The sequence below is a fragment of the Paenibacillus sp. Z3-2 genome, assembly GCF_054161325.1.
The window spans coordinates 2,421,155-2,536,497 of sequence record NZ_CP096397.1 but is presented as its reverse complement, the minus strand read 5'-3'; the positions used below and the strand labels follow the sequence as shown (position 1 = coordinate 2,536,497).

Genomic DNA, 115,343 nt, shown 5'->3' with positions numbered 1-115,343 from the left:
TTCCCGTGATCGGAGGTATTCTGTTAAAACGCTTCAAGAATTGGGATACCCGGTCGCTGTCGACCTTTTCCCTTTATATTTTGAGCCCTGCGCTCATCTTCAATACATTGCTGCACGCAGAGATTACCTGGACGGACGTCACCAGCACATTCTGGTTCTCTATCATTAATCTGATTGCGCTGTGGGCACTCGCCGAGCTGTTAAGCCGGATTTTCCGTCTGGGTGCAAGCGAAAAAGCAGGTCTCACCCTCGTCTCCACGTTTACGAACTGCGTGAATTACGGGCTCCCGCTTGTACTGCTTGCCTTTGGACAACTTGGACTGGATAAGGCTTCCGTCTATGTTATTGGACAGATGATCATTGTCAATACGGTAGGTATCTTTTTTGCCGCGCGATCCGAATTCACGGTAAAAGATGCGATTCTGTCCGTTTTCCGCATGCCGTCCATCTATGCTGCCGGCATCGCCATTGCGCTGCGCGCATCCAATTTGAGCCTGCCTGACGCGCTGGATGGAGGCATCTCCATGCTGGCTATGGGCTACTCTCCCGTCGTTCTCGCCATTTTGGGAGCACAGATGCTCAGATCAAAAGGTGCTACAGCGCCTTGGTTACCTAATGTACGCCGAGCCTTCTGGACCGGGCTTGTGGTACGTCTCGCAGCTGCACCGATCCTCTCCTGGCTAATTCTGACCGCGCTTCAGGTCGAGGGTACCTTGTTCAGTGTGCTGCTCATCCTCGCATCGATGCCGACCGCGGTAAACGCTGTTATTTTGGCTGAACAGTTCAATGCTTCTCCACAGTTTGTATCCCGCTGCATTCTATGGACAACCGCTGCATCCATGTTGATGCTGCCAATTATGATTGTGATGGCTTCCTGATTAACACTGGAGGCGATACCGCAGCCATATCTGCTTGTCGACGCTTCTCCAGCCGGCGTTCATAACGCTGGTTGAGAGCTCTGACGTAAAAGAATTTTACGATAAAGTACGAAATTACACCCAGAATGATACCGAACACGGACATGCCTGCCAAAATATCCAGTCCACCGAGCAACAATTCGCTCACTGCCGACCAGTTCCCGCGAAACAGTTCCATGAATGCACTCTTGTGTACTAGTCCCTGTCCCATGCTGTGAGCAGGCAGAATCCAGGAACCAATCTGCTTGGCGAGCGGCATCAGAATGATAGGCAAAAACGTAAGTTTTCCAATCACATTGCCAACAATGGCTGCGGGCATCGAACCCCCGGACAGTCGCACGATGGGATAGAATATGAGATATATCAGCGATGCGGTCGAGATCACGATTAATTCCAGTCCGAACCCTATGGCAAATCCGGTAGATACTTTATGCGCACCTCCGGGAGCACGTAATAATTTGAGGAAATTCAGCTTCATAGCACGTGTTAAACGTACCCAGCGGTTGGTCTTGCGCTTCTGTGTGTTCATGCCGAATTTCTCCTTATTTACACGAATGACGACTTGCGTCGCCTACTCTTAAGTATATCACACTGTGTTAGCTCCTGTAGTTACAACGACTGGCTGTGTTTCGATCACAACATTGCCTGCCACCGCTCGGGAGATCATGCAGGATGATTCAGCCTTGTGCGCTAAGCGCTCGGCTTTGACCAGATCCGCCTCAGAAGCATCTGTGCTAAGCACAATCCGGGGTCTATGTACGATCCGTTCGTACATAAACACGTTATTCGTAACATCTACCGTTGCTTCCGACTCCAGCGTCAGCTCATCTGGCTTAATATCTGAACGCTCCAGCATTGCTGCCAACGTGATCAAGTAACAGGTAGAGGCTGCACCCAGCAGCATCTCATCGGGGTTGGTTCCCGTACCAGGTCCGCCCATCTCCTGCGGAATCGATATGACCGTTTTTAATCCACCTGCATCAATGGTTCCCTCACTGTTACGTCCACCATTCCATACCGCTTTCAGATGAAAAGGATGTTTCATGACATTCATTCCTTTCTATTTACACACGTATACACGTAATATTCTGCTCAGTTAGTGCACTTACTTGCTCTTCGTCTACGCCTTGATCCGTAATCACTTTCCCCACACTGCTCATCTCAGCGACTCTCGTAAAAGCCTGTATGTTAAACTTGCTGGAATCTGCGAGTAAAATGACCTCATCCGCAATATGGATCATCTTCTGCTTCACCAAAGCCTGTAATTCATTGGATTCACTAATGCCTTTGGTCAGATGCACCCCTTTGCAAGACAGGAATACTTTATCGACATGGTAAGCATCCAGCGAACGTTCCGCCAGCGGCCCTACAAAGGACAGGGATTTCGAAGCCAGTTGCCCACCTGTGGCAATCACGCGAATCTGCTCCTTGTTGCTCAGCTCTGCGGCCACCTTAATCGAGTTGGTTAAAACCGTCAGTGGAATGTTAGGCAATCCTGCCGCCATATACCACGCCGTTGTACTTGCATCGAGGGCGATCCGGTCGCCTGATTCCACCATTTTCACCGCTTCGCCTGCAATCCTGCGCTTCTCTTCTGCATGGGCTACAGCTCGTTCAGGATACGGAATCTCCGACTGTAAATCCTCTTTGTATTTTACACTGACTGCCCCGCCATGAGAGCGCCTGAGCCTGCCTGCCTGTTCGAGCTTGTCCAGATCACGACGAATCGTCTCTTCCGTCACCCCGCAGCGCTCACTAAGTTCGGTCACACGCATACTGCCTTGCGTATCCACCCATTCCACTATTTTTTCATACCGTTCAGCAACGAGCATATTCCTTCACTCCAAACCGTTGATTATCCAGTTGATCCTGTTCATCCCATCATACCACAGTGCGATTACAAGGAGAATTTAGACCACGTGCAAAAAGAGGGAGCTCTCGCCCCCTCCATTCCAGTCCTGAAGTGTATCTTATTTATCTTCTGCCATAGGGAACCAGCCCGGTGTGTGGATGATTGCATTCCACAGCCCGTCAGGGATAACCAGACGCTCCTGATCCGATTTGGTCAGAATCGTCTCGATATCTTCTTCCCGTCCGCTCTCGATTTTCTCAACCCAATCCGGTTCGATAATCAGCTCACGTCCAATGGCAAGCAGTGGCACTCCCGTTTGAAGCGCCTCAGCGGCCTGATCAGCCGTATGAATCGAACCTACACCAATAACAGGCAATTTGCCGTTCACACGATCGAGGATGAATTCCATTCTTGAACGTGTATCTGCTTCGCCACGTCTTGGTTTGGACCAGAATTCATTCAGGGAAACGTGCAGGTAATCCAGGTTTTTATCTTTCAGTGCATCCACCAGTGCATACGTATCTTCCATCGTGAGTCCCGGTGTTTCCGGTTCTTCCGGAGAGAAGCGGTAACCAATGATGAATGGCAATTTCGTATGTTCGGCAACAACTTTCTGAATCTCATCCACGACAGCAAGTGGGAATGCCAGACGTTTCTCTACACTTCCTCCCCAACGATCTTCACGTCGGTTGGAATGAGGGGAGAAGAATTGCTGGATCAGATAACCGTTAGCTCCGTGAATTTCAACACCATCAAATCCGGCTTCGATTGCACGACGTGTCGCTTCACCAAAGTCTTTGATAATGGAAGTAATCTCGGCATCAGTCAACTCTCTTGGTTCAGGAGATCCCGGACGCTCACTCGCAACCGCACTAGGAGCCACCACTTGACCCGCAGGTACAGCTTGTTCAGGCGTCAGACGGCCTGCATGGAATATTTGTAATATGGCTACAGAGCCCTGCTGTTTAATTGTATCTGCCAATCGTCTCAGGCCGGGAATGAAGCTGTCATTATGTACGCCGAACTGAGCCGGGAAACCAATGCCATTCTCTGTTACATGCCCTACTGCCGTAATCGACATGCCAGCACCACCGGTGCGACGTGCATAATAAGCAAGTTCTGCGTCAGATATGGTACCATCAGCATTCGAGGACATATGAGTCATCGGAGCGAGCACGATACGGTTTTTCAATGTAATGCCAGTCGGTAGTGAAACTTGTTCAAACATCTGGTTAAACTTTGGATTCATTCGTGGTTCCCTCCTGATTATAAATATCTCTTTTAATAGATATATGAATATATGCGTTCGCTTACTGTAATTATTATAGTTACGTTTCACCGCAATTGCAACTCTTCATTTTCAGAAAGGAAAAAAAGAGCAGAGGGTCCTAACTCCCTGCCCTATTAACCTTCTTCACTCTATGCAAAAGGGATTCAGAAACTCCGAACGTATGCCAGCTTCTGATCCATCTCTTCCACGCATTCATAACAATCGTGCTCATCATTGGCGACCATGGGTGTTACAGGATACAGATTCATCTCTGTACTGTTATACGATTTCAACAGCGGCAGCAACTGAGTGACCCGTGTGTTAGCCGGATCAAGCCAAGTGTTGATCTCTTCTTCGGAGAGGATCGCTGGCATTTTGCTGCCGAACTCGCGTGTAACCATGTTCGCGCCAGTCATAAGCATCGTGCAGGTACGAAGTGGCTCTTTACGTGTGTCTCTCCACACTTCATATAATCCAGCAATGCCGAACAGACCTCGATCCGGCATGACAACGCGGACCGCATAACTTTTCTTACCCTCTTGCCGCCAATAGTACAATCCGTTACTCGGAATGACGCAGCGCTTCGTTTCTACCAGCTTGTAATAGGAAGGATTCTCATGCACCGTCATGAGATTTGCGTTCACGGCATCACGCCCCCAGAACGGAATGAACCCCCAACGGAACTCATCCAATACACGCTCACCATCCTGATGCAAAATAATTGGCGTATGCTGGGTTGGGCTGATGTTGTAACGGTTTTTGTAATAATACATTACTCGCTGAATCTTGAAATGATCTCTGACTTCGTCCAAATCGGCTGCCAATGAAAAACGATTGCACATGCTCAAGCACTACCTTTCCCTGTGTAAGTTGATTGTATTGTTTGTTATATCAGGGAAATTATGCATGCATATCGAGCAAAAATGACTTATTTTGACACCCACTTCGTCTGGTCAAACCATATTTCATGTTTTCCACGACAAAAACAACGACCTCAGACTCATTTCAATCAAACTATTCCTTGTTACTATAATAGAGATAAAATACATTTATTGGAGGTTTTTAGTATGAAAAGGAAGTTTTTGATGAGCATTATGTTGTTCTCGGCGATAGCCATGTTCGGCAGTACTATCTACGCGGCAACCTTCCTGAATTACGGATATCCCAGTACGACCATCCCCATTCGCACGTATAATTACGCCTCCTCATGGCAGATCCCAATGGACGCTTCCCTTACCAACTGGAACAATGCCGGTGCCAAAGTTCAATTCACCAAAACAAACAACTCCCCGAACACCATCACCGCAGGAAACTTTAACAACACGGCATATGGTGTCAACTACGCCTCCGTATCCGGGAGTCAGGTCGTAAGCTTCCGCATCGAACTTAATGCATCCACCATTAGTGCTGACGCGACCAACTTATCCAATTTCATTCAAAGCGTATTCGTCCACGAACTTGGACACTCCGTATGGCTTGGTGACAACCCAACCACAACCAGTCCTTCCATTATGTCTTACTCCCGTAACCGAAATTCCATGACCAAACCTCAAACCTTTGACATCAACAACGTAAGGTCAAAGTATTAATCCGCTACGAACTCATTCCAAAATCCAAGGAGGATTCCTGTCCATGAACAAAAACCGAGTAAAAACGCTACTTATCTCAACGATTTTCATTCTATCTGCTGTTGGATGCTCTTCTGTTACACCTACCGCTTCTCCGTCCAATGCACCCATGACCATTATTGCTTCTGAAGATTACCCGAGTTATGCCAGCATTGGCGACCTGTCCGAGAGAGCCAATACCATCGTTAAAGGCAATGTCCTCGAGACTCGAGTGGAAGCTTTGAACGATATCGTACAGATTACAGAAGCTGCGAATGAAAACGAGTTAGAAACAGCGTCCGATCCAGGCGGAGAGCCGTCTTCTTTTGACAAAATCTATACGATCCACACGGTTCAGATTACTGAATCCTACAAGGGCGCTTACACGGCCGGGGAACAAATAGAAGTGAAGCAGCTTGGCGGACAATTGGGTAACACCGAGATTATTAATGACGACAACCTCAAGCTGGTCCCTACCAAAGACTATGTGCTTTTCCTCGAAACGTATGAAAACACCCCAGCCAGCCTGCTGAACTCCGTTCAGAGTCTCTACGTGATCAAACCTGCCGCCAAGTCGAATCAGACAGGTCAGCAACAATCACAGTCCGAAGTCATTGTGAGCGCGAATCCCGAGAATGATCTTTCTTTGACCATCAGGGAGTTGCAAGAAATCCAGAGCGAACAAAAGAACAACTAATGCATATACTGCAATCACACCGTTATTTATCTCCGTACAGACTCCTAATCCCCTTCTATTGTTTCAGTCATACATAAGAATATAAAAACCGTGCTGCTCAGCCAACTGGGCAGCACGGTTTTTTGGTCTTACGTAGGCCCGCTGTGCATCCGAAATGCACTCGGCCCTTTAAATATGAGCGCAGACCATCCTTACTTACTTAGACGGTGTATTAAGTCCAATAATCCATTCAGCCAGATCCTGTGTCTGTTTCAACAAAGCGATGGGGTCACGGAACCAGGATTGTTCCTCCGTCCATATGTACACTTTTCCACTTTTGATAGCAGGCAATGAACCCCAGATCGGATCTGCCTGTAGGTCTTTCAGCTGTGAGTGGCTGGTTAGGACGATGTAATCTCCCGCGTATTTGGAGAGCAGTTCTATGGAGAATTCATGATATGCCCCCTGCATCAACTCAGACGGAATGTTCTTCGGTGCTTGTAAACCGAGCAATTCGTAGATATTACGCCCTCCCCGGCCCGACTGATTGCCGAAAATAAAGACTTGGCGGTCGTATTCCTGCATCACGGAGAATGTGGCATCAGCCGGTACAACGCTCTGCACCTCCTGCTTGATTTTGGCAATCTCCTCATTAAAATCAACCAGCCACTTCTCAGCTTCCGCTTCTTTGCCCAGAACTTCACCGAAATAAGTGACTTCGTCCTTCAGTGTCGGGAAAGTGATGGACGCAATGGAAACGGTCGGTGCAATCTTACTGTATTGTTCATAAGCCGCTTTGTCCGGATTCAATGTAATAATGAGATCTGGCTCCAGCTCCATCAATTGTTCAATGGAATCACCGATCGTTTCAAGCCCATCCATGTGACCTTCCAGATACGGGCTGTTCATCAGAAATTGTCCTCCACCAATCGGTTTGACACCAAGAGCAAGTACCGTTCCCAGATAATCAATGGCAGCGACTCGCTCTGGATGTGCAGGAATCTCTACCTCGCCAAAGGCCGTATTCACCATTTTGGTTTCCACGACTGCCGGTTGTTCGGGTTCCGCTGCAACCTCTGATGTTCCTGTTCCTTGTTCAGCTGTTCCACAAGCACTCAATGTGAGTACAAGCGCAAGTGACATGATCGCTGATTTAAAATGCTTAAACATGTTGATTTCCTCATCTCCCTTATATTGATAATGATTATCATCATCAATTAAAGGATAACGTTCCTCTCTTCCTGTTACAATAGATTCATTTGTTGCATTTAATGTACTTTTTGAAACTTTGTTTGAGTTTCCCTGCTGCTTCAACCGATATTGTCCAGGTGTGATGCCAGTCTCTTTTTTGAAAATTCGATTGAAATAGAATGGGTCCATGTACCCTACATATGCAGCAATTTCCTGTAATGAAGCTTCCGTGGACGCAAGCAAACTCCTTGCCTCACCCATACGTAACCGAGTCACATATTCTGTCGGTGTGCATCCCGTCTGTTCCTTGAACTTGCGTGATAAATACTGCGGGCTATAATTCAAGGACTGGGCAAGCGAATCGAGTGAGATCGATTCCCGGAAATGAGCTTTGATATGACGCAATACCTGATCGGTAAGCGAAGGCTGCTGACCTTCGTGAAGCATGCGGCTCCGCTGTAACAATACAAGCTCTACCAATTGAAAGAAGTGTACTTTGACCTGAATTTTGCCCAATTGTTCCTGTCCTGACCAGCATTCATGTATCTTCCGCACAAGCTCACGCAGTTCAAGGGCATGATCCGGCGCTGTCGCCCAAGACTCTTCAAATGGATTTCGCTGGTTTAGCATCATTCGGTACTCCACGAGCACGTTGGATGGCAGCGTTGATTTGTACAAAATCAGATGGACCTCCATCCCCCCGGTCGCTTCAAATGTCAGACGTCTTCCTTTTCCCCCGTGGAGCAGCAAGAACTGGCCTGTAGACCATACCTCTTCATCCAGCCACACCTGCCCCCTACCATGAACATAGACAAATGCACTGGTTGGTAACACATAGTTTCGCATGAACTCGTTTGTTGCCAGTGATATAATACGGACATCAAGCACGCGAACCTGAACCTGATCCCACAGCTTGGTATCATTCTGAATCCGCATATAGACTCCCTTTCCTAAGTGTCCAAACATGCACAATGCATAGCATTGTGACTCAAAACCCACCTATAATTGATAATGATTATCAATTATAGCAATGATGGAACCATCTTTGAAGCCTACATCCGTTTTTATTGGTTGCCTCAATATAAAAACGGTTGAAATCCCTCTTAAAGAGATCTCAACCGTTCTGATGTTAAGCCTTATTATAGTTTGATAAAATCAGCCATGGAACGAACCTCAATGAGCCCGGTATTGGAAACCGCATCGGTAGATTGCAGCCCTTCTCTGGAAGTGAACTGCACCTTCACCGGAATGCCAGGAATGAGATCGAAGAAGTTGTCGGAGAATACGCCTTCTGCTTCGGAGGAAATCCATACCTGTTTGGCAAGCACATCACTTTCCAGTTGAAGATATTTGCCATCATTTTCAGTAACCTCTGTTACTTTAATTTGTGCAGGCTGCAATGCAAGATCTTTGGATGGTGCAAAATAATGCTCCTGCACAATGTCAGCTACTCCATTCTGCTTCAGATCCAGGCGCAACAGCGTTGTTGCAACGTCACGGCCTTGCAGCCATTCAGTCTGACTCAGAGACAACACCAGTTGACCCGAGTTCGATGCCAATGTTACCTCATGCTCTTCTTCACGATATACTGAGCCATCGAATCCAATCAATCGAATCTGCAGTTGACCCTTCACTGGCTCAAGCTGATCCGAGATGATATAAATATCTGTAGTATCTTCCTTGGTCCCGTCTACGGATACGAGCACATCGCTGAAGCTTCGTTTCGCGTAATACTGCAAAGCTTTCCAACGCCCAAGGTAGTCCATGCCTGCCCATGAAGCCACCGGCCAGCAGTCATTCATTTGCCAGTAAAGTGTACCCATGCAGAATGGTTTGCGGCGACGATGTGCTTCAATGGCGGTCTTCATTGCTTCCGCCTGAAGGACTTGGCTCATATACAGGAACGATGGGAAATCCTTCGATTCATGCATGTACATATCCATATACTGTTTGATCAGACGATTACCTGCCCCATTCTTCTGGTGCGCAAGCATCACTTCAGATTCCAAGGCCAAGTCTTCTTCTTCCGCATAGGTCCGAACTGATTTGTATTCCGGGAAAGACTGGAATCCGTATTCGCTCATGAAACGACCCACATGCACGTTGTAGTTTTCGAAAGGTTCTACATTGTGCCACACGCCCCAGTAGTGAATATCGCCCTCAGATGTAGACGGGTGCGCATGCTGCTTCTCATCCCCTGTCAGTGATACAAGAGGTGAAGAAGGCCAGTAATCCACACCTGGAGCATACGCTTCAACCACTTCTGGCAGCAGATCATGGAAGATGGCTTCGTAATCGGCCCAGATGCGTTCACGCTGCTCGGCAGTAAAATCTTTCTTCCAACCCCAGCCACCATTCTCAACATATTGAGCCCAAGCCGAATCAATCTCATTGTTACCACACCATAGTGCAATACTTGGATGATTACGCAGACGTTTCACATTATCAATCGCTTCATGTCTTACACTGTTCAGGAACGCTTCATCCCCTGGATACATGCTGCAAGCAAACATGAAGTCTTGCCATACCAGGATTCCGTATTCATCACACAGTTCGTAGAACACATCCTGCTCATAGATTCCGCCACCCCACACGCGCAGCATATTCATATTGGACTCGGCTGCGGATACGATCTCATGACGATAACGTTCATGAGTAATTTCAGTGATGAAGCTATCATTCGGAATGTGATTGGCCCCTTTGGCAAAGACCGCAACCCCGTTCAATTCAAAGTAAAAGGATGCTCCCGCTTCATCTTTGTCACGTACCAGGCGAATGGAACGAAGTCCTGTCTTCACTGTAGATTCAGCCACAGCTCGCTCACCTTGAAGCACTTCGGTAAGGAAGGTGTACATATGCGGGTCACCAAGCCCGCGGCTCCACCACAGTTTCGGTTCATTGATGGAGATTGGAATCTCCACAGTCTGAGCTCCGGGTTGCAGCGATACGGATCTTTCCCATCTCTGACCATCTGCACCGATACGAATGACCGTATCCACCGATTGTGATGTCTCTACTTCCACAACAGCGGTCAATGAAGCTAAGGTAGCACTTACTTCATTTTGCTGGATATACACATCATTAATTCGCACCTGTGTCCAACCTTCAAGACGTGCTTCACGCCAGATCCCACTGGTTACAAAACGCGGACCCCAGTCCCAACCATAGTGATACGGGGCTTTACGTGCAAAAATACTTACTCTCTTGTCGCCAAGTCCGCCAACATCGGACTGATCATTGGATGCAGGTAATGCATATCCGAGCTTCTCCAGCTTAGGCAGGTCTTCCTGAATCGGAGACCGAAAACGTATTCGGAGAATATTGCCGTTGCCCTTCAATACGGCCTTCACATCCGCCTTCCATACCCGGAACATGTTATCTGCGGATAACACATGCACATCATTCACATACACATCAGCATATGTATCCAGACCATCAAACACCAGTTCCAGGTGTTCCTGAGAGAACAACGCTTCGGCAACGTCAAATTCAGTCTGATATTCCCAATCTTTCTTATCAATCCATTGTACTTCCTTCTCGTTCGTTCCATAAAAAGGATCTGGAATCTTGCCCAGTTTCAGCAAGTCTGTATGCACACAGCCGGGCACCTGAGCCGGCATCCACTCTTGATCTTCGCAAGCCTTGAACGTCCAATTCTGAAAAACATGTGATTGTATTGTGCTCATGACAGCCTCCATTGTTGTTAGAGTTGGTAATTATTATTTTGTTAGGTTTTGTTAGTGTAAAAACAAATAACTTACAAAACAAAATTAACACGATATGCTTCTCATAGTCAATCTGTTTTGTAATTTAATTTGTTAAACAATCGCTGCATATCAAAAAGACATGAAGACTTAATCTCTCCATGTCTCTCACCTGAGTTCATTTACCAGTATGTTTGTCGTTAATATGATCAATACGTTCTTATCACACATACCACATTAGTCTATATTGGCGTTATATTCATCGCGAATAATTAATTCCGAATAGATCAGCTTGCGTTCATAAGGTTGATCCAGATGTTGGATCCGCCACAACAGCTGATCCACCGCTCTCGTGCCCAGATTATCTTTGTTAATATGTACCGAAGCAAGAATGGGTTCATCCGTCTGCGTATTGTCAAACCCGGTTACAGCACAGCGTTCAGGCACCTGAATGCCTCGACTTTGGAGTGCCTGAATGACAATGACAGCTGTATGATCATTCGCACACACGATGACTTCAGGGATATCCTCCAGCTTCATTTCGGCAATGGATCTCCGTATCTGTTCATACTCTGGTCCCAGCAAGTCTGCTTGCTGTTCCCCCTCCAGCTGTTTCTCTTCCAGCACCGTTCGATATCCAAGCCAACGTTCTCTAAAGCTGGTTGCATCAGGAAGTTTCCCAGCAAACTGGAACCTTCTGTACCCTTTCCCAACGAGCATGAGAACCAGTTCTTTCATACATTTCATATTGTCTGTAAAAACCGTGTCTGCGTATATGGCCGGGTCTTCATGGTCCACCATCACAAGCGGAATACGCAGCCTGTAAATCTCCAGCAATACCGATGTCGAGATGGTGCCCACGGTAATGACTCCGCTGATCGCTTCCGGATTAAGGACCGAGAACATTCGATCGGAAGAGGGTTCTGTCAGCGTTAAAATGTCCATCCCCTTCTCATTCAGCCTCTCAGAGATGCCATCGAACACAGGCCCCCAGTACAAGGAAGATCGATTCTGAGAACGAACGTTAGGAAACAAAATTAATATGGTGCCTTGGCGCTCCGCTTCTGGCTTCACCTCTATTGATGCCTGTGTGTCCACCGGATACCGCTTTGGCTCGGTTCTGAAGTAACCGAGCTGCCCCGCCGTTCTGACAATCATCTCGCGTGTATGCTCGCTCACACCAGGCTTCCCCGTTAGCGCACGGGAGACTGCGAATTTGGACACCCCCGCAGCATCCGCAATTTGCTGCATTGTTACTCTTTTAGTCATGCCATTCACCCGTTTTTCCTGATTTTCCATTCAGTGTAGCATAAAAAACAAAAATCAACAAAACAAGTTATGTTTCCGTTTAACTTGTTAGGCTAAATTCGATCGGTAACAGGCCATATACAACATAACAAAAAAAGGCCCTCTCTCCACCTTCCATAGAAGATGACGAAAAGACCATTGTTCCCTGGTTATATGCTCCGTGCTCCCTGATCGCTGAGTTCCGGCTGGAGCGCTTGACGTTTTCTGCGCCAGAAGATCGGCTGTGGGAGTTTGATCTCTGTAATCAACACACCCATCAACATCAAAGCTGCTCCTGCATATCCATGCAACGTTAATGACTCCCCTTGAAAGGTAAAAGCAAAGGCCGCTGCAAATAGAGGTTCGAGTGAGAAGATCAGACTCGTTCTTGTGGGAGAAGCATGGCGCTGTGCGAGTGTCTGCAGAATATATCCCAATCCGCTGCACAATACACCTAACCCGAGAATTGCTGTCCAGGATTCAGCCGTATCGGGCATACGTGGCGTTTCCAGCATGAATGTAGCCGCTATTCCCCACATCGCCGCAACACCCAATTGTACCGTTCCCAGTGTTAGCGGATCATGCTTCGGCGTGTACTTGCCAGCAATCATAATGTAGATGGCATACACTAGCGCTGCAAGAATGCACAGAATATCTCCCGTGTGCAGACTCAGTTCATGTTGAAGCGTTAACAAGCCCAGCCCGGTTACTGCTACCAGTATACTTAACGTCAATCGTTTTTCAGGCATACGACGATGCTGGATTGTCGTCAGGATGGGTACAAAAATAACAGCCAAACTAATCAAAAATCCCGCTTGGGATGTCGTTGTACGTTGCACACCATAGGTGATGAATACAAATGCAGCGAATAAAGCCGTGCCCATAATGGCTCCTGCCACAAGTGTTCTTCGATCCATTTTAAACAATCGCCGATGAAAAAGAATCCCTGCCGCAAGAAAGGCAATTCCAAAACGAAATGCGACCAGATTCAATTCTTCCATGGACGCTAGGCCCGATTTCATAAACAGATAGGATGATCCCCATATGACCGTTGCGAGCAGCATCTGTATATCCGCTCTTCTCGTTGCCTGACCTTGATTAACCTGTACACCATTCATCTAGCTTCAACCTTCATTCTATGTATTCTGATCTGTGTGATCATGCGTCAAACTAACTCGCCTTGGCAAGTATAAACGATCTCTTTGCATTATAAAAATGAATATTTATAATAGATTATATGAAATAAACTCATGCATCAAAAATGGGAAGGAACGGAATCATTCATGTCATTGATCAAATACGAAATATTGAATACCGTAGTGGAATATGGCAGTCTCACCAAAGCGGCAGAAGCACTGAACATCACCCAATCCGCAGTCAGCCATGCCATCGCCAGTCTGGAGACGGAATGTGGTTTTTCACTACTCCATCGCGGTCGTTCCGGTGTACGTGTTACCGCTGAAGGCGAACGCATTCTGGGATACACACGTGAAATTCTGCGCTGGACGGAACTAATGAACCAGGAGATCTCCCTGATTCGCGGTGCCGAGATTGGAACTGTGCGTATCGGTACCTTCGCCAGTGTATCCACACAGTGGCTACCTGGCATACTGAAACAATTTCGTCTGCGTCATCCAGGAATTGAGATCAAGCTCTGGGAAGGGGATTATGCTGAGATTGAGGGCTGGCTGGCTGGAGGTGCTATTGATCTTGGATTTCTATCCCTCGGCGATTCATCGCCGTTTGAGACCATCCCATTGCAAAAAGACAGGATGATGTGCATCCTGCCTCTGGATCATCCTCTCGCCTCAGAGAAATCTGTTTCGTTTGATATTCTACTGGAGCAACCCTTTATACTGCCCAAGTGGGGCGGGGATAACGAGATTGAACGACTGATCCGGGAACATGCAGCCAAGCTCAATGTCGTCTATGAAGTCGCAGAAGATCAAGCCATTATGGCGATGGTCCGTAATGGCCTCGGCATCAGCCTGCTCCCGGAAATGGTTCTTCAAAATCATACAGATTCGCTTGCGCTCGTTCCACTCTCTGGAGATCCTTATCGCACGATTGGTATGGCCTGCCCCTCTTTGGGCAATCTATCGCCCGCTACGCGGCGTTTCATCGAAGAAGTTCAACATTGGCTCGTACCAACCCTGTAACTTGGGAGAACGAACTACCTGTCGTTATGATCAACTTTTGCTATCCGTTACTCACGTTACTCACAAATTGTATAACAGCAAGGATCAGCATCAGCACAAATATAACCGCAACCGTGATGCCAAAACCAATCAGGAAGCGCACGCCCGGTGAGCGTTTGTTGTGCTGGCTGCCTCCCAAGTTATCGAGCTTTTGCTCAAGCTGATCCAATCTTTCATTTACTTGTTTCAGATCTTGATTGGAGTTCATTCGTCCATCTCCTTTTTCAGCGTATTCGATCTATTCCCATATCCGATCCAGCTGATCTGCGTAGAAACGAATTGCTCTGCTATAGTCATTGATTCTCTTGTCACTTGATGTATCTGCAATTTGCACGAGTAGTCGTTGCATCGCTTCTGCATGTTCACCCAGATTGTAGAGCACCATGGCATAGAAAACCTCAAATTCCCGGTACGCCGGGAATTCCTTCATCCCCTTTTCAAACCAAGCTTTCGCCTGCTCGTACTCTCCAAGCGTTCGATATGTACTGCCCAGTCCGAGTATTGCGCCTGCCCTGTCTTCTCCTGAGAGACCCAGATCCAGTGCCTGCTCATAATGCGGGACAGCTTCTCGCTCTAACCCAAGCGAATCATGTGCCCAAGCGAGCTGATACCAGACCTGCGCATTCTCGGGTTCTTGCTCTGTAATCTCTTGCAGAAGTTCAATCGCTTCCTGCCCCTTGCCTTCTTGTCTCCATCGCACGGCCTGTTCCACATTACTCATGCTGTCACTTCCCATCTTGCATTATAATTCCCACATATATCATTCATTTGTTTTATTATACCAAAAAAGCACTCCAGAGAATATGTTGTAACAACACAAGGTTGTCAAAACTCTATTCGGCAGTGTGCTTTTTCATTCGATACAGCCAACTCGCTTAAGGTGCTTTTCTCTCAAAGTAAACTGTTCATCACTTGATTAAGACCATGTCGTGTTCGCGACCATAACAATAAATACGAGCATGAGATAGTTAACCGAGATCAGAAAGTTCACTTTTGCCCACTTCTCATCATCCTGTGTCTTCAGTCCACTAAGTGTATGCACGAACCAGATTAGTCCACCAATCAGAGATACAATCAGGAATACCAGACCAACATAATCGTAGTAATACAACAGGAATACAGCAGGAAGCAGCAGAAAAACGTAAGGAATCATCTGAAGCTTGGTACGTTTTACCCCTTTTACGACAGGCAACAACGGGAAACCGGCAGCGCGATATTCCTCCACCCGGCGAATACCCAATGACCAGAAGTGTGGTGGCTGCCACAGGAACAATAGCGCAAACAGCAACCAGGCACCTGCATCAATTTCATTCGTTACAGCCGTATAACCGATGACAGGCGGCATCGCTCCTGCAATTCCACCCAGCGACGTGCTCCAGGTCGAACTACGTTTCAACCACATCGTGTAGATCACGATGTACGCAAACCATCCGAGCAGAGCCATCCAGCCCGCTAACGGATTCACCCAGAGATACAATACAGCTAGTCCCACAACACCAAGGATAATACCATAGCCCAGCACAAATCCAGGCTTCAGATGATTAATGTACTCCATCCTTTTTTTGGTGCGCTCCATCTTTTGGTCCAATTCACGATCCCAATAATTGTTGATTACACAAGCTGAAGCAATAACCAAAGTAGATCCAATCACGACCATGAGCAGAGATAACCAATGGATATCCCATTTTGAAGCTACCCAGAATCCTACTGCCACCGCAAACACATTCAGCCTTAGAAGTCCGGGTTTGGTTAATGCAATCATGTCTTTAAGCATGAGGCTCCTCCTGAACTATGTAAAAACGCCATTCCAATAATGATACATGTACCTCCCATTAATTACAATCGCTTTCATGAATTTGTCATAACCAAAAAGCATCCCTCACCGTTCTATTAAACGGGAGGAATGCTTGACTGATGAACTTCATCTTATTTATGGGATGTATTGCTGCACAATTTTGGTGACTTTTCCTTCCTGCACAGTCAGATGATATGGGAAAACGGACAGGTCTAGAATACGGGTATTCTCATACAACGATTCGAACTTGGATAATGTCACAGGTTCATTCCACTGAATGTCTGCGCCCAGCATCGTACCATCCCGATCATATAACTGCATCAATACTTCAGCATTGGCACTAACTTCAACCTGTTCCTGCTCTTTGCTGTCATTGACAATATAGTAGCCATCTGGTGCACCGTCTATACCTGCTTCCGGATTGCGCTGTGCAAAAATCGCATCGGCTTCTTCACCTTGATACCAGCCAATCTTGTCCACTGTCATAACCAACTTGCCATTCTCTTGGTGCATACCTTCCACATAGGCTGTAAACATCTCAGAGTTGGCAACCTGAGCTTCTTTCGCAGTAGGTTGTTGAACGTCCGTACTACCTTGAGCATTCGCAGGGGTAAGTAAATATGTAGTCAGCACAATGATACCAAGTAAAGCAACAACTGCACCGATCATTCGTAGTTTCCATTGTTTTGCCGCGTTCTTCATAGGTAACATCTCTCCTTAATATGAACGTTACTATTCCTTAACCGGAAGTCTTCCTTCTCAAACGCTCATCTGAACTATTGATTCCAACGTTCTTTCTTTTCTTATCATACTTGCAATAGAGACTATAAAAGTATCAGCCAGATTAAAAATAGTTACAATGCGCGTCACCACTCCAGTCTGTAGTCTTCTTAAAAGGTAAAAGAACCCCTGATGTCTTTTCCATTCAGGGGTTCAATACATATATACGATTCTTATGCTTGTCAATGTATCTTATGCTTAGAAGCTCATCTTAATGATTGGTTGTAGAGCTTTGCGCCAAACGAACGAGCATATGAGCCAGCATATGACGTTCATCTTCCTTACCTACATTCCACAGCTCCTGAAGCAACTTCTCTTCACGATTGCGAGGTTCCTCCCGAGCTGCGAGATAATCCGCTACTTTCTCAGCGATTTTAGCCATCTGCTCCTCGCTTAGTCCAATGGATTCTCCCATCGCAATTCGCTTACCCAGGTACTCTTTGAATGCGTCAAAGTTCTGTAAGATCTGTTCTCTTTCTTCCGGCGCAATCTTCTCAATTGCATTGTCCACCTTGTCAGTAGAAACTTGGCCATCTTTACGGATTACGTGATTTTGTTCATTCATCTGAATAACCTCCTTGAGAATAGTTGTTCATTAGGATTAATACAACATACTTAACATTAACCGGTTATCTATAATATAAACTCCTCTTTTAAGTTTAAAACAGTTCATTTCTATCCTGTAAGCGTACTGATCTTTGAGCATCACGTTTCAAATGAACTCCAGCGGTTAATCGTTTACATATACGTAATAGTGTTTGGACATGTTAAGAAACATCTGTACATTACGGAACAAGGAGGGATTTCCCATGAGCGACAAAGCCAAACATGAGAAAACAAACGATGAACTTGAACCAGGCATGAACACGGTGATCCATCCAGACAAGCAAAATCCCGGGCCAAGCGATATGATTGAAGGTATGGTAGGCGATATCGTGGATAATATTCGCAAAGATTTCTCACATGATTCGAAGGACGAAACGTCTTCTTCCAAGTCAACGGATTCATCGAGTAAATAAGCCCGATCCTTTTCTCCATAGCAAAAGATAGCTTAAAAAGTCCTCCTGCCATACGCATGGCTTGGGAGGACTTTTTGGTAATGAACAATTGAATAATCAACCTCATATCTGGAGGTGATTTTCAAATTGAATCCTTTGTCATCTGCTGTAGCGCCTTATGAATCCAGATCGCGGCAATGGAACCTTCACCCATCGCAACGGTTGCTTGTTCTGCATGCAGACCCAGATCCCCAGCAATCCATACATTCGTCGCTGCCTGCAAGCTGCGCGGATTGGCTTCTACATGTTTATTATCTGCGATCACAGCTCCAAGCTGCTCTGCCAATTCATAGTGCACCCGATTGCCTCCAAAAGCGATAAACCCACGCTCCGACTCAAAGATCTGCCCATCATCGGTCAGAACACCGGTGATATGGCCGTCCTCGATCTGCTGCACTTCCTGGACCGCCGCTTCCAGATAACGAACGCCCGCCTCTTTCATGCTGCGATGAAGTTCAGCAGATATGGGGGCCTGCTCATGGTTGATATATAACAAATCATTCGTACGCTGAATTAAAATCATCGCCATATTGGCCCCTGCTTCACCAGATCCCAACAGAACTGTCCGCTGATCTTGAATCTCATAGCCGTCACAATCAGGACATACATAGACTGTACGACCCAACGTCGGGGTGAGTCCCGGAATATCCGGAACTCGATCCGTAAGACCCGTTGCCAGAAGCACCGTTTTGCTCCTATATTCAGATCCGGAAGTACCAAATAATTGAATCTTCTCACCCTGACGTCCTGCTTTAACGATACGGTCTTTCTCAAAAGCTACACCGGTTCGCTCTGCCTGCATCCTGCCTCGGGCACGGAGTTCTTCGCCGGACACCCCATCAGGGAAACCGAGAATATTATGATACGACCGACACAATGTCGATCTGCCCTCTCCCGCATCAATCACCAAGACCTGATGGGCCGAATAACGCCCAAGCTGAATGGCCGCCTGAAGCCCTGCGAGCCCTCCACCTACTATTATGCAATCAACCTCTCGCATGCTCCTTCTCCTCCTGAACTTCCATTTATCTATTTTAGGTAAACAATTTGTCCTTCTATACATTAAACCGATCAGTCAAGCTTAAACGCGTCCTCGTCCTCCTTATCTTACACCAAAATAAAAAGACCCAAACCATCCGCCTGAATCACGGTGAGTTTGGGCCTAGAAAATTCATGATTGCTTAGAAGTTATACGATTCAAATCGCGATGCATTCGAAATGGCGTTCCATACATCAGCTGTTTCGCCGCCCATGTACCAGTAAGCCAGTCCAGCAATTTGCCGTTGCTCACTCATTAACACTTTGGCCGATAAAGAACGACTATCCTCTGCCCATATATATCTTGGTGTACCGTTACTGTTGTAACCAATAATATATTGAGCCAGACTTGCATCCCAACGTCTTACAGATCCCGTGGCATACGCGCGGGTTCCCTGTTCTGCCAGTGTAATGTCCCAGGAACTAGCTGCCGGATTCACTGAAGACCAGTCTCGTGTATACAACGGAAGGGCCAAAATTGTTTTGGCACGTACTACTTCGGAGAGCATGGTATCCAGCGCCTTTTCCACCCATGGAAGCGAGGCCACCGATCCTGCTTTTGGATCACCATTCCAGTGTTCCTCATATCCCATCAGCACCATATAATCCGATACAGCACCCAGTTTGGCATAATCAAATGCATCCGTCCAATCTGTACCGAGGTCTGGCGATACATCCACAGACACAACTGCACCCAGTGCGTGCAACGTAGCCGTCAAGGAGGTGACAAATGCTGTTAACCCTTCACGATCCACAGGATCGACATTCTCGAAGTCCACGTTAATGCCGTCCAGTTTATAGGTTTTGACATAGGCGGCTACCTGTGAGATCACTGCTGCTCGGTTGACTGAACTCGATAACATCTGATGGGTAAGTGCCGAATCTGAACGATTGCCAAGCAATGGCCATAGTTGTCTGTTGGTAGCGGATGCCCAGGATATTAATGCCGGGTCCGCGTGATCTGTTACTTTCATACTGCTATTCAGGAAAAACCAGCGCGGGACAAGCGTATTCACTTCAGACTGTTCCACTTGCTTCTTGAATTCAGCCGTCGTGGAGTTATATTGCCAACCCAGCTGGACGCCGAGTTCATCCGAACGCCGTAACTGCTCAGACCATGTTTTCTTTTGTAAAATGGCATCGAGCATGACGGCTGCTTCTTCTCGCGTTACCTGGTCATGCGGTCGGAACACGCCTCCACTGCCTCGCATCAGTCCTAGTTGATATACCGTCTGTACATAAGGGCGTGCCCAGTCCGAGATATCCGCTGCGTCGAAATATGTTGAAGATAAGAGCGACGTCTCTACGGGTTGTTGTTTTAACATGCGAACAAGAAGGGCAGCCGCTTCTTCGCGCGTAATGGAAGCATTAGGCTGGAACGTTCCCTGACCTTTACCCTCCAGAATAAAAAGATTCGTCATGGCGGCAACGTTGCCGTAATACCAAGCGTTCATGCTTATATCCTGATAGGGATTAATGTTATTTTTAACGGGCTTCAAACCTAGCAATCTCACCGCAAACGTTGCAAACTCTGCACGAGTAACGGCCTTCTTCGGTTCAAAGGTAGTCTCTGACGTACCGGCAGCAATACCTTTGTCCACCAGATGCGTAATAGCATCCTTCGCATAACTCGTATGCGTATCCTGAAACTGTTGCTGTACGGTTGCAGCTTGAACGGTATTACTATATCCAGCCACCGATCCAAGTGCTAATACCCCGCATAAAGCCATTTTCCACTTGCGTTGGTTCGTTATGTCTTTTAATCTATTATTCACATCAAAAAGCCTCGCTTCATTGGATTACGATCAACTATCATCGTATCAAATTGAAGCGAGGCCGTATGTGGTTAAATGTTGGGAAATGCGAAGCTTACTTGTGTACTTTTACGCGCTCTTCAATCGGTTGGAATTCTTTCTCACCCGGTGTTGCCGTTGGTTTACCAAATGGCATCTGAGCGATCAATCTCCAGTTCTCAGGAATGTTCCATTCTTGTTTAACCTTCTCGTCAATCAATGGATTGTAGTGCTGCAAAGATGCACCCAGACCTTCTTGTTCCAGAGCAGTCCAGATCACCAGTTGCAACATGCCGTTGGATTGGTTCGCCCAGATCGGGAAGTTATCCGCATAAGCTGCAAAATTCTGTTGAAGCTGTGCGATTACATTGTTGTCTTCGAAGAAGAGAACCGTACCATATCCGCTGCGGAATCCAGTCATTTTCTCTGCTGTGGATTTGAAAGCTTCTTCATTACCTACCACTTCACGTAAAATTTCTTCTGTGTGATTCCACAATTTATCATGTTGTTCACCGAGCAATACAACAGCACGGGATGTTTGTGAGTTGAAGGAAGTTGGTGTGTATTTCACCGCTTCTTCTACGATTTCCTGGATTTTAGCATCCGAAATTGTAGATTCCTTGCTAATTCCGTAATAAGATCTTCTGTTTTTCAACGCATCAAAAAAAGTAGTCATTCTTATTCGCCTCCCAAAATATTTTTTCATTTGCCAACATAGTAACTATAATATAGTAACATACATTAGTCAACAAGCTAATATATTTTCACCAAGTACACATTCTTCGATAACACTTGAGCCTTTCTTGAACCTTTATTGTTCAAAAAACTGCAATGGGACTAACCTTCGTTCGTCTTTTTGCGATAATCAGCTCGGTATTTTTCTTCCGTAGACGAGTTACTCTTCGTCTGATCCTTATTCTTCTCTTCCTGTGCTTCCATGTTTAGATCTTCCATTGGAATCGGGTCTACGGTCTGTTCTTCCTCATGCATGTCAAGCAAACTTTTCTTCTCCGTTTGATACTGCTCGGGATTGTCATGGAAACGTTTTGTATCGTTATCGTTGTTATTCTGATCCGGTGTGTGCTCTTTCATTCATGATCGCCTCCTCTGATTTCATTACCCTTTCTTTACCTGTTCTGCCTATCTTCTAAACACGGTGATGTGCATTCATGAAAGAAAAACAAAAAAGCCAACCAGACAAGCTGGTCGGCTTAAAGAAGACTTCTATGACTGACCATGCAATCGGGTACGATACAGGTCGGGCGAACATCCTACACTTTGCTTGAATATCCGGCTAAAATGGGAAAGGCGTTTGAAGCCGGACAATCGACTTGCTTCTGTCACCGTGATCTCAGGTTGAAACTGAAACAACAGCTTCGCTTGATTGATGCGACGGTCATAGAGATATTTGAATATCGTCAAACCTGTCATTTCCTTGAACATGCCTGCCAAATATGGTTTGGATAAATGCAATTCCCGTGCCAAATCATCCAGACCAATGTCTTTCATATAGTGGGTATCGACATAACGGATAATGTGCTGCACATGCCGCTCCCTCTCCGATGATGGAAGGTGTTCTTCAACATCGCCCTGGCAGATCTCTGCTACAAAATACAACAGGTCACACAGCCGGACATTCATGCGCTCCTGTCTGAAACTAGTCTGACTCTGAGACAGACGATGGAGATCGTGTAATAGCGCTTCGAATTCAGAGCGGGTATCTCCCGCCAGATTGACCCGGCAATTTCTCAATTCTTCAAACGGCTTCAGCACCTCAACCATGCGATCCGGATGCAGGCTGCTGCGAATGGCAGACGGATCAAAATGCAATGTGCTTCGCTCATAAGCACTGCCGGGTTTCGGATGCGGTCGATGAAGAGTCAAGCCATGCATCAGCACCAGATCACCCGGCTCCAAGTTATATACCCGGTCTCCTATGATATAAGTACATTCTCCATCATGAAAATAATATATCTCATAATGCGGATGTGAATGGAATCCATCTGACTTGCCCGGGTTAAACGTACTGGTGGAACGGTAACTATACTCCAGTGAAGCACTAAATTGCATCATGCTTGGCATTCATGCACCTCCTGTTCGGGAGAGGGAAACGATTCGTGTCATGACCCTTTAGGATATATAAAGTGAATTATAAAAGCTGTTTAATGCTTTCCTGAATCTCGTCGATGGAGTCAACAGGTTCAAAACGTCTGACCACATGGCCCTCAGCATCGATGAGGAATTTCGTGAAATTCCATTTGATTGCATCTCCATGTACACATTCCGATGCCTTCTCAGCCACCATTAATTTCAGTAATTTGGCCTGTATGTCTGTCTCATCAAAGCCAGCAAAAGGCCCTGATCTTTTCAAAAAGTCGTGGAGCGGGTGCGCCCTTGATCCTTGTACTGATCATACAGCTTCTGCATGTCATCGAACTGGTGCGTATACTTACATTTACTTGCAGTGTTTACGATGAGCACAGGCTTTCCTTCATATTGATAGAGCGGGAAACGCTCTCCACTGGTTCTGGTTACGGTAAAGTCATAGATGGTTGGCATAAGTCTAGTGCACCTCGCGATAGTTATGTAGTCATATAGAGTCATATGATTTTATATTATATACGAAGTTTGAACTATTGTATTGAGGAAGATAAGTTACTCTCCTTTTCAACAGAAAACCCTTCTGCCGCGAGAATCTCTTCGTTCAGCAAAAGGGTTATATTATGTGATCTCAGTGATTAGGCTTCAGCCCTTCACGGCGCTTCCGGCCACGCCCTGAATGATATAATGCTGACCCACCAGGAAGACGATAATCATCGGAATAATGCCTGCCGTGGCAGCGGCCATCATGCCGTTGTAGTCTACATTGTTCTCCAGAATAAAGTTCTGCAGTCCGAGCGGCACGGTGTACAGGTCTTTGTCGATCAGGAACACAAGTGCATTCTCATAGTCATTCCAGTGCCAGGAGAAATCAATAATCGCCAGTGTAGCCAGTGCAGGCTTCGCCAGGGGCAGAATCAGCCTGAAGAAAATGCGCAGGTGACCGGCACCGTCGATGAACGCCGCTTCCGAGATCTCTGAAGGCACTGACAGGAAGAATTGCCGCAGCATAAACACCCCAAAGATCGTGAACATTCCGGGCAGGATCAATGCCCAATGCGTGTTATATATGCCGACCCACTCAAACATCAGAAACTTCGGTACAAAGAGCACCTGCGGAGGCATCATCATCATCGAGAGATAGATCAGGAACAATGTCTCCCGACCTTTGAATTGAATCCGTGCGAAGCCGTAGGCTGCAAAAGCTGAGAGAAATACAGCTCCGACCGTGCTAATTAGTGATATTTTCAACGAGTTCAGATAATATGTCGCAAAAGTATCCGCCCCGCTCCAGACCTTGATATGATGCTCCCAGTTCAGGCTGGAAGGTATCCACTGGATGGGATAGGTGAATACGTCCGCAGGAGATTTGAACGATGTGCTGATCATCCAGATGAATGGCATAATCATCAGCAAGGCAAAACCGGACATCAGAAGTGTCAATATGATTCTTCGAATCTGCGTCAAGGACTCCATGCGGACTATAGGTGAATGCGGAGCTGTGGGCTTCGCGCTCGTGGCAGTTTGTTTTTCCATAACGATCCCTCCCCTCCTTAATAGTGAACCCAACGTTTCTGACCAAGCCACTGCAATACGGTGAAGATCATGATGATGGCAAAGAGCGCCCAGCTAATGGCAGCAGCGTATCCCATCTCGTAGTATCGGAAGGCATTCTGGTAGATAAACAGCGACAGGACGGTTGTACTGTTCCCTGGCCCGCCTTGGGTAATCGCTTGAATAATACCAAAGTTCTTGATGGTCATAATCAGCCCGGTAATCAGCAACAAAAAGGTAGTCGGGCTCACAAGCGGCCAGATCACTTGGCGTATCGTCTGCCAAGGACGGGCTCCATCAATTCGTGCAGCCTCAACCAATTCCTCCGGGATTTCCTGCAAGGCGGCCAGATAAATAATCATGTTGTAACCCAACATGAACCAGATCCAGATGATATCAATCGCATACATGGACCATTCCGTTGTTGATAACCAGCCGGGTGGATTCGTAATACCGATTCCCCGCAAGAAACCGTTAATCGGCCCCGACGTTGGCTGGAATAACAGCATCCAGACAAAGGCGATGGCAACACCGCTGGTGATATAGGGCATGAAATAGAGAGCACGCAGCGTTTTTTGCCAATACACCGACTTGTTCAGCGCCACCGCCACGATAAAAGCCAACCCCATCGATACAGGAACCGCTAACAGAAATACAAATGTATTTCGCAGCGCCACCCCAAACAGATCATCATTCATCATTCGGCGAATGTTATCTAATCCGACGAAATTCGTCTCCGGGCTCATGAATTTGTAATCGGTGAACATGAGATAGAACGAATAGACAGCTGGTATAATAAAAAACAACAGCACGCCAATCATATTGGGCCCAATAAACAGATACCCGAGCCTGCTCTGCCGTTTCATCCAGGATTTATGCATATGCTCCCCCACTCCTTAACATCTGTTCTGGAATTAAGCATAACAAGATGTCCTCTAACATTTAAGGAACATAACCGTGGTCCTGATATCACAGATATATGTATTTCGGCAGTGCCTTTTGAGAGAGAAGCAACATGGAATTGTTCTATTGCTTATATAGAAAAAGCCGTCCCATAAGGGACGGCCTTCGCTCTTGGTGCAGCACTTACATTCTATTGATTCTGCTTCAGCCAATCATTATGGCGTTTGACCATGTTCTGAACCGTAACTTCGGCAGTCTGGTTACCAAGGAAGAACTTTTCATACTCCTGTGCACGCAAGTCGACCACCTCTTGCGCAATGCTGCGGACAAACGTAGGTGTCTCATCACCATACAACACGAATTCCAGAGACTCCTTGTCATAGGAATCGGCATAATCACCCAGCAGATGATCGATCGCAGTCTGTTGATCGACCGCATTGGAGGAAGGCAAACGTCCACCAGCAGCCATCGGCATCATTCCTCCATCGGCGTACCATTTCAGGAACTCCCATGCAGCTTCTTTATTTTTCGACTTGGAATTGATGGCGATAAAGTCACCCAGTCCCCCGCTCTTCACCATATCCGCTTCCTCTGCAGCCAGTCTCGGTACAGGGGCAAAGGCGATTTTCCAATCCCGAGGGAACTCGGTCATGTTGTTTGATGTGCGGATCAGCCATTCGCCTATGTTGATCATGGCAGACTCACCGCCAAGGAACATGTTCTCCACCGGCATTTTGGAAGTCAGCTGCTCGCCAAGTGGAGGCGTGGTTGCATCCTCCTTCATCATCCCGTTCAACGTCTCCAGCCATTTGGTAACGAGCGGATCATCGAGGTTTGAAGTGCCGTCTGCCTTAACATAACCGTTCTTCACCAGAACGGAATCAAGCGGGTCTACATAGGAAGCGGTATGCTGCACCAATCCGTACTTGAAGCCAGCCGTCTTCAGTTTGAGTGCATATTCACGGGCTTCATCCCATGTCCAGGCTGTCGGTACACTCAGTCCGGCCTGATCAAGCGCTTTCATATTTAAAGCGAAGAAGGCAGCGTTTTTCTTGGTCGGCATCCCGTAATATTTGCCGTCCACTTTCCAGGAAGCCGCATCTTCACCCATTTTCTCATCAATGTTGTAGTCGGTGAACTCGCCCAGATCCAGTGCTGTCCCGCCCTTGATGCGTTTGTCCAGATTCGTGAGGGTATAGTTGACGTACAGGTCAACGTTTTGCCCGGTGGACAGCGCCGTATCCAGCTTCAGGTTGCCATCATCGTCATTCACAAACCGTACATATTCCACCTGAATATCGGGATTCTCCGCATTCCAGGTATCCACCACTTCCTGTGGACCATTCTCAGGCGGCACCGCGCCCCACATGGTGAGCTTCACTTTCCCCCCTGCCGCTCCACTTCCATTATCTCCACCGTTCGTCTCATTTTTACCTACACAGCCGGCAAGCAATCCCAGCATTAGCACGCCTACAATCAATCCCGTTAATCCTCTTTTGGCTCTCATCTGGTCACATGACCTCCCTGAATTGAAGTGAATGTACCTTCCGTTACATCGTAGCAGGGACCTTCCTGGGTTCATAAGATACATATCCATGATTCGGATTGAACAAAAATACGGATTTACTTGTGCTTGCCTGAGCACTCAGTACACATATTCCTTCTACTCATCCGGTGAATCACGAGCGGTGGCGATACTGGCTGGGCGTGCAACCGGTCCAACGCTTGAATATTTTGATGAAATAATTATCACTTCCGAACCCTACCCTGTAACCAATCTCCTGTACAGGAAGGTCCGTCTCCCGCAAGTATTCAGCCGCTTTCTCCATCCGTACCCCATGCAAGTAGTGAATCAGGGTATGCCCGGTTTTCTTTTTGAACAAAGCACTCACATAATTCTCCCCCATCATCACATATCGTGACATGGATTTCACGGTAATGTCCTGATCGTAATGCTGCCCGATGTACTCGATAATTTTGCTAATCTCCGGGTGCTTCACAACCGGCTCAAGAACAGGTGTGAACGGAAGATCAGTCTCAGACGACGGCGCAGAAGAGACCGTAAGAGATGTAGGCGAAGCAGGCGTTGATGTGATTAGCGGAGGTGCAGAAGGCGACACTTCATGATGATTTGTTTCTGTCTGGGCTTCAGCCGATGCTCCCAGTTCCTCACTTACTTTACGAAGTGTATCACGCAGTGAATTCACACTCATGGACAGTTTCAGAATATAATTTGAAGCTCCGTATTCCATCGCACGCCGAACATATTCGAACTCCCCCATACAGGTGAGCATGACAAACTTGGTTTTCAACCCGGCTTGGCGCGTCTGTTTGAGTAATTCAAGACCATCCATACCCGGCATGACAATATCAGTCAGCACCAGATCCGGTGTATCCCGTATGATCATCGCCAGCGCTTCGGTCCCATTACCGGATTCTCCGATGACCGTGAAGCCCAGCTCTTCCCAGGAAATGATCTCTCGCACCGACTCTCGTACGAATACCTCATCCTCTACAAGTAATACTTTCCACATGTTCCAGATTCCCCTCTCCAGTCGGCTAGTCTGACCGCTTCTGTACATAAGGCGTCGACAATAAAAAAGGAATGCTGAACCTCACTAATGTCCCCGGCTTGGTATCGATCACCTCAAGTTTACTCTGGCCTTTGAACAATAACCGCAATCGTTCCCTGAGGTTGGACAGGCCGATCCCCGGACGCGTCCGGGTTACCTGCAAACGCCGGGATTCCTCCATTCCGATACCGTTGTCTGCCACCTCCAGCATCAGTGTTGCTGTGTCTTGCCTATAAATGCTGATTCGGATCTGCCCAAGCTGCTCCAGTGGCCCGACACCGTGGTGAATCGCATTCTCCACCAGTGGCTGCAAGCTCAACTTGGGCACCAGCGCATACTCCAGCTTATCGTCAAATTCACAAGTCACCTCGAAGCTATCGCGGTAACGAATCCGCTGGATATGAAGGTAGGCTTGAACCAACTCAATCTCATCCTTCAGATATACCAATTCGACCTGTGAATTCAGGCTGACCTCCAGTAATTTGCCCAAAGAAACACATATCTCGGAGATCTCCTCATTCCCGCTGCGTATCGCACTCCATTTCATTGTATTCAATGTATTCAGGAGAAAGTGCGGATTCATCTGAGCCAGGAGCATATGAAAATGTACCGCTTCCTTCTGTCGTTCCTCCGTCTTGAGTCTGGCAATCATCTGATTGGCATCGTCCAGCATCGTATTAAATGTACGTGTCAGTTCCAGCACTTCGCCACGGCTGTGGCCCTCAGGAATACGAATCTTGAGGTTTTTGCGGACGACCTCCTTCATCTGTTTCTGTAGATGCGACAAAGGGCGCGTGAACGTCGCCGAGATCATAAAAGCCATCAGTACAAATGCTCCTGTGAACCCAAAAAAGGTCAGAAAATAACGCTGTTTCAGTTCAGATATCTCTGTAAAGAGAATCGAGAGCGGAATCCGATTCACCATATACCAGTCCAGTGATTCGATGTACACGTAGTTAATCAGCGTATCCGAAGCTCGATCGGTTAGGTAAGCCTCTGCCGGATGGAGAGCTATTTCAGCCGTAACCTCAGGGGAGAGGGCAGCAGTTTTAGATGAACGGGCAATGGTCTCCCCACTACCTGTAATAAGATAATACTCCTGGCTACTCTGTGAATCCTTCAGCATAGTCTGGAACCAATAGGAATAATCGATGCTAATTCGTGCCAGACCGTACCGTTTGCCGCCGCTATCTTTCATGTAGGCATACAGTGACAAAAGGTACGGGCTGGAGGATAGCTCCCGCAGCACATGGTTAGTATCTCGGGCATCCCAGCGATAAAAAAGTTCTTCCGGTTGAAGCGGGTGTGAATCCGCACCACCTTTTGAAATCGTGATTTCCCCAAGACGCTCGCTGAATTGTTGCAAATAGGGGCCGTACGCCAGTGCTTTCTCGGGCAAATACGAAGTGTAAACGCTATCATAAAAATCCAGCAAGGTAAAGTACACGGAAGGATTATATAGGAAGAAACTGTTGTTGATCATCTTAAACTTCTCTTCCACCAACGACTTGTTCTCAAGCGGCGTACGATTGTCCGGGGAGGTTAGCACACTTCTTACCGCAGAATCCTGTTCCAGAAAAATGAGTGTTTTGAAGGCGATGCTCATCTGGTCCTCCAAAGAGCGGTACATCTGTACCAGCTGCTCATGACTCTGCTCACTGATTTTCTGCTCGACCAGCGATTCAATCTGCTGATAATTGTAGACATTCAATGCACTGAACGGCAAGAGAATCAACACCACAAACGCGCCGAACAGGCGGTATCTGAGCCGCTGTGGCAACCAACTTTTCCAGTTTGGCTTCTTCATTCCTTAGTGCTCGCTCCCCTACAATTAATGAACCCATTATAGCACCTGCCTGCCATTTATACCCGGAGTCGAATGATTTGCATGGATTTGTGATATACGTTGCCTGCATTCAAGAGAAGTGCACAGATATGTTCTATTCGTCATACTTGATGTCGTCTCCGGTATTCTGAGGGGCTGATCCCCACCGTGGACGAGAATACGCGGCTCAGATAAAATCCGTTTTCATACCCACATCTCTCCGCAATCTGCGTTAGGGTTAAACGGCTATCCGCCAGCAAGGCTTTGGCCTTTTTGAGACGGATCGCTTTCAGGTAATCGGATGGTGTTTCTTGAAAAGCCTCCCGGAACCTTCGGGTAAGCTGAACTGGACTCAACGCCAGACGCTGGGCCAATGCTCGGAGACTGACCGCCTCTCCTGCCCATTCCTCGAGCAGAACTGCCGCTTCAGTCATCAGAGCGTCTTCCGTGAACTTTCGTTCCATTAATCTACTCTGTCTGCGCTCCCATTGATACAGTTGCCACAAATCCATCAGCAGATGGGTTTTCCACCCTGCCGAAGTCTCATCATTGTCCTCGCTCATCTGTCGTAGATAAGCATACGTTGAAGCCAGACGCTTCGTATCATTAATCAGGGATTTTCCGATCGGCGGCAGAAGATCCTCCTCCTCTGCGGAGTTACAACGGAACTGTATATAGTGAAACGTCAGCGGAGTTACCGTCTCTCTGCGAAAAGGAACGTGGGGCGGACACAACACCAGATCAGCGAACCCCGCCTCTCCTGTATGCCCCCCAACCTCATAACGAAATACGCCCTCTTCAACGGCAAAGACCACCCAAGCGTCGTAGATATCCTCAGCCAAGGCAAACTCAGCTTTCTTCTTCCAGTAGATGTGATTAAGGAGGTCCATGATACACCTGCCTTTGTTATGAAATAAAGTATATGCTCGATGATAATATAGTGTATTTGAAAAGTAAATATATAGAACTAATATGAAATTATAGATATGAAATACGAGCTTAGGCTCCTCCATATTCAATGAGAGAGGTGTTCATATGAAGCATGAACTCGTTAAACCGGATATCACCGTCATCGGGGGCGGGCTAGCTGGCGTGTGCGCGGCCATATCTGCGGCTCGGCTGGGCCAACAGGTCGCTCTGGTACAGAATCGCCCCGTACTCGGCGGCAATTCCAGCAGCGAAGTACGCGTATGGGTCTGTGGCGCTACCGCCCACGGGATTAACCGCTATGCCCGTGAGACGGGCATCATGGGAGAATTGTTTGTAGAGAATCAGTATCGCAATCCGGAGGGGAATCCCTATCTCTGGGACTTAATCATTCTGGAAGCCGTTCGAGCCGAACCCAACATTCGACTGTACCTGAATACCGATGTACATGAAGTAGAAGCCACAGGAGATGGAGAGGAACGTATGATCACCTCTGTTACCGGGTGGATGATGGGTTCTGAGCGCAAAATCCGATTTGAGAGTCAGATCTATCTGGACTGTACAGGCGATGGACTTGTTGGCTTTCTGGCTGGTGCCAAGTTTGTGCTCGGCCGGGAAGCCCGCAGCGAATATGGTGAAGAATGGGCACCTGAGGTAGCCGATCAGATCACGCTCGGCAGTACACTTCTCTTCTATACCAAGGATGCTGGTACGCCTGTCCGTTATATCCCGCCTTCTTTTGCCAAGGATATTACACAGACCAGCATTCCGATTCGCCGGGTCATTCGCAGCGGGGATTCCGGTTGTCATTACTGGTGGATTGAATGGGGTGGTGAACATGACACCGTTCATGACAATGAGCTGATCCGTGATGAACTGTGGTCCGTGATCTATGGAATCTGGGACTATATCAAGAACTCCGGCAAGTTCGATGCAGAGCAGATGACGCTGGAGTGGATCGGTTCGCTGCCTGGCAAAAGGGAGTATCGCCGCTTCACGGGTGACTATGTGCTCACCCAGAACGATATTATCAGCCAGCGGGAGTTCCCGGATGCCGTTGCCTTTGGCGGCTGGTCCATCGACCTGCATCCCCCGCAGGGCATGTACGCCGAAGCGAGCGGCTCGAAGCATATGCATGCCGATGGCGTGTATCACGTGCCGTTCCGCTCGTTATATTCCGCCAATGTGCGGAATATGCTCATGGCCGGACGCGACATCAGCGCATCGCATGTTGCCTTCGGCACAACCCGCGTCATGGCGACATGCGCGGTCATCGGCGAAGCCGCCGGTACGGGCGCGGCCCTCTGCGCGGCCATGGGGGTGGCGCCGCGCGAGCTGCACGCGAGGCATCTTGCGGTGCTGCAGCAGACATTGCTGCGGCAGGACGCATCCATCATCGGGGTGCGTAGCCACGATGAGCTGGATCTGGCCCGGCGTGCCAAGGCTACAGCCTCCAGCACGCTGACGGGCATCGCTCTGGAGCAGCCTGGCGAGACGTACCCGCTGGGTACGGATGTTGCCCTGCTGCTGCCTGTGAATCCAATGCTCAGCGGCCTGGAGCTGCTGCTGGATGCATCCAGCGATACCGCGCTGACGGTAGAGCTCTGGGATACGGGACGTAAGGAAAATTACGTCCCGTATTCGTTACAAGTTACGGCAACCGTTAACGTTACGGCGGGAATCGCGCAGTGGGTGAACTTTCCGCTCGAATGGCGACCGGAAGAACCGCAGAATGCTTTTATTATCATCCGCGCAAATAAAGCCGTCTCACTCTACCATTCGATAGAAGCACACAGCGGGGTGCTGATCTTCTTCAAAACGGAAGAAAACCATGTGTCCAAAAATCTGGAGGACCACGCGACGGATCAGCCTGTCGTATTATGGTCCATGCAAGGGTTGGCACGTCAGCCATTCTGCTGTCGTACCCTCTCTGAGACCACGGCCTATTCAGCGGACAACACGATCAACGGCTACCATCGCCCTTTCGGTGGCCCGCAGCAGTGGATGTCACAACCGATGCAGCCTGACAGACCCGAGTGGGTGCAACTGACGTGGGAAGATCCACAGACCTTGGCTGAACTGCACTTGACGTTCAATGATGATGTGAATGAGGATCTGGTTAATTTGCATCACCATCAGACGACATTCCGCGTCATGCCTGAACTTGTGCGCGATTATCGGGTGGAAGTATTAAGTCGGTCTGGGGAATGGATCGAGATTATAAACGTAACGGAAAACCGCAGAAGAAAAGTCATCCATTCTCTGAATACACCTGTGGATGCACAGGCGCTTAGGGTAAGCATCAATGCCACTAATGGCAGCAGGTACGCGGAGTTGATCGAGATTCGGGCGTATGGGGAAGGTACACGGTAGGAGGACTCTGAGCACATTAGGTTTGGATAGCCGATTATGGCCCTGCTCAACATATACGATGGATATTTACAGTACGGGTCACACATGTCATATGTATAAGAGTCTCCACTCCTGAATGAGAACTGCAAGCAAAAAACAGGTTGCCTTGATCTTCAAGACAGCCTGTTTAAGCATTTTATGGTGATGTAGAGAAGCGGTTTATTTTCTCCAGTGATTCAGTGCTTGTTGATAGCGTTCAGAGTTATTGATTCGGATAAGTTTCTTTTAAGAACTCAACAGACTGCACGATTAGTGCTTTCAACACATCTACATGAATATCCGCGACCTTGTTGATGTACACACATGCTTTCCCTGTTGTATGTTTTCCAAAGTCTTTCAGCAGTTCTCCCCGCTCGCTACCCCCTGTGGCAAAATACAAACTGATCTTCGCCTTTCGTGGTGAGAAGCCCACTAGTGGTGCATCCCCTTCGTGACCAGATTCATATTTGTAATGGTACGCACCGAATCCAATAATACTCGGTCCCCACATTTTAGCCTCATAACCTGTCGTCTCCGTGAAGATATCCAATAATTGATAGGCGTCTTCCTGTTTCTTTGCATGTTCGATCTGTTCAATAAATTCAATAACGCTTTGGTCTGTTATTATTGTTTTAAGTTTATACATTGAAGAGATCACTCCTGAATTAAGTCCAGTCATCAAAACTCTTTTCCAGAAAGACAAGCTCTTTCTCATAGTGTGCGAGATGACCTTCTTCTACCATTTTCATAAAAGCATGTTCCCCGGCAGCCGCACGATCAGATAATGTTTTACACATAAAACGAATGCGCGATATAACCCATTCCTTCAGGTCTGTCGGCACACTCAGTCCATACGTGCTCATAAATAATGTAATGCGTTCGTTACGAATAGATCCATGCGCCAGGCTAGAGTAAGGCATAACACCCTTTCCATCCATCTTTGGTGAGAAATCTGCGAGTGGGACGGACGTATACAAGGCATAGGCGATATCCCACAGGCGCGGACCCGGACCTGCCATATCAAAATCAATAATCCCTTGAGGACGCCCGTCCTTGTACACCACATTATACGGCGCAAAATCATTATGACATACAACTTCATCTTGCTCAGTTATGCCCGGATACTTGTTCATTGACTCTGATGTGGCTATAAATCCAACGGTTGCATCATGGTAACTTCTCAACAGTTTAGCGACACCTATCAAAGATTCGTCTGACCACATATACTCTTCTATCTCAGGATAGTCATTGCCTGGAACGATTCCTTCAAGGTAAGAGAGTACTTCTCTCCCCTGCTCATCTATTCGGAGAAATCGAGGAGCATGGTCATAACCGACTTTTTCGAGATGTGAAAGCAGTTCATGCACGTATGGATTTGGTTTGGCCTGTCGGCGAACCGTCTCGCCTATTCTGACAACCTGATTCACATTACCTCCCGTAAACACTTCCTCCTGTCCAGACACTCCTATCCCTCCCAATGTTACACTTCTTTGGTATAAGCATGATTACGATTTTTCTTATAACTCCCCGGAAACCCTGCAACCAATAACATAAATCCTACGAAAAACATGAAATATACGAGTAGTCCTGCCGAATTGTCAGTTGTCTGAGCGAACTCTTGCGTCCTTGTACCTGAAGCATATCCTGCTTCTACTATGGCAGAAGATATTCTTATTGATATTCTCTCCAAGGTCGAGATTAACACACTGCCAAGCATGAGGATTACACCCAAAATCTTGTTCATATTGTTCATATGATACCTCCTGTAGTATCCGTCCACTATTTTATGAGTTTCTCTACTTAATCTCTTTCGATTCTCTATTCCATATTCCTGCATTTTATATTAACGGATCTGTTCTAGTATCATCATCGCAAATAGCAGCGTCGTCATCACGGACGGCGCTGTTGTCTGCTCTCACTATATGTTACGTAGCCACTTCATGGTGGAAATCCATACTATTTTCGAAAAAGGCGGACCGTTCTACATGATATAGATCATAGATCTGCTCCTTGATATTAATCAACTGGTATACATCGGGATAGACATCATTTGCTAATTTCACATAAGGCAGTTTTTCTACCGCTTTTCTGGACCTTACATTTTGCTTGCGTATCTTCATAAATACCGTCTCAATCGCATGTTCCAGAAACAATTCAACAAAGAAGGCTGATTTCGCTTTTTGGCTATACCCATTCCCAAAATACGGCGATCCAATCCATGTAGCTAAGAATCCTCTTTGATCCTCGATGTGATATAGATCAATCGTACCAATGGGCTGGCCAGTTTCATTCAAAATCGTTCGGGAAATCACCGTTTTTTGTTCTTCTTCAGCCATCAATTGTTTGGTCAGGAATAGATATTCCTCATACGATTGGCATGCATAACGAACGTAGGGAAAAACTGCGGGGTCCATCATTAAGCTGTACAGTGAATGGCATTCCTGCAAATCACGTTTTTTTAACATTATGTCTACCACCTAGTCCTTTTAGTCCGCTATATCAAGCAAATTAAGTATATAAAAGGTATTGTGGTATTTAATGAATTCTGTATATGGCTTATGTAAAATTGATTGGAAAAATATCCATTCGATTATTCAGGCTGCACAAAAAACCGCGTGCCCCTTTTCACAGGAATACGCGGTTTGCATGATTAAGCTTAACAGTCAATTATTGTATACCTTGCATGATGGCGTTAATGATGTTTTGCTGTGTCACGGTATTGTTAGAACGGTTAAATAATGCAAATCCATGATGACCATTGTGTCCATTGTCCCAATAAACAGGAACCATTTTGTATTTCTTCGCTTTTTCTGTAACTGCTTTTGCATATGCAGCACGATATACATTGTTGCTGGAATCGTAGGACGTTTTATCAATGGAACCGAACTCACCGATCACTACTGGATAACCTTGAGTCACAAATTTATCGTACATGGACTTGAACTGCGATTCCAGATAATCTTCTTGTCCCCAAGTAGATTTTTTGGAAGGATTCGTAGCCGTTGCACCCCATTGCGTGATATTACCGTTTTCCTCACCTGCAAAATCCCACGGAGAGTAATAGTGTGCCGAGATCATGATTCTCTTCTGTGAGCTAGGAATTGCGGAGGATCTGAAATTATCTGTTGGGAGCGCGAAGCCATAATTACCAACAGTGTAGTCAATATTGGTGTTCCAGCCCGGAATCAGCAACCATCTGGCATTGTTATTACCTCCCGTTTGACGAACCGTATCCACAAAGATTTGATTATAGGCGTTCAGATTAGCGTAATACGCAGAATTCGGGTTACCATAATTACCATCGAATACTTCGTTCATGGATTCGAAAATAAGACGGTCATTGTAGTTGCTAAATTTAGTGGCAATCTGCTGCCACACCTTTTTATACTTTTCCTTAATGGCCGTCTGATTTCCACCATTCACGAGCAGCCATCCACCTTGGACTGAATTGTACCCATCGCCATGAATATTGATAATGACATACAGGCCTTCATTGTACGCATAATCCACCACTTGCTGAATTCGATTCAGCCATGCTGCATTAATTGTATAATTGGGAGCGCTTCCAATGTTGTTCAAATAGGAAATGGGAATACGAATGGACTTGAAGCCTGCTGCTTTCACCTTTTTGATCAACTCCGGAGTCACCGTAGGATTACCCCATGCAGTTTCATTCGGTGTGCCGTTCACCGCTGCTTCCAGCTGATTGCCCAGATTCCATCCTGCACCCATCTCAGCCACAATTTGCGAAGCATCCGCTGCAGACGCTTTAGCGCTCCATCCGGTAAAGGCCACCGTAGCCAATAATACAAGCGCCAAGCTACTGATGCCAAACTTCTTCCATTTTTTGAACATAACCATACCTCCGCTTATCTTATTTTTTCTTCAAGCAGTGCGGTTAATCTATTTATACAGATTGAATGATACGAGAATGCACACCCTCCTCTCTATCGATCAAACAAAACAAATATTCGCCTACACACAACATAATAACACATTTTTGGAAAATAAATCACTATCTTTCTCCTGATTTTTGACTATTTGTTACAAAAACCTCCATTTAACCATTTAAGTTGATGGCTTGGATTTGCTCTCTATCAAAATCAACAATCATGATGTGATCTTGCAGGATATTGTCTCCACAAGCAATTGTTGCTCCATAATCCGCTAAACTGTTAAATGTTATATCTATACGATACACTTCAATTTCATTAAACCGATCCTTATGTACCTTTTCATGAAGTTCATTCTCATAATATTCTCGAAATACAGTCTCACAAGTTGAAAACCATTTAATGTAGGACTCTATTTCATTAGCAATCGAATTTAGTTGCATATCTGTGGACACATAAAATCGGACATCGTTTAAATCATCATCCAGATTGGAATGTTTAAATATCTGCACTGTATTTTGCAGAATGTAGCACCGATAACGCTCATCACTCTCTTCTTCAAGCTCAATGAATTGACCTAACAATAGGATCTGCCCCTCTCAAGGCATCTTAGAATAACTCTTGTAACCAATCAGCGAATTTTTCTTTCTCCTCAAACTGTGGGTAATGCGCCGAAATACAACGAATTCTTTGATCGGTGCATCGAATCCGTCGAAATAATCACGTGCTGCATTCGCAGTGGTCATATAATCATATTTACCCATCACAAAATAGGTAGGAATCTCAAGATGATCAACAATTTCGGGTAAATATTGATCCAATGCTTCTCTCAGTAAGATTTCTTGTAAACTCAGAACCCCTGTATAAAAGCGAATCATATCCAGCCCATTATACTCGGGATTGAAAAGGAATCCTGAAATATAATCGCTATTCTCATGGATGAGTCTGGCTGCACCACCGTACTTTTGCACAAGAATTCTAGGCGTAAGTTCCTTTCCTTGCTCGATCGAGCCTCGAACTAGCTCCAGTTTTTTAACGTCCTCTGCATTACCGGCTTGTTTCGCTTGTTCGTACGTGTACTCCAAACTTTCCAGTTCGCTCTGAAGCGTATTAGCCCTCTGTCCAATGCCTATATAAGCGTGAAACTGAGTAGGTGCTTTAGCCGCAGCTTTCATCCCGATGTATGTACCTAATGAATGACCAATTAATATAACCTTCTCTTGACCTAACTCCTCAGTTACATAATTCCTTAACGCTAACAAATCATCTACTAATACATCTGTCGTCAGATTCGAGTAATCTTCAGAAAAGTGATAGGACTTTCCGCTCCCACGTTGATCGTAATGCACCACCGTGAAGTGTTGCTCAAGCTCTTTCTGATACTTCCTTACGTATGGAATCTCCGACCATCCCGGCTCGCCATGCACAAAAATCAGGATAGGATTACTCCGGTCACCCCCCTGATCATGACTTCATGTCCTGTACCGTTAATTTCGACCTGCTCTAACATGCTGATGCTGTTCTCACCTTTAATTTTGGGTGTCCATGTGGGAAATCTCAGAGCTACTATAACCATTAAAATCATACTGAATATGCTGCACTTGAGTATCTTCCGTATTTTTTTGCGCATGAAATGCTCCTTAAATAATAAGTTTCATTTGTAATTCTACAACGGTTCCTTCACCGTAATGGATACAGCAATTCAACGGGTTCTTTCATCAGCTCTTCTTGGAAGATGTAATTGTGATCGGCTCCAATGATACAGAGGATTCTTTTGCCTGGATGTGCTTCAACTGTATTTTTGACTCTTTGAATCATAATTTGATTACGCACAACCCAACGAAAGTTCTGTGCCTGCGGGTTAACCTTCCCTAACCATGCATACTTTTGTTTGGTTACGCGATCGAATTCCTTTGAATTAAAAGGAATTTTGCTAAACCTAGACGTCTCCATTTGCTCCGCAAACCAATGATCATCCCGTTGTTCAAGTTCATTTCGTTCCTCGCTCGAATAGCCGTTAAATGGATCAAAGGCATTCCACACATCTAATTCAAACCAATCTATAGGGACAAATGTGATGTCCTGCTCTTCGCACAAAGGGAAGACCAATTCCCAATATTCACTGGCCGGTTCTCCCCAGTATCCTCTATCATTTTTGTCCTCCAGATACCTCAACCAGCTCTGTGGATGAACTTCACCGCAAATAATATCTGGCTTAAACTCATGAATCACATCCTTGTAAAGTGAAAGAGAACAATGATATTGCTCCCTCAGTTCTGGATTATGAATGGTTCCGAGTATACCAACCGTTGTCATGTGCCCAGCTCCTTTATCATGTGTATATCTTTAGGCTCTTTGTCATAAAGTTCTTGATCAATCTCGCTTGCAATCTGACTACCCTGGCTTCTGTAAAAGGATACCGCCGATCTCGTCTCTGTGGAGGAAATATACAGATACTGCGCTCCACGTTTCTTTGCCTCTTCACTTAACTCGCTCAGAATATGTTTTCCAATACCTTGTCTTCTGTAGGAGCGCGAGACATACATCAAGTCAATCTGTAATTGATTACATTCTTTCCCTCGGTATTGATGTGCCAGTACTCCAAATCCGATTAATTGATCCCCAGCAAAAGCGCCATATGCCATGCCGCCTTGTTCTAGTTCATAGATATACCGAGTTTGAATCTCTTCCAAAAGCTTTGCATCCCAGTTTGAACACTCATGATCTTGTTCTAGCTCAACCAATCCGTTCTCTCTCATTTCATATATGAGATCAATATGTTCCGAGCGATCCATTTCACGTAAGTGGTTCACATCTTCAAGGGTCAACGTTCTATACGTTATCATGGTGTTGCGAGTCCTCCTTCAATCTTGTTCTCTTCAATTAATTTTGACATATCCATTGGAACGGCTATTGTAGCTTATTTTAATTACAGGTAACTCCTTCAAATGATTTACTTCGATGGTGTATTTCTTAAGCTCATGGTTCTCAAGTCCATCCCATCTGTCCGAGAAATGGTAAAACATATCTCCGAAGTTCATGCCTTCAGGTAATACATCCACAAGCTTTATTTCATCAATTTCAGACTCCGGTAAGCTCTCCAGCAATTTAACCTCAGCATAAAAGACCATACCAAAACTCCCATTCCATTCATATACTCCATAAGGTGTTAATTCAAAACGCACTGCTCCTGTCTCTTCATAGAGTTCTCGACTCGCAGTGTGTAGAATGGTTTCCCCTATTTCTTTGTTGCCTCCTGGGATCTCCCAACCTCCTCTTTTCCTATTTTTAATGATGATGAATTTATTGTTGTATTTCGTGATCATAACTGCAAATTTTATTAACTCTGGATCAATTGCATCTAGATCAAACCAGTGGCTCATGTTATCTCTCCCATATACAACTATTCTTTCAATATATAATTTTCAAACCACTGAAGTGGTGGCAAGCTGTCATCGGATATAATCGTTGTAATTACCGCAACCAATCCTCGTTTTTGGTTAACAAATATGTATTGCCCTCTTCCTCTGCCCATGCCCATAGCATAAAACGTTTTATTTTCAGGGTGTTCTGCTTCCTTCTTATTTTTCATTATGCGCCAGTGGTAGCCATATAAGGATTCGGAAGTAAGTGAAGGATTTAGAGTTTTAGAAACCCATTCAGCAGGGACGAGTTGTTTCGAATTCCACACTCCATGCTGTTCGTATAAAACCCCAAACTTCAACATATCTTTGATCTTCATTCGCAAACCAATACCACCGACGTCAATCCCTTGCGTATCCTGATACCAATGGAAATCGTCAATGCTTAGAGGTGCAAATAAGTGCTTTTATAGCAAATTCCGCTGTAATGGGACTTGGTGTTCATATAAAGAGATCTTCAGCGCCTCTTCCCAATTCTCTCGTGTGACTGGTTGAACTTATATCTCCTACTATATCTCCTCTTTCGGTAATCCTTGATTACCCGTAACGTTCTTTTTCACTCTCATTCACAACCACTTCCAAATGATGTTCAATCAACTGTATAACTTGTCTTTTATTCTTAGTGATCATTGCTGTCTTGCTGTTTTCATTAATTACATCTATGGCTGCTTCCATATTATATTGATGGTTCCACTTCACAATCATTTGGCATAAATTCTTGAATGACTGCTTGTAATTCCACGATTGCAAACCCAATCTGGACAATACAAACCTCTTTATAATTCGATAATCTCTGATGAAAACATTTGGATTTAATACAAAAATCAAGTCCGCTTCTTGAATGGATTTTAAAGTCCAATCTTTGTACTGCACTCCTTCTATGATCCAAGCCTCTGAACTGACAATAGACTGGATGGAGTCATCCCTGATCCGTTCAGGATATCTCAGATTTTCGGCGCTTCTGTCCCATATGAGATTGTCTAATTCATAGGAAGGAATACCGTACTTATCAGATAATTCTTTGGCTAATGTTGATTTCCCACTCCCACAAGATCCAATAATTCGAATTCTCATACACTCTCCTGGCGCCCCTGTCGTCTTTGTTCATTAGTCTGTTAGCTTACAAACGTTGGCTTTATAATCTTTCTTCAAAAATGCATAGAGGGCATTATCAACAAATCGATTTTTCCAAAAATAATTTTCTTTCAATATGCCTTCTTCACTGAAGCCAATTTTCTCAAGCAACGTTCTTGATCCCGCGTTTTCTGGCTCCACAAAGGCCTCAATCCTGTTTAATTCAAGGTTCTCAAATCCGTATTCAACGATTTTCTGAGTGACCTCGGTCATGTAACCCTGCCGCCAAAACTCCGGTGCTAACTCATATCCCAACACAGCTTTATGATGTTGTTTCATCCAACCATGAAATCCGCATGTTCCAATAACTCTACCGTCCGACTTCAAAGCAATCCCCCAGCGGAGAACCTGACCATTTTCGAATCGTTCATTCCATCTTTGTATGAGATCTTCTGCTTGTTTAGTATTCGTAAAACTTTCTACATCGTAAAACTTTGTAACTTCATCTGAAGAAAAAATATGAAATATGTCTTGGGAATCACTCTGTCTAATCTCTCTTAGCAGCAATCTTTTAGTTTCTAGTTCAGGAAATAAAGTCATATCTACTTTACCTCCATCGAGTATACAGCTACATTTTCCCTATGATGTCTACATCCTTCTCGTGTTTCATGCCATTCTTTTGCGCGACTTTCATAGAACCCACATTGCCATGTTGAATTAACGATATCAATCGTCTCTGTTTCAAGTGATCTATGCCGTATTCTTTCCATGCTTTTGCTTGTTCGTATCCGTAACCCATTCCCCAGTATTGCTCGACAACCCAGTAACCAACTCCAAGCTCATCAGCGCCTTCAATGGTTTGAGGAATCAGTCCAGAGGTTCCAATGAACTTGTTATCCTCTTTATTGAATGCGAGTAACAGCCCCTTATTATCTTTATTCCAGTTGATGAACTTTTCCAGACTTTGCATGGTTTCTTCCTTCGTCCAGGGTCCTCCATGTCTTATAAACTTCATCATATTCGGCTCACTTGTCATCTCAAAAAGTAAATCAAAATCATTTTTAGTATATTTCCGAAATATGAGTCTTTCTGTCTCCATCATTCTCTCAGCTCCTTATGCATTCACTTCACTTCAAAATCGTTTGTTCGCGATTTACTATCGATGTGAAAAACTCTTATCTAATCTCGTTACGATTCCCGATGTAATTTTCATATTAGGAGCGTAGGTTAACCATGAGTTCTCACTGAAGCTCCTAGAAAAAATACTCTCTGCCTCATATTGTCTATTCGCTTCTTCTGGATTCAGTCCTCTTTCAATCAGTTGAGCAACTAGTTCATTTCGGGCATTCGGTTCTTGTCCCAATCCTTCTTCTTTTAATGCATGAAAAAGCTTTTCCTTATCTGAATCTGCCATGTGCTGATCTAAGAAGTTAACCTTGTCACTCACCCGGCATTCTACATTTCTCATGCCAAGTTGACTAAGCAGGATTGGAATCTTCATACCAATATTTCCATCTCTACCACTCCGTTTGGCATCCTCCTCGAACAATTTTTGAAGAACACCTAGCTGAATAATCTTGGATTGTTCAAGTCCATGTAATTCATAGTTTGACATATTAGCGATCCAATGGGGTTCAAAGCATATGATTCTACCCTCATCTACTACACTGTCGATCATCTTCTGAAGAACGGAGATAGGCTCTGTCATATGTAATAAGAAGGCATGACTCATCGCAATATCGTATTGAAGTTTCACTTGCATCGTTTCAATGTCATCTACTATAAAAGTCGTTTGATAAGAAGTTTTTGAGAAAATCTCTTTGGCTTGCTTAATCAATTCTTCTCCTTTATCCAAACCAGTATAGGTTGATCCTTCGGGTAATAAAGGAAGCAGCTTCAGGCCGAGATAGCCATAACCACATCCATAGTCGATAATATCTACTGACTTTTCAATCTTCCATACACGTTGAACCAAAAACTCAAGATAATCATCGTTATAGTAAAGCCACCGTGTATTCTTCAGATAATCAATTTGGTCATCCCAATAATAATCAGACAAAGTGAAATCCCTCCCTCATACAATGTAATTGTATTCATAAATATTCAAATATCATGGGAGGGTCTATCTAACCTTGGCAGTTAATCCCATGCACCTTGATCACCAGACAGACAGTTTAGTCCTCGTATCATTCTCATCCGTTAAATATTCCAGAGATTCAAATCCCTTTCTATTTATATGATTATATAATTCTTCTACTTTTTCTAGATCTTTACAATAAATCGTGACGTAGATACTATCGATCACAAGAAGAATCATCTGACAGTCACTCACCATATATTCTTCATAGGTGATTACATCTGTTATTTTTGTACCCTTTGGATATGCCTTTAAATTCGCAAATATTAAATAATACTTGTAGTTATCAATAATCTTTTGTAATTCTTCCCCACTCATACCAATAACCATATCTGGAAAAAGACTATCCCCTAACGTATCTTCAACAACGAAATATGACTCCTCCTCACCAATAAACCAATCGAAATTAACTATATCCATTGGTTTTAAAATCTCCCCAAGAAAGCTACCGTAGGTATTTGGAATCTTAAAATGTATGCCTCTGTTCATTTGTTCACCCTTCTTATGCTTAAATATTAGTACAATTATCTTTTGATTTTTGCCTGAATAAAGCTAATGAGATGTCTCCTGAGACTATGACTGCTCATATTCATTTTTTAAGATACTCATGCAAACACCATCCCAGTATTTCCCCATTTTATATATCTTCTTTCTGTATCTTCCTTCTTCTTTAAAGCCACATTTTAAATAACACTTGTAAGCAATCTCATTATACTCGTACACCTCAAGTTCTAATCTATTTAAATTTAGCTCTTCGAAGACAAATTTCTGTAGTACACGGATTGCTTCCCTCCCATAACCTTTACCTAAAAATTCTTTTCTCCCTATTACAACTGCTAAAGATGCAAAGCGGTTTTTCCAATCAATTTTGTACAGATCAATCTGACCTATATAGTCTAGCGAATCATTTAATCCGATAATAAAACTTTTATTTGAAGACTTGCCTTCAACCATTGTCCTGAAAAAGGTTTCCGTTTCATAATTCGAATGAGGAAACAAAAAATTATCTGATAAAGTCACTGTAATTTCCGGATCGTTCACCCATTGTTTGATGTAATCCAAATCAGCATCCTGATATTCTCTTAACACAATTCTTTCTCCATAAATACGAGACATCGTTACCCCTCCAACAATCCATCACAATATTTTTTGGAAACTTGCAATATCCAGTTTTCTATCAAATAATGATTATCCCATCATTTGATTATTTTCAAGGATTATATAAGTTTTATAACGCGTATCCTTGTTCATGACAGAGGTTTTAATCTGATCAAGATCTAATTCCTCCATATGAAACGAAATCGTTGTATTCAATACATAGTAGTTATAAATAGTTCTAATTTCAGGGAGGTCCTGCTCGGTACCTCTTCAAAAGTCACTATCATCAATTACCATCCATCCTCTTCTGTTCATTTTCTTCAACAATACCAGCATCTATCTAAGAAATCCGAACTCACCGCATTTTCTCTAAATCAGGAGGTAGCGAAAATCTCCCTTCTTTATTAGGCTCAACATCATAATGTACAATCATCATCATAAAACCCTCCTATTAAAAACGAATGGTAATTATTTAGATAGGACCTTCTTCAATATGATATCTATGATTTCACGGGTCTCCAGATGATCGGTAACAATGCGGGTTTGAAATTTATCATCCTTGAAAGCCTCAATACACTTTGGTGCTTGTTGATACTGCCAGCCTCCAAATTCATCTCCACGTTTAGCCAAACGATGATAAATTGTCTCCTCTGTAGCCGTTAGGCAAAAATGGTGAATGTCCCGATCAATCTCTTTCAACCCGTTATAGATGTAATGAAAGTTTTCCTCTTTATAGATGGTCATGGGAATGATTAAGTGTTTATTGTATTTCTGCTTTACTTCTTTTGCCGTCTTTACGGTTAGAACTCTCCATAGTTCGATATCTTGGAAATCATCCGTCCGTTCCCTCTCCTCTCTGCAATTCTCCGGGAGAAGTTTTCTGAGCATATAACCAATTTCTTCAGGATCATAGATCATGCTGTTTGCAATCAAAGGTTGAAGTGCTTCTGCTGCCGAAGTTTTTCCGGAACCAAACGCTCCGTTAATCATAATGATCATTTCATCACTTCCTTTACTAGATCGTTTCCCCGCACTTTTCCAACCTGTTCATATCTAATTCTCATTTTCTAGTAATTTTTATAATCAGTCTATCAAAAACGAATCCTATCCACCAATCTGAATGTTACAAAAGAGCACAACCATGGAATAAGCTTCTACTCACAAGGTTATGCTCCTTAGGTGCATTAGGTGGCATTTATTCTTTTCCATTCATCTTCTAAAATGCTCATCTCGATTAGATTCCAGAATGTATCTTCATATCTTCTGGCATCGCGAGTAAGTCCTTCTCGCACGAAGCCCGCTTTTTCATAACACCGGATGGCTGAGGTATTAAAATCAAATACGCCCAGACTGATCCGATGCAAATTCTCCTCTTCGAATCCAATTCGAAGCGCCTCATCGATCATTTGCTTCCCATAGCCTTTACCCTGATATGGCTTGCCAAGGAGCACCTTACCTATGCGCCCTGAACGATTATATCGGTCGATACCGCCGAGAGCAATATGGCCCACAATCTCCTGAGTCAATTCATCCATCACTTTATATATGAACTTATTCGAAGTGTTCTTATCATTCGCACCATGCAAATAATCCGATAGTTGCTCCCTGGAAAGTGGATAATGGAATCCAGGCCCGGCCCACTGGAGCAGAAACGCTTCGTCCCCACTCCATTCAATCAGTTGATCAAAATCTTTTGGTTCAAAATATTGAAATGTAATCATGTATATCTGCCCCTTCCTTTTTATGTTATATCATATACTACTTCTGTTCTCTTGTATCATCATAATTATGAGCTTCATCCAACGCTCTGTTTCTTAAATTCATTTCACGAATGTAGTTTCGAACAACATTCATTGTACTAAACACGTTTTATACAAAACGAGTCTGTAAAGTCCACTCCAACCTCCGTAGCCATTCCGCCTTTACATCTGCATTTGCGTACTTGATTCGATTTAATATATGTATCACTTTGGATGTTGAATAAGCCTTGATTAAATCGTTTGTTATTGGAACATCTGAATGTGATTTATACGCGTTCAAGAAAACCTCTGTCAGTTCCTTAGCGAAGTGCGGATAATGAAGATTCACAAACCATACGACCCATGCAACATCATACAAGGGATGGCCCCATGCTGCCCATTCCCAATCAATAATGTGCATCGAATCATTTGAGATAATTACATTATGTGGCCCATAATCTCCATGAATTAAGGTTGATTTTCCTGTACCCGGTACACTAAGAACATGTTCGACCGATTTCTTCAAATGGTCAGGAACAAGATCGTACTCATCAGTTTTGGGATCAAACAGTTTCATAAGCGGCAAATCCCCTTCATAGTTATCCCGCTTGAGAGAATGTACGTCTCTGGCCAGAAATGTTCCAAGTCGCTCAAATATTGTTCTCCGTTGATCTAGGTCCCCTTGTTCTAGAAGTTCTTGACCATTAAGCCCAGGAACGTAATCCATGATGACAAATAGTAATTCGTTTTCTTCAAAAAAATCATGAACTCGAGGAGTTATTCCAGCACTGTCTAAAAAGGTTAGACAACTAACTTCTGTCCTCGCATCTATATTTTTATTACTATATATTTTTGCAATGACTAACGGATTGGAACCTTCAAGTAAAAGTGTGGTGTTGGTATAGCCGCCTGTAAGTTTAACTATTTTTATATTATTGAATTTTTGTAATAAGATATCGTAAGTCACTTGGGCCGTTCCTCCTTTCTATTTTTTTGCCATAACTTGCTGTAAATCACTACTCCTAAAGAACATACAGCAAAGTCTTAGTTTGAAACTTTCATTGGTTAACTGGAGAAACAACAAATCTATCCATTGTTAAATTGATTCAAATTGGTTAAAATACCCATATTGTCATGTTCGTTTTCCAAAATGATGATTGGGGTGTTCCTATGAAAAGTATCTTCAATAAAACGCATGCTGCGGAAATCGTGGAGCGTATTGATCAACTCAATGCAAATTCCAAGCCTGTATGGGGAACTATGCAGGTCGCTCAAATGATGGCTCACTGCTCAGCATTTCAAGACATTCCCATGGGGAATGCTTTTCCACCTAGAGGATTGCTGGGGAGGTTCGTTGGAAGGTTTGCCAAATCGATGTTTTATAATGAAAAGCCCTTACCGCATAATATGTCGACCATCCCAACAATTATCATAGAAGACAACAGAGAGTTTATGGTAGAGAAAGAGAAACTAAAACAAAAGATTGCAACTTTCCAACGTGGTGGTCCAGAAAAATGTTCCGCTCACCCCCATCCTTTTTTCGGAAGATTAACTCCTGAGCAATGGGGTATAGGCATCTATAAACATTTAGATCATCATCTAAAGCAATTTGGAGTGTAGTTCGTAATTGTGAATTATATTAGTTTTTCATTGATGAACAACCTTGACTCAACTTCATTTATCCAATTACAGTGTTCATCTGCAATTAATGTCTCCCACAATACACCTGCAATATCTATAACGATCTGTGGTCTGCCTTTCAATTTATCGACCCCCAAGTTCATCTAATACGACGTAAAACAGGCCTCAAGTTACCTAAAAGCATCATGTGGAAGGATAGCATGCACACCCTTCACGCCATTCACAATTTGGGTGATACGCAGGTCAATTACCGCGCTTCCAAGTGCAATCGCTTCCACTCGATCTAGTCCGTACAACTCACCCATCAGATTGAGCATCCCGTCTAATGCTTGAACGGTAGCCTCATTCAGATCTTCATGAAAACCGAAGGTAAGCCAGCCGGATGGGGTATGTGCACGAGGATTGGTCAAAATCATATTATCAATCACGTTGATCGTGATATCCACAACCTCCATTGGACATTCAATGGCCTGACAGCTGACTTCACCATCTCCCTGACGTGCATGACCATCACCAATCGCGAGATAACCTCCGTCTACGGGGATAGGTAAGTATAACTTGCTTCCCTGCACTAGTTCCTTGCAGTCGATGTTCCCTCCACAATAGCGAGGTGGCCAAGTCGCATGAATTCCTCCCGACTCTGGCGGCATGCCCACTACACCCATGAACGGCGCCAGAGATACAGTGAAGGGTGTTCCGTTTATTTCACAGGTTCCACTCATCGTTTGGCGATCAAGTGTCCAATTCAGCGACAGTTCTTCAACCTCTGTTAGATGTAACTTTTGGTTCTGCCAGTTCGGATATCCGCCGGCGGAAGTAAACCCGTAACTCCCGGGTACGATCTCATTGAAAACAATCTCCAACGTCTGCCCTTGCTTCGCCTCATCGATATAGATCGGACCGATTAATGCATGACCTCCATCTTTTTCACCTTGTCGATCAAAAGGATTCATGCGTTCCGTATAACTCACACCCGTTCCCCAGCCCGCATCCAGCGTCTGAAAACGAATGGAGTCACCAGATTTCACGCTCAAAATGGGAGTTACCTTATTGGTAAATGAACCGATCAGACTTTCTTGAGTTAATTCAATCGTATGAGTACTCACTACAATCCCTCCCTGGTTTGGGATACGTATTATATTCAAATTACGCCACATGCTGCATTCCGTACCGCCCCCTGCCGGCTAGATCATTTACGCTTCAAGGTTGGCAAGATATTTCTTCAACGGTTCCATATGATGCTGGTCATGCCATATAAAATCTTTAAGATATTGGGGAATATAAAATACGTTACCCTCTGCGTTCAAATACGTCTGATAAAGCTGTTCCTCCGTTAATCCTCGAATGTCATTCATAATTTTATGGCGGTACGTGACAGCCTTATTTACAATTTCGGACGCTTCCATACGATTTCCGTACTCGATTGCTTTGCGATTAAACTCTTCATAATTCATATGTTTCAACGTAACTGGCTGCTTCAAAGCAATCTTCTCGATCGCTTCCTTGTAAAAATATCGATCCCATAACATCATGTGGCTGACAATGGATTTTATCGTCCATTTCCCTTCTTCCATGCTTGAATTCCATATCCTCTCCTCGAGATGAGTCATCGTCTTGACAAACAACGCCCATTCTTCAAAAGTTTGAAGCAAAGGGCCAATCTCTTTGATCATGATTACATTTCCCCCTTCTTTTTTTGAAATGATTCACTGCTCTATATGTTCTCTTCGGTCCGATTCATCATTCCAAAGCATAATCGACGCCATCGATCAGAACATGCTTCCCGCTATCGGAAAATAACTTTGCCGTGTGATACATCATGATGATGGCTTCACTCAGATACTTCCAGTAATCCGTTTGGAGATGTTTATCTCCGATTTAATACGTTTGCATCGCTTCTACTATGAAGTTTTACCAGAGCTGGTTACACCGTTCAAAAAAATAATTTTGCCTTTTTCCATCGTCATCACTTCCTTATACAGAGGTTATGTTTAATAAAAGTATCACTGCGGTTGCTACGGATGTTTCATTGTTTTTTTGAGCAGCATGATCTGACCAATATGATAAGCATTATGAATACATAGATTTGATACGACTCCCCACCACGGCGCATTAAAATAGGATGGGATTTCTTGGACCAATTTGTGTTCTTCGCTATCCTCGAGCGCCCTGGTCCAATCACTAAAGACGGTTTCCAGTCTATTTAATGCCTTTTTCCATTCCAAATCATTAATTTTAGACGGATCTACGTGAAATGTATCATCATTATTAGTGGAATCCTGCCCGCCAATCTGTTCAGCATTATATCTCTCAAGCCACTTCTCATTCCAAAAAATAAGATGATTGACGATCGCCCAAATGGAATGCTCCCCCTCATTCTTTACATAAGCGGCCTCCGCCGCATTGAGGTCTGTCAAAATATCATGAAGCGGAATAAACCAGCTCTTATCATGATAACAGGCGTTTAATTGGTCTATGAGAATAGCTTTATAACTCATCCGTACACCTCACTTTGTTTTAATCGTTCATAAACAGGAATCATTTTAAGAACGCTTTCAGAATACATCGAGTGAATTGGCTTAAGCCTTGCTCAGTTTTGCAATAGCCTGATCTTCATCAGGCAGGAAGAATATATCTTTTCCATTATTGCTTTCATATATAAAATCCTTAAGACTCTTACTCGAATAGCTCGAAAAATCACCAATAATTGCAATCTTGGTTTGGTAGTTAATGAACTTTTGAAGGACTTCTCCGGCAAGACGTGTTTTCAAATCAAAGAATTCATCACAAACTTCCGACTTGTGTATAATAATACGATTACTATCCGCTTGATAACTAACCGTCGCCAGTATATCTAAAGCGGACTGAACATCGACGATTAACTTGTCACTACTAGTGACGTAGGCAATCTCTATTCCATTCGCATTGATTGTTCTAATATTCATATGCTTCTTCCTTTCCATATCTCGGAAATTATAAAAATGTGTCCGGTTGCGATCGTTTCCCTGACAATATCTTTATTCATTCCACAGTCTTATTACATCTTTTAATTCAAAGTTCTCAAAATGTAATTTATAAATATCTGGTTTCTTTAATTGATCTAAAAAATTCAAACCGTAACTTGAATCAAAATAATTCATCATCAAAGTCATTACAAGTCCATGTGTTCCAATAGCTATTTTCTTCCCAGCGTGTTCTTTTAATATGTTTTTAATCACTGATATCGATCTATTCTGACAATCAGCATTAGACTCCCCACCTGGTAATGAATAATCAAAATCATAAAATTCATCTCTAATAACTGACATTAACTCAGCACTTTCAATAATTTCTCCAGCAAAAAACCTTTCCCTGAGATCCTCAAATGTAATGATATCTAATTCCAAGTATTGTGCCAATCCTTCGACACTAAGAATTGCCCGGTTATATGGGCTGGATATAATGACATCTATTTCTTCTTCTTTGAGTATTTCAGTAACTTTTTCAACATCCCTCTTGCCCTTAGTGGTTAGTCCTCTGGTAATTTCACTTCCTTCATCGTATGGCGATTCAGCATGCCTAACCATATAGATAGTCGTCTTCATATAATTCTCCTTGAGATTAATGTGATTTCACAACGTTCGTGTATCTAGGATTTCTAAACTCAGTTAGTCGTAGTACAGGTTACCCTGTCTAATTCCGCTCTTTCCCGTATCCATGGATAGACTAAGGAGTGTCAGCAACGCTGCTTAGATAAGTTGCTAGGCGATTCTTTTGGGATGCTCGAATATATTTGATATCAACTCTGTATCCTATCACATATGATGTTAACTATTTCCTCTGTAGGTAGTAAACCATCAATAATCAGATCCGAATTCGGTTTTATCGTCTTCAACATGCTTTCATATCCGCTTCTCCCGCCAGATAGATAAAGACTTAAGTCTTCTAAAATAGCTTCTGCATTCTTGTCTCTAAAATCTCTTAATATTCTTCTTGCCATTGCTATATCAAGCGGTGTATCTATGAAAATAGTCAGATCAATGTCTTTCAATTTGTCGTGTAACCTTGCAAATGGATAATCTAATAATATGAATTCCGTATCTTTTGAAGAAATAAGATTTCTCAGATCAGAAATTAGTGGCTTTAGGTTCCACTCATTACAGTCAGCACCCCGCTCAACCCAGTCAACAACATCGTCGGGTCCTTCTAAATCATAATCATCGAAATATAAGGTTGTTGAATTATTTAGCACTTGGGTTAGACGTGATGTAATAGTGGTTTTTCCGCCCCCTGATACTGCTGCAATAGCAATGATCTTAGTCTTTTTAATTCCCAATGTTTTTCAGCCTCCTGGAGCAAATTGCTGGATATTTTTCCGAATTTAAAGAGTTTCGTCTAACGTCTTTGTATTCACGCCCCATTGCGTGGATGTCCACTGTGAATGCCGAACCCAGGACGAATATCCGTAGCGTGAATAATATATTAGATGAGCTTCATCACAATACTCTAATAACTCTACTTCAAAGCCAGCTTCCTTAAACATATTCGTTATTGTTTTATAGTTATGTACTATCTTATGACCTGCTGCAGGATGCTCTAATGGCCCTGGCCCACCAACCTTTACGATGGTCTGATACTCTTCATTTGGAAAATATCCATCGGGAACTGCGCAACGAATATAGCCTCCCCTATTCAAATATTTGTAGCAAATTTTTGCAGCTTAAATGCCTTCTTCATAAGTCAAATGCTCCCAAACATGTTCTGATAGTATGGCATCAATTCTCCGATCTTTGAAACTTTGTTCCCAATCTTCTGTTCTTAATAAGTTTAGATCTTTTTCTTGTGTTTATACCCATCCTTTATAATTCTGCGATGAAGCACCTATAATAATTTTAATCGGTTCTGATGGTGCTAATTGAGAAATTTCTATCACCGACTTCTCCTCTTTCTGCTTGAAATAATAGGTTTCATCTAACATTCGCGCATTCATGACGTCCAACAGCTTAAGTGACCGTAGGGAACGGGTCGATAGGCTTAGCTGGTTGAATATGTCACCTGAATCAACTTCTCTGATATCCCTCTTGGCGAGCGAGAAGCGAACGCGACGATGTAGGAATTTATTGTTAGATGAGGTTACCTTGAGTTACCCACAAAATCTTTCTAAACATACAGCTACACCGTTGTCATCATTATTAGCGGTTATTTCATCAGCAATTTCCTTCAATTCTCTAATCGCATTCCCCATAGCAACAGAATATCCTACCTTTTTAAAGAGGCCTACATCATTATGGTCATCACCAAATGCAATAACGGAATCCAATTCTACATTATATAATTCACAGAGTTTAGTAATTGCCATTTCCTTAGATGCCAGAAGAGGCATGATTTGTATTAATTGATTATTATCCGTAATTAGTATATTCACTCTACCCTCGAATTTTTCAAACAATCCAGAACTGTGATTATTGCCAGAAAGAAGTATCTTCGTAGCACCATATTGCTTTAATTCTTTTAAGGGTTTTACTATGGGGTTTGATTGTGTGTTCATTGAGGTAATATAATCAAGCTCTCTTAAACTAAACCACTCATCTTTCACTTCCATCGTCAGCTCAATTTGAGGGTCACACTTCAAGCAGTAATCAAGAATTTCTGCAGTTACATTAGCAGGGATTGATTCATTAATTTCTATCTTGGTTTCCTTACATATCACTTGAGCTCCGTTGTAATATACAAAAGCCCCGATATCTACTAGTTCTTGTGGAAGAAACCAATTAACCGCCCTGGGCGGTCGAGCTGTTGCGAATATTATTCTCATTCCTTTCTGATAACAAGATAAGACAGCATCTAAGTTTCTCTTAGATACTTCTTTTTCTGAATTTAATAATGTTCCGTCCAAGTCAAGAACTACAGTTGAATACTTCAATGAATCAACTCGCAATATAAATTTCTTCGTTTTAACGTTCCTGTATTCATGAACCCGAAAGGTTGTCTGCTGAAATTCCTCTTCGTAATCCATCCCACAGCTTGAATACATTGTTATGTGCCGTTACTCTTTTAAGCATCACCTAAAACCTGTGATCCAGATTCCAACTCTATTTTTTACTTTGGTATAAAAACTCAACTTCATCATCTAACAAATATCGATATTCAAATAATTGCATTGTTCTTTCCCTAATTCTCTCCCGTATAACTGTTGTTAGGCTTACTGATCCTTTTGATCCAAGGTAACCATTATCAATAAAGGTCTTCTCTACAAATTTTGTTTCCCTTAAGTGATGCTGTAACCATTCTTTCTGCGATTCAATAAGTGCTTTTCTTGGTTCTCTATCCAACTTAGAAAGAAGCGTTTTATATATTTGATTCAACTCTTTATCCCAAATCTCTGTATATTTGCTTTCAAATGCCCCCCATTCCAATGTTGTAATAATCTCTTTGGAATTTTGAAATTCATTAAATTCCACTTCATAATCATGATCTATAGGATTTCGAAGCATTTCATCATAAAATTCTCCTTTCAAATCAAGGTTCCCAATGCTCATGGGTAATATTTTTTTATTGTTAGCAGTATCTGATAGACCTTCCGTTATTTCTTTTGATTCTGTTCCATCACCTGTACTCACAACATCAGGAGGCAGTTCAGAATTCATTATTGAATTAGTTTCGCTGTTTAAAGTAGTCGGTTGACTACTATCTTGACAAGATGAAAACATTATCGTAATAAAAAATAATAAGAGTATCTTACCTTTCATAAATTAATCTCCTTTAAATATTTTATCTTTAATATTTACCGGTAATGGCGCATAACCTTTATTTATTCACGAAACGCCCCAACCTTAGATAGCTCTTATCCATGGATGGGGCGTATGTTGTTCGAGCTTCTTCCATGATTATACATCTAACAACTTAAGGGCGTATGCCCCACAGCGTGAATAAATGTTATAGGATGTCAGTAACTTCTTGGATTCACTTTTAGTCTGTTAATTTCTTTTGTGATTTTAATACTTGATCATTAACAAAGGCTTTTAAGAAGAAAAGCTCATCTCCCTGAGGACTCCTATGGTTATCTTTCTCAAAAGACTCTAGGGCTCTGTCTAATGATGTAGATTTTGCGGCTCTACTACAGATGGTGAGCTCTTTCCAAAATACATTCATCTCATCGAGATCACAAATAGATTCATGACCAAGTAAGAAATGGCTCGCATCATACTTTTGAATATCTTCTATCATAGGCATTAATTGAGAGTTTTTGTAATGAAATAATGAATTTGTAGTTGTTCCATAAACACTATCTCCTAAAAAGATAACTTTTTCATCCGGAATATAAACGATTGTTGAATCATCTGTATGAGTACTTCTAATTGTTTCAATAGTACATGCCTTGTTCCCCAAATCAATATTGAGAGACCCATTGAAAACTATATCTGGAGTATTTAATTTAAAAGAATCTCTTTCTGGTACTTCCCTCTGTATAATCTCCATACACTGTAAATTTATTTTATTAGATTCTACATATGCATTGAGAGAACGATCATCATACGAATAGTTCCTCCAAACATTCATTTTTTGATGGGTTAAACTATTAACAATGATCGTAGCATTAAATTCATTCATTCCTAAAAAATGATCCCAATGCGCATGAGTTATGACCAAATATTTAATGGGTGGTACATTTAAATTACTTATTTCTTGTAAAAAATCTCTAGCGTGTTGAACGGAATTCCCACCATCTACGACAAGGCTATATTTATCTCCGCAAACTAACCCTAAGGTTGGTCTTTCTTGATCATTTTGGTTAGATAAGTAATAGACCGATTCACTTAATTTATTTAGCATGTCAGTTCTCCTCTATATTTAATTTTCAATAGTAAAGAGAAAATCTGCATGCTATTTTAAATTTAACATATAGATTTTCTCATTTTATTTTTTTACCAATGGAATCACCTCCTATTCTTTTAGTTAATTTGCATGAATTTTATTGCCATCTTTGAAATCTCTCTCAAGTTGGTTCCCATGAAAAGCTTTTATCATAAACTCTCTGTCTGGAACGTTTAACTGCTCAAAGGACTCCAAAAATGCTTTATTGTCATACGTGGTTCCTATCAGTTGAATACTCATTGTTCTTTTTTGCAGTTCTACTATCGCGTATCTTGCAATCGCATGATCATTACAACCTAAAGCTCCAGGATTCAAATTATGTTCGATATCTCCACGGAAATCAATATCAGAGAATACCGCACTCAATGCCGGATAATTACCATGAATATCAGTTAGAATTGCAATCTTCATCTAGGCTTCTCCTTCAAAAGTTATTATTTATCTTTGATTTTGCTTGCAATAATTTCATCTAACGTTTTGTATTGACGACGTCCTGGCCCCTTAGAGTCGCTGCTTATAGTTGTGAGACTTGCCGACACCTAATGCAGTGACGTCCCGACGGGCTTAGGGGGCTGGATGTGGTCACTCGCTTCTCAGAATGACCCTGAGCGTCAATATGTTGTTAGCCAAATGAATTTCTGGAAGCAGCCATGGTATTTAAAGCGTTCTCAAAATAGCTATATACTTCATCTGCAATTCCCAGAAACTCTTCAACAAGTACATTACTATCCAAGTAACAAGCATACAGATAATCAACTAAAGCGGAGTCAATCTCGCAATAGTTTAATATGGCATTCTTCATCTTAATAATGTCATCTTGCCATACACCTGTATCTATTAAAACCAAAGAGTATAATGCACGAATTAATCTCTTAGAATAACCTTTAATATATCTAGTTTTCATTGTGTCATCACTAGCATTAGAAAGTAAACGATGTATACGATCTACTTCCTCCTTGGTCTCTGTATTTAAGTCTAAAATGAACTCTGGAGAAATAATGATCGGTGGTACTTCTTCACCAACGTCATGACCATACATGCAAACACAAATGACCTTAACCCAAAAACCCCACTCATTCGGTTTGCTTAATACATCGTCCATCGAGCAAATGGTCGTATCAATCTTAGTTACGACTGGATATTCTTCCAAAAGCCTGTCTTTGATATTTGACAATCTTTCGTAATCAATATCTTTGGGATTTACACATACAATAGTAAAGTCTGCATCTGACTTAAAAGGTGTAGCCGTTCCTTTTGGAATCGAGCCACACATATAAATGCTATGAATCTTACCTTTAAATTCGTTAAGTATATAATCTATATACTTATCAACCAAATCCTTATATTCACTTTGTATTGCAATTCTATTTATAACTTTTTCTAATATCATATAGACTCCTCCTAAAATAAGAACTTCTTTCGGCTAACGTTGTTGTATTCACGAACCCGAGAGACTTACAGGAGCGACTGGGTCGAAGACTTAGCCTCGCAGGAGTTGTCTGCTGGAAACCCACTGGCAGACCAAGGGCCGTAGCCCCGCAGCGTGAATACGCTGTTGGCAAGATTTCAGGTGCTTCTTCGAGCTACTTTCAATGTGCTCGGTTCATTAAGATTGAGATATATTCTTCATCTTTAAGCCTTGTCACCTTACAGTTCTCATTGCATTCAAATTCTACTATTCTCTCTTCAATTGTTTTATCAGTACTATCTTTAAATACGTCCTCTCTATCATAGTGAGGAAAAATAAGCTTGTCGGTTACACCTAATGCCTTAAAATCCGTTAAATTCATTGTGTTCATCTGTGGAGTAAAGAAATCCACAATGTTAATATTCGGCCCCAGTAATAACGTTCCTGCACTTACTCCAACTATAATTACATTCTGTGCAGCCAGTGTTTTAATAACTTCATCAGCACCACTTTTCTTCGCGTAATACAATAATGTAAATGGATTTCCACCATTAATATATATAACATCTCTATGTAAGAGAATTTGCGGGTCATCAAATTCAATATCTACAAAATTGATATGCTGAAATCCCATGTCCTTGAACTCTTGCATTGCTCTTTGTGCATATCTATTAGTTTCTTTTCTAGGGGATGCTGTTGTAATAATTGAGACTTTTAATTGAGAAATATCTCCATCAATAAAATCCAGAAATTGATTTTTAATATCTTCAGTATAAAAACCACAAGAGGTTAGTAACAAGCTACTCATTGAAATCCCCGTTTCTTTATTCATGAACCCCAAAGGGGTTGTCTGCCGAAATTGCCTCATTGGGACCCTTCCAGCAGACCAAGGCTCCAACGGAGCCACAGCTTGAATATTTTGTTATGTGAAGTTCCCGCTTCTCGAAAAGCTATCAATTTCTTTATAATCGATTTTCTAAGTCATTTATTGTATTTAACCAGATTGGGTATTCTTCTGATTCTTCCCATAGCTCTTTTAGTTCTGAATCTTTCTTAATTTTCTTAACTGCTCGTTTAGCTTTTGAAATGAGTTTTTTTCCTTTACCTTTATGTTTATCGATCCAGTCATATAGATCCTCTGTATTACTTTGATTATTCAAAATTTCTTTCCCAGGATTACCTTGTAATGCTACAAGGATCTCAATTGCGCCTAAAGCATTGGAAGCTAAATCTGACTCAATATAATCTTCTTCTAATACTTCTTCAATCGTCTCTTCAATTAAATCGATGTCATCAGAATCAAGTAAATCTGCCTTCCAATCTAATACATCATCGTTCTCGAAAATTCCAGTTCCCCATGCTCCCATCAATTAACCTCCAAAAAGTGTCATTATGTTTTAAAGCTCTTAGGGACATAACGTTCCTGTATTCATGAACCCCGAAGGGGGTGTCTGCTTAAATTCCTCTCCGAAATCCTTGCAGACCAAGGCTCCGTGAGGAGCCGCTACTTGAATATGATGATGTTATAGGATGTCAGCGTCTTCTTCGAAAATACTTACACAAATATTCCACTTCCCATGATGTTAAATATATTTTTTCAATTCAAGTAAATCATCAATAATATAATCCGCTTGTTTAAGCTCCCATTCTTGGGCAAAGTCAAAACGACAACCAAAAGCCTTCAATCCATTGTTTTTTGCTGCATTGATATCAGAGATCCTGTCGCCAACTACAGCAGCGTTGTTGATGTGATATTTCATAAGGATATATCTAACTAAGTCATCCTTATTCTGAGTCCCTATTTGTTGGATGCTAAAGGTTTCTGTCACCCAATTATTTAACTTGTAACAGTTAACGATAGCATTGAGGTATTCAATTAGTCCATTACTTGCAATAAAAATTAAGCAGCCTTCCTGTTTTAAAAAATCAAAAACTTCTTTGACATGCGGATAAAGTGCACCGTTGCCATAATTAATATTTGCAATTAACTTCTCCAAGAAGATTTCGTCTACAATTCGTCTGATTTCGTTTGAATGGTTCGGCAATAACGTTTCCCAAACTACTGGTAGAGGAACTCCCATAATTTCACGATATTTTTGAGTTGGAGTTTCACTCGACCATTCATTACGAGACCTCAAGACAGAAAATGTTTCTTCTAACGATAACTCTAAGATTTTGTTTGTTTGAAATAGTGTACCATCCATATCGAAAATAACCGCTTCCAGCATGATTTCACTCCTATTCAGAGTTTGAATAATTTATTTTGTATTTTTATACGCTGATTTCTTATAACGTTACTGTATCCACGACGCCCCACCGAGTTAAGCCACGTTAGGGCGACCTCGATGCGGTTAATCGGTGCGGATGTTTCCACCTGATTCCACTTCCCTGCCAATTCCCTTCGGGCTGACCGAGGGAGCGTCAGGACCCAAAGCTTGGACATAATGTTATCTGACTTAAACCTCTACTGTGAATTAGCTATAATCTTCTTTGTTAAGTTAAACTCATGACGGCATTCATAGTAATAACTTTTGAGTTTATATCCCCCAGCTTTAAATACAGGCTTATGTTGATACCACACTATAATTAACGTTCCTTCAAAAAGGATTCTACGAAGGATATAAACTATTCTGTTAAAGAGAACGTTTCTATTTTGAGCAAATTTATGAAGTGTTTCGGATTGAAACTGAACATGTTTCTCCTCATCACTTAAAATCTGATTACATAAATCTATTAATACTTCTGACTTTGTAGATTTTTGCAAAGCTTTATAGTACAACTTAGCAATGATCTCAGCAGTTAATAGAACAATGACTGATTGTTCTAGACTCGCATATCGACGTAATCTTCTAAATACATTGTCCACCCAATGTCTACGAAGGAGTGGGATTCCCTGTACCTTCATAAATCTGCCTAGATCTCTAGCGTGCCTCTGTTCTTCTTTAATGAATTCTATAAGTGCTTCATAGTAATCCTGATCTTGTGTCTGATGTACATATTCTTGCGCACGTTTAATTAGATGTTTACCTTCAGAGTTTTCTCCTAATTGAAACTGTTGAATTGACTTAATGATTATTTCTCTTTCATTAGTTGTTAATTTATAGTTGTCATCCCAATGAATATATTTGAGGTTTTGATTATTTCTTCGATAATATTGCACCCATTTCGAGAAAGTGATATTCATTATTTACTCCTAAAATGTAATAGGTTTATGTCACATAACGTTCCTGTATTCATGAACCCCAAAGGGGTTGTCTGCTGAAATCTCTCTCCGAAATCCATCCGCAGACCAAGGCTCCGAAGGAGCCGCTGCTTGAATATGATGTTATACGACGGAATCACATCTTCGAGTTAACCAACATCCTCTTATACTCTATTCTTTCATCGGTCTGTTATATGTTCCAAAAGATCTCCAGGCTGGCATCCCAATGCCGTACATAATTTATCAATTACTTCTAACGATACATATTCATTCGTATTGAGCTTTGCCATCGTTGCCGATGAAATCCCCGTCATTTTCAATAAATCCTGCTTCTTAATCTCCCTGTCAATCAATAATTTTTGAAATGGTTTATAACTTATCATCTGGTATCCCTTCATATCCGAATTGAATTTTTCTTTAATTATATGAAAGTATTTTTTCTTAATCAAAAACATCTTTGATATGTCTTGACTATAATTTTCGTTATGATAAAATAATATTCAATAAGTTAAACTTTTGTTCGCGAAATAAAATATAACGGATGGTGATCATTTATGCACAATTCTTTAGAAGTCTTACTTGATTCGTTAATTCGTAATCGAATTGAAGCCTTATATAGCGATCTCCTCAAGAACAACACCATTTATAATCAATTCTCATCTGATCGAAATCTTTACTTCAAACAGTTACATGAACTTCTACCTCAGGATATGCATAAAACTCTATTTCTTTACGATGATGCAGACCTTTCAGTTCAAACAATCCTAGAACGTGAAATCTACTTGCAAGGTTTTAAGGATGCTCTTCAATTACATAATGAATTAAATATAACTTCTAATTGAGAGCCAAACGGCTCTCATTTCATTTAAGGTTATACTACGAAATATCTAAATGATCTAACTCTTACTTGCACGTACTCGTTCTGGATTGTCAACATTAAATCAGACAACTTTTTTAAGGGCTGTTTGGCGATACTGAACAGGCGTCAAATACCCCAGCGATCCATGAACTCGATGCCTGTTAAACCAGTTGACGTAGTCGTATAATTCCAGTTCTAAATGACGAAGGTTTCTAAATTCCATCTGGTAAATAAACTCCGTTTTCATGACCTTGTAGGTGGCTTCGGCCACGGCGTTATCGTAGGGACATCCTTTCTTGCTGAGTGATCGGCCAATACCAAACGTACCTAGAAGCTGGTCCATCGTGTGGTTTTTAAACTCACTTCCACGATCGGTATGAAACCACTGGATTTGGCTTAAGTCGCCTTCTACCGTTGCAAAGGCACGCGAAACCAGAGCAGCGTCCTTATGTGGACCTGCACTATGACCAATGATCTCGCGATTGAACAGGTCAATGAGGACACAAACGTAATGCCACCGATGCCCGACCTTCACATACGTTAGATCGCTTACCACGAAACGCTTCGCTTCCGTCTGATTAAACTCCCGATCTAATTCATTCGCTGTTGTCGCCTCATTACAAGCTGTTTTGAGAGGCTTAAACTGAGCAATGGTGTACGTGGAGACGAGACTGTGCTCTTGCATGATTCGACCGATGCGACGCCTAGAGACGATGATTCCTCTTTCCTGAAGCTTGGCTTTTATCTTTCGTGTACCGTAGGCATTTCGATTTTTGCGAAAGATGCCCACAATGGCTTCCGCTAGCTTGTCTTCATTTGGCTTTTCCTTCGCTTCATAATAGAACGTGCTTTTGGCAATTTCGAGGACGTTACACATTGCTGATACTGAGGATTTATCACGGTTATTTTGGATGATAGCTACTTTCGTCCCATGATCAGCGCGGCTTGCTTTAAAATATCGTTCTCCATCCGTAGACGTTGGAGCTCTTTACGCATAGCCATTAATTCGTTTTCTTCAGGTGAACGGTTGTCTTTCTCTCTGAAAGAGCCCGTGGCCTGCGATTGCTTGATCCAGCGGTCTAGAGCCGAAGCAGTGAGGTCGTACTCCTCCACAAGGGCTGCTCTGGACTTGCCATTTTCATAGAGCTCTACCATTTGTTTTTTGAACTCGGTTGTGAATGTGCGTCGTTGTTGTTTAGGCATTGTAGAGATCCGCTCCTTAACATGATAGTTTTATTCTACAAGCCCTTATTTTTTCTGTCCAACTAAGTGTAGCCGATCCATTCCAATGCTTCGATCCCAATAAATTTCTTCAGAGATCTTGGAAATATCTCTTCTCCAAAATCCGATTTTTCTTGAAGTTTAGTCCATATACCTAAACTGCTTTTATCATTAGACTCATAACCAATAACAGATTCTAACTTAGGAATATTAAAATGTATCTTTTCGAGAGAAGCTTCTTTGATTAATCCCCAATTCGTAGTGATCATTCCTCGCTTTGTTGCTTCACTTAAAGGATCTCCTTTAGAATTAAACGCTTCGAGTTCTGCTATTTTTGTGGTATATAATTCGCTTTTATGCAAATCTTCAAGGGAATCAAATGAAAGCTCCGAAGTGAAATTTTTCCTAAAGTCAAAATCATTTATACAAAAGAAGTCTACTCCAAGATGCTTGCATAACTTAATTAAAAATCTAGCCGTAATTTTTCCGTGATGAGGAATTATAGAGATATTTTTAAAGTTCAGGTATGTTTCTGAATACATAGCATCATTGGTTAGTGAAAAAACTAATTTCTTTATAATCTCTTTATAAGTCAACAAGTCATTTGGACCTTCTACTAGGATCACTTTTTGACTAAACACTATTTTATTCAGATTTGGTTCAATCATTTTAATATAATTATTAAAGTCAGCTATTTGGTGCAAAGAGAAGCCTTCTAGACCATCATCTGCGATACTTTCATTTGGATTGTTGTATTTCAAAATTGTTTCGCTGTCTTCTTCGTTATATTCAAAGCGAATAAGCCCTCTTGTGTCAAAAGCATCTATCATTTTATCAGAATGAGTGCTATATATAACTTGATGTCCTTTTTCCGCCAAGTTACAGAGAACAGTTTTATAAAAGTATTCTTGATGATTTTCATGCAAAAAGCTTTCAGGTTCTTCAAATAAAAAGAGGCACTGATCGCTCTTGTTACTTTCAGCAATTGCTTGAATGATAGCCATAACAAACATAGAAATATATCCATCACCGAAATGATCTATTGGGATAAGATTTTCAGTATCTCCATTCAAACCAATTTTGAATATCATATCTAAGAAGATATCCTCGTAATCAGGCAACCCAAAGTCTATGAAAAAGTTGCTGTCTCTCAAATTTTTCGAATAATTAGACCTTATATCCTCAAGAAAACTATGTAACTTCGAATCTGCAAGTACCTTATTGGTTGCTTCCTTAACTTCTCCTTCAAAAACTTTTCTTCTCCCTTCCATATCTTTATCTTTTTCAACTATTTTCTTAATATGTTTCGCTAAAAATGAAGTAAGATTACCCCAGTTCGTCTTTTTTGTTGACAATTCTTTTTTTACTTCATGGAAATTCACATAAAAAATCTTAAAATACTTCGCTGCACCTGAAGCGTATGAGTTTTTTGATTGTTGCTCCTTATCACGAAAGGAACGGATATTGACATCTTCAATTTCATTGTCAACTACGCTTATATGTAATGAATGAAATCCTTTAAGCTCTGCTTCGTGCCCGTCCCCTTTAACTTCTATGCTACTTGCGATTTCAGTTTCAATAAAAGGCTTATTATTGTAATCACGATTATGAAAATCGTTAATATTAAATGTATCTTTGTTAACACTCTTCTCTCTAATCCCGTATAAAATCGCATTGAGAAAGTTTGTTTTCCCCGAATTGTTATATCCTACGATAGCCACAGGTTTTTTATGGGTTTGATCAGGGAAAATGATTGTCTGTCTTTTTCCGAATGATCTATAGTTCTCGACGCTAATACTTTTGATTCTAATATAGCTCATAATCAAACGTCTCCTTTTAATTCGTTCTGTCGTATAACGTTCCTGTATTCACGAACCCCGAAGGGGTTGTCTGCTGAATTTTTTTTCTCGAATTCCTCCAGCAGACCAAGGCTCCATCGGAGCCGCTGCTTGAATATTATGTTATGAGATGTCAAATTACTCTTCATTGTTCTCACTTTCAAATTTCTTTTCTTGATTTTGCTTAAACGTTCTTCCGTTAACATCTATCCACTCTACAGGGCCTGCTGCTTGACGGCCTAATACTACAGCAGTCGCTGCACTGATACTGGAGAAAATCGCATTCTCATTAAATATATAAAATTCCCCGCCATCAATCAGAACTCCAGTTTCTATCAATTTGTTTCTCTGCTTGATCCATCCCTCGGAAATTGAACTTGACGTCTGTTTACAGCTTTGAGATCCAGATAGAACTACATAGCCTTTTTCAGTTTCTATCAATTTAGCAGAAGCTCTTTTGCTTTTTAGCGTGTATATGATATCACTACTAACCGGAAGTGATGAAATTACATTATCATTTGATTGTTTAAGGGTAGAAGGAACCAAGAACATAAAATTAACTACTGGAAAAATCAACTTCATCTGCTCTAAAAAGTATTCCATATCTGAAATATCAGCTTCAGGGAGAGTTGTTAACTCAGGCTGTACAGCATTATCAATTTCGGCTGTTTTCGCATCCTTAGATAAAGAAATAATTCGAGATTCTAAATACTTGATATGAGATTTAGTAAGCATTTCATCCTTGCTTATAAAGGCTACAATTTCGATAAAATCCTTATCTGAATCCGCTAAGTGTTGCTTTAATCTCTTTTTAAGATTCTCTGCTTCACCTATGTATATGCGTTCATTATAGTTGTCATTGTTAGGTAAAGATTTTAGAATGTAGACTCCTGGTCTATTAAATTCGGGTCGCTCTATGATTTTAGGCAAAGAAGAACGCTGTGAATATAAAGCCTTACCTGACCAATTACCGATTTCAATTGTTCTAGGCCCTGTTTCTGACCCATCCACAAGAAATATAGTTAGTTTTTTTCCCACTCTTGGTTTCCCCTTTAATTTGATTTCTCATAACGTTCTTGTATTCACAACGTCGAAATGGCTTAAACTGCTTAAGTAGTCAGGCAAAGCGACTAAAGCGCTGGGTGGCTCTGCCACTTAGCCTTGTAGATGTGTCCACCTGAGCCCTCTTCTCCGAAATGCCTCAAGTGGACCGAGGGCCGAAGGGCTCGAAGCGTGAATACTGTGTTATGTGTGTCATGTGCCTACTTCGAATCTACTTTAAATTGTTTTTCCATGTTCTTTAAGATAGTATTTAATCCCTGCACGGTCAACATCGGAAAATAGTAAAGGATCTTTATTCATCAAGTTGGCAAGATGATTTACCGAAACCCATCTGACATCCGCTGAATCATCACCATTATTTAATAACTCACCATCTGCTTTACATCTAAAATAATATCCAACTGAATCTATTGGTCCCATTGTTGTCTGATATGCAGCAAACGGTTTCACACATTCGACTACAAAATCCGTACTGCTATCACTTGTATCTATTCTGCTTTCTTCTCCCTCAATCTCATAAACATCAAGTCCAGTCTCCTCTTTGACTTCCCTACGGAGAGCTGCTGTTAAAGATTCATACATCTCTATCCTTCCACCTGGAAGTTCAATTTTCTTTGGAGCGCCAGGTTTGTTTCTATCTTGAACAACAATTTCAATTTCGTTATTAACATATCTTTCAATTATTGCCCTCGAATTAACGAAAAACATAAGAGTGTCCTCCATCTTTTTGGGTTTTAAATTTGCACATGATTTCACATAACGTTTGGCATTCCTGACGTTCAAGCAGCTTAAGTGACCGCAGGGAACGGGTCGTCAGACTTAGCTGGTTGAATGTATCGCCTGAATAATCTTCTTGAAAATCCTTCTAAGCGATCAAGGGCGAATGCCCACAGTAGGAATGTATTGTTATCCGATGTACCTGACTTCATTGAATTACTCTCATTCACGGTTTTTCCCATTTCTTAATGATTTTCCATCGACCCTTAACCAGATCTACTTTTATTCTTATTGGAGCCTTTGCACCAAATAGTATTTCATTAGTCTTCTTGTCAATTCCTCTAGATCTATAAGTCATCCATGCATATCCCCCAACAAAATAATGAATTGAAATAGGTTGACTTACAAAAACATCTATCTCAACATCATTTTTGTTATATAACGGATAAACTTCCCTACCGCTAAATCTCAAAAAGTTATCAAATGCTTCTTTCTTTATATTTTTTTCATTCTTTATAAAATCTTCAGTTAGCAATACACTTCTTACTGTTTTTTTCACTTCCATGCTAATCCATCCAGAAAGAGAAAAATAAATTACTACGATGAGCAAACATGCAAACATAAACCTTTTTCTTCTTGTATTCAAGTACTTCATTGTCAATTCCCCATTTCAGGTATTTCGGATAACATCATATCCACGAACTTCGTAAACACCTCTCTTTTTAACGAATATCCGAACTACATATAATATAACCCATATTAATCCATCTGCGAAGTCACGAACGTACTCAAAAAAGCAGCCCCAGTGCGAACTGCTCCATTTGTTAGAAAAGACTAACCTTTTGGATCCAGTTTAACATTTGGGCTGCTCTTTTCTTCACTCAACAAAAGAAGAATTACTGATAACCTTCAGAGATCAAACTTTTCTCCCCTTGCGCTCCTTCACACAAAGCATTTACTTGGCTCCGCCACTCCACACCACGCGCTCGCTCATCGCTTTATGCTGTGCAATCAGACAGAGTTCTGCCGCTTTGAATGCATGTTCCTGTGTCATGGCTGTCTCGGTCCGGTCCAGACAATCGCGAATGAGTTGACCGAAGAACGGATAACCGACCTTGCCTTTTACATTGTAGCGGTACTCCCCTTCATGATTGACCAGGTACACCTGATCCCCCTGAGGTTCCCTTGCGATGTCGATATACTTCCGCAGCTCGATATAACCGTCCGTTCCCAGAATAACTGTACGCCCATCCCCCCATGTGCCCAGACCATCCGGTGTGAACCAGTCCACTCGGAAGTAACCGGAGGCTCCATTATCACCAATCAGAGAAGCTTCACCGAAGTCTTCTAGTTCCGGGAACTGTGGATGATTGAAGTTATGCACACGACTGAACCCTACCTCAGCGTCCGTACATGATGCAAACGTCAGAAATTGTTCGATCTGGTGACTCCCAATATCACAGAGAATGCCGCCATACTGCTCATGCTTGAAAAACCAGTCGGGTCTTCCTCCGGCATTTAAGCGATGCGGGCCTGTACCCATAACTTGCACTACTTTGCCGATTGCCCCTTGTTCGATGAGCTGCCCCGCATAGATCGCACTTTCGACATGCAGTCGTTCACTGTAATACACCATGTACTTCTTGCCTGTTCGCTTCACTTCTTCTCGTGCAAGCTTTAATTGCTCCAGCGTGGTAAATGGGGCTTTGTCTGTAAAATAATCCTTGCCTGCGGAGAGAACTCTCATACCAAGCGGCGCACGATCTGAAGTGATCGCTGCACTCGCCACCAATAACACCTCATCATCTGCAAGCACCTCTGCTTCAGATCCAGCAACTTGAGCCTGTGGGAACTGCTTCCGAAATGCTTCCACCTTCGCCGGGTCCGGATCATATACCCATTTGAGGGTAGCTCCAGCCTCCAACAATCCCCCAACCATGCCATAGATGTGCCCATGATCCAATGCTACAGCAGCAATGGTGAACTCACCCGGACCACATACCACCTCTTTTGTGACGCTCTTTGGCGCATAAAACATACCGTCTTTAGCCATCTCATCCCATCCTTTTTGTAAAATAGTTAACCCTCTTAGTCCAATCAGATTCGATCCAAATTTATTCAATTCATTTCTATTTAAACGTCTGACTCAAATCAGCAGGTTGACTGCCACTGAATGCCTTGTCTTTCTTCGTCGTTGAACCAGCAATGCGTTCCTCCAGATGCTCGTAGAACAGATCCTCATCGATCGGCAGCTCCACCCAGTTATCCGTCCAGGTGGACAGCAACATAGCGTTCGACAATGTTAATCCGTGTATACCATCCTCACCGGGAGCAATAAGTGGTGCGCCTGTACGAATTGCATCCACCCAGTTGCGAATTAGGCCAGGGTGACCCGTCTCCACACCCGTAATCGGAATCTCGCATTTCCAACATTCTGGCTGTCCAAAGCCCCCGGTAAACCGCTGATTGAATTCAGGCTCAGATTCCCGAAGTCGCCAGAAAGTAAGTTTGCCATCTTCAATGACGATTTTACCTCGGTCTCCGTTGACCTCGAATCGGTTGGTACCCGGTGCTTCGCCAGTAGTCGTTACAAAGACGCCTGTTGCACCATTTTCATACTCCACATAAGCCGTTACATCATCTTCTACTTCAATGTTCCGATACTTGCCAAACGAACAGAAAGCACGCATTCGCACCGGCATCATGCCAATGGTCCACTGCCACAGATCCAGTTGATGCGGGTCCTGGTTAATCAGTACACCGCCGCCTTCACCTGCCCAGGTTGCCCGCCAGCCGCCGGAATCATAGTAACTTTGGGATCGATACCAGTTCGTAATAATCCAGTTGGTACGCCGTACCTCGCCCAGTTCTCCCGAAGCGATTAAGTCTCTCAGCTTAATGTAGAGAGGGTTGGTCCGTTGGTTGTACATCATGGAAAAGACTTTACCGCTGGCTGCGGCAGCTTCATTCATCTTGCGTACCTGTTTCGTGTATACGCCAGCTGGCTTCTCGATCATGACATGCAAGCCATGCTGGAAAGCCTGAATGGCCTGTTCCGGATGATCATAGTGCGGCGTTGCAATAATAACCGCATCAATCGTACCCGAAGACATCATCTGCTCTGCATCCTGCCAATAGGTGACCGTAGCTGGAAGATGACTGGATACCCAGCTTTCCATCTCTCTTCTTACATCACATACGGCGACCAGTTCTGCGCCAGGCACCTCTCCGGCCACCAATGTTCTGGCATGTGATGCTCCCATATTTCCAATACCAATCACGGCTACTCGTACGATACTCATGCCTGCTCCTCCTCTTCCACACGACGCTTAATTTCAGTGAATACATCTGCAAAATGCTGTAACATCGCCTTGGAGTCCAAGGCACCACTAAAGTCCTCAATTCCGTAGTATCCGTCATATCCAACGGCTCTCAGATCCCGGAACATCTGTACCCAATCCACCATGCCTTCAGTCAACGGTGTCCAGTGACATTTCCAGGCTCTATTCAGACTCATTCCGTTGCTCTGTTCAGTCACATTAGCCTTTTGCGAATCATTCCCTTCTGCTTCAAACCACCCGGCATTCTTCACATGCACATGAGCCAGATAAGGGCCCAATAACTCAAGTCCCATCCGATGATTCTCATATCCTTCATGTACCATGTTCCCTGGATCGTACAATACACCAACATGCTGCGGGTCTAGCGATTGCACAAGTCGATAGGCCAGCGAAGCTGTCGGTGCAATCGTCTGATGATGTGTCTCTACAAGAGCCTTGATCTTGTACTGTTTGGCTAGATCCTGTACTTCACTCAGATAATCAACGGCTTTACGATACAACTCAGGATAGCTGGTCTTGCGATCATATCCGGGAACACCAACACGCATCATCGAAGCTCCTAACCCTGCTGCAGCCTGAAACGCCTGCTCTGTGGCAGACAGATCTCCACAGTTCAGATACGGTACGAGCGCAATGGAGTTCCTACCATGCCCTACCGCCGCTTCACAAAATGTAGGAACCTGTTCCTGCCAGCGGCTCGGGTCGATGGAGCATCGATTATTTCTCCAGTAAGAAGGCTCCTCCGATATCGCTTCTTCAGGAATTCCGCGGAAGCGCCACTCGATTCCATCGATCCCGGCTGCTGCTGCAGCTGATGCCAACTCTTCTGCATTCAAATCTGGGGTAGCTACGGTGAATACAGATAATTTCATCTATGTTCCATCTCCTTATGTAAACGTATTCAATCCATGTCGTAAAGGCATTGTATCACTCCACTGAACGTGACCATAGGGAAAAACGCCAACAGGTGAATGACAGATAACGAACAGAGCACATTCCCCATTCAGAGATAACTCCCAAGGGATCAGATGACCAAAAACCAAAAAGACACCCCTGAAACAGAATTCGGTTCTGTTCAAAGATGTCTTCTCGTTTTGGTCTAATCTGCAACTCGCACGCAACTGTCTAATCCCGGTCAAAGAACACGTGTTCAGCCTGTATCTTCCCTTGCTCGATCGTCATGATTCCAAATGAATATTGCTTCTGAAAACGTCGATCTGTCGGTGACCCAGGATTAAATACCAGCATATTGTCCACCGTGTGCATTACCGGAATGTGTGAATGTCCATAGATCACAGCATCTACCTGTTGGCCTGCAAAGGTATGGATTGCATTTTGCTCTGTACCCTTTGACCCTCGATGACCATGCACAAGACCCAGACGAAGTCCCTCCACCTCAACAATACGAGAGTACCCCAGTTTTTCAGCGATTTCGGACGGGTCCGTATTACCAGCTACTCCTTCAACCGGTGCATACTCGCTAAGCATTGGATGTACACTCCAATCCGACCAGTCACCGGCATGAAGAATCAGATCAGCACTCGGCAATACATCAAGGAGCCTAGTTGGTAACTTGCCTGATTTTCGTGAGAAATGCGTGTCGGAGATGACTATGACTTTCATATCACAACCTCCTTTCCTTTACGTCTTATTTCATTTTACTCTGTCTGCGATGCAACAGCTTGCATCTGGGAGCTGGAACGTTCCATATCTTCGAGCGTGATCGATGCAAAAAACTGTTCTACCTTAGCCTCGGCAACCTGGTACAGATTATTCAGCAGGCTGTCAATATGCAAGCCCACCTCACAATCCGGGTTACAATTGCCATGAATCGGAAACAGTGGGCCTTCATCCTTAGCAGCCTGATAGATCATGGCTAATGTGATTTCACTTGATGGCTTCGCCAGATAGAAGCCTCTTGTTCCAGGAGAAGAGTTCACTAATCCTGCCTTTTTCAGCCCGCCCAGAATACGTCTTACGACGACAGGGTTGGTATTCACGCTACCTGCGATATGTGCAGACGTGATTCGTTCAGGCGCGCTGAGTGACAATAACAACAGACAATGCACACTGACCGAAAAATGAGTACTCATGATTAACCACCTTTATTTAATATCATCCCAGACATGCTGACGTTATTCAGAGAACAGATCCTTTTCGGGACGTGCTCTGATCTTGAGTTGTCGCACACTGTATTCCAGTTGTTTCACAATATCATCCAGCTGTTTACGATCAATCTTGGTCGGATCTTCCACCGGTTTTGCGGACGACTTGAGATCCCGAATGGTTAACTGCTGTTCTTGCCATTTGTCCATCAGATCTGCAATATTGGCATAGAAACGTTCGTAATCTTTGATGACCAGGTCAAGATAAGCATCCACCTCATCCGGATCATAACCACGAAGTTTATAATTAAATTGTTTTTCATGAATCGATAACGCATCTAGCTGTACACCCAATTGTTTGAACAATTGTCTTTGTTTATCCAATCTTCGTTTCATATGTTCATCCATATTGACAACCTCCATTATAAGCCAAGCCGTGGTTCCTTTTTCCAGTGAAAAACATACGGCATTTTCTCTCTCTATTTTTTATAACACATAATCCGTCAGATATAAAACGATACGACCCTTTTCCTGACGAAAATGATTGCTTTTCATCTAATTCGGGTAAGGACACACTACACCCCACAATGGGAAAGGAGCATGTCCTTATGAGTACATTAACCCAAGATCAACGTCAAGAACTGAAAAACGCCCTTTTGGAGCAACGGGAAAACTTACAGCGTCATTTTGAATCCAGCATGGAAGACGGTGCTCCAGCCCAGTCGCTGAAAGATTCAACCGGTGAGCTGTCCTCCTATGACAATCATCCGGCAGATGCCGGTACAGAAACATTTGAACGCAGCCGTGACCTGGCGATCGACGATACATTAACAGACGAATTCAATCAAGTGAACGACGCATTGGAACGTATGGAGCAAGGTACATACGGAACCTGTGTAACGTGCGGAGAAGATATCCCCTTCGAACGACTTGAGGCTATTCCATATACAGCATACTGTATTGACGACACGCCTAACCGGGAGATCAGCAACGATCGGCCTGTTGAAGAAGAGGTAATGACCATGCCTCCAAGTGGTGCTGGAGAAGGAAGACAGCAGAACGCCGGCAAGTTCGACAACGCGGATGCTTGGGAAGCAGTCGAGGAATATGGTACATCCAACTCCCCCGCAACCGCAGCCAAACGTGATGTGAAGGACTATGATGAGAACATGTAACGTGTTATAAAAATGAAACGGTACGCGTCAAAATTAAAATCGATTTGATAAGATACTCCACCATTATTCTTTCTTATCATGTATTAAAAAGCCGCCAATGGCGGCTTTCTCTAGTTTTCTACAAAGTTGTCTCCCACGTTTGCCGTTACTTTCTTCCGGCGATAACGCTGAATACATGTTTACGTCCGTTTATTCTTCCGACTCACTACCAGATAATGCGGATTCCTGCCGCTTCGAATCTGAACGAGACGCTTTCGGAGTTGATTTGGCCTTACTGGACCTAGCTTTTTTCTCTTTTGCATCTGTCTTAGACACAGGTATTTTCTCTATCGGTTTAGAGAGGGCAGAAAATAACTGAAAGACCTCATGTTCCCCTTGATGATTCTCTTTCGCTGTATAGGGTTCACAGAGTTTTATGATTTTTTTATACAACTGCTCTACTTCCTCACGGGTTGCATACAGCGTGATGTCCGAGAGAAACATCCGATCTTCGTTTTCCGCCTGATGCATGAATCGCTGACGACTTTGTTCGAACATCTCATTCAATAATTTAAGCGTTTCGGACCGAAACACCTGTTTCAATGGTGAGTTTTCCTTGTCTTCTTCTTCGTGACGGAGATGGATCTCTCCGGTAAATGGTTCGTAGTATTTCGCAATAATTCCATTAATCTCACGCGTGGAAACGATGGTGAGCAGACCGATTTTCTCCAACTTCTTCACATGATAGTGCACTTTGGCGGGCACCTCACCCATCTGATCAGCGATCTCTTTGACCGTAGAGGCCCTACCCTGCTTATTAAACATATTCATAATCTGTATCCGATACGGATCGGCGTAGATCTTAATTTCTTCAATTGTGGAAAGAACTTTGCTGCATCCCTGTATCCTCATTTCCGGGGTACCTGTTGCCCATCGAATGCCTCTATTATACCGCTGCATCAGAGCTTCGGTCAAAACAAGCCGGAGATGACATGCTACATAAAATCGGATAATAATCGCTTCTGAATGTACTTCATAGAGCAGTTCGAAAACTCTTGGTTAGAAGCAGCATACCTGCTGACATGGCAAGCATAATGCCGAAGACAATAATAATTAAGCACTTAGTGCAAACAACCCAGCATCAATCAGGATCGTCCACGCAATGCCTATTGTAGCAATGAGTGCACCCGCCACTGCAAGTCCTGCGAGCTCTGCCACTCTGGTTGCGGAAGACGACATGGCATTACCGGAGAGCAGCATCGATTGGGGAAGCAATCGGGGCACACTGGACACTTCAGCAAAGAATTCAGAATCGTGATGACAAACAGATGCCAGACTTCGAGTTGCCCCAGTCCGAACAACAGGGCTGTAATACCCACGAACAACCCGCGACCGGTATTGGTAATCACAATCACTTTTTTGAGAGACATGCGATCAACCAAAGCACCGGCGAACAGACCCAGGAGGATATTGGGCAAGAAATTCACCGCCAGCAGCCTACCCATCAGCACTTTCGAACCGGTCAGAATGTATACCATCCAGCTGTATGCAATCGAATCAATAGAATCACCAAATCTGGATACAACTTTACTAAGCATAAACTGCATGTAAGGCCTGATTCGTAATCAACAACGGACTTTTTGATCCACTTCCTATAACACAAAGAAACAGACCACATGTGGTCTGTTAGGTTGGCCTCATCATATTTATAAACGCCTACATTTTCTGCCTACTTCTCAATACTCAATTGAAATCCGGACTGTTCAGCCTGTACCTCGAGCATCAGATCGCGTACCCGGTCTGCTTCATTCCCCAGTCGTTCTTCGCTGATTCGGTAGTTGGTCCATTTTAACTCAAGTGGAAGCTCAATTGTCCCCGTCAGGCAGTCCCACAAAGCGTCGAGATTACCGCCATAAAAATCTGGCAGATGCAGCTTATCCTTCAATTGCTGATGAAGTTCAGCCGTACTGGTAAATTCTTGTCCATCCAGAATCACAATATTCATGGCTGTTCCTTCCTTTATTTCATCCGTGTAAATGATGCATAGTGGTCTGTTGTTTTATAGATGAGTCCATCATTGGAATACACGATCCGATCAGAATTACGGAAACCGGAAGTATAGTTGATATCCGCCTCACGCCATGTACGTCCGCTTGCTGCGGGCAGAAGACCCTCCCGATTACCAAATGTGTCTCCGCCGATGCTTTTCCCAGGAGCGACGACAGCCAAGTTTCCTTTTGACGCTACCCAGCCGAGTCCTGTTGCCTGTGATTTGGTAATAAAGTTACATGGCAATGTTCCATTTGCACTCAAATAGTTTGCTACACCCGTAAATGTATTGATAATGGTACATGTTGCAGCAGATGCCTTCTGCTGTGGAACTGGAGTGAGCTGTGAACCTGTGAGGAAAACGAACGTTAACAACAATGCCAGTACAGCGGTTGATAGTAATCTTTTCATTAATTCGGCCTCCCGATCCTTCAAAGTAGATGAACCTGTCACGATATGTGTTCTGTAAGCCGCAACTCTCTAGTTGGATGTTCTGCTAGATTATAGTAAACAAGTCATCTCATGACTATTTATATCACATCATTTTGGTAGAAATATCAAATGAAGACGTTCAAATTGTAAAATATTATAATTATAACATTTTAAGACAGAAAAAGACTCTCATCTCTAAAGATGGAGTCTACATGTTTTAGTATGTTTGATCTGGTTTGAATTGGTCTAATCGATCAGCTGCACACGTTGACGAGTTCGTGCCGATTCCAGGCACGCATCAATGACACGCATGTTTTGAATGGTATTTTCCGGACTGAAAGGCAAGGCCTCTCCTTCAAGTGCAGCAGCCGCAAACGTTTCAACCTGTAGAACATAGGAATTGGATACCGATACACGCTCCTCACGACTAACCGAATCCGTGTGCACAATAATCTGAGGTGGAATATCACTATTCTCCCAGCCAAACACTTTCGGCAGTTCGATTCGCCCATCCGTTCCCAGGATCTCCATCTCCGCTCTTCCTGAAGCCCACATGCCACAGTCAAAGGTTAAGGCTACCGAATTCGGAAATTCCACCAGTCCCGAAGCCATCATATCCACCCCATCATGCTCGTCCGAAAATAGAGCGTGTACTGTCACCGCTTCTGGCTCTTGTCCCAGATACATCCGGGCCGCCGAGATCGGATATACGCCAAGATCGAATAAAGATCCGCCTCCCATCTCTCTTTTGAATCTTACATTTTCCTTATCATCTGCGGTATTGCAGGTGAAGTTACCATGGATGGCTCTGACGGTGCCGATCTCCCCGCTGGCTATAATCTCTTCCACACGTCTGTGCTTGGGATGATATCGATACATAATCGCTTCTGCAAATAGAACGCCTTGCTGACGACATACCTCGATCATTTCTGCCGATTCATCAGCGTTCAAGGCAGCTGGTTTCTCACATAAAACGTGCTTGCCAGCCTGTGCAGCTTTAATGGTCCATTCTTTGTGCATATGGTTAGGCAAAGGAATGTAGACGGCTTCGATATCCGGATCAGCGATGAGTTCTTCGTAACTGCCATAGGATCTGGCGATGCCGAGTTCTTCGGCAAGGGCTTCCGCTTTTTCCTTGCTGCGGCTGGCAATCGCCAAGACTTCACCCCGTTCGGACTGCTGGATTGCTGGAATGACTGCATTTCTGGCAATGGTTGACGTACCGAGTACACCCCACTGTAACTGTTTATCCATGCTTATCTTCCTTTCATACGGTAATTGTCCTCATCTGCCTTGTGTAACATGCCGAGACAACGATCCAGATCCGTTTTGACCTGTTTCTTGTATAATTCAGCTTTTTCCGCACCATCATCCGTGAAGTGATATAGAACGATTTCCTGAAAATCGACCTTCGGATCATTACCCTTCAGCTTCTTCGTGCGATAAAATATACCCTGCTGTACCAATTCATGTAATGCCCGATATACCTCGCTCTGGGGTGGTACATAACCGTAGTCTTTGAATTCCTGCTTCATCGCCTCCAGCATCTCGTAACCATATCCCCTGTGCTGTTCAACCATCGTAATCAGATAGAGCTTGATAAATGCCCGTTGTGCAATCATAAAAGCCACGTTCATACCCCTCCTGTCAGAACCTATATATCTAGTATTATAAAACTTATGTTCGGGTTCTGCCATCTTTCTCCGCTTTGCCTCCCTTTTATCGATCTTATAAGAGGGCGAGAAAGTAAGGGTGTGAATACGCATCAACAAAGAGGAAGCACAGAAAAAGGTTTTCTTTTGTGAATTTTTCATGTAGTGAAATTTTAAAATAATTTTAAAAGTCGGTGTATCCAAGAGATTAATCTGAGCCATGCCAATTCCATGTATTAAGCACAATGATGCAACGCTCGCATTTTGGTCGAACCTGCATGTAATTCTGCATTACTGCATTACTGCCTTTACTCTGTTATGAATTTTTCATATGTTGATATATTCTTTTATTGCGGACAGTCTTCGGTACGGTTCCCACAATCCATTTACCCCAGCTTACGCGGGAGATGAGCCATGTCAACACACAGGATAGGGCGAGAGCCAACAACCAGGTGATGATCATTCGAACGACAGGGTTCCAGCCCATAGCGACATAAAACAGTTCATCCGGAATATAGCTGTACCGCAGCATCAACATATGCATCAGATATCCGCCGTACGATACACCACCAATCCATCCAAGCAATTGTATAGTCCTGAGATTGTGCAACTTACCAGCCAGTTGATACATGACCATAATGGAAGCAATCAGAAAGAGTGCCATATCAGGACGGATCAGGCTGACCGTATAAAACGTAATTTTGATTCCCTCTGGCTTCTGAAACTCCAGCATTAATAAATATGTAAACCGAAGACCCAGTACAATAAACATCGTCCAATATACCCAACGTAACCGATGAATCCATTCATTCCAGCGCTGGACAGATAACCCCGCCGCTGCACCAAGCACAAAATAAATAAAGAAATAGAGGAAATTGCGGTCTGCGTACGTTGTAAAAGCATCCGTCAGTACCGGGATATTCAGCCATTCCATGAATTTGGCGATGTTACCTAATTGATCTGCGAGCACCAGATACACAGCACCCGTAATCAGCAGCGCTATCATGCGCCCCTTGGCCTCATATCGGTTATATACATAACGAATGGCTCGCAAGAAGAGCGGAAATAACAGATAAAACTGGATCAGCATAATAATGTACCAGAAGTGTGAAGTGGTTTTGCCCGTAATCAACTTCAGGCCAAGGTCTGGGATATCATTCCATCCAAATCCGGTCCAGCCTCGCGGTGCAAGTGTAAAGTATATGAGTGACCAGATGAGATAAGGAACGATGACGTCGGTTACTCTTTTTCTCATGAACTTCCCATAATGCAGCTTGTCTCCCGTGTTATAAAAAAGCACCATACCTGTTATGAATATGAACAAAGGGACTGCAAATTTGGAGAGCATCAGCAGTATAGCCAATAACACGCCATCCTCCAGTCTCGTTTCCGGTACAAGGGCGTAATGTGCGATGGAGTGCTGGAGAACCACTGCTGCAAATGCTATTCCTCTTAAGCTCTCAATTTCTGTAATACGTTCTCTACGAGGCATACACTCAGCCGTCCTTTCTTGGTTTTGCGATAAAAACAAAGTACAATGAAGCCGTAGATCTGATGAACGGAGTGATTCATATTTCTTTAACTGACAAGGACTTAACCACGATCGACTCCAAGTATGTTCAACAACATCTGGCTAACGAGCGAACTTTTCTGGCATGGGTACGCACCGGTATTGCCATGGCAGGCATCGGTTTTCTTGCTGCAGGATTTGGCTTCAATTCCTCGGCTTATGACCGTCTTGCGCACATTGCCGCGATTATCACAGGGATCACTTCTCTGATTGGCGGTATATCCATCATTTTATATTCGGCAGCGGCCTATCATCGGAAGCGTAGACAAATCAATGAACAAACGTTTCAGGCATCGACCGGATTAATCCGGTTTCTTACCATGATACTACTGGTGATTGGACTCGCTTTGGCTATTCTGCTGTATGTATTGTTATTCCCTGCTTGACTGGGTAAAAACAACATCGTCATTTATCATGGACCACTATAACACAGGGACAAAAGCCGGCCTCCCTTAAGGAAACCGGCTTATGACCATCTGGTGCATCCTGTATGTTATTCTGTTTTCAGGTATCATGTCATTTAATTCAACCAAGTAAGAGAAGCTTTTACAAGAATGTATTGTTACCCAATCGAGCTGCCTTGCTTTGGGCTTCCAATCTGCGTTCTTCCATATCCAGATCCGTACGTTCTGCGGGTACATCTCCGCGATGAGCTGCTTCAGCTCTGTCCCGGTTAATCTGACTGTTGCTGCTGAATACATCATACACATCTGTGTCCCGATCCGTGGAATCTACGAGCAGGAGGATTTTACCATTTTGTACATACTCCTCATACTGCTTGGCATCCTCTTCGGGAATACCCAAACCTACGAGACCACCAACAAGTCCGCCAGCTCCCGCACCTACAGCTGCACCAGTTAATGCTGCTGCAATGGGACCCGCGGCCAGAATGGGTCCTATGCCGGGTATGGCCAGTGCACCGATACCTGCGAGCAAACCAGCTACTCCACCAAGTACACCACCTGTGGCTGCACCCGCAGCCACGCCTTCAGGGGCTTTCGTACCTGTCTCTTCCCTAATCGCCTTCAGTTCATCCCGATCTTGCGTAATTACCGAGATTTCGTCTGGAGTGAATCCTTGTGCTTTCAGACCCTCGATGGCCTGGGATGCCTCACGTTCTGTATTAAACACACCTACGATTTTCTTCTGCATAGTGAATTCCTCCTCTTTAAATTGAGTGGCTCGCTATGTTATTACCCGCCTTGTTTTCTTTCAAACGCTTGCAAGTCAATATACTAATCTGAAAAGAGAAATTAATTCATCATTTCCCCCGTGGTTTGGCTCGATTAGTCGCGACCGCTTCTAGTGGATTATCCGGCCAATAGTGCTTCGGATAACGGCCTTTCAGATCTTTTTTGACCTCAAAGTATGTCTCTCGCCAGAAATTGGCCAAATCACGTGTAACCTGTACAGGTCGCTGGGCTGGTGATAACAGGTGGATGGTCAACGGAACTCGCCCTCCAGCTATACGAGGCGTCTCCTGTTGTCCAAACATCTCCTGTAGTCTTACCGCAAGCGTAGGATCTTCCGGGCGGCTGTAGTCCACGGGAATACGGGAACCACTGGGCACCTGTATATGAGTTGGTGCTTCATCGTCCAGTTGTTGTCGCTGACTCCAGCTTAGTCCACCGAGCAATACATCATGCATTGATAATCTCTTTAGATCGGCTGCCGATCTCATGCCTGTCAGATAAGGTGCGAGATGTTCAGCCAGCTCTTCGGTCAGATCATCTTCGATCAGGTCTGGCCACTCGGGTAAATGGAGATGCAGGAACCTCAGCCTGTCCGCAAGTTGTCTGGACGCTTTGTTCCAGGGTAAACAGTCCAGACCTTCCATCCGTATTCCACTTAACAGTGCTTCGAGCACCTGATCTTCAGGTGGCTGTGCAATACTGCTCTCTTTGATTACAAGGGCTCCGATTTGTAGTCTCTTATGTGCCCGCACACTCCGAGTATTGGAATCCCAAGCCACTTGCACTTCATAGTGCAGCAGGTGCTGGCCTGCCAGCAACAATGTGTGCTCCTGCAACGGCGCAGCCAGCAGGATGCGCGCATCTGCGCCCTGGTCGTCTGCCTCGGCTGCGACCAGATAAGCTGAACGGCTCAGCGATTCTGTCGCTGCGAGCCGTACGCCGCGGCCGCTGCTCAGCAGATAGCGGCCGTCCTCCCGGCGTTGCCCGATCCGGTCCGGATAGGCGAAGGACAGCAGCAATCCGCAGCTGTCCTCATCCGGCCGCACCGGATCGGCCGCCGGGCCGAGCGCCGAGCGCAGCTGGCGGCTCTCCTGGAGCATGCGCCGCACGGCCGCGCCGTCTGCGACAGCCGCTGCCGCTTGCGGCATGCCGCTGCTGTCCGCGGTCAGCAGCGCTTCTACGCGCGGGCGGAGGTCCGTGCCCGCGCATGCACTGCCACTGCTGCGGAGGCCGGCAGGCTCCTGCAGCAGTGCCGCCAGCATGCTGGCGTAGCTGGCCAGCCCAAGCTCCGCCGCGCGGAGCAGCATGCTGGCCAGTCGCGGATGCACGCCAAGCGTGTTCATCCGCCGCCCGAAGGGCGTGATGCGGCCTGCGTCGTCCAGGCCGCCCAGCTGGCGCAGCAGCGCCTGTGCCTGGCCGTAGGCGGCGTCAGGCGGGGTGTCCAGCCATTGCAGCTCTGCTGGGGACTGGACACCCCAGACGGCAAGCTCCAGCGCCAGCGGCGCAAGATCCGCGGAAGTGATCTCTGGCCGAGCTGCCTCGGGCAGTCCGCCATGAACCTCTTCGCTCCACAGCCGATAACACACACCCGGGGCGATTCGCCCTGCACGCCCCCGTCGTTGATCGGCTGACGCCTTGGACACCGGCTGGGTGACAAGTCTGCTCATGCCCGTACGCGGCGAGAATGCCGATGCTCGACTCAACCCCGCGTCTACCACAATCTTAACTCCAGGGAGTGTGAGACTGGATTCAGCAATAGAGGTGGAGAGCACAATTTTGCGCGAACCCTCAGCGGCTGGCCGTATGGCCTCATCCTGTTGTTCCACCGGCATACTGCCATACAGAGAATGAACTTTCACCTGTGCAGGAAGAGAACCCTTCAATAACTCCCGCTCTGTACGGTGTATCTCTTTAGCGCCAGGAAGAAAAACAAGCACATCCCCCTCTTGTTCGGTCAATGCCTTGACTATGGTCTGAGCCGTGAATTGTTCCAGCTGCATAGCTGCTGGTCTCGGCACATATCGTGTTTCCACCGGAAACGTACGTCCCGGACAGTGAATTGATCTTGTATCTTCGCCAAGCAATGCACACACGGGAACAGGATCAAGGGTTGCCGACATCACCAGCAGCTTCAGATCCGGACGCAACATCGCTCGGGATTCCAATGCTAGAGCCAGACCCAAATCCCCATGTAGATGACGTTCATGGAATTCATCGAATATAATCATCGCCGTGTCCTCAAGTCCCTGATCCTGCTGCAACATCCGGGTCAACACGCCTTCCGTCACAACTTCAATGCGTGTCGCCTGACTCACCCGTGTATCCATGCGTACCCGATATCCTACGGTCTGCCCAGCCTTTTCCCCAAGCGAAGCCGCCAGCCTCGATGCAGCTGAACGTGCGGCCAGCCTTCGGGGCTCCAGCATAATGATTTTCCGTCCGGCAACCCACGGCTCCTCCAGCATAGCGAGCGGTACGACAGTCGTTTTTCCCGCACCCGGTTCTGCAATTAACACACCTGTATCCTGATCCCGAAATAACTGTCTTAACTCCGGAATAATCTCTTGTATCGGTAAATCTATATGCATATTATCGCTCCTAATGAATGTACCCTACTGCTCTTCAGTATCACTGTTCGAATGTTAGCATTATAACAAAAAAAGCCGTTCCAGAGGAACGACTATCCAAGACACACTTATTTAGCATCATGAAATTACGCAACATACCTATTTAGCTCAGCAGTGATTCAGCACCATCAATGACAATCTCTGCTCCAGTAATATGTCTGGATTCAGACGAAGCGAGAAAGCTTACCAGATCCGCAACATGTTCCGGCTGACCCGGTCCATCTGCAAGTGGCTGCTGGCCTTCCGGGAACTCCATCGGAATAATGATCTGTTGCAGATCATCCGTTTTGACCGTACTTTGATCGATATTGGTCGCAATTGCTCCCGGACAGATCACGTTTACACGTATCTTGAACTTCGCCAGCTCAAGTGCAGCCATCTTGGTAAAAGCAACCTGCCCCGCCTTGGACGTGCTATATGCCGACATGCCAAAGCTTGAGAAGCGTTGATTGCCGTTAATCGAACTCGTAATGATAATGCTGCCGCCACCCCGTTTTTTCAAGTGAGGCAATGCATATTTAACGGTGAAAAATGTGCCATTCAGGTTGGTTGTAATAATCTGTTGCCAATCTTCAACCTGAATCTCTTCAATGGGTGCCGATACCCCGTTAATGCCCGCATTGGCAAAAACAATATCCAAGCCGCCGAATAACTCGACGGTTTCAAGTACTGCTTTTTCCACACGTGCCGGGTCGGAAATGTCAACATCGAATGCTCGCGCCGCACCTGGATACACCGCATTAATCTCTGCTTCCGTTTCCGAGATCCGATCATTCACCAGATCAAACAGTGCAACTTGTGCACCTTCCTTGGCCATCTTAACCGCAGAGGCTTTCCCAATTCCTGAGCCTGCTCCGGTAATAATCGCCACCTTGCCTTGAAACCGTGACTTGCCGTTATGTTGTGTCATTATCCATCCACTCCTTCAATTTAGCAATTATGTAAGAATGTAAAGTCAAGCTCATCGTTAAAGTCAATTCTTCACAATATTACCCAAAAAGAGTGTCTTTTAAATCAACACCAGCAAGTTTTTTCACAGTTGATCTTCATCGCTGTTACGGCTACATCAGGTCACTTCAACACTTTATATCCAGCAGTTTACCATTCCAACTCAATGAAAGCGGCATCATCTTCAAGACCACCCGTATGTGTAGCATCCAGCAATACCTGAATGTGTTCATCGGGGACGTAGGCCTGGATCGCATCCAGGTCGTTCAGTCCATCTGTATATAACTGAAGACGTAGCGAGTCACTTGCTGTACCTTTAGTCTCATAGATGTGCGGCTTGCCGCCCACGGGACCTTCAAGTGTAGACCAACGCTCATTCGTTTTGCAATGTGCCTGGAACATGTCAGACTGTTCCTGATTATTGCGCCAGAGGCGAATACGTGAATCTCCCTGCCACGCTAACCACACACGGCTTTTGCGACTTCCTCCTGTGAGCTCAATCCGCCCACAGACATACATGGCCTGACTGCCGCGGCTTCGCTTTTCCATTAATACTTCACGTAGCAACAGAGGGGTACTCTCCAGTGGTTGTATTTTCTCCAGTTGCTCGGATGCAGGAAGGGTCAGATCATGAAGAAGACATTCCACGGCCTCAACCGTCGGGTGCTGCGTCGTTTCCAGCCAATCCAGCAAAGCATTTCCCAGAAACCGTGCTGCAAAGTCGCCCAGATAACTCATGCCTACTCCATCACATAATACAAAATTGCAGACATTCCCACTCATGCGGACCGCAGCAAAATCCTGTCCGGAATCACCCTGATTAACCGTCTCTGCGGCTCTGCCGTAACCATATCTGCACTTAAATGCACCTTGATAACGAGTTAATGGCTGTTCTCCGGTCTGCACACTCACATACCGAAAGTTGCCATGCCGTTGCTCGGCATGGCCCCCCTTATCACCAGCAGACAATGTTGCCAATCGCATCGCTCTCATGATTCCCCTCCTATCTCACAGGCGTAGCAGCGGACATCTGGAACCCGATCGATACCAATTCTGCGCAGGTACCTGGCAGCATCATGAGTGCACCGGGAGCAAGCAAATAATCAGCTTCAACAAGCATTTCCCGATAACTTTCGGGCAGGACGGATGACATATTGCGCAGCTTCTCTCCATGCTCATCCTGAAGATTCGTTTCCGGAGAGATCCCCTTCCATCTTCTAGGTTCAGCAATCGGCCCTTCCAGCAGATGATCGGATATAAAAATATTCTCGACCAACACATTGCCGTCCGGCACACTCATGCCCATGATTCTTTTGGCAATCGGCTCGGGATCTTCACCTGTAGCCACCCCATCGGTCATGTGACATACAAGCGGCGCAGGACAATCCTGCATATTCGGAATTTCGGCCTGTAGAATCTTTTCCGCCTGTAGGAAAGCCTTCGCAGAATCCGAAAACCGCCTCGGTGTCAGGTCAGGCAACGAACCGACTGCAGCGATCTCGTCAATCCCTTTGATTCCGTTCAACAAGTCATATACATCATCACTATATGCTAATATCGCTATGCGATAGCGAGGTGTCAGACGATTCCCCTTCGTGGACCGAAACACCATTTGGCGAATTGCAAGTGATAATGCATCATAGACAACGTCAATCCGCCGACGATTTTCCAGAACCATATTCATGGAGGCGCTAATATCAATTAAATATATAATAAGTGCGGGTGTACGCTGTGATGCTTGAATCGTGTAGTTCATCTAGGGTGAGCCACCTCCGTCGTTCACGTTATTTTATAAGAAGTTGTTCAAAAAGTCAGCTTTTGATTACGAAGGATGCCTGGCGGTATCATCAACGTCGAATATGGAATTCAGCCGAATAAGCATATGCTTGCGAAGTATGTTTCCTTCGGAAACATTTTAGTTGCTCACGTAGTTTTCCCTACGCTCTGCTACTCCATTTCTAGCTTCATCCCATCTTCTCGGTACTGAAAACCGACCTTTTTGAACACATACTATAAGTTGGGCAACGTGTAGCTGTTGTTGCTCAGGAATTTGTTAATGGCACTCATTCGAGCCGCTACTTTGCCGACTCCTTTGAAATAAGCAGCATCGGTATTGTAAAGTTTTTTGAAATCACGGGCATACGATTCCGCATTTTCAATTTTTCTGCCTATTTGCGCATTATACGTTTTATTGTAATGAGCAATCAGCGTGACCACATTCTCGGCACGCTTTTTCTTGAGCGCAGCTGCCTGAGCGATCTCTTGCTGACGTTTAACTTCAGCTGCCGCTTTACGCTCCGCTTCCTGTCTTGCAAGCTTGGCATCATTCTCTTTTTTCCAGACCAGATAAGCTTCATATTTTGCCTGTTTATCATACTTCTCCTGCTGTGCTTTCTTGGCAGCTTCTTTCTTCTGCTGCTCCTGCTTCACCAGATAGGCTTCATATTTCGCTTGCTTGTCATACTTGGCCTGTAATGCCTTGCGTTCTTCTTCTTTTTTCTTCGCTTCAGCTTCCTTTTGCTTGGCTTCAGCGAGCTTTTTCTTTTCCTCTGCGTCCAGTTTTGCGGCCTCCGCAGCTTTTTGTTTTTCTTGTTCTTCCTGCTGTTTGAGCGCTGCCGCTTTCGCAGCTTCAGCCTCTTCTGCAGCCTTGACCTCGGCCAGTCGTGTAGCTTCCAGTTGTTCTTGCTGCTTCACCTCTGCCTGATCCGCGAGTATTTTGACCGTTGGCACGGTTCCTGCCAGCAATACAATAAGCACAGCGGAAGAGATCATGAACTTTTTGGATCTGTAAAAAGGGACCGGTACGGGCTTACTTGTATCCTCTTTTGGATTGAGCTTGGCATCCAGTTCCTTGATTGCAGCCTCTACTTCCATCTGCATCGCACTGTTATGCGGAATAAAATGATACAGCGAACGATACACTTCCAATGCAGCAGCCGGCTTGTCTTCATCCTCAAGGGCTCTTGCTTGTAGGAATAAACGGTTCACAACCGCTTCCTGATCAGGAGATTGTTGTGTTTGAGAGTTGTTCCCCTCTTGGACTTTCGTCGTTTCGCTTGCTGGTTCTGAGCTTTTTTTCAAATTACCATGAACAGCATCTGGCTGATCAGCACCCTTTTCTTCTGAGGTCGCAGCCGCCACCTCATGAGCCTGATGGACGTCTACCGCCGCCAGTGCGACATACCACTCACCAAAAGTCGGACAACTGCTCAGATCGTGACTTTCCCAGGCGCGAATAAACAGATCGGAAAGTTTCGAACCCCAACGCTTCTCCAGTGACTCCCGCATTGCATAATAGCGTTCACTCACCGTTTGCATTTCATGTTGGTCAAAATAGCTTTCGCCCCAAGCTTTCTCTACAATAGCCGGGTCAGACCAGCTTAACATCTCAGCAATAATTACGGCTCCGGCAAATCGGTCAGCATACGAACTCCACAAACCGCTGTGAACTGTTCGGTGGGCCGCATAACCAGGTGACCCGGCAAGCAGGGCATCCGGACGATCCATCTTGGAACCGTACATCTGCTCGACATCCACGAGTTCTACCGCAGACGTCTTTCCCAGGTTCTCCACTTCGGAAAAAAACGGAATCATTACATTGGGCGCGGACATATCGCAATGAGCCAATCCACGCTGCTCCATCGCCGAACCCGTTCCGGCAAGCGCTCTGGCCAGCTTCAGGCTCTCTTCTGCCGTCAACTGTCTTTGATCACTGATCACGTCGAACCAGGTCTGACCTTGCACCCATGGCATCAATACCGCATATAACAGATCGGGATGTTTTCCAATGAGCGCTCCGTTTCTTTCCGGAGTGAGCACATCACGCTTGCATACCTGCAAACCTGGCAGTTCACTATAGGACTCCATATGCTCAGACTGATATACCATAGCCGGAATACGGAATTTAGGAAAAAATACTTTTAGTGCTTTGGCCCCATGAATGGAACCATTACGGGGTATCAATTGATAAACAATCCCCTGCCTTCCGGCTTGGGCATAAGCCAGACCCGGCGCAGCCGGATGTTGCCCAATCGTATAGGCAATGTCGTTAATCACCACTTCATCCCCGGGATTTGGTTGAAAAGACATGCTTATCCCTCTCTCTGTCCTAGTGTCATAGTTGCAACAAAAACCGGGTGTTGTGAAAACGCCCGGTTTTTGCTGTAGTTGTACATCTTCAGCTTGCTACCCACCTATAATTCAGGGCGAATTCAGACTTCAAATCGGCCTGATCTATGTAAAGCAGATTAACGAGCTTGGTCAGCTGTACGGAATTTGTTAGCAATAGCTGTAAGTTCAGCGCTGATGCTGTTCAGCGTTTGAACGAATGATTGCATTTGTTTACTAGCTTCTTGGAACTCCTGGAAGAAGCGTTGTTTTGTCATACCTTCCCATTGTCCTTCCATGCTTGTGATGGATTGAGTCAATGTAGATACGATTTGCTGACTTTGCTCACCGCTTTGTTTAAATTGGTTGGAAACTTGATCAAGCTGCTCTGGGGTAACTAAAATACGTCCTGCCATTGGTAAATTCCTCCTTGGTTTGTGCAATTAATTTTTGACTTGTTCAAATTGTACTATACCAGGATCAATCGGACAAAAGCCGAAGGACCTACTCCTATTTACCCCATTTTTAGCAATAAAACTTCTCCTAACAGCCTATTTACAAAAAAAATTCACTTTCTGCTGTCCATTTATTCTCCCTTTTTAGGAGACCACAGGCTCGGTTCCTCTTCTTCCCCGAAAGGAAGGATCTGTGAATCTCCATGCTACAGGCTCAGGCTGTATGGCCTGCACCAGTGTAGCTGGTGATCCATCAGGCGGCGCGGCATCCTGTACACGATATACGGCCGCCATTGCGGAAAGGGGATCGGATACAGCTACACTTGCAGAATGTGCAGGCATGATTTCTCCTGTACGATTGTTCTGAAGAACATTCAGCATATTGACCGCATTACCATAGGCTGTGTTCACATGACTCAGCACGGAACGATACTCCATGTCTGCCTGCTGGAATAACAACGCTTTGCGTCCCAGCTGTACGCTCAACTCCATCAAACGACGAAGCGCATCCTCGCCCAGTCGTTTACTGTGATTCCATTCACTCATCACCGCTGCGCGGGATTCAACCTCCCACTCCAGCGAATGAATCGCCTGATCCAACACTGTCATCTTTTGCTGTATTTGCTCCGCTGCATACTGAATCTGCCTGCTCAGTGCCCGAAGCACATCCGGTTCCACACGAATGCGCATTTACCATCACCTTTCCTCTTCCCCTGCAGGCTGTTTAAGCCAGTCCAGCAGCATCTCGTGAAACTGTTCTCTAGTCGTCATTGCTGCAACAAGCCAATCATCTGAAGCGGCGGTGCTCATCCGGAACAACCAGTTGGAGACCGCACTTGCAGCAAATGCTGCCGACTGCGACTTCCACCCGTCTTCATTCCATACAAGCAACCGAAGCTCCCCATCTGACTCCTTACCCACCAGACAGCGTGCCAGCGCAAGTGACCCTTCAGGATCACTTGTCTCCTGTGCGAGTTCATCTGCTACGGTCTGTACCTTGCTGTTTTCCAGTTCATTCATAACATCATAAAACTTTTTCTTGGAGCACATTAATGCCGGTTTCTCCGCAGGAGAATGGCCGCTCCATTTCATCCGCTGAATCAGGACATCAATGGCCTCACGAACACTTCCCAGATCGTTAAGCCGGAACGAGTCTGGTACATCGTCAACACGGGAAACTTCAACGACCCGCTCATCCGTGCAATGGATATAACTCTCATATGACTTGCCGTTGATCGTGTAGCGAATCCAGCAAGCTCTGTCGGACAGTCCGGCAATGGCTACTCTGGAGAAAACGGTCGGTGTCATGATCAGCTCATCCGTCTCCTGATCCTGAATCAGATATCCTTTGTCAAGCAGGCAGGTCTTGACACGCTCCCACTCCATCGCGATATCCTCCGCCATATAGCCGCGAAACGGATCTTCCACACCAAGCAGTCGGTCTGAACCGAGAATGCCGGCCAGGAAAAAAAGTTCTTTTGTTTGCAACGTGACTATCTTTTGCTTAGAATCATGAACCGTCAACATTATGAGCCACCTCCCCTCAAACTACAACATGCCATCGGTCACGAATTTCAGAAATCCAATCGGTCATTTTCCAGCTGTCATCACATGGTACTGCACCTTTAACCCTGGAATATTTACGTTTTACATAATAACCTTGACCCGGAGGCAGTACCTTCAGCCCAGCTGAACTACCTCCGGATTCAGAATAAGGTATACGGAAGAACGAGAGATCGTTAGGGTCTAAAGTCCCGAATAGCATTCCGCTCTGGGAAGCCTTCACATCCGTTACCCAGTCAGAACCAAAGGTCGGGAAGTCTGCGGGCACCCCTGACAGAATCACATGAACACCGCGATCCCTACCTTGACGAACAATCGCTCCCAATTGATCTTTTACATTAAAATCGTTTAGCTGCTTGGACAAGGTGTCCGCATCATCGATGACGAGCACAAGTTCCGGTCCACCGGAAATCTCGCCTCTTTTCAGAACTTCATCGTACAACTGTTGAATCACAGGTGCAAGCTGTTCTTCTCGCGATACGTGTCCACGGACATGGGGCAAACTGCTGATTTCGCCCAGCCCACCTGCGCCATAACGCATATCTACCGTGTATATTTGCACATCTTCCGGAGAAGCATGATAAGCCAGTGATAACATCCAGGTCAACAAAAATGTTGTTTTGCCGCCTTCCATCGGACTCGTTACCATGAAATGCGGACCTTCACGCAGATTAAGCTGGAACGGTTCCAGATCGTCCGTAAGCAGTCCTACAGGTACAGTTACAGACGAAGTATCCCAAGCCTGACCATATGACCCTGTCCGTATGAGTAGATCCTTGAGTTTGATCTCTTCCGGAAGGGGAGCAATCTGTGGTGCTTCTTCCCCTGTCCAGCCTTGGTGAATCTCAGCGATCGTCCGGCGCAGTGCCGAGGAACGCTTGCCCTCATCTGCCCCGGAAGAAGGTAATGCCGCCTGGAACATCAACGGTGGCACCTGCCCTTTAACCAGACCTCTACCTGGCGGAAGTTGGCTTGGTGCCTTGGAAGGTCTCCCCACGGCATAATAATAGTCACTTGGATCGGATAATTCAAATGAAACTGCATTAGGAATATTGCTTCTGAATTTCTCAAATACATCCGTTACCCGATTGGCAGTAAGCACAAATGTGATGCCTAGACTACCGCCTTCGCGCAGGATCGTCTCCAGAAGTTCATTTTCTTCCGGGTAGGCATTGCGGAATGAAAGATAACCGTCGATAACCACCACAATCTGCGGGACGGCTGCATGAGCTGTCCGACGGTAGGCTGAAATCGTTTTAACTCCTGCCTCCGAGATGATATCCTTGCGTTGTGCTAACAGCTTGAGAATATAGCGGAATAACCGTTTGATCCGGTCTTCCTCCTCAGCCATCATCACGCCACCGATCTGAGGAAGTGCTGCAAAATCTTTCATCATGCGTCCCATATCGATAATGTAACCATGCCAAGGTTCAGTTCTGTGGGAACGTGCCAGGGACATCAGCAAAGTCTGAACAAATGTTGTTTTTCCGAGTCCCGGCATGCCGTATACGACCAGATGGCCTTGATCTACAGGCAGTGCAAGCGGCTGCTGGCGTTGATTAGGGAGGTCATCCAGCAATCCAACCCGTGGTTTCAGACCACTCGCGCCGCCATCAAGCAGCACATCGCGATTCTCTTCTTCCTGCCAGTCTTGAAGACCTTCCCATTCCAGTGTCTCTGGTAAAGGTGGCAACCATGGTCCTGGCAAACGACGGATACCTGCATCTGCTGCAGCCTGCGCTACATAGTCAATAAAGACCTGGAGCTGTTTCGGAACATCTTCTCCTTTGAGAACGGCCCTGCGCTCTCCAGTTAGCAGGGGTTCCCGCTTACCGTTCAGGCGCACTTCCATAACAGGCAATACAGTCGTTGCGTCCTCCTGCTGGTTATACGGCGCACCACTCCAGGCGAATTGCATCTCTTCAAATACTTCATCACTACCGACCTGAAAATATCCACGCCCCGGCTTCGTAATCCAGGCAGCATTTGGGATCTTGATCATGTCCCTGCTATCTCCCTCACTCTGTACGCGTAGGCAGATCCGGAAGCGAGAATTACTCCATATTTTATCATCCACAACGCCAGCTGGCTTTTGGGTTGCCAGGATTAGATGGACCCCAAGTGTCCGTCCAATGGCCGCTATACTGATCAATTCATCCATGAACTCCGGCTGGTCCCGCTTCAATTGAGCAAACTCATCAATGATAATGACCAGATGCGGAAGTGGTTGCTCATGTCTGGAACGCAGAATCTTGTAATATTCATCAATGTGCTGGAGGTTTCCCGCATCATTTAATATTTTTTGCCTTCTGACCAGTTCGGCACGAAGGGAAATATTCGCCCGCTCAATCAGATTTCCATCCAGATTGGTGATCGTACCCACTACATGTGGCAGATCAACAAATGTATTGGACATCCCGCCACCTTTGTAGTCAATCAACATGAACGCCAGATCATGTGGATGAAATTCAGCAGCCAGTGAGGCTACGATGGACTGAATGACCTCACTTTTACCTGAACCGGTTGTACCCGCAATCAGACCATGGGGGCCATGACCCTGACGTTCGATTTTATCATGTAGGTTAAGAGCAATTTTTTTGCCACCAGCTCTTACACCCATAGGTACGGGCAGTGTGTCAGGATATCTCGTCTGTCCCCACCTGGACACCACATCCAGATCCTCCACACGTGATGTGCTCAGCATATCGAATAACGGGAGCAGTTGCGGGATATCCGAAGCAGATGAGCGTTTCAAACGGATCGGTGACATATAACGGGAAAGCGCCTCTGCCATCCCCTTCGAGATTACATCCGGCTTGTACGTTTGCTGAATAACATCCGCATCTTCGGTTTTTTTGATATACACACCTTTGCCTTTCGAGGCTTCCATAATCAACTGACAATGCATCGGAAGAGACTCCTTGCGATTGGCCAGTATAATGGTGCATACATCGATTTCCTGAGCCGACTCCAATAGTAGCGGAAGTAGCGGTTCTTCTTCTATCAATTGTGTATCGGAGAGAATTACAACGTAACACGGCGTTTGCACGCTTTTCTTGTAACGGTCTTCCTTATTGTTACGGCGCCGGTTCAACACGGAAAACAAGCTGTCCGCCAATTGATGCGCACCGCTGTGCCTGTCGGCCATATAGCGTTGTCCCTGGTCTTCATCCCAGATATGGGGCATCCAGCGAAGCCAATCCCATTCCTTGTGGTCTTTCTCTTCATAGAATGCAGCAAGCTTGAGTTCATCCGGTGAATGCCGCACCGTCAGCTGTGAGATGATGACTCGCAGGGAAGCGAGAACTTCCTCCCGATCACCGACCAGTCCCATAACTTTCGATTGGAATAGAGGCAATGTGATGGAAGCATCCGGTACCGTCTGGAATTCGGCCGCAAGTTCATGGGCAGCCTCGATGAGTTCATCCTTTTCGTAGCCATCAATCCGTGGAACCTGAAGCTTGATTCGGAAAGGAATCTCTCCCGTACCGATACGCACTTGAAGGAAATCATCGTCCTCCGGTGAACGTTCCCACAAGGAACTGTTCCGATTCTTCACCACTTGAAGACACACACCCGGATCACCGTGAATCTCGTACAGACTCTTCACTTGCTCCGCCTGCGCTTCCTTCAGTTCTTCCCGGTGTTTGTCCAGCTGAGCAAGATACATGATTTTGCGTTCTTCCAATTTTTTGCGATATGATTTCTTGTTGCTCAGATACACGAAGAATGGAATGGTGTAAGAAGTAAGCATCATCATGACCGTCATCATCTGAAACATCATATAACTGCTGTTGTTCATTTTGCCGGTCATGTTGATATATACGTAGAAACCAATGCTGACCATGGTCATCATGATCGGCACAATAATGGATATCATGGAAAACGTGGGTTTGCTCGGTTCTGTCGGAGGCCTGAGTATTTCAAGCCCTTCTTCCTTGAGAACCGGTGTCATTCTTGGAGAACGCTGATATAACACATTCACGAAGAGAAGACCTCCTTTAGTTCGTTCAATAGAATGTATACGTTCAAAAGCCCTATTTGTTGCTGTCCTGCTGAAACAATGAACGTCTTCCATATACAGGCGCTTCTTCTGAAGTCGTTGAAAATGCCCGCTGGACACGTACGCAACTGCCTTGCCGCAACCCGGTTTCCATTAACTGCTGCGCGTTCTGTGGAGAGAACCACAGACCTTCCGGGAACTTGGCCTCAAGGATATACTGAACGCCGTCTCCCGGTGCCTGTCCAAAAATACGAACGCCGAGTAATGTTTTCAAATGTTCAATGGTACACTCGTCCGGGACCTCGATATCGAACCATTCGCCTTCCTCGCGGCCAGAATACACGGTAAGAATCATCCGAATCCCTCCCATGGTCTCATATGTAAATTGTCCTAATGTCAGATTAAATCAAAAAAAGAGAATGAATCGTTATACCAACCCTATTTTCTTACATAAACACCCTGTTTGCAATGTACCTCCTGTAATTTCGTTACATATGACCCACGTATATATTAAAATATCGTACATTCGACTCAGAACTTTCGTGGCAGTTATGCATTTAAATATTGCGAGGATGCGAAACTTTTCGATTTTGTTCCATTTAAATGGGAAATAAGTTCAGTTTTTCAGGACTTTTATTGCTTCGCCCACAATCTAATTGTGAACATTTTTCAAACATTAACCACCTTTATGTTTTCATAAGCTGATTTTAAGGTAATTTTAAGCATTGGAATTTAGTATTACCTGTATGAAATAACTCCCGTGAGGTGATTTCAAGTGAGAACCCTAATAACCTTTCAAAACAAATCAATCCCTGTATATTTTAATCAAGAAAACAAACAACCTATGCAGAAGACATTAAGATTGCTTAGCAGTGCTCTTGAGCATAAAATTAGCAACGGTAAACGCGCCATTCAAAAATGTCTGCATTCTTTGATTAGTATTGAGATTGTTAACGGAGAAGCTATTCTCCACAGTCGAAGTGAAAATGACTCCCTTGCTTTATCGTTATATTAAAGGAGTTCATCAAGTTACGTTCATTATAAGACATGAAAAAGGAAGCTGTCGCTAAAGACAAGCTTCCTTTTTTGTGTATACACGCTAACCGCAGATTGGGATTTATATTAGTCATCATTTAATGCAGTTTGCTTAGGACATAGGTGGCATCATGTTCTTCCGCAATCTCGGCTTTACGAATACGAATGACAAACAACCGAACCAAATTGGCACGTGTATGTTCTTCCTGACAGGTATCCAGCTTCCTCAGAATAAAGCGGTCAATGGACATGAATTTCTGGGCCCCTTTTCCATTGGATTTACGGATCGGTTCTTCCGTGTATCCATAAATAACCAGATAAAGACAGCCCCAAACAGCTTTTTCTCCCTTAGGCTATGCAGTATTTTTCTGAGGTGTAAAATCGTGCAAAAAGCCTGTCCCTTCAAGCTGGAGACGGAATTTCGCATGATTTGTCGATCTTTAGGTGACCCGTTCTAACCCTCCACAATTGACCCTGCTAATTCAACTTTTTTCGACTTAATGTACTCCCGGATAGTCTCGATATTGGTGCTGAATGCTGATCCAGCGAGTACGTGTGAACTTCTCAATCGCCCAATCTCCGCCGAAGCTTTCTCACCGCCAAACATCACATGCGCTTCATCGTTCACGGACTGATCATTCACATGCACCATGCCGGATTCGATACGCTGGGCGACCTGATATCCTCGATATTGAGATCTTTGGTGAATACCGAACCACTGGGTCCATACGGGGTATCAGACGCACAGCTTCCTGCTCATCACTTGCTTTCATGATCACAGCCACTGGACCAAACAATTCCTGCTGCACAATATCTTGTTCAGGTTTGACATCCGCAAGTACAGTAGAGACTTTGCCCATTCAATCGAATTTTCCTGAGCTGATTCATAAGCGTTATCTATGTCTTTCTTATTGGAAGAGCGCCATCTGGCAATAACTTCTCCCGTATAAGGGTTGATATTCTCCATTGTTTTCTCCCCGGAGCCCTCTACCCATTGCCCATTAATATATTGTTTCGTCCATGTTGTATGTTCGGTGTCCATTAAGTCATCTGGATACGCCTCCTGATCAAGATTGAATGACACACCTGCAAAACGGTGTAATACATCATTAACCTTGTTCAGAATTACGCAAACGTGCAGACCTGAATTAACTCTTCCATTCCTTGAACTTAAGGAAACAATACAATGCACCAATTCCGTCGCTCCCTACACGCCCTTCATTTTTCAGGCAAGCTCTTCTCTCCAAAGAGGCTCAAGTCTTCCCATCCGTAGCCAACTTCAATCAAATCTTGACTCCCGATGCGGATGGACTGTGTATGGACCGGAGTCCCTCCCATTTTTTCATAGAAGCGGCACGCTGAATTACGCTCCAAAGCCCATATGATCAACCTTTTCATATTATGGGTTCGCAGATGATTAACGACATGTGTAGTCAGTTGTTGACCTATCCCCATTTGTTGTACTTCCTTCATTAAATATATGGCGTACAACTCTCCATCATAAGATAATTTGCCTCCACGCTCCTTACCCCCACAGGCAAATCCGACAATGTTCCCATCACGCTGTTCTGCTACTACCAGGATCTGATCCTTTTCGCCAGAGCGAATCGTCTTTTCCCATTGGGACAATCTTGATTCTGTAGTCAAATGATCCAAAAAATCGTCGGGTACAATTCCACGGTACGTTGTTTTCCAACTCTCTGTATGTACATGGGCTATTCCCTGCGCATCCCCTTCACGCGCCTGCCTGATCTGCATGGCTATCACTCGCTTTCTCTCGTAACTGCCGTAGCTTTACCATATTATATGTCCTTTTTTTATGATTCCAAATTCATCCACTTCAATCCTGGCTGTGAGAACTTTTTTGGTTACTGGCTACGCTTAACCTCTTAAAAAGTAAAATCCGGCCCTACGGCCGGATCGTTACTCTCGTGCCTACAGAAACCTTGGAAGACAGGTCCAGTACATCCGAGTTGTACATGCGTATACAACCATGGGAGACGGATTTGCCAATGGACCAAGGCTCATTGGTTCCGTGTATGCCATAATGGGGTTCAGATAGCCCCATCCAAAAGACCCCAAATGGCCCTCCTGGATTGGATTGCTTGTTAATAATAGTGAACTCCCCGCTCGGAGTCTGCGTGAGCATCTTGCCGGTTGCCGCTGGATAGCCCTTAATCACCTGGTTGCCATCCAGAAGATATAACATGTGGTCGGATAGGTCCACAATGATCCTGTAATCTGGCATAATGACATCCCTCCTGACCTATCTTATGCAAGCTAAAGGATGATGCTCACTGATTTCAGACTTCTTCCCACTCTTTCACACTACGGGAGTGCTTGGGTTTACGACTACTGGCCGGTTTGCTGGAGGCGTGCGCCTTCTGGTTGCCACCTCTTCTTTACGTTGTTGATATTGCAATTCCTTTTGCATTTTCAAATAATTGCTCAGCCTTTTTTCATCCAATGAACCATCCTGGATAGCCTCTTTCACTGCACATCCAGCTTCCCGTGTATGAGTGCAATCCAGAAATCTGCATGTGGCAGCGAGCTCTTCAATTTCTCCAAACGCATGCGAAAGTCCGTCATTGCCTTCATCCCAAAGGTTAAGCTCACGCATTCCCGGAGTATCGATCAATACCGCTCCCTGTGGAAGTACAAACATCTCCCGATGTGTTGTGGTATGTCTTCCACGACTGTCTCCCTCACGGACGGATTGGGTAAGTTGTACATCCTCGCCCATCATCCAGTTCACAAGCGTAGACTTACCGCTACCAGAAGAACCCGTCAGCGCAACAGTCAACCCTGGCTGTAGATATCTTTCAAGTAGAGACTTACCTTGGTCCTCCACAGCGGATATCGCCAGCACTTCGACGCTTGGAGCAATTCCCTCTACACTTCGGATCTGCTCTTCCACATTCGGGCACAGATCACTTTTGCTCAGAACAATGACCGGTCTAACGCCACCATTCCAAGCCATCATCACATATCTTTCGAGCCGTCGAAGATTGAAGTCATGATTAAGTGCGGCAACAATCAGCAATGTATCAACGTTTGCGGCGATTAATTGTTCCTTGGTCACCGAACCAGCGGCCTGTCTCGATACCCGGCTCTGGCGTGGCACCAGATTGTGAATAATTGCTTCTTCGCCTGCCTGCCCCGTAATCGCCACCCAATCTCCAACCGCTGGCACCAAGTTGGTCTCCAGACTATCATGACGCATTCGGCCCGAAATTCGTCCCCAGCACTCGCCCTCTTCTGTAATCAAACGTTGCAGATGTCCATGGTCTGCGATAATTCTGGCTGGCTTTCTCTCCTGCTCTTTCATCCCTGTCTCTTGCCATAGTTCCTGCCACTTGGCAGACCAGCCGTACTTCTCAATAGGGTTATCTAAAATAAAAATTCCTCCCAAATTACTTCGTTCAAGCCGATTGAACATTCGTCTCCGGTTCCAGATCAAAACAAAAAACCACGAGTATAAACACACCCGTGGCAATACGTAGTTATCCGAATGAAAGACTGCCCTGTTGTAGATATAACGGATAGAACACTTGATCAACCGCTACATTCAATTCGAGGGACACCCTTTATTGCAGACAAAAAAGCCACGGGTCCGTCACCCGTGGCTTCATCTGAGCATGCGATACTTTACGTTACTAATGGATACTACTATCCACCTAACGTAAATTACATGCTTTGATCCGTTCCGGAGACGCTGTTCATATTCAAATTAACGTATACAGCATTTAAGTTTGTCATAAACAATCGCCTCCCTTGTAGAATTATCCATTATGTTACACAGTGTACTTTGCTGTTGTCAAGCCCAAATATATTTTTACTAGTCCGATCTATTTGACCTGATCCCAGCGTGTCCACATCTCCTTCGGATTCAGTTCATAGATTTCCTCTTCCCGGTACATGAACTGATGCATGATAAATTCCCGCCGAATGGTCGCAAAATCCTCATGATACTGTTGTATAAATGTATTAATCTCTTTCTCCGTGTACTTCCGACCGAATTCAAGCTGCTCCACCAGATGACCAAGTACAATCAGTTTTTTCTTGTATTGAGCCGGAATCTGACGCAATCGTCCATCTTTGGAGAAAAAATTTCTCATGACCGACGCTTTCAACGTTTCGTTCACATCACTCATATCCGTAATCTCCTCTCGCTTAAAGATAAAATCAACCGAAGCCTGTGCATTTTCGTGGATAAACGAAGGATTAAGTGTGAAATACACGGTATTCTTCTCCCGTCTTTCCTTGATCAGCGCTGCCTCTCTAAGCTTGGATGCATGATGTGTAACGGTTGGCTGTGACAGATTGAGCCGCTCGGCAAGTGCCTGCCCGTGCAGTTCACCCTGTGCCAACAGCAGCAGCATGCGAAGCCGGGTTGGGTCAGCCAACGCTTTATGATAAGCCACTATTTTCTCCAGCTGCATCATCGTTCATCTCGCTTTCAATTAGATATTCATCTAATTTGATACTAATCTTTTCTTCTTACTAAGTCAACTCCAATGAGGTCAAGTCTGTCTGCCTGAGTTAAACTCACGCTTGAACTGGCATTGGTCCGTTTTTTACGGTAGGATTATATTGCTTGAAATAAGGAGGATTAAGAACATGGAAGATGTCATTATTATCGGCGGAGGCCCATGCGGTCTGTCTGCTGCCATTGAATGCGAGCGGTTGGGACTGTCCGCTGTGATTGTTGAGAAATACAATATCGTCCAATCTATTTATCTGTATCCAACCCATATGCAGTTTTTCAGTACAGCCGAGCTGCTTGAGATCGGAAACGTTCCGTTCAGCACACCTAATGATAAACCGTTTCGTTATGAAGCACTCGCCTATTATCGCAGGGTAGCCGAACATTTTGGCCTGCGTGTTCATAACTATGAGGAAGCCCGTGAGATCAAACGCAAGGATGATGGCACGTTTGAGGTACATACGCTCAATCGACGCGGGGAGGCCATCGTACATGTTGGACGCAATGTCGTTGTTGCTACCGGTTATTTTGACCATCCTAACTATCTGGGTATCCCCGGGGAAGACAAAGATAAAGTCACCCACTACTTCCGGGAAGCCCACCCTTATACCCGTACACGTGTCGCCATTATTGGGGGAAGCAACTCAGCCGTGGATGCGGCCATGGAACTGGTTCGTGTCGGAGCGCATATCGATATGGTTTATCGCGGCAGTGGTCTGTCCCAGCATATTAAACCATGGGTACGTCCGCTATTTGAGAGCTTGGTGACGAAAGGCCGTATCACATTGCATCTGGAATCACGCGTGAATGAAATATTGGATGATTCGATTCGTCTGATACACACGGATGGCTCCACTAGTGAATTGGAGAATGACTTTGTACTGGCAATGACCGGTTTCCGTCCAGATCGTCAACTACTCACATCGGTAGGTGTGGAGATGTCTGATGATATGGATAAACCTCTATATGACGCACAAACGATGGAAAGTAGCGTACCTGGTGTATATGTGGGTGGAGTGATCGCTTCGGGGCGTAATGCCAATGAAGTCTTTATTGAATCCGGGCGCTGGCATGGACGGTACATTGCTGAACATATCGTTAGCAAACAACGCGGTCAGACTGAAGGGAAATGAAAACCATGGACATGACTTCCCTGCTGTTGCTCGTGTTTGCAGCCCTTGGGATTATTAGCAGCAACACTCCTGTTACCGTAGCGATGGTATTTCTGTTGTTGTTACGGGTCCTGAACCTGAATCAGGCTTTTCCATGGCTTGAAAAATACGGACTCACACTGGGTATCATCATTCTGACTATTGGCGTAATGGCACCACTTGCCAGTGGCAAAATGAGTCTGCAGACGATCGGGGAGTCTTTCCTGCACTGGAAATCACTGCTCGCCATTGGTGTAGGATTACTGGTAGCTTATCTCGGTGGACGAGGCGCTACGTTGATGGGAACACAACCAACTGTCGTTGCAGGGCTCCTGATCGGAACAGTCCTTGGCGTTGCCCTGTTCAAAGGTGTGCCTGTGGGGCCATTGATTGCGGCGGGAATATTGTCGTTGCTACTGGGGAAATCCTGATACAGGTTATGATCGTTGTAACCTGACATGGTCTGCAGATTGGCTGTATTTCCCACCGTTGTGTGATATACTTCTATTCATGCAAATCATGTACACGAGTCTACAGCAGAATAATCCATATTGTGGTTATGCTGTTGCATAAACGTATAGATTCACTTTGCAACTATTAATGGCGCAGGAGGATTCAGGAACCATGTCACGTCAGTTTATTACAGAAGCCGTGATGGTGGCCATTTACGGTCAATTGCTCGCGCCGCCCGCGCCTGTAGAATATATTGTTCCTTATACCACCATCCTTGAGCTATATGAATTTCAGACCAGTCCTGATCCTATGATGGATAACCCGGCAGACGACCAGCATGTGAAATCCAAAATCAATGAAATGATTTCTTATTTCGAGGAACCCTTGAATAAGAAAAAAATAGAGCGTGCGTTGCTTGTTCCATGGGCAAAAAGCCCCTCCATTCTATTTGGTGATCAAGTATCCATTGCCATTATCAATGCCATAGATACGGCACAGTACGGGGAATATTTCGATCCCATTGAGACCGAACTGCTCCTGACATCTCAGCGTCTCAGTATTCCGATTCTCACCGACCAGGTTGAACTGATCGCACGTATTATTGAATCGGAATCACCTGTACAGGTATTCGATATTGATGATTTTGATTTTGCGATGGATGATGAACCTCTCGATCAGGTATAAATAATGCACTGAATACGTGAGTCAGATTAAAAAAAATGACCTCGTCACCCACTTTATCGTGGATGACGAGGTCATTTTTGCGCATGCTTAATTATTCTGCGATATCACTGGCTAACAGGATTCGGCTAATCTGATTCAGAGGTGGTAATGATTCCAGAGCAAAGAACTTCAGACCTGCATCACTATTTACACGTGTTTCCACAAGGTCATCCTGAATGATTACGGTCCGAAACAGGGCAATCACATAATACTCTTCATCTCCGCTTGAATGCAGATACCGAAGATCAGGTCCTGAATACAACCCTTCGAGTGTCATGGTATCGGTTGTCCAACCTGTTTCTTCCCATAGCTCCCGGTGTGCGGCATCCTCAATGGCCTCACCCGGGCGCATCTCACCGTTTGGCATCCGCCAATGACCATGCCCAGCATGCTGAATCAGCAGCAATTCACCTTGTTCGTTCTCAGCCCGTACAGCCGCCTTTACAACAATATGAGAGCGTTTTGCGATATACTGGGCCAAATCTCGGGCTGGCAGATTCACTGCTTATCCCCTCCTCCTATTTGGAAGCCGGTGGCGACCTGTGACACATCTATTGCCTTGCAGAATACTTCAAGAATTAGGGCATGTCTCAAAATCGCCCTAGATTTCGGTATAACGATACTCGATATCCTGACCTTCATCAACGATATCCACATGCAGTTGGTGCCCTTTCAGATACCAGTAATCATGATCTTCCATAAAGAATTGGATACCCGACACTTCGGTTTGATCCGCAGGGTGTCTTGGTTTCTCCACAGCAATGCCGAGCGAAAATCCAGGATGAAGACCTCCGCCAGAGCTATAACGGGCAAAAAATCGGATGCTGTCTCCCTCGTTCAAATTCAGTTCTTCCTTGTACCAGCGAGCAGCTTGATCGGATACATGTATGGTACTCATTTGGTGTCAGCTCCTTCTGTATATATATGTTCCATCATATCTCTACAAAGACTTGAATACAAACCCGAGTGACTACATAAACGCAAATTAAGTTGTGAAAAATGTTTGACAGATTGTAAAAGCCGGTGTTAAGATGCAAACATACGAGGTCTACATTGTATTTATTTCCAAAAAAGAAAGGGTGATTACGGTGTTTAACAAACATATGATTGGTCAATTCAGCACACAATTAAATACCGGAGCACACCCGAAATCATTATTCCGTTCATAAGTCGGCATCACAGGAGTCTCTTTACTGAGAAACTCTGTTATGTTTACTCACAATGAAACTATATGGTGGCGGCTCTGCTCTTAGAGCCATGCTGCGTATGATTATATCAAGACATACCGCCTGCGTGCGGTATGTCTTTTTTTGTGGGTATATTTCGGCATACATGGACGGAATCTGTATTTCACGGACATTGAAAGGAAGGGATTACACTTGTTCTCTGTACTTAAAAACCTGGCCTGGTTCTTCCGGCTGGAACGCAAACGATACCTGACTGGTGTCATTTTGCTTATTCTGGTGGGCGTTGCCGAACTGCTGCCTCCCCGTCTTCTTGGCAATGCCATCGACGAGATCGTGCGTGGTTCGATTACAGGGGCCTCACTCACCCGTTACATTTTGCTTATTCTGGGAACCGTCATCATTATCTATCTGGTTACATACGTTTGGATGCACAAACTATTCGGTGGTGCCAATCTGGTAGAGCGGCTGCTTCGTTCACGCTTCATGGACCACTTGTTACGAATGACTCCTCCCTTTTTCGAGAAAAACAGAACCGGTGATCTGATGGCTCGGGCCACCAATGATCTTCGTTCCATTGCCACAACAGCAGGCTTCGGCATGCTAACCTTAACAGACTCTACGGCCTTTCTGGCTACCGTATTGTTCGCCATGGGTTTTCTGGTCAGCTGGAAACTGACCCTGGCAGCAATCCTGCCTTTACCTTTTATCGCCATTGCCATGATGATCTATGGTAAAGCTGTACATCAACGTTACACCCTGGCACAAGATGCTTTCGGAGATATGAATGACCAGGTGCTGGAATCCATTGCCGGTATCCGTGTCGTGCGTGCCTATGTCCAGGAGCGTCTGGACGAGAAACGGTTTGCCGATGTGACTGAAGATGTGTATCGCAAAAACCTGGCCGTTGCCAGAATGGATGCCCTGTTCGAACCCACAATCCGACTCTTCGTTGGACTCAGTTATGTGATTGCACTTGCCTACGGCATATATCTTGTATTTCATAATGAAATTACCCTGGGGGATCTCGTATCGTTCAATATGTACCTGGGGATGATGATCTGGCCCATGTTCGCCATCGGCGAATTGATTAACCTGATGCAGCGTGGTAGCGCCTCACTTGACCGGGTCAATGAGACTTTATCCGTAAAACCTGCTGTACAAGATGTTGATCAACCTGCTCATGTTACGAATCCGGATGAAATTGTGATGCAGGATGTTACCTTCCGTTATCCCAGTTCCACTGTCGACAATCTCAGTCATATCAGCTTTTCGCTGCGACGTGGTCAAACATTGGGTATCGTAGGTCGTACGGGTAGCGGCAAGTCCACTTTGCTCAAACAATTACTTCACGAATACCCTGCGGGATCGGGTACATTAAGCATCTCGGGTCATCCGATTCAGGATATCGCCAAAGATGACTTGCACAGCTGGATCGGTTATGTACCACAGGAACAAGTCCTGTTCTCCAAATCGGTTCGTCAGAACATTCAATTCGGTAAACCTGGTGCCAGTGATGAAGTCATTATGGAAGCCATTCGTACAGCTGCTTTTGACGGAGATCTGGGGACTTTGTCCGATGGACTGGATACACTTGTCGGTGAAAAAGGAATCTCTCTGTCTGGTGGACAGAAACAGCGGGTATCGCTGGCACGTGCCTTTATCGCAAGTCCTGATATTCTGATCCTTGATGATGCCTTGTCTGCGGTCGATGCACGCACGGAAGCCAAAATTATTGAAAATATTCGCAACAAACGCTCGGGCAAAACCACACTGATCTCGACTCATCGCCTGTCTGCTATCGAACACGCTGATCGAATCATCGTACTGGAGCACGGGAAAATTACGGAAGAAGGCACTCACCAGGAACTGTTAGCCATGAACGGCTGGTACCGTGAACAGTATGAACGGCAACAGGTCGAGTCCAATCTGTCCACGTAGGAGGTCAATTCATTGAAGTCTAATACAGGCAAAAGGCTGCTTGATTACGCCTTGAAAGCCAAAGGAACATTTATAGCTGCATTAATTATGCTTACCATTGGTGTTGCAGCAGAGCTCGCCGGGCCGTTCATCGCCAAATCCATGATCGACAATCATTTGCTCGCGATTGAGCAGCCTTTCTATGAGACGACTGCTTCGGATGAAGCCGCAGTTTACAACGGCAAGAACTACAAACGCGAAGGCTTGTTCGAACCCGATGAAAACAAAGGTCCCGAAGTGCGGGTATTACAAGCAGGTAGAAGCTTTTATTTTGTAAACGAACCGGTAAGCGCACCTGATGGGGACCGCGTCTATGCGGATGGAACCCTTACGGTGACACGTGCAAGCGAAGTGACAGGCCAATATGCGGCAGCACCCCTGTCCGCTGGTGAACTGTTTGCTTTTTACAAACCGGAGATGCCCAGCATCTATCAATTAATTGTGTATTACATGATCTTCCTTGTGATCTCGGTCATTATGGAGTTCGGTAAAACATACTGGCTGCAGTCCTCGGCCAACAAGGTCATTCAAAGACTGCGCAACGATGTGTATGCCCATATTCAGCGACTGCCGGTACATTTTTTTGATAATCTGCCCGCAGGTAAAGTTGTATCTCGGGTCACGAACGACACAGAAGCCGTCAAGGATCTGTTCGTTGCCGTTCTCTCGAACTTTTTCTCAGGTATCATCACGATTATGGGTGTCTATGTCGCACTCTTCCTGCTCGATGTTCGCCTGGGCCTGATCTCATTATTCGTCGTGCCGATGCTCATTGCGTGGATTGTACTCTATCGCAAATTCGCTACTCGCTACAACACGATCATTCGGTCAAGGCTGAGTGAGATCAATGCAATCATTAACGAGTCCATTCAAGGAATGTCTATTATCCGCGTTTTCCGCCATCAGAAACAAACCAAGCAGGAATTCGAAGATCTGAATGATGACTATATGAAACATCAGAACAAAATGCTAAATCTGAATGCCTTCACCTCACACAACCTGGTTAACGTATTACGGAATATTGCCTTTGCGGTTGTCCTGTGGTACTTCGGTTCAAGCGTGCTGGATGGCACAAGTATTATTTCCCTGGGTGTTCTATATGCCTTCGTCGATGTTCTGGGCCGCTTGTTCCAGCCGATTACCGGCATGGTGAATCAGCTCGCCAACCTGGACTCCTCCCTCGTGTCGGCTGGTCGTGTCTTTGAGCTGATGGATGAAAAGGGAGAAGCCGTAACCGATGGCTCCATGCCAAGATACAAGGGAAATGTCGTATTTGACGATGTATCCTTTGCTTATAAAAAGGACTTCGTACTCAATAATATCTCGTTCAAAGCATCCCAAGGTCAGACGGTCGCTCTGGTCGGTCATACCGGTTCGGGTAAAAGCTCGATCATCAATCTGCTATTCCGGTTCTATGATCCGCAAAAAGGCAAGATCACGATTGACGGCCAGAACGTCAAGGATCTGCCCAAACAGTGGATTCGGGAGCATATGGGGATTGTACTGCAAGACCCGTATCTGTTCACAGGTACCATCGCTTCCAACGTCAGTCTCGGTGACGAGAAGATCTCCCGTGAACGTATTGAACAGGCGCTTCGGGATGTAGGAGCCGAACGTATACTGGCTCATCTCCCTCAAGGCTTTGACGAACCTGTCATCGAAAAAGGAAGTACATTGTCTGCTGGACAACGTCAATTGATCTCCTTCGCTCGGGCGCTGGCATTCGATCCGGCCATCCTCATTCTGGATGAAGCGACCGCCAATATTGACACGGAAACGGAAGCTTTAATTCAGAACGCACTCGAAGTCCTCAAAAAAGGACGTACCACCTTCATCATTGCTCACCGTCTCTCCACCATTCGTTCGGCAGATCAGATTCTGGTTCTGCATCGCGGGCGTATTGTTGAGCAGGGTGCACATGATGAACTGATGGAGCTTAAAGGGCGTTATTATAAGATGTATCAGCTTCAGCAAGGTGCACAAGCAGCAGCGGGTGCAAATATTGAACGTCCATCAGGCGAGACCATTGGAACCTCAACCTCCTTTGCCGGAGGAAATGCATAACAGAGTAAAACAGAAAGCTCTTTAACTAACTCATCAGAAATGATGTGCGCTCAACAGGCAACACGAGAAAACGATCTACATGGCTACCTTAGGGGTTTGCGGTGTAGATCGTTTTTTTGTGTCTTCATCTGGAGCGAGGTTCCGATACCCGCAACCTCACGGCTGCTGCGGATTGTCTATCCATCCTTTGATCGTATATCCCATGTACATCACGGTCTCTCTTGCGAGAAAAGGAAACTTGCTGCGCCAGGTTCGATACGCTGTAGTTCGTGTCGGAGAGGGTACAGCATCCATACCCAGTCCGGCAGCCAGCTTCATGGCCCGTTTCATATGTAAAGGGTCACTCACAATCGTATACGTTTCATAACCGGCCTGTTCACCGATTAGAATCGAATAGACCAGATTCTCCTCGGTAATTCTGGATTCGGTCTCTATGCGAATATCAGCTGCATCTACTCCATGTGCAATGGCGTACTTCCGACCAACTTCAGCCTCCGTATGTTTTCCATCATCACCTGACCCACCTGTAAAAAGCAGATTACGAACGGTACCCTGACGGTATAATTCAATCGCATGTTCAATACGTTCGCGAAATACAGGTGAAGGGTTATCCCCCGCCACAGCTGCACCCAGAATGATCGCTGCATCCGATATCCTGGATGAGTCCTCATTTGTATAGGCTGATATACGCACTGCCGTAACCACAGTCCATAGGATCCCTACCATTACTACGGCCAGAGCCGTAATTATAATCCAGCGTTTCGTTTTGCGTTGACTTCTCATTCGTCCTCTTCCAAAGCCCTTGCTTGCATGCTCTCGGCATGCATACGCTCCAGCGTTTGCAGGGCTGCTGCCGATTCAGCATCCAAACCAAGCTCTGCAATCCAGGCACCCGTATATTGCTGAAGACTGATCTCCAGCTCCTGTGCACGGTCTTTGAAGTCCTCCAATTCCTTAATCATGCGTGATCGTCCTTCCGGACTGAATGTATCATGGATTCGTTCCTTGAAGTAATGATGTACGATACGATTACGTTGCTGCCACAATTCATTCAATTGAAGAGTTTCTTCCTCGGAGAATGTAAAATGATGGCGCACTTCGTGAATGAGTTGCCCTAGTGAACTGCTCATTTTTCGTTCGTACAGATCTTCCAGATCCTCTTCAGACACAGCCTTACCCTGAGACAATTTCATTAATAAAATCAGATTGACCAGCTGCTGTTCAAGCGCCTGCCCGTAGTACACTGCCAATCCGTAATAGGCAAACAATTCCCTGGAGTGTTCGCTGTCCAGCATGTCACCATTCTGGATGTTTGTATTTTGCATATGCGAGCGCCCCCTTTCAACCGTACAATGTTATCCATTCATGTCCCTCTATCCTAACCAAACCAAGAGTAACATTCAAGTTATCGGGAAGCGCGGCTTCTAACTCCGTAGATCTCTTCTTCCGGACAGCCATACATGGATGATTAATAATCCCAATGCATAGAGCACAGTCCACAACATAACCGTGATAAAGGAGTCCATCTTCGAATCTTCAAATAACATCATCTCACGAACCACATAAAAGGCAGGTGGCAGAATTCGGCCAAGCCATTGTAACGATTCAGGCAGACGTTCACTTAAGGAACCTTGGACAAACGATAGTAATAATACAATAATGAGGGCCGGCATACTGCGACTAAGCAAGGGGATGTAGGATTTTTGAAAGAACACACTAATGCCCAATCCCAGCAGGGATAGCCCCAGATGTCCGCACCAAGCCATCATCCACTCTTCGCCTGTGGGCTGTCTATCGAACATCCCCGCGAACACGGGATACAGTACAGTAATTGCGGTAAGCATGAATTGCATTATCAAGGCACAGATCAATTGGCCCGTTACAACCTTACGCCTGCTTCCTGCATGAAGGATGAGTAATTGATACTGCTTTGCAGGTTCGGTATTCATCACCATTACTCCGAGCCAAGCAGCTGCCAGAAATAACAGCATGGCCGTGACACTGTAACTGTCCGCAATAGGGTTAGGTTTGTATGAATAGATCAACAGCATAGTGATGATATAAAAGATAACCGGTGCAAAATATTTCTGTGATCGAATGTGATGTCTTAACAAATATCGGGTTAGATGCATCATTGAACCTTTCTCCCCCTATCGTCCACGGAAGAGCCGAGGCCCACAGATTCTGTGACGCCTCCATGACTCGAATGTGCAGCTGGATGTCGTCCTTCCAGCAAACTTTCCATATGTAATTGACTTTCCTCCTGTTGTACAGACACAACTGAACCGCCTGATGCCAGAATCATTCTGAGGACATCATCTGCTAATTGTTGAACTACTTTCCAATCCCATAACCAAGATTTTGAGTTCCCGGAGCTCGTATTACGAACTAAAGACAGCACTCCCGGTTGTTGTAAAATGGATGGATCGTTAGCGAGATCCTTCCCAGCTTCCGTCAGACTTTGGATATGTACAACGGGTTCGCCAACTTGTAATAAATCCTCTCGACTCCAGCATCGAAGCATGCTACCTTTTTTTAGCACAATCACCTGTTCTGCCAAACGTTCAATTAGCAATGGTTCATGGCAAGCTGTAACGATAGATGTCCCTTCAACCTTCCATTGCCCCAATAAGGATACTATCGCCTCTTGAGCTGGAATATCCAAGCCTGACAACGGTTCATCCAGCAGCAAAAGACCACCCGGCCCAGGTAATAGAGCTTGAATCAAATTTACTTTTTGAAGGGTGCCCTTCGATAATAAGGGTAACTTCTGATCGATCGCAGTATCCAGATATAAAAGTTCACTAAGTTCTTTAATCCGCCCACGCAGTATTTCGGGGCGAATGCCCCGAATCCGTCCCATGTCCCACAAGTACTCTCTTGAGGTGAAAGGTAAACGTGGCAGCCCATCTACTGCATACCTCTCAGAACCCCGCATTGTGCACTGAATTGACCCTGTATCAGGTAACAAAATACCCGCCATTATACGTAAGAGTGTGCTTTTGCCAGAACCATTTCTGCCAACAAGCACAGCACATTCTCCCTGCTTCACTTCCAGATTAATATGATCAAGTACTTGAGCATTACCTAGTCTTTTGCTCACTTGTTGAAGCAACAAACCTCGTTCTGATGAGTCTGGTACAGCTTGATCGGATTTCTTGAAAAGTCCTCGTGTACTCCATATCACTGGAATCACATCCGTTCTGGAGCTTGCACACCTAGCAAATGTAAACTGTACGCTAGGCGTTCGGCAGTACGTGAGGCCAATGCAACTCTGAAGGATCTTACATCAGAGGGTGCATCCGCAATCCGTTCGGCGTGATAGAAGCGGTTGAACGCTTGAGCCACATCAATCGTATATTTGGCAATGACCGAAGGCTCATTCCGATGAATTGCTTTTTCCAAGTACTCGGGATAATCACCGAGCAGTTTCAGCAATGCCCATGAGGTATCTCCGATACGGGATGGAGTGGTTACTGTGTCATTCTCACCTTCCGCAAGGCTGGATTGAGGTAATTGGTGTTCATTTTCCACACGTATCGCCTCTTCTGCCTTGGCAAGCACACTTTGAATCCGGGCATGGGTATATTGCACATAAGGTCCGGTCTCCCCCTCAAAACTCACCGCATCCTCCAGGGAGAAGTCTACATCGTTTAGCCGATTATTACGCAGATCACCGAAGATAATGGCACCTACACCGACCGCCTCAGCCACCTTCTGAGGGTTCTCCAGATTCGGGTTTTTCTCCTGAATAATTTGCAGTGCACGAGCGACTGCCTCATCCAATACTTCCTGCAAAAAGACGACTTTGCCGCGACGCGTAGACATTTTCCGTCCCTCGAAACGCATTAATCCAAACGAGATATGTTCAGAATTTGCAGACCATTCATGCCCCATCCGGGCTAAGACCGCAAATACCTGACGGAAATGAAGCTTCTGCTCGCCTCCGACCACGTATAACAACCGATCTGCCTTCATCACCTCATGACGATAAACCGCTGTAGCCAAATCCCGGGTAGGGTAGATCGTTGTGCCGTCTTTTTTGATAATCAGACACGGGGGCATGTTCTCATCTTCCAGACGTACTACGAGTGCTCCATCACTCTCTTCAAGTAAACCTTTCGCCTTGAGTTCTTCGACCACCGAGCCCATCTTGTCATTGTAAAAGCTTTCTCCCAGCGTATGGTCAAATTGTACGTTCAGTCGTTCATACATCCGGTTGAATTCCTTCATGCTCACTTCCACAAAGAACGCCCATAACCGCTGTGCTTCATCATCTCCTTGCTCCAGCTTGCGGAACCACTCCCGTGCCTCAATCTCCAGTGAAGGATCGTTCTCCGCCTCATCGTGGAAGCGCACATACAGTTCCAGTGACGTACGGATCGGGTCTGCCTGCAACGCTTCATCATTGCCCCACCGTTTATACGCTGCGATCTGCTTGCCAAACTGGGTTCCCCAGTCTCCCAGATGATTCACACTTACAGAGGTATAACCCGCTTCGTTATACAACCGATACAGTGCTGCACCGATTACAGTAGAACGCAAATGTCCGATTCCGAAGGGTTTTGCGATGTTAGGGGAAGACATATCAATTACAACACGTGAGCCTTCGCCAATCTGAAGCTTACCGAATGCGGCATCCCCCAGTTCTTTCAGCAGATTCGGCGCGAGCTCCTCCCGATTGAAACGGATATTTACATACGGCCCGGCGGGAGTCGCTTCAAGTCCTGCTGTCTGCAATCCAGTTGCGAGCTCGGTAGCAATGACTGCCGGTGCTTTCTTCAATGACTTCGCCAATGCAAAACAAGGGAATGCTGCATCCCCCATCTCCGCCTGTGGTGGAACTTCCAATAATCTCAGAACCTCTTCTTCATTCAATCCGGTTAAGGGGGCAATATAGGCCACAGCCTGCTTCATCAACATGTCGAACACTCCTTATCCATTCATTATTGGCTGAAAATAAACACAAAAAAGCTCTCGTCTCTAAATAAGAGACGAGAGCTGACTTAACAGTTCCCGCGGTACCACTCTAAGTGAACAGTTACTCCTGATCCTGCATCAACATGCATACCAGTAGAATCTGCTCCGCTCGATGCGTATAACGGTCGCAAGCCGAATTACCCTCAGACAGATATAGTTCATCCACGATAAGGATGCATACATCTTTTCGGATAACCATCTCACGGGTGCGTTTCACTCAGGTCATGTCATACCGGCTTCCACCTCTCCCGGCTCGCTGTCATGTATGGATCTGGCTACTCTCCCGATCATTGATATTCTTCGTTTCAATTCATTGCCATCATTATACATACCACGATCAGACTTGGCAACCTGCATTAAAAATCCCCTACTGAAAGGCAACACATAGGCACATCGTCTCAGATGTCTGTGTTCATTACCTTCCCTTAGGGGACCCAGATTATTATCCGTTTTAATTATATATATTCCAAAGAAATAATATTTAAGCCACTGCTGCCATCAAACGGCAAGCTTCTGCACATCTGCGGCAAGCCTCTGCACATGCTTGGCAGTGATCGTGCTGGTGTTTGCCACACTCTGCGGCACAAGCTTCACAAGCTTTCACACACAATTCGCATATTTCGGCAATGAAATCACTTCCACGTGTCATGGCTTGTGCAGCAAAGCTGCAAATCTCTGCACATTCCCGATTCAAACGAATGCAATCACGGAGCATCGCCAGATCATATTCTTTCAGACTCGATATGTAACATACATTGCAAGCATTCATGCACTCCAGGCAAGCATCGATACATTGTTGATATTGTTGTTGTGTCATTTAAAGTTACCTCCCAGGCAAAGTTTGCTATGCTTCTTAATACCCAGTACGGAGGAACATTGAATCATCTATCCTACTTTATCGCTTCCAATTCCAGTAATTGGTCACGAATGACAGTTTGGTCAAAATGTTCACCTATAAACACAGCAACATTAGGGACATCTCCTTGAGGTGTGATCTTCATATAATCCGATTCACGGTAGGCATACTGGAACCAGAAGCGGCTCGCCGTGTCACTAAACGATAAAATGCCTTTCGCTCGGTACACGTCTCGTGGCAAAGCAGATACAAATTGTTCAAATGCTTCGCTGTTCACCGGATGACTGAAATAATGGGTATACACCATGACATGTTCGTGTGATGCATGAGGAATAGATTGCTCATGCCTGTGATTATGGTCATGAGTATGGGATGCGTCAGTATTCGTTTCATGTCCATGACTGCATCCATGTGCGCCACAGGCTTCCGTATGCACATGATGATCTTGGTGAGCCGGCTTTCCTGCTTCAGAAGCTGATTCCCGAACGTGCACGTCTGCACCGCTACGAAGCAACAGATCCATCTCCACCTCACATTTAACCGTAGGAATTACAGGTGCGAAGCCATTCCATTTTGCCAAAAGCTGCTCCAGATTTTTCAGTTCCTGTGCATTCACCCGATCTGTCTTGTTCAAGAGAAGCACCGACGCACAACGAATCTGCTCCTGCATCAGTTTGAAGGTCTGCCCCTTCTGCTCCTGATACAGACCAGATAGATGTGCTGCATCCACAACGGTAATGAGACTTTTCAGTTCCAATCGCATGTAGAGTGAAGTCTCTGTGACTGCATCCAGAATCTCCATTGGGTTCGCCGCACCGGTGGCTTCAATGATAATCACATCCGGTGATTCCTCTTGAACGAGCTCAGCAAGTTGCAATCCCAAGTCGCCACGTACGGTACAACAGATGCAGCCCCCTAACATCTCCGTCATCGGAACGGTAGAATCCACAATCTGACCATCCAGATTGACTTCGCCTAACTCATTCATCACTACTGCGGGACGCAAACCCTGTTGTTGCCAATGTTCGATCAACTGAACAAGCAGTGTTGTCTTGCCACTTCCCAAAAAGCCTGACAGTATATATACAGGTATGGATTTTTCTTTCGAAATCGTTTCGTTCATCCTTAAACACCTCTCTGATTGTCCTTCTTGTAACCTAATCTATCTATATCTAGCGAGTGTACACCATCCCGCATTCGTTGTGCAATAACGTTCAACTCTTCCACAGTACATTGCCTGATTCTTACGAATGTTCTATGCTATGAGGACATGTTGATTGAAGGAGGAAGTTTCATGACTAATTCAGTGGAACAACATCGCCAGGAAGCCCCTGACACGGTATCGTGCATGATTGTTACGGTGTCGGACACACGCACCAAAGACACTGACACCAGTGGCCAGCTCATGCACCAGCTTCTGAATGAAGCGGGTTATCAGATTGTTGAATACATCATCACACCAGATGAAACGGAGAACATTCGAAGCATCCTGCAAGATGCAGCCGTTCGTGATGATGTCGAAGCCGTGCTGCTTAGCGGCGGAACAGGGATTGCACCCCGAGATACAACCTACGAAGCGGTGTCTTCACTGCTCGACAAAGAACTTCCGGGCTTTGGTGAGATCTTCCGTTTTCTCAGTTACACCGAAGATATCGGTTCCGCTGCCATCCTGAGCAGAGCCGTCGCCGGAACAATTGGACGCACAGCGGTATTCTCCATGCCAGGCTCCAAAGGAGCTGTCAAATTGGCCATGGAAAAACTCATTTTGCCTGAGCTGCGGCATGTCATGCGTGAAATATATAAACCCGTCTGAAAAATCAGACGGGTTTTTCGGGTTTATTTTCAGCTATACGGCAAGGTACAAAAGGTATCTCGTTCTACTTACCTTAGTTGCTCCAGCACATGTTGGAACACCTGCATAACGTCCTGTTCATACTCATCCTTTTCGCCACCGGAAGCCGTATAGACCAGTGAAACGTAATCTTTGCTGCGAATCGTTGTTCGGCCAAGCACATTCTCCAAGACAGCCTCATCACTATGCTCACTATACATTTGTTTCATGCCGGCAACCCGTGCTGCCTTATCTCTGAAAATATGGACTTTCACGATGTGTCTGCCACTTCCATTCAACAAATACATATAAGAGATCCCACCATGGTCGTCGTCGGCAGACATGTTATTCATCAGCTGGATACCCTTTGCTTCAAAACTCTTACTCATCTCATTCGCCAATGCTCCGTTTAATCCGTGTCCTTGACTCTGTGCCCGCATGTTTCCTTCATCCGTCGCTTCACGTGTATAGACCTTCCGCTCCTGCTCGATGGATGATGCCGAACAAGCCACCAGGGCCCAGACACTCATGATCAACACGCCATTTACAAGTACCGACTTGATTGTTCTTCCAACCAGACTTCGCACCTTTCTACCACACCACATGCCAATCCTTCCTTTCCAGCCACATGTACTGTGACCCAATCAGGTAGAATTAGCATGTCTAAGGACTAAGAATCTTATTCGGCTGGCAGATCTGATATCGTATTGACCACGGTACGACCTACTGCACCACCTTGGAGTATCGTCTCCAGCGTATCAGGCAATTGGTCTAAGGAGATTTCCTGGATTCCCAGT

The 115,343-nt window shown here is 44.8% G+C and carries 128 protein-coding genes and 3 pseudogenes (2 of these 131 running past the window's edge); 17 read left to right on the top strand and 114 right to left on the bottom strand.

The window, feature by feature from the left end:
- A protein-coding gene (locus M1D71_RS11535) for an AEC family transporter (protein WP_458126537.1) crosses the window boundary here: on the top strand, window positions 1-878 show its 3' portion. It extends 52 nt beyond the left edge of the window; the window shows 878 of its 930 coding nt (coding positions 53-930); its start codon lies off the left edge, out of view; its stop codon occupies window positions 876-878.
- On the opposite strand, the gene M1D71_RS11530 is transcribed toward M1D71_RS11535, so the two are convergent.
- From M1D71_RS11530 to M1D71_RS11510, 5 genes are all read right to left on the bottom strand, one after another.
- Entirely contained in the window at window positions 856-1,446 is a 591-nt protein-coding gene (locus tag M1D71_RS11530; protein ID WP_458126536.1) for a DUF2062 domain-containing protein, read from the bottom strand. The two genes, M1D71_RS11535 and M1D71_RS11530, sit on opposite strands and share 23 nt — an antisense overlap.
- A 57-nt stretch (window positions 1,447-1,503) precedes the next feature.
- Window positions 1,504-1,962 (bottom strand): OsmC family protein, encoded by a 459-nt coding sequence (locus tag M1D71_RS11525; RefSeq protein WP_458126535.1) that lies wholly within the window; start codon window positions 1,960-1,962, stop codon window positions 1,504-1,506.
- Window positions 1,963-1,981: 19 nt separating this feature from the next.
- Window positions 1,982-2,749, bottom strand: a complete 768-nt coding sequence (locus tag M1D71_RS11520) for a DeoR/GlpR family DNA-binding transcription regulator (RefSeq protein ID WP_458126534.1) — start codon at window positions 2,747-2,749, stop codon at window positions 1,982-1,984.
- Between the two features lie 138 nt (window positions 2,750-2,887).
- Window positions 2,888-4,018 carry an NADH-dependent flavin oxidoreductase gene (locus M1D71_RS11515; RefSeq protein ID WP_458126533.1) on the bottom strand — a complete coding sequence of 377 codons (1,131 nt, stop codon included), beginning with the start codon at window positions 4,016-4,018 and terminating at the stop codon, window positions 2,888-2,890.
- 185 nt (window positions 4,019-4,203) lie between these two features.
- On the bottom strand, window positions 4,204-4,881 hold the full coding sequence (locus tag M1D71_RS11510; protein ID WP_458126532.1) for an SOS response-associated peptidase: 678 nt from the start codon (window positions 4,879-4,881) through the stop codon (window positions 4,204-4,206).
- A 225-nt stretch (window positions 4,882-5,106) separates the two neighbouring features.
- Between M1D71_RS11510 and M1D71_RS11505 the strand changes: the two genes are divergently transcribed.
- On the top strand, window positions 5,107-5,628 hold the full coding sequence (locus tag M1D71_RS11505; RefSeq protein ID WP_458126531.1) for a hypothetical protein: 522 nt from the start codon (window positions 5,107-5,109) through the stop codon (window positions 5,626-5,628).
- 43 nt (window positions 5,629-5,671) lie between these two features.
- A complete protein-coding gene (locus tag M1D71_RS11500; RefSeq protein ID WP_458126530.1) occupies window positions 5,672-6,343 on the top strand; it encodes a hypothetical protein in 672 nt (223 codons plus the stop codon).
- Window positions 6,344-6,538: 195 nt separating this feature from the next.
- Here the strand turns inward: M1D71_RS11500 and M1D71_RS11495 are convergent, their stop codons facing one another.
- From M1D71_RS11495 to M1D71_RS11480, 4 genes are all read right to left on the bottom strand, one after another.
- Window positions 6,539-8,449 carry an AraC family transcriptional regulator gene (locus tag M1D71_RS11495; protein WP_458126529.1) on the bottom strand — a complete coding sequence of 637 codons (1,911 nt, stop codon included), beginning with the start codon at window positions 8,447-8,449 and terminating at the stop codon, window positions 6,539-6,541.
- Between the two features lie 203 nt (window positions 8,450-8,652).
- Window positions 8,653-11,199, bottom strand: a complete 2,547-nt coding sequence (locus M1D71_RS11490) for a beta-mannosidase (RefSeq protein WP_458126528.1) — start codon at window positions 11,197-11,199, stop codon at window positions 8,653-8,655.
- A gap of 255 nt (window positions 11,200-11,454) precedes the next feature.
- Window positions 11,455-12,486 (bottom strand): LacI family DNA-binding transcriptional regulator, encoded by a 1,032-nt coding sequence (locus tag M1D71_RS11485; RefSeq protein ID WP_458126527.1) that lies wholly within the window; start codon window positions 12,484-12,486, stop codon window positions 11,455-11,457.
- A 188-nt stretch (window positions 12,487-12,674) separates the two neighbouring features.
- Window positions 12,675-13,622: a DMT family transporter gene (locus tag M1D71_RS11480; RefSeq protein WP_458126526.1), complete on the bottom strand. Its 948-nt coding sequence runs from the start codon at window positions 13,620-13,622 to the stop codon at window positions 12,675-12,677.
- A gap of 165 nt (window positions 13,623-13,787) precedes the next feature.
- Here M1D71_RS11480 and M1D71_RS11475 point away from each other — a divergent pair, with 165 nt between their 5' ends.
- Window positions 13,788-14,663, top strand: coding sequence for a LysR family transcriptional regulator (locus M1D71_RS11475; RefSeq protein WP_458126525.1), 876 nt, complete (start codon window positions 13,788-13,790; stop codon window positions 14,661-14,663).
- A 40-nt stretch (window positions 14,664-14,703) separates the two neighbouring features.
- Here M1D71_RS11475 and M1D71_RS11470 read toward each other — a convergent pair whose 3' ends face one another.
- From M1D71_RS11470 to M1D71_RS11450, 5 genes are all read right to left on the bottom strand, one after another.
- On the bottom strand, window positions 14,704-14,910 hold the full coding sequence (locus M1D71_RS11470) for a hypothetical protein (RefSeq protein ID WP_458126524.1): 207 nt from the start codon (window positions 14,908-14,910) through the stop codon (window positions 14,704-14,706).
- Between the two features lie 30 nt (window positions 14,911-14,940).
- Window positions 14,941-15,423: a tetratricopeptide repeat protein gene (locus M1D71_RS11465; protein WP_458126523.1), complete on the bottom strand. Its 483-nt coding sequence runs from the start codon at window positions 15,421-15,423 to the stop codon at window positions 14,941-14,943.
- Window positions 15,424-15,618: 195 nt separating this feature from the next.
- Window positions 15,619-16,476, bottom strand: a complete 858-nt coding sequence (cyoE, locus tag M1D71_RS11460; RefSeq protein WP_458126522.1) for a heme o synthase — start codon at window positions 16,474-16,476, stop codon at window positions 15,619-15,621.
- Between the two features lie 156 nt (window positions 16,477-16,632).
- Window positions 16,633-17,199 carry a hypothetical protein gene (locus M1D71_RS11455; RefSeq protein ID WP_458126521.1) on the bottom strand — a complete coding sequence of 189 codons (567 nt, stop codon included), beginning with the start codon at window positions 17,197-17,199 and terminating at the stop codon, window positions 16,633-16,635.
- 289 nt (window positions 17,200-17,488) lie between these two features.
- Window positions 17,489-17,842, bottom strand: coding sequence for a DUF3243 family protein (locus tag M1D71_RS11450; RefSeq protein WP_458126520.1), 354 nt, complete (start codon window positions 17,840-17,842; stop codon window positions 17,489-17,491).
- A 244-nt stretch (window positions 17,843-18,086) separates the two neighbouring features.
- Here M1D71_RS11450 and M1D71_RS11445 point away from each other — a divergent pair, with 244 nt between their 5' ends.
- Entirely contained in the window at window positions 18,087-18,296 is a 210-nt protein-coding gene (locus tag M1D71_RS11445; protein ID WP_458126519.1) for a hypothetical protein, read from the top strand.
- Window positions 18,297-18,417: 121 nt separating this feature from the next.
- Here the strand turns inward: M1D71_RS11445 and M1D71_RS11440 are convergent, their stop codons facing one another.
- The 12 genes from M1D71_RS11440 to M1D71_RS11385 form a co-directional block, all read right to left on the bottom strand.
- A complete protein-coding gene (locus tag M1D71_RS11440; protein ID WP_458126518.1) occupies window positions 18,418-19,335 on the bottom strand; it encodes an NAD(P)/FAD-dependent oxidoreductase in 918 nt (305 codons plus the stop codon).
- 181 nt (window positions 19,336-19,516) lie between these two features.
- Complete coding sequence (locus tag M1D71_RS11435; RefSeq protein ID WP_458126517.1) at window positions 19,517-21,148, bottom strand: S-layer homology domain-containing protein; 1,632 nt, start codon at window positions 21,146-21,148, stop codon at window positions 19,517-19,519.
- Between the two features lie 94 nt (window positions 21,149-21,242).
- Window positions 21,243-21,842, bottom strand: coding sequence for a nitroreductase family protein (locus M1D71_RS11430; protein ID WP_062833966.1), 600 nt, complete (start codon window positions 21,840-21,842; stop codon window positions 21,243-21,245).
- Between the two features lie 161 nt (window positions 21,843-22,003).
- Entirely contained in the window at window positions 22,004-22,258 is a 255-nt protein-coding gene (locus M1D71_RS11425) for a hypothetical protein (RefSeq protein WP_458126516.1), read from the bottom strand.
- A gap of 132 nt (window positions 22,259-22,390) precedes the next feature.
- Complete coding sequence (locus M1D71_RS11420; protein WP_458126515.1) at window positions 22,391-23,248, bottom strand: AraC family transcriptional regulator; 858 nt, start codon at window positions 23,246-23,248, stop codon at window positions 22,391-22,393.
- 285 nt (window positions 23,249-23,533) lie between these two features.
- Window positions 23,534-23,725 carry a redoxin domain-containing protein gene (locus tag M1D71_RS11415; RefSeq protein ID WP_458126514.1) on the bottom strand — a complete coding sequence of 64 codons (192 nt, stop codon included), beginning with the start codon at window positions 23,723-23,725 and terminating at the stop codon, window positions 23,534-23,536.
- A gap of 186 nt (window positions 23,726-23,911) precedes the next feature.
- Complete coding sequence (locus M1D71_RS11410; protein WP_458126513.1) at window positions 23,912-24,802, bottom strand: carbohydrate ABC transporter permease; 891 nt, start codon at window positions 24,800-24,802, stop codon at window positions 23,912-23,914.
- A gap of 17 nt (window positions 24,803-24,819) precedes the next feature.
- Entirely contained in the window at window positions 24,820-25,701 is an 882-nt protein-coding gene (locus M1D71_RS11405; protein ID WP_458126512.1) for a carbohydrate ABC transporter permease, read from the bottom strand.
- Window positions 25,702-25,913: 212 nt separating this feature from the next.
- Window positions 25,914-27,230, bottom strand: a complete 1,317-nt coding sequence (locus tag M1D71_RS11400) for an ABC transporter substrate-binding protein (RefSeq protein ID WP_458126511.1) — start codon at window positions 27,228-27,230, stop codon at window positions 25,914-25,916.
- Between the two features lie 172 nt (window positions 27,231-27,402).
- Window positions 27,403-28,257, bottom strand: coding sequence for a response regulator transcription factor (locus M1D71_RS11395; RefSeq protein ID WP_458126510.1), 855 nt, complete (start codon window positions 28,255-28,257; stop codon window positions 27,403-27,405).
- A gap of 25 nt (window positions 28,258-28,282) precedes the next feature.
- Window positions 28,283-30,103, bottom strand: a complete 1,821-nt coding sequence (locus M1D71_RS11390) for a histidine kinase (protein WP_458126509.1) — start codon at window positions 30,101-30,103, stop codon at window positions 28,283-28,285.
- A 140-nt stretch (window positions 30,104-30,243) separates the two neighbouring features.
- Window positions 30,244-31,011 carry a helix-turn-helix domain-containing protein gene (locus M1D71_RS11385; protein WP_458126508.1) on the bottom strand — a complete coding sequence of 256 codons (768 nt, stop codon included), beginning with the start codon at window positions 31,009-31,011 and terminating at the stop codon, window positions 30,244-30,246.
- 145 nt (window positions 31,012-31,156) lie between these two features.
- Between M1D71_RS11385 and M1D71_RS11380 the strand changes: the two genes are divergently transcribed.
- Window positions 31,157-33,421, top strand: coding sequence for an FAD-dependent oxidoreductase (locus M1D71_RS11380; protein ID WP_458126507.1), 2,265 nt, complete (start codon window positions 31,157-31,159; stop codon window positions 33,419-33,421).
- Window positions 33,422-33,662: 241 nt separating this feature from the next.
- On the opposite strand, the gene M1D71_RS11375 is transcribed toward M1D71_RS11380, so the two are convergent.
- The 20 genes and pseudogenes from M1D71_RS11375 to M1D71_RS11280 form a co-directional block, all read right to left on the bottom strand.
- Complete coding sequence (locus M1D71_RS11375) at window positions 33,663-34,085, bottom strand: DUF1801 domain-containing protein (RefSeq protein WP_458126506.1); 423 nt, start codon at window positions 34,083-34,085, stop codon at window positions 33,663-33,665.
- Between the two features lie 19 nt (window positions 34,086-34,104).
- A complete protein-coding gene (locus M1D71_RS11370) occupies window positions 34,105-34,902 on the bottom strand; it encodes a phosphotransferase (protein WP_458126505.1) in 798 nt (265 codons plus the stop codon).
- A gap of 17 nt (window positions 34,903-34,919) precedes the next feature.
- Window positions 34,920-35,192, bottom strand: a complete 273-nt coding sequence (locus tag M1D71_RS11365) for a hypothetical protein (RefSeq protein WP_458126504.1) — start codon at window positions 35,190-35,192, stop codon at window positions 34,920-34,922.
- A 172-nt stretch (window positions 35,193-35,364) separates the two neighbouring features.
- Window positions 35,365-35,904 (bottom strand): GNAT family N-acetyltransferase, encoded by a 540-nt coding sequence (locus M1D71_RS11360; RefSeq protein ID WP_458126503.1) that lies wholly within the window; start codon window positions 35,902-35,904, stop codon window positions 35,365-35,367.
- Between the two features lie 202 nt (window positions 35,905-36,106).
- Entirely contained in the window at window positions 36,107-37,294 is a 1,188-nt protein-coding gene (locus M1D71_RS11355) for a glycoside hydrolase family 5 protein (RefSeq protein WP_458126502.1), read from the bottom strand.
- A gap of 205 nt (window positions 37,295-37,499) precedes the next feature.
- Entirely contained in the window at window positions 37,500-37,916 is a 417-nt protein-coding gene (locus M1D71_RS11350) for a hypothetical protein (RefSeq protein ID WP_458126501.1), read from the bottom strand.
- A 25-nt stretch (window positions 37,917-37,941) separates the two neighbouring features.
- Window positions 37,942-38,962 (bottom strand): annotated as a pseudogene (locus M1D71_RS11345) (alpha/beta fold hydrolase).
- A gap of 50 nt (window positions 38,963-39,012) precedes the next feature.
- Window positions 39,013-39,648, bottom strand: coding sequence for a hypothetical protein (locus tag M1D71_RS11340; protein WP_458126500.1), 636 nt, complete (start codon window positions 39,646-39,648; stop codon window positions 39,013-39,015).
- On the bottom strand, window positions 39,645-40,178 hold the full coding sequence (locus tag M1D71_RS11335; protein WP_458126499.1) for a GNAT family N-acetyltransferase: 534 nt from the start codon (window positions 40,176-40,178) through the stop codon (window positions 39,645-39,647). Before M1D71_RS11335 ends, M1D71_RS11340 begins: the two co-directional genes overlap by 4 nt.
- Window positions 40,179-40,211: 33 nt before the next feature.
- Window positions 40,212-40,715, bottom strand: coding sequence for an NUDIX hydrolase (locus M1D71_RS11330; protein WP_458126498.1), 504 nt, complete (start codon window positions 40,713-40,715; stop codon window positions 40,212-40,214).
- A 20-nt stretch (window positions 40,716-40,735) separates the two neighbouring features.
- Window positions 40,736-41,074: a hypothetical protein gene (locus tag M1D71_RS11325; protein WP_458126497.1), complete on the bottom strand. Its 339-nt coding sequence runs from the start codon at window positions 41,072-41,074 to the stop codon at window positions 40,736-40,738.
- A 217-nt stretch (window positions 41,075-41,291) separates the two neighbouring features.
- Complete coding sequence (locus M1D71_RS11320) at window positions 41,292-41,828, bottom strand: hypothetical protein (RefSeq protein WP_458126496.1); 537 nt, start codon at window positions 41,826-41,828, stop codon at window positions 41,292-41,294.
- 33 nt (window positions 41,829-41,861) lie between these two features.
- Window positions 41,862-42,428 carry a GNAT family N-acetyltransferase gene (locus M1D71_RS11315; protein ID WP_458126495.1) on the bottom strand — a complete coding sequence of 189 codons (567 nt, stop codon included), beginning with the start codon at window positions 42,426-42,428 and terminating at the stop codon, window positions 41,862-41,864.
- A gap of 28 nt (window positions 42,429-42,456) precedes the next feature.
- Window positions 42,457-42,930 carry a GNAT family N-acetyltransferase gene (locus tag M1D71_RS11310; RefSeq protein WP_458126494.1) on the bottom strand — a complete coding sequence of 158 codons (474 nt, stop codon included), beginning with the start codon at window positions 42,928-42,930 and terminating at the stop codon, window positions 42,457-42,459.
- Window positions 42,931-42,984: 54 nt separating this feature from the next.
- Window positions 42,985-43,887: a class I SAM-dependent methyltransferase gene (locus M1D71_RS11305; RefSeq protein ID WP_458126493.1), complete on the bottom strand. Its 903-nt coding sequence runs from the start codon at window positions 43,885-43,887 to the stop codon at window positions 42,985-42,987.
- A 99-nt stretch (window positions 43,888-43,986) separates the two neighbouring features.
- A complete protein-coding gene (locus tag M1D71_RS11300) occupies window positions 43,987-44,454 on the bottom strand; it encodes a DUF2691 family protein (RefSeq protein WP_458126492.1) in 468 nt (155 codons plus the stop codon).
- Between the two features lie 84 nt (window positions 44,455-44,538).
- Window positions 44,539-45,081: a GNAT family N-acetyltransferase gene (locus tag M1D71_RS11295; RefSeq protein ID WP_458126491.1), complete on the bottom strand. Its 543-nt coding sequence runs from the start codon at window positions 45,079-45,081 to the stop codon at window positions 44,539-44,541.
- Window positions 45,082-45,531: 450 nt separating this feature from the next.
- On the bottom strand, window positions 45,532-46,062 hold the full coding sequence (locus M1D71_RS11290) for an AAA family ATPase (protein WP_458126490.1): 531 nt from the start codon (window positions 46,060-46,062) through the stop codon (window positions 45,532-45,534).
- A 185-nt stretch (window positions 46,063-46,247) separates the two neighbouring features.
- A complete protein-coding gene (locus M1D71_RS11285; RefSeq protein ID WP_458126489.1) occupies window positions 46,248-46,784 on the bottom strand; it encodes a GNAT family N-acetyltransferase in 537 nt (178 codons plus the stop codon).
- 148 nt (window positions 46,785-46,932) lie between these two features.
- Window positions 46,933-47,769: a phosphotransferase family protein gene (locus tag M1D71_RS11280; RefSeq protein ID WP_458126488.1), complete on the bottom strand. Its 837-nt coding sequence runs from the start codon at window positions 47,767-47,769 to the stop codon at window positions 46,933-46,935.
- Window positions 47,770-47,972: 203 nt separating this feature from the next.
- On the opposite strand from M1D71_RS11280, the gene M1D71_RS11275 reads away from it, so the two are divergent.
- Entirely contained in the window at window positions 47,973-48,422 is a 450-nt protein-coding gene (locus M1D71_RS11275; RefSeq protein ID WP_458126487.1) for a DUF1569 domain-containing protein, read from the top strand.
- A 191-nt stretch (window positions 48,423-48,613) separates the two neighbouring features.
- Here M1D71_RS11275 and M1D71_RS11270 read toward each other — a convergent pair whose 3' ends face one another.
- The 18 genes and pseudogenes from M1D71_RS11270 to M1D71_RS11185 all read right to left on the bottom strand — a co-directional run bounded on the left by M1D71_RS11270 (window position 48,614) and on the right by M1D71_RS11185 (window position 61,290).
- On the bottom strand, window positions 48,614-49,549 hold the full coding sequence (locus tag M1D71_RS11270) for an acetamidase/formamidase family protein (RefSeq protein ID WP_458126486.1): 936 nt from the start codon (window positions 49,547-49,549) through the stop codon (window positions 48,614-48,616).
- Window positions 49,550-49,636: 87 nt separating this feature from the next.
- Complete coding sequence (locus M1D71_RS11265; RefSeq protein ID WP_458126485.1) at window positions 49,637-50,116, bottom strand: DinB family protein; 480 nt, start codon at window positions 50,114-50,116, stop codon at window positions 49,637-49,639.
- Between the two features lie 85 nt (window positions 50,117-50,201).
- Window positions 50,202-50,404 (bottom strand): annotated as a pseudogene (locus M1D71_RS11260) (phosphotransferase-like protein); the annotation flags it as partial.
- Window positions 50,405-50,458: 54 nt separating this feature from the next.
- Window positions 50,459-50,941, bottom strand: coding sequence for a DinB family protein (locus M1D71_RS11255; protein WP_458126484.1), 483 nt, complete (start codon window positions 50,939-50,941; stop codon window positions 50,459-50,461).
- A gap of 81 nt (window positions 50,942-51,022) precedes the next feature.
- Window positions 51,023-51,388, bottom strand: a complete 366-nt coding sequence (locus M1D71_RS11250) for a DUF4180 domain-containing protein (protein ID WP_458126483.1) — start codon at window positions 51,386-51,388, stop codon at window positions 51,023-51,025.
- Window positions 51,389-51,460: 72 nt separating this feature from the next.
- A complete protein-coding gene (locus M1D71_RS11245; protein ID WP_458126482.1) occupies window positions 51,461-52,027 on the bottom strand; it encodes a histidine phosphatase family protein in 567 nt (188 codons plus the stop codon).
- Window positions 52,028-52,221: 194 nt separating this feature from the next.
- On the bottom strand, window positions 52,222-52,758 hold the full coding sequence (locus tag M1D71_RS11240) for a hypothetical protein (RefSeq protein WP_458126481.1): 537 nt from the start codon (window positions 52,756-52,758) through the stop codon (window positions 52,222-52,224).
- A 135-nt stretch (window positions 52,759-52,893) separates the two neighbouring features.
- Window positions 52,894-53,400, bottom strand: a pseudogene (locus M1D71_RS11235) (class I SAM-dependent methyltransferase); the annotation flags it as partial.
- 165 nt (window positions 53,401-53,565) lie between these two features.
- Window positions 53,566-54,345: a Cof-type HAD-IIB family hydrolase gene (locus M1D71_RS11230; RefSeq protein ID WP_458126480.1), complete on the bottom strand. Its 780-nt coding sequence runs from the start codon at window positions 54,343-54,345 to the stop codon at window positions 53,566-53,568.
- A 169-nt stretch (window positions 54,346-54,514) separates the two neighbouring features.
- On the bottom strand, window positions 54,515-55,171 hold the full coding sequence (locus M1D71_RS11225; protein ID WP_458126479.1) for a lysozyme inhibitor LprI family protein: 657 nt from the start codon (window positions 55,169-55,171) through the stop codon (window positions 54,515-54,517).
- Between the two features lie 220 nt (window positions 55,172-55,391).
- On the bottom strand, window positions 55,392-56,255 hold the full coding sequence (locus tag M1D71_RS11220) for an MBL fold metallo-hydrolase (RefSeq protein ID WP_458126478.1): 864 nt from the start codon (window positions 56,253-56,255) through the stop codon (window positions 55,392-55,394).
- Window positions 56,256-56,378: 123 nt separating this feature from the next.
- Entirely contained in the window at window positions 56,379-56,708 is a 330-nt protein-coding gene (locus tag M1D71_RS11215) for a hypothetical protein (RefSeq protein ID WP_458126477.1), read from the bottom strand.
- A gap of 211 nt (window positions 56,709-56,919) precedes the next feature.
- On the bottom strand, window positions 56,920-57,687 hold the full coding sequence (locus tag M1D71_RS11210) for a nucleotidyltransferase domain-containing protein (RefSeq protein WP_458126476.1): 768 nt from the start codon (window positions 57,685-57,687) through the stop codon (window positions 56,920-56,922).
- Window positions 57,688-57,886: 199 nt separating this feature from the next.
- On the bottom strand, window positions 57,887-58,537 hold the full coding sequence (locus M1D71_RS11205; RefSeq protein WP_458126475.1) for a Type 1 glutamine amidotransferase-like domain-containing protein: 651 nt from the start codon (window positions 58,535-58,537) through the stop codon (window positions 57,887-57,889).
- Window positions 58,538-58,667: 130 nt separating this feature from the next.
- On the bottom strand, window positions 58,668-59,072 hold the full coding sequence (locus tag M1D71_RS11200) for a DUF4259 domain-containing protein (RefSeq protein WP_458126474.1): 405 nt from the start codon (window positions 59,070-59,072) through the stop codon (window positions 58,668-58,670).
- Between the two features lie 216 nt (window positions 59,073-59,288).
- Window positions 59,289-59,933, bottom strand: coding sequence for an HAD hydrolase-like protein (locus M1D71_RS11195; protein WP_458126473.1), 645 nt, complete (start codon window positions 59,931-59,933; stop codon window positions 59,289-59,291).
- A gap of 236 nt (window positions 59,934-60,169) precedes the next feature.
- Window positions 60,170-60,889 carry a ferritin-like domain-containing protein gene (locus M1D71_RS11190; protein WP_458126472.1) on the bottom strand — a complete coding sequence of 240 codons (720 nt, stop codon included), beginning with the start codon at window positions 60,887-60,889 and terminating at the stop codon, window positions 60,170-60,172.
- 197 nt (window positions 60,890-61,086) lie between these two features.
- Window positions 61,087-61,290, bottom strand: coding sequence for a helix-turn-helix domain-containing protein (locus tag M1D71_RS11185; RefSeq protein WP_090998994.1), 204 nt, complete (start codon window positions 61,288-61,290; stop codon window positions 61,087-61,089).
- A 171-nt stretch (window positions 61,291-61,461) separates the two neighbouring features.
- Between M1D71_RS11185 and M1D71_RS11180 the strand changes: the two genes are divergently transcribed.
- Window positions 61,462-61,749, top strand: a complete 288-nt coding sequence (locus M1D71_RS11180; RefSeq protein ID WP_062833263.1) for a hypothetical protein — start codon at window positions 61,462-61,464, stop codon at window positions 61,747-61,749.
- Window positions 61,750-61,848: 99 nt separating this feature from the next.
- Here the strand turns inward: M1D71_RS11180 and M1D71_RS11175 are convergent.
- The 11 genes from M1D71_RS11175 to M1D71_RS11125 all read right to left on the bottom strand — a co-directional run bounded on the left by M1D71_RS11175 (window position 61,849) and on the right by M1D71_RS11125 (window position 72,458).
- Window positions 61,849-62,969, bottom strand: a protein-coding gene (locus tag M1D71_RS11175; RefSeq protein WP_458123683.1) for an IS3 family transposase whose coding sequence is annotated in 2 segments (ribosomal slippage) — window positions 61,849-62,720 and window positions 62,720-62,969 — 1,122 coding nt in all. Because the reading frame shifts where the segments join, the coding sequence is not laid out codon by codon here.
- 62 nt (window positions 62,970-63,031) lie between these two features.
- The gene (locus tag M1D71_RS11170; protein ID WP_458126471.1) at window positions 63,032-64,807 is read right to left on the bottom strand and encodes an ATP-dependent nuclease; all 1,776 of its coding nucleotides are present in this window, start codon (window positions 64,805-64,807) and stop codon (window positions 63,032-63,034) included.
- A gap of 156 nt (window positions 64,808-64,963) precedes the next feature.
- The gene (locus M1D71_RS11165) at window positions 64,964-65,863 is read right to left on the bottom strand and encodes a GIY-YIG nuclease family protein (RefSeq protein ID WP_458126470.1); all 900 of its coding nucleotides are present in this window, start codon (window positions 65,861-65,863) and stop codon (window positions 64,964-64,966) included.
- Window positions 65,864-66,103: 240 nt separating this feature from the next.
- Window positions 66,104-66,595: an NUDIX hydrolase gene (locus M1D71_RS11160; RefSeq protein ID WP_458126469.1), complete on the bottom strand. Its 492-nt coding sequence runs from the start codon at window positions 66,593-66,595 to the stop codon at window positions 66,104-66,106.
- A gap of 235 nt (window positions 66,596-66,830) precedes the next feature.
- Window positions 66,831-67,169, bottom strand: coding sequence for a hypothetical protein (locus tag M1D71_RS11155; protein ID WP_458126468.1), 339 nt, complete (start codon window positions 67,167-67,169; stop codon window positions 66,831-66,833).
- A gap of 390 nt (window positions 67,170-67,559) precedes the next feature.
- Window positions 67,560-68,657, bottom strand: a complete 1,098-nt coding sequence (locus M1D71_RS11150; RefSeq protein ID WP_458126467.1) for a Gfo/Idh/MocA family protein — start codon at window positions 68,655-68,657, stop codon at window positions 67,560-67,562.
- Window positions 68,658-68,733: 76 nt separating this feature from the next.
- On the bottom strand, window positions 68,734-69,906 hold the full coding sequence (locus M1D71_RS11145) for a Gfo/Idh/MocA family protein (RefSeq protein ID WP_458126466.1): 1,173 nt from the start codon (window positions 69,904-69,906) through the stop codon (window positions 68,734-68,736).
- Window positions 69,903-70,817 carry a sugar phosphate isomerase/epimerase family protein gene (locus M1D71_RS11140; RefSeq protein WP_458126465.1) on the bottom strand — a complete coding sequence of 305 codons (915 nt, stop codon included), beginning with the start codon at window positions 70,815-70,817 and terminating at the stop codon, window positions 69,903-69,905. The genes M1D71_RS11145 and M1D71_RS11140 overlap by 4 nt, the downstream gene beginning before the upstream one ends.
- 253 nt (window positions 70,818-71,070) lie before the next feature.
- Window positions 71,071-71,568, bottom strand: a complete 498-nt coding sequence (locus M1D71_RS11135) for a metallophosphoesterase family protein (RefSeq protein ID WP_458126464.1) — start codon at window positions 71,566-71,568, stop codon at window positions 71,071-71,073.
- A gap of 35 nt (window positions 71,569-71,603) precedes the next feature.
- Complete coding sequence (locus tag M1D71_RS11130; protein ID WP_458126463.1) at window positions 71,604-72,038, bottom strand: Rrf2 family transcriptional regulator; 435 nt, start codon at window positions 72,036-72,038, stop codon at window positions 71,604-71,606.
- Between the two features lie 42 nt (window positions 72,039-72,080).
- Window positions 72,081-72,458 (bottom strand): DivIVA domain-containing protein, encoded by a 378-nt coding sequence (locus tag M1D71_RS11125; protein ID WP_017689054.1) that lies wholly within the window; start codon window positions 72,456-72,458, stop codon window positions 72,081-72,083.
- Window positions 72,459-72,658: 200 nt separating this feature from the next.
- Here M1D71_RS11125 and M1D71_RS11120 point away from each other — a divergent pair, with 200 nt between their 5' ends.
- Window positions 72,659-73,225 (top strand): TraR/DksA C4-type zinc finger protein, encoded by a 567-nt coding sequence (locus M1D71_RS11120; RefSeq protein ID WP_458126462.1) that lies wholly within the window; start codon window positions 72,659-72,661, stop codon window positions 73,223-73,225.
- Window positions 73,226-73,414: 189 nt separating this feature from the next.
- Here the strand turns inward: M1D71_RS11120 and M1D71_RS11115 are convergent, their stop codons facing one another.
- The 7 genes from M1D71_RS11115 to M1D71_RS11085 form a co-directional block, all read right to left on the bottom strand.
- Entirely contained in the window at window positions 73,415-74,035 is a 621-nt protein-coding gene (locus M1D71_RS11115) for a helix-turn-helix domain-containing protein (protein WP_458126461.1), read from the bottom strand.
- 335 nt (window positions 74,036-74,370) lie between these two features.
- On the bottom strand, window positions 74,371-74,811 hold the full coding sequence (locus M1D71_RS11110; protein WP_458126460.1) for an MFS transporter: 441 nt from the start codon (window positions 74,809-74,811) through the stop codon (window positions 74,371-74,373).
- Between the two features lie 122 nt (window positions 74,812-74,933).
- Window positions 74,934-75,209: a barstar family protein gene (locus M1D71_RS11105; protein WP_458126459.1), complete on the bottom strand. Its 276-nt coding sequence runs from the start codon at window positions 75,207-75,209 to the stop codon at window positions 74,934-74,936.
- 14 nt (window positions 75,210-75,223) lie between these two features.
- Window positions 75,224-75,664, bottom strand: coding sequence for a ribonuclease (locus tag M1D71_RS11100; RefSeq protein ID WP_145318664.1), 441 nt, complete (start codon window positions 75,662-75,664; stop codon window positions 75,224-75,226).
- 267 nt (window positions 75,665-75,931) lie between these two features.
- Entirely contained in the window at window positions 75,932-76,939 is a 1,008-nt protein-coding gene (locus tag M1D71_RS11095) for a Gfo/Idh/MocA family protein (RefSeq protein WP_458126458.1), read from the bottom strand.
- Between the two features lie 2 nt (window positions 76,940-76,941).
- Window positions 76,942-77,316 carry a helix-turn-helix transcriptional regulator gene (locus M1D71_RS11090; protein ID WP_458126457.1) on the bottom strand — a complete coding sequence of 125 codons (375 nt, stop codon included), beginning with the start codon at window positions 77,314-77,316 and terminating at the stop codon, window positions 76,942-76,944.
- 337 nt (window positions 77,317-77,653) lie between these two features.
- Complete coding sequence (locus tag M1D71_RS11085; RefSeq protein ID WP_458126456.1) at window positions 77,654-78,829, bottom strand: acyltransferase; 1,176 nt, start codon at window positions 78,827-78,829, stop codon at window positions 77,654-77,656.
- Window positions 78,830-78,891: 62 nt separating this feature from the next.
- Here M1D71_RS11085 and M1D71_RS11080 point away from each other — a divergent pair, with 62 nt between their 5' ends.
- Window positions 78,892-79,293 carry a YidH family protein gene (locus M1D71_RS11080; RefSeq protein ID WP_458126455.1) on the top strand — a complete coding sequence of 134 codons (402 nt, stop codon included), beginning with the start codon at window positions 78,892-78,894 and terminating at the stop codon, window positions 79,291-79,293.
- A 160-nt stretch (window positions 79,294-79,453) separates the two neighbouring features.
- Here the strand turns inward: M1D71_RS11080 and M1D71_RS11075 are convergent, their stop codons facing one another.
- The 11 genes from M1D71_RS11075 to M1D71_RS11025 all read right to left on the bottom strand — a co-directional run bounded on the left by M1D71_RS11075 (window position 79,454) and on the right by M1D71_RS11025 (window position 94,158).
- Window positions 79,454-80,059 (bottom strand): general stress protein, encoded by a 606-nt coding sequence (locus M1D71_RS11075; RefSeq protein ID WP_458126454.1) that lies wholly within the window; start codon window positions 80,057-80,059, stop codon window positions 79,454-79,456.
- A gap of 109 nt (window positions 80,060-80,168) precedes the next feature.
- Window positions 80,169-82,688 (bottom strand): ATP-dependent helicase HrpB, encoded by a 2,520-nt coding sequence (gene hrpB, locus M1D71_RS11070; protein ID WP_458126453.1) that lies wholly within the window; start codon window positions 82,686-82,688, stop codon window positions 80,169-80,171.
- Between the two features lie 142 nt (window positions 82,689-82,830).
- Window positions 82,831-83,637 carry an SDR family oxidoreductase gene (locus tag M1D71_RS11065; RefSeq protein ID WP_458126452.1) on the bottom strand — a complete coding sequence of 269 codons (807 nt, stop codon included), beginning with the start codon at window positions 83,635-83,637 and terminating at the stop codon, window positions 82,831-82,833.
- A gap of 188 nt (window positions 83,638-83,825) precedes the next feature.
- Window positions 83,826-84,668, bottom strand: coding sequence for a hypothetical protein (locus M1D71_RS11060; RefSeq protein WP_458126451.1), 843 nt, complete (start codon window positions 84,666-84,668; stop codon window positions 83,826-83,828).
- A 10-nt stretch (window positions 84,669-84,678) separates the two neighbouring features.
- Entirely contained in the window at window positions 84,679-85,431 is a 753-nt protein-coding gene (locus tag M1D71_RS11055; protein ID WP_145318689.1) for a vWA domain-containing protein, read from the bottom strand.
- Window positions 85,432-85,685: 254 nt separating this feature from the next.
- The gene (locus M1D71_RS11050) at window positions 85,686-87,764 is read right to left on the bottom strand and encodes a hypothetical protein (protein WP_458126450.1); all 2,079 of its coding nucleotides are present in this window, start codon (window positions 87,762-87,764) and stop codon (window positions 85,686-85,688) included.
- Window positions 87,765-87,922: 158 nt separating this feature from the next.
- Complete coding sequence (locus M1D71_RS11045; RefSeq protein ID WP_017689071.1) at window positions 87,923-88,198, bottom strand: WXG100 family type VII secretion target; 276 nt, start codon at window positions 88,196-88,198, stop codon at window positions 87,923-87,925.
- Between the two features lie 183 nt (window positions 88,199-88,381).
- A complete protein-coding gene (locus M1D71_RS11040; RefSeq protein WP_458126449.1) occupies window positions 88,382-88,927 on the bottom strand; it encodes a WXG100 family type VII secretion target in 546 nt (181 codons plus the stop codon).
- A 6-nt stretch (window positions 88,928-88,933) separates the two neighbouring features.
- Entirely contained in the window at window positions 88,934-89,764 is an 831-nt protein-coding gene (locus M1D71_RS11035) for a hypothetical protein (protein WP_458126448.1), read from the bottom strand.
- Window positions 89,765-89,780: 16 nt separating this feature from the next.
- A complete protein-coding gene (essC, locus tag M1D71_RS11030) occupies window positions 89,781-93,785 on the bottom strand; it encodes a type VII secretion protein EssC (RefSeq protein ID WP_458126447.1) in 4,005 nt (1,334 codons plus the stop codon).
- 52 nt (window positions 93,786-93,837) lie between these two features.
- On the bottom strand, window positions 93,838-94,158 hold the full coding sequence (locus M1D71_RS11025; protein ID WP_458126446.1) for a hypothetical protein: 321 nt from the start codon (window positions 94,156-94,158) through the stop codon (window positions 93,838-93,840).
- 420 nt (window positions 94,159-94,578) lie between these two features.
- Here M1D71_RS11025 and M1D71_RS11020 point away from each other — a divergent pair, with 420 nt between their 5' ends.
- Window positions 94,579-94,818 (top strand): hypothetical protein, encoded by a 240-nt coding sequence (locus M1D71_RS11020; protein ID WP_074094612.1) that lies wholly within the window; start codon window positions 94,579-94,581, stop codon window positions 94,816-94,818.
- A 118-nt stretch (window positions 94,819-94,936) separates the two neighbouring features.
- On the opposite strand, the gene M1D71_RS11015 is transcribed toward M1D71_RS11020, so the two are convergent.
- From M1D71_RS11015 to M1D71_RS10980, 8 genes are all read right to left on the bottom strand, one after another.
- Window positions 94,937-95,089: a hypothetical protein gene (locus M1D71_RS11015; RefSeq protein ID WP_186327703.1), complete on the bottom strand. Its 153-nt coding sequence runs from the start codon at window positions 95,087-95,089 to the stop codon at window positions 94,937-94,939.
- Window positions 95,090-95,292: 203 nt separating this feature from the next.
- Window positions 95,293-95,481, bottom strand: a complete 189-nt coding sequence (locus M1D71_RS11010) for a hypothetical protein (protein WP_458126445.1) — start codon at window positions 95,479-95,481, stop codon at window positions 95,293-95,295.
- Entirely contained in the window at window positions 95,474-95,698 is a 225-nt protein-coding gene (locus tag M1D71_RS11005) for an aldehyde dehydrogenase family protein (protein WP_458126444.1), read from the bottom strand. Before M1D71_RS11005 ends, M1D71_RS11010 begins: the two co-directional genes overlap by 8 nt.
- Window positions 95,614-95,805, bottom strand: a complete 192-nt coding sequence (locus M1D71_RS11000) for an aldehyde dehydrogenase family protein (RefSeq protein ID WP_458127222.1) — start codon at window positions 95,803-95,805, stop codon at window positions 95,614-95,616. The genes M1D71_RS11005 and M1D71_RS11000 overlap by 85 nt, the downstream gene beginning before the upstream one ends.
- A gap of 251 nt (window positions 95,806-96,056) precedes the next feature.
- Entirely contained in the window at window positions 96,057-96,596 is a 540-nt protein-coding gene (locus M1D71_RS10995; protein WP_458127221.1) for an N-acetyltransferase family protein, read from the bottom strand.
- A 151-nt stretch (window positions 96,597-96,747) separates the two neighbouring features.
- On the bottom strand, window positions 96,748-97,086 hold the full coding sequence (locus tag M1D71_RS10990; protein WP_458126443.1) for a L,D-transpeptidase: 339 nt from the start codon (window positions 97,084-97,086) through the stop codon (window positions 96,748-96,750).
- 75 nt (window positions 97,087-97,161) lie between these two features.
- Entirely contained in the window at window positions 97,162-98,277 is a 1,116-nt protein-coding gene (gene rsgA / locus M1D71_RS10985) for a ribosome small subunit-dependent GTPase A (RefSeq protein ID WP_458126442.1), read from the bottom strand.
- A 409-nt stretch (window positions 98,278-98,686) separates the two neighbouring features.
- The gene (locus tag M1D71_RS10980) at window positions 98,687-99,280 is read right to left on the bottom strand and encodes a DUF2087 domain-containing protein (RefSeq protein ID WP_458127220.1); all 594 of its coding nucleotides are present in this window, start codon (window positions 99,278-99,280) and stop codon (window positions 98,687-98,689) included.
- Between the two features lie 178 nt (window positions 99,281-99,458).
- Between M1D71_RS10980 and M1D71_RS10975 the strand changes: the two genes are divergently transcribed.
- The 3 genes from M1D71_RS10975 (at window position 99,459) to M1D71_RS10965 (ending at window position 101,612) form a co-directional block, all read left to right on the top strand.
- Window positions 99,459-100,457, top strand: a complete 999-nt coding sequence (locus M1D71_RS10975) for a YpdA family putative bacillithiol disulfide reductase (RefSeq protein ID WP_458126441.1) — start codon at window positions 99,459-99,461, stop codon at window positions 100,455-100,457.
- 5 nt (window positions 100,458-100,462) lie between these two features.
- The gene (locus M1D71_RS10970; protein ID WP_036609212.1) at window positions 100,463-100,906 is read left to right on the top strand and encodes a DUF441 domain-containing protein; all 444 of its coding nucleotides are present in this window, start codon (window positions 100,463-100,465) and stop codon (window positions 100,904-100,906) included.
- A gap of 193 nt (window positions 100,907-101,099) precedes the next feature.
- Complete coding sequence (locus M1D71_RS10965) at window positions 101,100-101,612, top strand: hypothetical protein (protein ID WP_036609214.1); 513 nt, start codon at window positions 101,100-101,102, stop codon at window positions 101,610-101,612.
- 91 nt (window positions 101,613-101,703) lie between these two features.
- Here the strand turns inward: M1D71_RS10965 and M1D71_RS10960 are convergent, their stop codons facing one another.
- Together M1D71_RS10960 and M1D71_RS10955 are read right to left on the bottom strand one after the other, a co-directional pair.
- On the bottom strand, window positions 101,704-102,153 hold the full coding sequence (locus tag M1D71_RS10960) for an NUDIX domain-containing protein (protein ID WP_458126440.1): 450 nt from the start codon (window positions 102,151-102,153) through the stop codon (window positions 101,704-101,706).
- Window positions 102,154-102,252: 99 nt separating this feature from the next.
- Window positions 102,253-102,549, bottom strand: coding sequence for a HesB/YadR/YfhF family protein (locus M1D71_RS10955; RefSeq protein ID WP_017689086.1), 297 nt, complete (start codon window positions 102,547-102,549; stop codon window positions 102,253-102,255).
- A gap of 481 nt (window positions 102,550-103,030) precedes the next feature.
- Between M1D71_RS10955 and M1D71_RS10950 the strand changes: the two genes are divergently transcribed.
- Both M1D71_RS10950 and M1D71_RS10945 read left to right on the top strand, forming a co-directional pair.
- A complete protein-coding gene (locus M1D71_RS10950; RefSeq protein ID WP_458126439.1) occupies window positions 103,031-104,776 on the top strand; it encodes an ABC transporter ATP-binding protein in 1,746 nt (581 codons plus the stop codon).
- Window positions 104,777-104,788: 12 nt separating this feature from the next.
- On the top strand, window positions 104,789-106,879 hold the full coding sequence (locus tag M1D71_RS10945) for an ABC transporter ATP-binding protein (protein WP_458126438.1): 2,091 nt from the start codon (window positions 104,789-104,791) through the stop codon (window positions 106,877-106,879).
- A 156-nt stretch (window positions 106,880-107,035) separates the two neighbouring features.
- On the opposite strand, the gene M1D71_RS10940 is transcribed toward M1D71_RS10945, so the two are convergent.
- The 9 genes from M1D71_RS10940 to M1D71_RS10900 all read right to left on the bottom strand — a co-directional run bounded on the left by M1D71_RS10940 (window position 107,036) and on the right by M1D71_RS10900 (window position 113,838).
- Entirely contained in the window at window positions 107,036-107,662 is a 627-nt protein-coding gene (locus tag M1D71_RS10940) for a YdcF family protein (RefSeq protein ID WP_458126437.1), read from the bottom strand.
- A complete protein-coding gene (locus M1D71_RS10935; RefSeq protein ID WP_458126436.1) occupies window positions 107,659-108,204 on the bottom strand; it encodes a hypothetical protein in 546 nt (181 codons plus the stop codon). Before M1D71_RS10935 ends, M1D71_RS10940 begins: the two co-directional genes overlap by 4 nt.
- 99 nt (window positions 108,205-108,303) lie before the next feature.
- Entirely contained in the window at window positions 108,304-109,014 is a 711-nt protein-coding gene (locus tag M1D71_RS10930) for a hypothetical protein (protein ID WP_458126435.1), read from the bottom strand.
- Window positions 109,011-110,066 carry an ATP-binding cassette domain-containing protein gene (locus tag M1D71_RS10925; RefSeq protein ID WP_458126434.1) on the bottom strand — a complete coding sequence of 352 codons (1,056 nt, stop codon included), beginning with the start codon at window positions 110,064-110,066 and terminating at the stop codon, window positions 109,011-109,013. Before M1D71_RS10925 ends, M1D71_RS10930 begins: the two co-directional genes overlap by 4 nt.
- A 5-nt stretch (window positions 110,067-110,071) precedes the next feature.
- Window positions 110,072-111,802: an arginine--tRNA ligase gene (argS, locus tag M1D71_RS10920; RefSeq protein WP_458126433.1), complete on the bottom strand. Its 1,731-nt coding sequence runs from the start codon at window positions 111,800-111,802 to the stop codon at window positions 110,072-110,074.
- Window positions 111,803-111,920: 118 nt separating this feature from the next.
- Entirely contained in the window at window positions 111,921-112,076 is a 156-nt protein-coding gene (locus M1D71_RS10915; protein WP_458126432.1) for a hypothetical protein, read from the bottom strand.
- A gap of 5 nt (window positions 112,077-112,081) precedes the next feature.
- Entirely contained in the window at window positions 112,082-112,216 is a 135-nt protein-coding gene (locus tag M1D71_RS10910) for a hypothetical protein (RefSeq protein ID WP_256704105.1), read from the bottom strand.
- 124 nt (window positions 112,217-112,340) lie between these two features.
- A complete protein-coding gene (locus M1D71_RS10905) occupies window positions 112,341-112,676 on the bottom strand; it encodes a four-helix bundle copper-binding protein (protein WP_062833864.1) in 336 nt (111 codons plus the stop codon).
- A 73-nt stretch (window positions 112,677-112,749) separates the two neighbouring features.
- Complete coding sequence (locus M1D71_RS10900) at window positions 112,750-113,838, bottom strand: CobW family GTP-binding protein (RefSeq protein ID WP_458126431.1); 1,089 nt, start codon at window positions 113,836-113,838, stop codon at window positions 112,750-112,752.
- 171 nt (window positions 113,839-114,009) lie between these two features.
- On the opposite strand from M1D71_RS10900, the gene M1D71_RS10895 reads away from it, so the two are divergent.
- Window positions 114,010-114,528, top strand: coding sequence for a MogA/MoaB family molybdenum cofactor biosynthesis protein (locus tag M1D71_RS10895; RefSeq protein ID WP_264929223.1), 519 nt, complete (start codon window positions 114,010-114,012; stop codon window positions 114,526-114,528).
- Between the two features lie 68 nt (window positions 114,529-114,596).
- On the opposite strand, the gene M1D71_RS10890 is transcribed toward M1D71_RS10895, so the two are convergent.
- Both M1D71_RS10890 and M1D71_RS10885 read right to left on the bottom strand, forming a co-directional pair.
- Complete coding sequence (locus M1D71_RS10890) at window positions 114,597-115,151, bottom strand: hypothetical protein (RefSeq protein WP_458126430.1); 555 nt, start codon at window positions 115,149-115,151, stop codon at window positions 114,597-114,599.
- A 74-nt stretch (window positions 115,152-115,225) separates the two neighbouring features.
- Window positions 115,226-115,343: the end of an oxidoreductase gene (locus M1D71_RS10885; RefSeq protein ID WP_458127219.1), read on the bottom strand. Its footprint extends 902 nt past the window's final position; 118 of the gene's 1,020 nt are visible here — the last part of the coding sequence; its start codon lies beyond the right edge, outside the window; the stop codon is at window positions 115,226-115,228.

Bases quoted from the DNA above. Each gene is read 5' to 3' on its own strand.
- M1D71_RS11530 (WP_458126536.1), bottom strand. From the start codon at position 1,446: ATGAACACACAGAAGCGCAAGACCAACCGCTGGGTACGTTTAACACGT.
- M1D71_RS11525 (WP_458126535.1), bottom strand. From the start codon at position 1,962: ATGAAACATCCTTTTCATCTGAAAGCGGTATGGAATGGTGGACGTAAC.
- M1D71_RS11520 (WP_458126534.1), bottom strand. From the start codon at position 2,749: ATGCTCGTTGCTGAACGGTATGAAAAAATAGTGGAATGGGTGGATACG.
- M1D71_RS11515 (WP_458126533.1), bottom strand. From the start codon at position 4,018: ATGAATCCAAAGTTTAACCAGATGTTTGAACAAGTTTCACTACCGACT.
- M1D71_RS11510 (WP_458126532.1), bottom strand. From the start codon at position 4,881: ATGTGCAATCGTTTTTCATTGGCAGCCGATTTGGACGAAGTCAGAGAT.
- M1D71_RS11505 (WP_458126531.1), top strand. From the start codon at position 5,107: ATGAAAAGGAAGTTTTTGATGAGCATTATGTTGTTCTCGGCGATAGCC.
- M1D71_RS11500 (WP_458126530.1), top strand. From the start codon at position 5,672: ATGAACAAAAACCGAGTAAAAACGCTACTTATCTCAACGATTTTCATT.
- M1D71_RS11495 (WP_458126529.1), bottom strand. From the start codon at position 8,449: ATGCGGATTCAGAATGATACCAAGCTGTGGGATCAGGTTCAGGTTCGC.
- M1D71_RS11490 (WP_458126528.1), bottom strand. From the start codon at position 11,199: ATGAGCACAATACAATCACATGTTTTTCAGAATTGGACGTTCAAGGCT.
- M1D71_RS11485 (WP_458126527.1), bottom strand. From the start codon at position 12,486: ATGACTAAAAGAGTAACAATGCAGCAAATTGCGGATGCTGCGGGGGTG.
- M1D71_RS11480 (WP_458126526.1), bottom strand. From the start codon at position 13,622: ATGAATGGTGTACAGGTTAATCAAGGTCAGGCAACGAGAAGAGCGGAT.
- M1D71_RS11475 (WP_458126525.1), top strand. From the start codon at position 13,788: ATGTCATTGATCAAATACGAAATATTGAATACCGTAGTGGAATATGGC.
- M1D71_RS11470 (WP_458126524.1), bottom strand. From the start codon at position 14,910: ATGAACTCCAATCAAGATCTGAAACAAGTAAATGAAAGATTGGATCAG.
- M1D71_RS11465 (WP_458126523.1), bottom strand. From the start codon at position 15,423: ATGAGTAATGTGGAACAGGCCGTGCGATGGAGACAAGAAGGCAAGGGG.
- cyoE (WP_458126522.1), bottom strand. From the start codon at position 16,476: ATGCTTAAAGACATGATTGCATTAACCAAACCCGGACTTCTAAGGCTG.
- M1D71_RS11455 (WP_458126521.1), bottom strand. From the start codon at position 17,199: ATGAAGAACGCGGCAAAACAATGGAAACTACGAATGATCGGTGCAGTT.
- M1D71_RS11450 (WP_458126520.1), bottom strand. From the start codon at position 17,842: ATGAATGAACAAAATCACGTAATCCGTAAAGATGGCCAAGTTTCTACT.
- M1D71_RS11445 (WP_458126519.1), top strand. From the start codon at position 18,087: ATGAGCGACAAAGCCAAACATGAGAAAACAAACGATGAACTTGAACCA.
- M1D71_RS11440 (WP_458126518.1), bottom strand. From the start codon at position 19,335: ATGCGAGAGGTTGATTGCATAATAGTAGGTGGAGGGCTCGCAGGGCTT.
- M1D71_RS11430 (WP_062833966.1), bottom strand. From the start codon at position 21,842: ATGACTACTTTTTTTGATGCGTTGAAAAACAGAAGATCTTATTACGGA.
- M1D71_RS11425 (WP_458126516.1), bottom strand. From the start codon at position 22,258: ATGAAAGAGCACACACCGGATCAGAATAACAACGATAACGATACAAAA.
- M1D71_RS11420 (WP_458126515.1), bottom strand. From the start codon at position 23,248: ATGCCAAGCATGATGCAATTTAGTGCTTCACTGGAGTATAGTTACCGT.
- M1D71_RS11415 (WP_458126514.1), bottom strand. From the start codon at position 23,725: ATGCCAACCATCTATGACTTTACCGTAACCAGAACCAGTGGAGAGCGT.
- M1D71_RS11410 (WP_458126513.1), bottom strand. From the start codon at position 24,802: ATGGAAAAACAAACTGCCACGAGCGCGAAGCCCACAGCTCCGCATTCA.
- M1D71_RS11405 (WP_458126512.1), bottom strand. From the start codon at position 25,701: ATGCATAAATCCTGGATGAAACGGCAGAGCAGGCTCGGGTATCTGTTT.
- M1D71_RS11400 (WP_458126511.1), bottom strand. From the start codon at position 27,230: ATGAGAGCCAAAAGAGGATTAACGGGATTGATTGTAGGCGTGCTAATG.
- M1D71_RS11395 (WP_458126510.1), bottom strand. From the start codon at position 28,257: ATGTGGAAAGTATTACTTGTAGAGGATGAGGTATTCGTACGAGAGTCG.
- M1D71_RS11390 (WP_458126509.1), bottom strand. From the start codon at position 30,103: ATGAAGAAGCCAAACTGGAAAAGTTGGTTGCCACAGCGGCTCAGATAC.
- M1D71_RS11385 (WP_458126508.1), bottom strand. From the start codon at position 31,011: ATGGACCTCCTTAATCACATCTACTGGAAGAAGAAAGCTGAGTTTGCC.
- M1D71_RS11380 (WP_458126507.1), top strand. From the start codon at position 31,157: ATGAAGCATGAACTCGTTAAACCGGATATCACCGTCATCGGGGGCGGG.
- M1D71_RS11375 (WP_458126506.1), bottom strand. From the start codon at position 34,085: ATGTATAAACTTAAAACAATAATAACAGACCAAAGCGTTATTGAATTT.
- M1D71_RS11365 (WP_458126504.1), bottom strand. From the start codon at position 35,192: ATGAACAATATGAACAAGATTTTGGGTGTAATCCTCATGCTTGGCAGT.
- M1D71_RS11360 (WP_458126503.1), bottom strand. From the start codon at position 35,904: ATGTTAAAAAAACGTGATTTGCAGGAATGCCATTCACTGTACAGCTTA.
- M1D71_RS11355 (WP_458126502.1), bottom strand. From the start codon at position 37,294: ATGTTCAAAAAATGGAAGAAGTTTGGCATCAGTAGCTTGGCGCTTGTA.
- M1D71_RS11340 (WP_458126500.1), bottom strand. From the start codon at position 39,648: ATGACAACGGTTGGTATACTCGGAACCATTCATAATCCAGAACTGAGG.
- M1D71_RS11335 (WP_458126499.1), bottom strand. From the start codon at position 40,178: ATGATAACGTATAGAACGTTGACCCTTGAAGATGTGAACCACTTACGT.
- M1D71_RS11330 (WP_458126498.1), bottom strand. From the start codon at position 40,715: ATGAGCCACTGGTTTGATCTAGATGCAATTGATCCAGAGTTAATAAAA.
- M1D71_RS11325 (WP_458126497.1), bottom strand. From the start codon at position 41,074: ATGAAGATCAAAGATATGTTGAAGTTTGGGGTTTTATACGAACAGCAT.
- M1D71_RS11320 (WP_458126496.1), bottom strand. From the start codon at position 41,828: ATGAGAATTCGAATTATTGGATCTTGTGGGAGTGGGAAATCAACATTA.
- M1D71_RS11315 (WP_458126495.1), bottom strand. From the start codon at position 42,428: ATGACTTTATTTCCTGAACTAGAAACTAAAAGATTGCTGCTAAGAGAG.
- M1D71_RS11310 (WP_458126494.1), bottom strand. From the start codon at position 42,930: ATGATGGAGACAGAAAGACTCATATTTCGGAAATATACTAAAAATGAT.
- M1D71_RS11300 (WP_458126492.1), bottom strand. From the start codon at position 44,454: ATGAACAGAGGCATACATTTTAAGATTCCAAATACCTACGGTAGCTTT.
- M1D71_RS11295 (WP_458126491.1), bottom strand. From the start codon at position 45,081: ATGTCTCGTATTTATGGAGAAAGAATTGTGTTAAGAGAATATCAGGAT.
- M1D71_RS11290 (WP_458126490.1), bottom strand. From the start codon at position 46,062: ATGATCATTATGATTAACGGAGCGTTTGGTTCCGGAAAAACTTCGGCA.
- M1D71_RS11285 (WP_458126489.1), bottom strand. From the start codon at position 46,784: ATGATTACATTTCAATATTTTGAACCAAAAGATTTTGATCAACTGATT.
- M1D71_RS11275 (WP_458126487.1), top strand. From the start codon at position 47,973: ATGAAAAGTATCTTCAATAAAACGCATGCTGCGGAAATCGTGGAGCGT.
- M1D71_RS11265 (WP_458126485.1), bottom strand. From the start codon at position 50,116: ATGATCAAAGAGATTGGCCCTTTGCTTCAAACTTTTGAAGAATGGGCG.
- M1D71_RS11255 (WP_458126484.1), bottom strand. From the start codon at position 50,941: ATGAGTTATAAAGCTATTCTCATAGACCAATTAAACGCCTGTTATCAT.
- M1D71_RS11250 (WP_458126483.1), bottom strand. From the start codon at position 51,388: ATGAATATTAGAACAATCAATGCGAATGGAATAGAGATTGCCTACGTC.
- M1D71_RS11245 (WP_458126482.1), bottom strand. From the start codon at position 52,027: ATGAAGACGACTATCTATATGGTTAGGCATGCTGAATCGCCATACGAT.
- M1D71_RS11225 (WP_458126479.1), bottom strand. From the start codon at position 55,171: ATGAAAGGTAAGATACTCTTATTATTTTTTATTACGATAATGTTTTCA.
- M1D71_RS11220 (WP_458126478.1), bottom strand. From the start codon at position 56,255: ATGCTAAATAAATTAAGTGAATCGGTCTATTACTTATCTAACCAAAAT.
- M1D71_RS11215 (WP_458126477.1), bottom strand. From the start codon at position 56,708: ATGAAGATTGCAATTCTAACTGATATTCATGGTAATTATCCGGCATTG.
- M1D71_RS11210 (WP_458126476.1), bottom strand. From the start codon at position 57,687: ATGATATTAGAAAAAGTTATAAATAGAATTGCAATACAAAGTGAATAT.
- M1D71_RS11205 (WP_458126475.1), bottom strand. From the start codon at position 58,537: ATGAATAAAGAAACGGGGATTTCAATGAGTAGCTTGTTACTAACCTCT.
- M1D71_RS11200 (WP_458126474.1), bottom strand. From the start codon at position 59,072: ATGGGAGCATGGGGAACTGGAATTTTCGAGAACGATGATGTATTAGAT.
- M1D71_RS11195 (WP_458126473.1), bottom strand. From the start codon at position 59,933: ATGCTGGAAGCGGTTATTTTCGATATGGATGGTACACTATTTCAAACA.
- M1D71_RS11190 (WP_458126472.1), bottom strand. From the start codon at position 60,889: ATGAATATCACTTTCTCGAAATGGGTGCAATATTATCGAAGAAATAAT.
- M1D71_RS11185 (WP_090998994.1), bottom strand. From the start codon at position 61,290: ATGATAAGTTATAAACCATTTCAAAAATTATTGATTGACAGGGAGATT.
- M1D71_RS11180 (WP_062833263.1), top strand. From the start codon at position 61,462: ATGCACAATTCTTTAGAAGTCTTACTTGATTCGTTAATTCGTAATCGA.
- M1D71_RS11170 (WP_458126471.1), bottom strand. From the start codon at position 64,807: ATGAGCTATATTAGAATCAAAAGTATTAGCGTCGAGAACTATAGATCA.
- M1D71_RS11160 (WP_458126469.1), bottom strand. From the start codon at position 66,595: ATGTTTTTCGTTAATTCGAGGGCAATAATTGAAAGATATGTTAATAAC.
- M1D71_RS11155 (WP_458126468.1), bottom strand. From the start codon at position 67,169: ATGGAAGTGAAAAAAACAGTAAGAAGTGTATTGCTAACTGAAGATTTT.
- M1D71_RS11150 (WP_458126467.1), bottom strand. From the start codon at position 68,657: ATGGCTAAAGACGGTATGTTTTATGCGCCAAAGAGCGTCACAAAAGAG.
- M1D71_RS11145 (WP_458126466.1), bottom strand. From the start codon at position 69,906: ATGAGTATCGTACGAGTAGCCGTGATTGGTATTGGAAATATGGGAGCA.
- M1D71_RS11140 (WP_458126465.1), bottom strand. From the start codon at position 70,817: ATGAAATTATCTGTATTCACCGTAGCTACCCCAGATTTGAATGCAGAA.
- M1D71_RS11135 (WP_458126464.1), bottom strand. From the start codon at position 71,568: ATGAAAGTCATAGTCATCTCCGACACGCATTTCTCACGAAAATCAGGC.
- M1D71_RS11130 (WP_458126463.1), bottom strand. From the start codon at position 72,038: ATGAGTACTCATTTTTCGGTCAGTGTGCATTGTCTGTTGTTATTGTCA.
- M1D71_RS11125 (WP_017689054.1), bottom strand. From the start codon at position 72,458: ATGGATGAACATATGAAACGAAGATTGGATAAACAAAGACAATTGTTC.
- M1D71_RS11120 (WP_458126462.1), top strand. From the start codon at position 72,659: ATGAGTACATTAACCCAAGATCAACGTCAAGAACTGAAAAACGCCCTT.
- M1D71_RS11115 (WP_458126461.1), bottom strand. From the start codon at position 74,035: ATGAATATGTTTAATAAGCAGGGTAGGGCCTCTACGGTCAAAGAGATC.
- M1D71_RS11110 (WP_458126460.1), bottom strand. From the start codon at position 74,811: ATGCAGTTTATGCTTAGTAAAGTTGTATCCAGATTTGGTGATTCTATT.
- M1D71_RS11105 (WP_458126459.1), bottom strand. From the start codon at position 75,209: ATGAATATTGTGATTCTGGATGGACAAGAATTTACCAGTACGGCTGAA.
- M1D71_RS11100 (WP_145318664.1), bottom strand. From the start codon at position 75,664: ATGAAAAGATTACTATCAACCGCTGTACTGGCATTGTTGTTAACGTTC.
- M1D71_RS11095 (WP_458126458.1), bottom strand. From the start codon at position 76,939: ATGGATAAACAGTTACAGTGGGGTGTACTCGGTACGTCAACCATTGCC.
- M1D71_RS11085 (WP_458126456.1), bottom strand. From the start codon at position 78,829: ATGCCTCGTAGAGAACGTATTACAGAAATTGAGAGCTTAAGAGGAATA.
- M1D71_RS11080 (WP_458126455.1), top strand. From the start codon at position 78,892: ATGAACGGAGTGATTCATATTTCTTTAACTGACAAGGACTTAACCACG.
- M1D71_RS11075 (WP_458126454.1), bottom strand. From the start codon at position 80,059: ATGCAGAAGAAAATCGTAGGTGTGTTTAATACAGAACGTGAGGCATCC.
- hrpB (WP_458126453.1), bottom strand. From the start codon at position 82,688: ATGCATATAGATTTACCGATACAAGAGATTATTCCGGAGTTAAGACAG.
- M1D71_RS11065 (WP_458126452.1), bottom strand. From the start codon at position 83,637: ATGACACAACATAACGGCAAGTCACGGTTTCAAGGCAAGGTGGCGATT.
- M1D71_RS11060 (WP_458126451.1), bottom strand. From the start codon at position 84,668: ATGAGAGCGATGCGATTGGCAACATTGTCTGCTGGTGATAAGGGGGGC.
- M1D71_RS11055 (WP_145318689.1), bottom strand. From the start codon at position 85,431: ATGAACTACACGATTCAAGCATCACAGCGTACACCCGCACTTATTATA.
- M1D71_RS11050 (WP_458126450.1), bottom strand. From the start codon at position 87,764: ATGTCTTTTCAACCAAATCCCGGGGATGAAGTGGTGATTAACGACATT.
- M1D71_RS11045 (WP_017689071.1), bottom strand. From the start codon at position 88,198: ATGGCAGGACGTATTTTAGTTACCCCAGAGCAGCTTGATCAAGTTTCC.
- M1D71_RS11040 (WP_458126449.1), bottom strand. From the start codon at position 88,927: ATGCGCATTCGTGTGGAACCGGATGTGCTTCGGGCACTGAGCAGGCAG.
- M1D71_RS11035 (WP_458126448.1), bottom strand. From the start codon at position 89,764: ATGTTGACGGTTCATGATTCTAAGCAAAAGATAGTCACGTTGCAAACA.
- M1D71_RS11025 (WP_458126446.1), bottom strand. From the start codon at position 94,158: ATGATTCTTACCGTGTATTCTGGCCGCGAGGAAGGCGAATGGTTCGAT.
- M1D71_RS11015 (WP_186327703.1), bottom strand. From the start codon at position 95,089: ATGTCCATTGACCGCTTTATTCTGAGGAAGCTGGATACCTGTCAGGAA.
- M1D71_RS11005 (WP_458126444.1), bottom strand. From the start codon at position 95,698: ATGGGCAAAGTCTCTACTGTACTTGCGGATGTCAAACCTGAACAAGAT.
- M1D71_RS11000 (WP_458127222.1), bottom strand. From the start codon at position 95,805: ATGGAGAATATCAACCCTTATACGGGAGAAGTTATTGCCAGATGGCGC.
- M1D71_RS10995 (WP_458127221.1), bottom strand. From the start codon at position 96,596: ATGCAGATCAGGCAGGCGCGTGAAGGGGATGCGCAGGGAATAGCCCAT.
- M1D71_RS10990 (WP_458126443.1), bottom strand. From the start codon at position 97,086: ATGCCAGATTACAGGATCATTGTGGACCTATCCGACCACATGTTATAT.
- rsgA (WP_458126442.1), bottom strand. From the start codon at position 98,277: ATGTTCAATCGGCTTGAACGAAGTAATTTGGGAGGAATTTTTATTTTA.
- M1D71_RS10980 (WP_458127220.1), bottom strand. From the start codon at position 99,280: ATGCAGCTGGAGAAAATAGTGGCTTATCATAAAGCGTTGGCTGACCCA.
- M1D71_RS10975 (WP_458126441.1), top strand. From the start codon at position 99,459: ATGGAAGATGTCATTATTATCGGCGGAGGCCCATGCGGTCTGTCTGCT.
- M1D71_RS10970 (WP_036609212.1), top strand. From the start codon at position 100,463: ATGGACATGACTTCCCTGCTGTTGCTCGTGTTTGCAGCCCTTGGGATT.
- M1D71_RS10965 (WP_036609214.1), top strand. From the start codon at position 101,100: ATGTCACGTCAGTTTATTACAGAAGCCGTGATGGTGGCCATTTACGGT.
- M1D71_RS10955 (WP_017689086.1), bottom strand. From the start codon at position 102,549: ATGAGTACCATACATGTATCCGATCAAGCTGCTCGCTGGTACAAGGAA.
- M1D71_RS10940 (WP_458126437.1), bottom strand. From the start codon at position 107,662: ATGAGAAGTCAACGCAAAACGAAACGCTGGATTATAATTACGGCTCTG.
- M1D71_RS10935 (WP_458126436.1), bottom strand. From the start codon at position 108,204: ATGCAAAATACAAACATCCAGAATGGTGACATGCTGGACAGCGAACAC.
- M1D71_RS10930 (WP_458126435.1), bottom strand. From the start codon at position 109,014: ATGATGCATCTAACCCGATATTTGTTAAGACATCACATTCGATCACAG.
- argS (WP_458126433.1), bottom strand. From the start codon at position 111,802: ATGTTGATGAAGCAGGCTGTGGCCTATATTGCCCCCTTAACCGGATTG.
- M1D71_RS10910 (WP_256704105.1), bottom strand. From the start codon at position 112,216: ATGCAGGTTGCCAAGTCTGATCGTGGTATGTATAATGATGGCAATGAA.
- M1D71_RS10905 (WP_062833864.1), bottom strand. From the start codon at position 112,676: ATGACACAACAACAATATCAACAATGTATCGATGCTTGCCTGGAGTGC.
- M1D71_RS10900 (WP_458126431.1), bottom strand. From the start codon at position 113,838: ATGAACGAAACGATTTCGAAAGAAAAATCCATACCTGTATATATACTG.
- M1D71_RS10895 (WP_264929223.1), top strand. From the start codon at position 114,010: ATGACTAATTCAGTGGAACAACATCGCCAGGAAGCCCCTGACACGGTA.
- M1D71_RS10890 (WP_458126430.1), bottom strand. From the start codon at position 115,151: ATGTGGTGTGGTAGAAAGGTGCGAAGTCTGGTTGGAAGAACAATCAAG.